The following is a 112683-nucleotide window of genomic DNA, read 5'->3' on the forward strand; positions in this document are numbered from 1 at the left end:
CTCGATTTCAACGAGCGGCGCCACTTTCCCACTGGAGCTTCCTGAGAAGGCGAACTCGCCGTATCGCGCCGCATCGTCGCTCGCGACAATCGAGCGCGGCCGCCTATTGCCCGCCGCCCAAATGGTCGCCCAGGCGCAGGCGGCGCTCCTCGACCCGCCCCTCGAAAGCCTCGCCGGTCTTGTCGTTCACGTACATCACCTGATACCAGTGCTTGTACGGCTTGTAGACCGTCACGATATCGCCGGGTACGACAAAAATGCGCCTGGTGACGCAAGCCGACGCCGGAGCCGAATGGAAGTACGCGCGTCCCGAACCCGTCACCGTCGCAGAAAGCGGCGGCCTGAAATTGTCGTCGGGGCCACTGGTCGCGCTGTTGAGCCGCCGGCTGCCCGCGGCTTGCCGAACGCGTTTTCACGGCCGGCGCCGCAACGATCCGGACATCGAACGAAAAGCGGTTCGCCCGCGTCAGCCCGCTTTCGCGGCGCGCTTTCTCTTCGCCGCGCTCGCGGCCGCTGGCGCTTGCGGCGGCGGCGCTCCCGTGCGCAACAGGAACTGCACCACATGATCGGCGAGCGCGTCGAGCCCCAGCGCCCCATCCGGCTTGTACCACTGCGCGACCCAGTTCAACGCGCCGAACATCAGCAACCGGTCGACCGGCGTCGGCGCGGGCCAGTCGCCCGCCGCCCGCAGCCGTGCGATCACGCCGTCCCATACCGCCTCGTAACGATCCTTCAGCTTCAGCACCTTCGCCTGCATCGCTTCGTCGAGCGACTTCCATTCGTACAGCAGCACCGGAATGAAATCGTGATCGGGCGATACGAGCGTCTGCAAGTGCGTGTGCACGAGCGCGCGAAACGCGTCGCGCGCGGGCAGGTTCTCGACGTCGAGCGCCTCGATCCGCGCGAGCGCGTTCGACATCCCCTGCTCCATCACGGCAACGAGAATGTCCTGCTTCGTCTTGAAGTAATAGAACCAGCTTCCCGCCTGCACGCCTGCTGCTGCGGCGATGTCGCGGACCGTCGTTCGTTCGTATCCCTGCGTGCGGAACAGCTTCGCGGACTTGAGGATCAGCTCGTCGCGCAGCGTCGCGCTCTCGCCCTTCACGGGACGCCCGCGCTTGCGCGCGGCCTGAGGTATGGCGCTCATGGAATCACAATGCGATGTTTCGAACCGGCGCTCGCCGCCGCGAAGCCGCGGCGACGCCCGTCATTCGAGCGATTATCGGCGAGTTTCAAACGCTTGCAAAGCCGATCCGCCCGCGCGCGCCGTTTGACCGAGCCAAACAAGCGACGAGCGGCCGCTCTCGTGGCAACGCATGTGCGTTCCGTATGCAAACAGCCCCTAGTACTCGAGCTGCCGCGCGGCGAGGTCCTTCATGATCTCCTCCGCGCCGCCGCCGATCATGTTGACCTTCACCTCGCGGTAAATGCGCTCGGGCCGCGTGCCGCGCATGTAGCCCATGCCGCCGAGGATCTGCACGGCGGCGTCCGCGCAGAACTGCATCGTCTGCGTGGCGAAATTCTTCAGCATGCAGATCGTCGCGACGAGCTCCGGCGCGCGCCTGTCGACGTGATCGATCTGCCACGCGCATTGCTCGAGCCAGGCGCGCGTCGCGCCGATGCGCATCGCCATGTCGACGAGCTTGTGCCGAATCACCTGATGATCGGCCACGCGCTGCCCGAACGTCCTTCGCTGCCGCGCCCAGTCGAGCGCGTCGTCGTAGCAGACTTGCGCGAAGCCGAGCGCCGACGCGGCGAGGCTGAAGCGCTCGAGATTGAAGTTCTGCATGACAAGCGCAAAGCCGCCGCCCTCCGGGCCGATCAGGTTCGCAGCCGGCACGCGGCAATCGTCGAAGCGCAGATGCGCGGTATCGGACGCCCACCAGCCCATTTTCTTCAACGGCGTCTTCGACAAGCCCGGCGTACCGTCTTCGACGAGCAGCAGCGACAGCCCCTTCGCGCCCAGCGCACCCGGATCGGTGCGCACGGCAACCGTGTAGTAATCGGCGCGGATGCCCGACGTGATGAACACCTTCTCGCCGTTCACGACGTAGCGATCGCCGTCGCGCATCGCGCTCGTGCGCAGCGCGGCGACGTCCGAGCCGCCGCCCGGCTCCGTGATCGCGAGCGCCGAGACCTTGCGGCCCGCGAGAATGCCGGGCAGCACGCGCGCCTTCAGTTCAGCGCTGCCAGCATGCGCGATCGGCGGCGCGCCGATCGTGTGCGACATCAGCGAGCTGACGACGCCGCCCGCGCCGCAGCGCGCAAGCTCGATCGAGCAGATCAGCCGATGGAACATGTCGACGCTCTCGATCCCGCCGTATGCGTCCGGAAAACCGATGCCTAGCAGCCCGACTTGCGCTGCCTTCTCGTACAGCTCGCGCGGAAACTCGCCCGCCTCGTCCCAGTCGTTCACGTAAGGCGAGATCTCCTTGGCGACGAAGCGGCGCAGCGTGTCCTGCCATTCGATGTGTTCGGGCCGGTAGTACGCCGGGTTCGGGGTCATGGGATGCATCGGTGCCTCCTGTCGGTTCGCCGGGCCGGCCTTCCGGGGGCCCGCTTTCCGGGGGGAACGGCCTTCGCGGAACGGCGCCGTTCGTGCCGATTCTAGGAACCCTCTAAAAATAAATCAACCGATTGATTTATTGGATTCGCGGCGCTACGATGCGCACATCGCACGGCGGCATCCGGCTCCCCCGGCGAACGCGCCGCAGCAGCGAAAGGCCGTGGTCGCCAGCGGCGCTCGTGCTCGCCACGCGCACCGCGCGGGCGAGCACAAGCGCCGTTTCCGGACGATCTGTTTCCCGACTGACGGAAGACTTCCCATGGGATATCGCTCACAACTTCGCGCAGGCAGCTTCGACGGCAAGGTCGCGCTCGTCACGGGCGGCGGCAGCGGCATCGGCCGCTGCTGCGCGCACGAGCTCGCATCGCTCGGCGCGCACGTCGTGCTGCTCGGCCGCAACGCGGACAAGCTCGCGAACGTGTCGGCCGAGATCCACGAGGACGGCGCTCGCGCGGACGCGATCGCATGCGACATCCGCGACGAGGACGGCGTCCGGCGGGCGGTCGCGCAGATCGTCGAGCGGCACGGTCGCGTCGATCTGCTCGTCAATAACGCGGGCGGCCAGTTTCCCGCGCCGCTCGAGCAGATCAGCGCGAAAGGCTGGCAGGCGGTGCTGAACACGAACCTGCTCGGCGGCTTTCTCGTCGCGCGCGAGTGCTATCTGCAATCGATGAAGCCGCGCAAGACGGGCGCGATCGTCAACATCATCGCCGACATGTGGCACGGGATGACCGGCATGGGCCACAGCGGCGCCGCGCGCGCCGGCATGCTGAATTTCACCGAGACGGCCGCCGCCGAATGGGCGCCCGTGCGCGTGAACGCGGTCGCGCCCGGCTGGATCGCGTCGAGCGGCATGGACACGTATCCCGATTCGATCAAGCCGATGCTGCGCGGCCTGCCGAAGATGGTGCCGCTCGGCCGCATCGGCAACGAAGCCGAAGTGTCGGCTGCGATCGCGTTCCTGCTGTCGGACGCCGCGTCGTTCATCAGCGGCGCGTGCCTGCGCGTCGACGGCGGCGCGCCGAATGCGCGCCGTCACTTCGCGATGCAGCCCGCCGACGCGAACGCGCCGTTCGACGGCTTCCATCGCGCGACCGTGCCCGAACTCTTCAAGCGCTGACATGCCGATCTTCGACTCCCGCCTCGACACCGCAAGCGCCGCGTTCCGCGACAACGCCGATCACATGCGCACGCTGATCGCGCAATGGCACGCGCTGAACGCACGCGCCGCGGACGAATCGGCGAAGGCCGGCCCGCGCTTCGACAAGCGCGGGCAACTGCTGCCGCGCGAGCGGCTCGCGCTGCTCGTCGACGCCGGCGCGCCGTTTCTCGAGCTCGCATCGCTCGCCGGCTATCTGGTCGGCGAAAGCGACCCGGACAAGTCGGTGCCAGGCGCGGGACTCATCGGCGGCATCGGCTACGTGAGCGGCACGCGCTGCATGATCGTCGTCGCCGATTCGGGCATCGACGCGGGCGCGCTGCAACCGATGGGCCTCGAAAAATTCCAGCGGCTGCAGCGAATCGCGCTCGAGCACCGGTTGCCGTTCGTGCATCTCGTCGAATCGGCGGGCGCGAACCTGATGCAATACCGCGTCGAGGAATTCATTCATGGCGGCCGCCATTTCTTCCAGCTCGCGAAGCTGTCCGCCGCCGGCATTCCGGTGCTCACGCTCGTGCACGGCTCGTCGACCGCGGGCGGCGCGTACATGCCGGGGCTGTCCGACTACGTCGTGATGGTGCGCGGCCGCGCGAAGGCGTTTCTCGCCGGCCCGCCGCTGCTGAAGGCCGCGACGGGCGAGATCGCGACCGACGAGGAGCTCGGCGGCGCGACGATGCATGCCAGCGTGTCGGGTCTCGCCGAATACGTCGCGGACGACGACGCCGACGGCATCCGGCTCCTGCGCGAGCTCGTCGACAAGCTCGGCTGGCGCGAACGCGAAGCGGCGCTGCCCACGGGCGTGGAGCCCGCGCTCGATTCCGAAGGACTGCTCGGCATCCTGCCGCGCGACGGCAAGAAGCCCGTCGACATGCGCGAGGTGATCGCGCGGATCGTCGACGCATCGGATTTTCTGGAGTTCCAGCCGTCGTACGGGCCGTCCACCGTCTGCGCGCACGCGCACCTCCACGGCATGCCCGTCGGCATCGTGACGAACAACGGCCCGCTCGATCCCGCCGGCGCGACGAAGGCGACGCACTTCATTCAGGCGTGCTGCCAGAGCGACGTGCCGCTCGTCTATCTGCAGAACACGACGGGCTTCATCGTCGGCAAGGAGTCCGAACGCGCGGGAATGATCAAGCACGGCGCGAAGATGATCCAGGCGGTATCGAACGCGACCGTCCCGCAGGTCACGATTCTCTGCGGCGCATCGTTCGGCGCCGGCAATTACGGAATGTGCGGCCGCGGCTTCGATCCGGCGTTCGTGTTCTCGTGGCCGAACGCGCGCACCGCGGTGATGGGCGCCGAGCAGGCGGCGCTCACGATGGCGATCGTGACGGAAGGCGCGGCGCGCGCGAAAGGCATCGAGCCCGACCGCGCGCGGATCGACGCGCTGCGCGAGAAGATCGTCGCGAATTTCGAGCGCCAGACGCACGCGTTCTACACGTCCGGCCGCATGCTCGACGACGGCGTCATCGATCCGCGCGACACGCGCCGCGTGATCGCACTGGCGCTCGCCGTCTGCCGCGCCGGCCGCCGCCAATCAGTCCAGCCGCTCACGTTCGGCGTCGCCCGCCCCTGATCTGGAGACATCATGCACTTCACCGAAGAACACGAAGCGATCTCGCGCACCGTCAGGCGTTTCATCGAGCAGGAGGTCAATCCGCACGTCGACGAATGGGAGGAAGCCGGCATCTTTCCCGCGCACGACGTGTTCGGCAAGCTCGGCGCGCTCGGCATGCTCGGCCTGAGCAAGCCCGCCGCGTTCGGCGGCGGCGGCCTCGACTACAGCTACGAGCTCGTGATGGCCGAGGCGCTCGGCGTCTGCGCGGCGGGCGGCGTGCCGCTCGCGATCGGCGTGCAGACGAACATGGCGACGCCCGCGCTCGCGCGCTTCGGCTCCGACGCATTGCGCGACGAGTTTCTCGCGCCCGCGATCGCGGGCGAGCAGGTGTCGTGCATCGGCGTATCGGAGCCGGGCGCGGGCTCGGACGTCGCGTCGATCCGCACGAGCGCGCGCCGCGACGGCAACGACTACGTGATCAGCGGCACGAAGCTCTGGATCACGAACGGCACGCAGGCCGACTGGATGTGCTGCCTCGCGAACACGTCGGACGGGCCGCCGCACCGAAACAAATCGCTGATCGTCGTGCCGCTGAAATCGAAGGGCGTGCACATCGAAAAGAAGATCCGCAAGATCGGCATGCACTCGTCGGACACCGCGCAGATCTTTTTCGACGACGTGCGCGTGCCGCGCCGCAACCTGATCGGCGAGGAAGGCCAGGGCTTCACGTACCAGATGCTGCAGTTCCAGGAGGAGCGGCTCTACGGCGCGGCGGCCGCGCTCGTCGTGCTCGATCGTTCGATCGACGAAACAATCGACTACACGCGCCAGCGCAAAATCTTCGGGCGGCCGGTGCTCGATCATCAGGTCGTCCATTACCGGCTCGCCGAGCTGAAGACCGAGGTCGAGGCGCTGCGCGCGCTCACGTATCGCGCAACGGAGCTGTACGTGCAAGGCGGCGACGTGACGACGCTCGCGTCGATGGCGAAGCTGAAGGCGGGACGCCTCGCGCGCGAAGTCACCGACAGTTGCCTGCAGTTCTGGGGCGGCATGGGCTTCGCATGGGAATCGAGCATCTCGCGCACGTACCGCGACACGCGCCTCTTCTCGATCGGCGGCGGCGCGGACGAAGTGATGCTCGGCATCATCTGCAAGAAGCTCGGCACGCTGCCGCGGGAGTGACGCGCGATGACCTGGACGACTTCCTCGACGCTCGCGCCGCTGCATGTCGCGCACGCGAACGGCATCGTGTTCGCGACATTGAATCGGCCCGCCAGGCGCAACGCGCTGAGCGACGATCTCGTCGCGGCGCTCGACGCGGAGTGCGAGCGCGCGGCCCGTGACGACACCGTGCGCGCGTTCGTGCTGCGCGGCGCGGGCGGCGTGTTCTGCGCGGGCGGCGATTTCGGCGGCTTCAGCGCGATGATGCGCGAGCCGGCGCCCGTCGGCGAGCCGGACCCGATCGCGGCGTCGAATCGCCGGTTCGGCGCATTGCTCGACAAGCTCGCGGCGTTGCCGATGCCGACGCTCGCCGTCGTCGAAGGCGCGGCGGCGGGCGGCGGCTGCGGGCTCGCGGCCGCATGCGATCGCGTGCTGATCGCGAGCGACGCATATCTTTCGATACCCGAAACATCGCTCGGGCTGCCGCCCGCACAGATCGCGCCGTTCATCGTCGCGCGCGCGGGCGCCGCGCGCGGCCGCTGGCTGATGCTGACGGGCCGCCGTCTGTCGGCCGCCGACGCGCTGCATGCGTGCCTCGTCGACGAAATCGCGGGCGCGGACGGCATCGACCGGCTGTTGCGCAGCGAGCTTGCGCGCGTGCTCGCATGCGAACCGGCCGCGCAGCGCGCGACGAAGCGCATCGTCGCCACCGCGTTGCGCCGCGAGCGCGGCGCCGTCCTCGATGCGGCCGCCGGCGAGTTCGCGGCCGCGCTGCGCTCGGGCGCCGTCGCCGAAGGGCTCGCCGCGTTGTCCGGCAAGCGCTTGCCCCACTGGGCGAGCGACGCGCCCGCGCCGCCGGAGACGCGATGAGCGCGCGCCGCTTCACCCGGCTCCTGATCGCGAACCGCGGCGAGATCGCGGTGCGCATCGCGCGCACCGCACGGCGGCTCGGCATCGCGACGATCGCGGTCCATTCCGAAGCGGATGCGCGCAGCCCGCACGTCGCCGCCTGCGACGACGCGGTAGCAATCAGCGGCGCGACGCCCGCCGAGCCGTATCTGTCGATCGACAAGCTGATCGACGCCGCGCTGAAAAGCGGCGCGCAGGCGATTCATCCGGGCTACGGCTTCCTGTCCGAGAATGCGGCGTTCGCGCGACGCATCGCCGACGCGGGCCTCGTGTTCGTCGGCCCGCGCGCCGACTCGATCGACGCGATGGGCGACAAGGCGCGCGCGCGCCGCCGGATGGCCGCGGCCGGCATTCCGGTCGTGCCCGGCTACGACGGCGACGATCAGGGCGAAGCGCGCATCCTTTCGGAAGCCGAACGAATCGGCTGTCCGGTAATGCTGAAGGCGGCGGCGGGCGGCGGCGGGCGCGGGATGCGCCGCGTCGATACGCGAGACGCGCTGCCCGCCGCGCTGAAGCTCGCGGTGTCCGAGGCGCGGCACGCGTTCGGCGACGGCCGGATGATCGTCGAGCGCGCGGTGATCGAGCCGCGCCACGTCGAGGTGCAGATATTCGCCGATGCGCACGGCCACGTCGTCCATCTCGGCGAGCGCGATTGCTCCGTGCAGCGCCGTCATCAGAAGATCGTCGAGGAAGCGCCGTCGCCAGTGGTCGACGCCGCGCTGCGCGCGCGGCTAGGCGCCACGGCCGTGGCCGCCGCGCGCGAGATCGGCTACGTCGGCGCGGGCACCGTCGAATTCCTGCTCGATCGCGAAGGCCGGTTCTACTTCATGGAAATGAACACGCGGCTGCAAGTCGAGCATCCGGTGACGGAGCTGATCACCGGGCAGGATCTCGTCGAATGGCAACTGCGCGTCGCGCAGGGCGACGCGTTGCCGCTCGCGCAGCAGGACATCCGGCTCGACGGCCACGCGATCGAAGTGCGTCTCTGCGCGGAAGATCCCGCCGACGATTTCCTGCCGCGCACGGGCAGCGTGCTGACGTGGCGGCCGGGCCGCCATGCGCGCTGCGATCATGCGCTCGCTGACGGCATCGCGATCAGCCCGTTCTACGACTCGATGCTCGGCAAGCTGATCGCGCACGGCGGCTCGCGCGCGCAGGCGCTCGACCGGCTCGCGCACGCGCTCGACGACACGGTACTGCTCGGCGTGCCGACCAACCGCGCGTTTCTCGCGCGCGTGCTGCGGCATCCCGCATTCGCCGACGGGCGCGCGGTATCCACCGCGTTCGTCGCCGAGCACTTCCCCGACAACGACAGCCGCCGCTGCGCGCCGACGGAAGCGGCGTGGGCGATCGCCGCGTGGCTGTCGGTCGCCGCCGTCGATCGCGCCGACGCGTTGCCGCCGGCGTGGCGCGGCTGGCGCAACGGCGCGCCGCTGCCTGTGCCGTATCGGCTGTCGTCGGCAAACGCGACCGCGAACGCAAACGCGGGCGCGGAGCACGCGCAGGCGCGACGCGGCATCGTGACGATCGATCGGCAGCGCGCCGTCGTGCACGCGCACGGCCGCTCGCCGATCGCGCTCGATGCTGCCCGGCCCGCGCGCCCCGGCGAGCCGTCGACGGTCGCGATCGACGGCCGCGCGCACGCGTGCTGCTTCGCGATCGCGCACGGCCGCCTGTGGCTGCAAGTCGACGGCGTCGATCACGCGTTCGCGATCCACAACCGCGAAGGCCGGGCGAGCGCCGGCGCGGCCGGCGGCGACGGCGTGCTGCGCGCGCCGATGAACGGCCGCGTGATCGCGGTCGACATCGACGAAGGCGCGACAGTCCGCGCCGGGCAGACCGTCATGGTGCTCGAAGCGATGAAGATGGAGCACGCGATCACCGCGCCGTTCGCGGGCCGGGTCGCGTCGCTCGGCACGCGCGCGGGCGAGCAGGTCGCGCCCGGCCAGGTGCTCGCGCAACTCGAGCCGCAAGCCGGCTGAATGCGGCCGCATTCGATACAAGGAGATTTTCCGATGAGCCATCCCGTCGTCATCACGTGCGCGCTGAACGGCATCTTCACGGACCCGAAGCAATTCAACGTGCCCGTCACGCCCGAGCAGATGGCGCGCGAAGCAAAGGGCGCGTACGACGCCGGCGCGTCGTGCGTGCATGTGCACTTCCGCCGGCAGGAGCCGGACCGCGGCCACCTGCCTTCGTGGGACCCGCGGCTCGCGGCCGAGATCGCGCAGGCGATCCGCGAGGCGTGCCCAGGCGTGATCTTCAATCAGTCGACGGGCATCGTCGGGCCGAACGTCGACGGGCCGCTCGCGTGCATCCGCGCGATCCGCCCGGAGATCGCCGCATGCAACGCAGGCTCGCTCAACTATCTGAAGGTGAAGGCGGATGGCGCATGGGCATGGCCGCCGATGCTGTTCGACAACCCGGTCGAGAAAGTCGCTTCGTTTCTCGCGACGATGGCCGAGACGGGCGCGGTGCCCGAGTTCGAATGCTTCGATACCGGCATCGTCCGCTGCATCGACATGTACGCGCGCGCCGGCCTGTTCGAGGGACGATCGAACTACAACTTCGTGATGGGCGTAGAGTCGGGCATGCCCGCCGATCCCGAGCTGCTGCCGATCCTGATCCGGCTGCTGCGTCCGGATTCGACGTGGCAAGTCACCGCGATCGGCCGCGCGAACATCTGGGCGCTGCATCGGCGCACGGCCGAGCTCGGCGGGCAATTGCGCACCGGGCTCGAAGACACGTTCTATCTGCCGGACGGCGCGCGCGCGACGTCGAACGCGCGGCTCGTCGACGCGATCGCGACGATCGCGCGCGAAGCCGGGCGCGAGATCGCATCGCCGCGGGATGCGCGGCGGATACTCGGCACGCACGCGATACACATGATCGAAAGGTGAGCATTTTCGGGAGACGATCGAATCCGCCCCGAACCGGCGAAAACCGGCGCGCGTCGGCGCGGTTCGAATGCGCCGGATAGGCCAAGGCAACGAACGACACACGAACCGGGACCGCGGCCGCGTTGCGCGCACGCGGCTCGCAAGGAGACGACATTGACCTCGATCGCCCTGGGCAACCTGCCCCTCGAACGCCTTCAGCACTGGGAACGCGCGCGCGCCGACGACGTATGGCTCGTGCAGCCGACGGGCGGCGGCGACGTGCGCCGCTTCACGTGGCGCGAGGCCATCGACGAAGCGCGCCGCATCGCCGCACATCTGCGCGCGCTCGATCTGCCGCGCGGATCGAACATCGCGATCCTGTCGAAAAACTGCGCGCACTGGATACTCGCCGATTTCGCGATCTGGCTGAGCGGCCACGTGTCGGTGCCGATCTATCCGACGCTCGGCGCCGAATCGGTCCGGCAGGTGCTCACGCACTGCGAAGCGGCGGCGCTGTTCGTCGGCAAGCTCGACGCGTGGGAGCCGATGCGCGCGGGCGTGCCGCCGCAGGTGCGCAGCATTGGCCTGCCCTGTCTGTCCGATGCGTCGTCCGTCGGCGCGACGTGGGACGACATCGTCCGCGACACGGCGCCGCTCGCGGAGCACGTGACGCGCGCGGCCGACGAGCTCGCGACGATCGTCTACACGTCGGGCACGACCGGCGACCCGAAAGGCGTGATGCTGACGTTCGGCGCGCTCGGCTGGTGCGTCGAGCCGGTCTTCGACCTGATCCAGATCGGCCCGGACGACCGGATGATCTCGTATCTGCCGCTGTCGCACGTCGCCGAGCGCGGCTACGTCGAAATGCTGTCGGTGCGCGCGGGCTTCACGATCTACTTCAGCGAATCGCTCGATACGTTCATCGCCGATCTGCAACGCGCGCGGCCGACGTTCTTCATCTCGGTGCCGCGCCTATGGGCGAAGTTCCGGCACGCGGTGGCGAACCGCCTGCCGCCAGGGCCGATTCCCGACGCGATGAAGCCGCTGATCCTGCAGCAGCTCGGCCTCGATCAGGTCCGCCTCGCCGCGAGCGCCGCCGCGGCGATCGAGCCCGCGCTGCTCAATTGGTATCGCGATCTCGGGCTCGAGCTGCTCGAAGGCTACGGGATGAGCGAAGTGTGCGGCGTGTCGCACTCGTGCCGGCAGCACGACATGCGGCCCGGCTATGTCGGCGCGCCGGTGCGGGACGTCGAGAGCCGCCTCGCCGCGACGGGCGAGATCGAGATCCGCTCGCCCGGCAACACGATCGGCTATTACAGGCGCCCCGATCTGAGCGCCGCGCTCTTCACGCCCGACGGCTTCGTGCGCAGCGGCGACAAGGGCGAGCTCGACGAAGCGGGCCGCCTGAAGATCACCGGGCGCGTAAAGGAAATCTTCAAGACGAGCAAGGGCAAGTACATCGCGCCGTCGCCGATCGAGAGCCGGCTCGCGACGCATCCGTTCGTCGACGCGTGCTGCGTGGTCGGCGCGGGGCTGCCGCAGCCGTGCGCGCTCGTGTCGCTGTCCGACGAGGGCCGCCGGTTCGACGGCGACGGCCGGCGCGCGGCGCTCGAGACATCGCTCGGCGAGCATCTCGAGCGCGTCAACGCAAGCCTCGACGATCACGAGAAGCTGCGCTTCGTCGTGGTCGTCGATTCGATCTGGAACGAGACGAGCGGCTTCGTCACGCCGACGTTCAAGGTGCGCCGCAATCGTGTGGAGGCGCGGTATGCGCCGTTTCTCGAGGCGTGGGATGCGCGCGGGGCGGCGGTCGTTTGGGAGTCCGATGGGGTTTGACGCGTGAGAACACTGCGGGCGTGAACAAGAAACGTAGCCGGCGAAACCGGCAAGAACAGGTTCAACCGCGTCAATCTTCCCGCCCACCACGGTGGACCATCGCGTGCAACGGTCCGCCGCAAAACTACGCGCGGTCCCTGCGGGCCGCGGAGCACGCCGGCCGATAACGCTCGACGCGCCGTCGCCGCCCGCCAGGAACGCTCCCAAGCACCAGCGCACAGCCGCTCATGATGATGACGGCTCCGATGATCTGGGCGTTCGAGAGGTTCTCGCCCAGCAGAAGCGCCCCGACAAGTACGGCCACGACCGTCACCGCGAATTCGACGCTGATCGCTCGCGTCGCGCCAATCGCCGACACGAGCTTGAAATAGACGACGTAAGCAAATCCGCTCATGACGCTTCCGAGCACGAGCAGATACCCATAATCGACGATATGCGGCACCGAAGCGACCGGCGCGAGCGCGACCAGCGGCAGGGTGAATAAACCGCCGAACAGAAATGAGCCTGCGGTCACTTCCAACGACCCGACATTTTTCAGTCGACTGCTGGTGTAATTGCTGCCGATTGCGGCGCAAAGCGAGCCAAGCAGCGAACTGACACAACCGGATGCAAATGATCAGTCCCACGATTGCGTCGCTGCAAAAAATCGCCGCCAGCTTCCAACTCCCCGTCACATCGTTGATTGACGCGAGCGCCGACGAGCCGACGAGGATCTTCTATAAGCACGAGGACCTGACCGTCGTCGCACTCGGCAAGCACACGATTCGACAGATCGGCCGGAACTTGAGCCGGCGCGCGTTGCAGATGATGGAAGACACCTATGAGCCAGGGGCCGACACCGGCGATGCGATGCTCAGCCATGCCGGCGAGGAAGCCGGACTGGTCATCCGGGGACATCTGGAAGTGACGGTCGGCGACCAGGTGGCCGTACTCGGCCCAGGCGAAGCCTATTTCTTCGAGAGTCGGATTCCTCATCGATTCCGAAATAGAGGCAACGAAACGTGCGTCGTCGTTGCGGCAGCCACGCCGCCGAGCCTGTAGGCGCCGCGGCTGGCCGCCGTGTGGCATCGCCCGATCGCCTGTCAGCGACGACAAACATCGGGCGCGTGCCGACATCCTCCCGCTCCCTCAATCGCCGCAGGATCGATCGTGTTCCGGTTGCGCACCGGCGACGCTTTTCGTCATCGGCAGGCTCCTCGCGCGGCCGGCCGACGCCGGCTGCGCCCCGTTCAGACGAGCGGCAGCTTCAACACGTCGTCGGTCGCCATCACGTCGCCGAACGTGTCGTCGACGGTCGCGAGCGCGGCGCGATGCAGGTCGGCGTGCGGCAGCACGCTGCCGTCCGCGCGATCGAGATCGCGCGTCGCGCACGCGTCGTCGACGACGATCACGTCGTAGCCGAGCGGCACCGCGTCGCGCGCGGCACCCGACACGCACGCATGCGTCATCAGGCCCGCGATGATCAGCGTCTCGACGCCGGCGGCCTTCAGGCGCGCATCGAGGTCGGTCGTCGGAAACGCGCTGACGGACGTCTTGCGCAGCACCTGATGATTCGCCGCCGGTTGCAGCTCCGCGTGGAAGCGCACGCCGTCGCCGTCCTCGGCGAACACCGGGCCGCCGGCGGGCGTCACGTGCTGAATGTGGAACACGCGGATGCCGGCGCGATCGGCGTGCGCGACGAGACGCCGCGTGTTGCGCAGCGCGCGGTCGCCGTCGGGAATCGGCAGCTTGCCGCTGAAATATTCGTTCTGGAAATCGATCACCAGCAGCGCGGCGCTCGCGGCTTCGATTGCCTGCGGAGCGCTCGCGCCGGCCAGGGTGCGAATGGTGGGATGGCTCATCGTGAATCTCCTCGTGAATGAAGCGCGACGCACGCCCATCGTCCGTCGCTGCGCGTCTCGCCTGCGCGGCGGCGAAACAGACGTCAGTATCCGGACCCGGCACCGGCCGCGAAAGTGGCCCGAGAGACAACATGTGATAGGATCGGGCCACTTTTCCGCACTGCCGTCTCGCTCGCCATGCATACCGTCGCGGTCATCGCATTCGAAGGCATCAGCCCGTTCCACCTGTCGGTGCCGTGCATCGTGTTCGGCGACGACCTCGCGCGGCTCGGCGCGCCGCGCTATCGCTTGCTGATCTGCGGCGAGAAAACAGGGCTCGTGCCGACGATGTCGGGCTTCAGCATCGACGTGCCGCACGATCTGTCGGTGCTCGCCGAAGCGGACACGGTGATCGTGCCGGCGTGGCGCGATCCGTGCGAGCGGCCGCCCGAGGCGCTGCTGGACGCGCTGCGCGTCGCGCACCGGCGCGGCGCGCGAATCGCGGGCCTGTGCCTCGGCACGTTCATCCTCGCGGAAGCCGGCCTGCTCGACGGCCGCACCGCAACGACGCACTGGGTATGGGGCGACGATTTCGCGCAGAAGTACCCGAAGATCCGGCTCGACCGGAAGGTGCTGTACATCGACGACGGCAACATCCTCACGTCGGCGGGCACCGCGGCGGCGATCGACTGCTGCCTGCATCTGCTGCGCCGCGATCACGGCGCGGACGTCGCGAACCACGTCGCGCGCCGGATGGTCGTCGCGCCGCACCGGCACGGCGGGCAGGCGCAATACATCGAACAGCCGCTGCCGAAGGCGACGGCTGGCGACCCCTTGAGCGCAGTGCTCGACTGGGCGATCGAGCATCTCGAACAGCCGCTGTGCGTCGACGCGCTGGCGGCGCGCGCGGGCATGAGCCGCCGCAACTTCACGCGGCGCTTCAAGACGAAGACCGGCACGACGGTGTCGCAATGGCTGCTGAATCATCGGCTGACGGCCGCGCAGCGGCTGCTCGAGACGAGCGACAAGACAGTCGAGCGCATCGCGGAGACCGTCGGGTTCGGATCGACCGTGTCGCTGCGGCAGCACTTCACCGCCGCCTATTCGATTTCGCCGGGCGCGTATCGGAAGCAGTTCGGCCGCGGTTTCGCCGCCGCGAGCTGACGCGCCGGCCGGGTGATCGCCGTCGCTCGGCGCCCCGAACGCGCCCACGTGCGCGACACAATGCCGAATGAAGTGCGAATAAATCAATTCAATCCGGCATTGAATCGAAATCGTGCTCGCTCGGCGGCAGACGAATTCATTCCATTTATTTAATCGACGCCCATTTCAATACCGCGCGGCCGGACGTTATCCGAACCCGATTCCGAAACCGCTTCCGAACCCGAATCGAAAAAAAGCAGATCGGCTCACGAATCGAGTATTTCTTCGGTTTCAGGAATCGTTTCCAGCATCCGGGCAACCGTCTTCACATCGTCATCAGCATCCAATCGGGCCCCGTCCACCGTTCAACGCAACGAAACGACGAAACGCAGACTAGAAAGACCGGCAAACGCTGGAAACGGTTTCCGGCCGCCTTTATCCATTTACGCATTCAAATCCGCACGCCGTCTTGATAATTTGTTTCGGTTCACCAAACACTTCAGCATTGACGATAGGAAAATTCATATTGAGTTTCGAATATCGCCAATGAAAGATGTACCAAACAATTTGCTGAGAGACATCCGATGAGTTCCGGCCAGCCTCCGTCCACGAACGAAGGTGCGAGCCAGCCCGAGGGTGCGATCGGAAGCGCGATTCCCGCGTCTTTTTCTTCCGGCTCGCATGGCTTCGCCCGCACGACAACGATCTCGCCCCGCTCCGCCGTCCGCCTCGATCGCCGCATCGCCGCCGCCGTCACGCTGCTCCCCGCGTTGGGCACGGTCGCCGCGATCGCGTCATGGATCGGCGGTCATGGGCCGGGCGCCGTCGAATGGATCGTGTTCGCGATCTTCTATTTCGCAACCGCGCTCGGGCTCGAAGTCGGCTTTCATCGCCACGTGACGCACAAGGCGTTCAAGGCGAAGCCGTGGGTGCGCGCCGCGCTGATCGCGCTCGGCTCGATGGGCGCGCACGGCCCAGTCAACTGGTGGGCGTCGACGCATCGCCGCCATCATTCGACGAGCGACGGCGACGGCGATCCGCATTCGCCGCACCTGTCGGGCGAAGACATCGGCGGGCGGCTCAAGGGCCTGTATCACAGCCACATGGGCTGGCTCTTCGTCGGCGAATCGACGCGGCCGGCGGGATGGGAGAAATATGTGCCCGACCTCTATCAGGACCCGCTCGTCTTCCGGCAGCACATGGCGTACTACCGCTGGGTCGCGATCGGCCTCGCGCTGCCGCCGCTCGTCTGCGGGCTCGCGTCGCGCTCGTGGATGGGCGTGCTGCTCGGCTTCCTGTGGGGCGACATGGTGCGGATCTTCGCGGTCAGCCACTGCATCTGGGCGCTGAATTCGCTGTGCCACGTGATCGGCCGGCGCGACTTCCACACGACCGCGCACGACCGCAGCCGCAACAGCCTGCTGCTCGCGATCCCGACGTTCGGGCAGGGCTGGCACAACAACCATCACGCGTTCCCCGCGTCCGCGTTCACCGGGCTGCACTGGTGGCAGATCGATCCGGGCGGGCTGTTCGTGCGCGTGCTGGAACGCCTGCGCCTCGTCTACGACGTGCATCGTCCGAACGCGGAACTCATCGAAAAGAAGCGCATCGCACCATGAACGACTCTCCACGGGAGCCACGAAAATGAAGAGCGCCACCCTGAAGGCAGTGGAAATCGAAGCAAGAAGCCACGAGGAAATCGTCGGCTGGATGAGCGGCTATCTGGCCGCCAGGCTGCACGCCGACAGCGGCTCGATCGACGTGAGCAGGCAGTTCATCGAATACGGCCTCGATTCGGCCGACGCGATGAGGATGGTCGGCGATCTCGAGGACTTTCTCGGCTTCGAGCTGTCCCCGAGCCTGCCCTATCAATATCCGACGATCGACACGCTCGCCCGCGCGCTCGCCGATCTGTCGGCCGGACGATAGGGAGACCGAACGATGACCGTCCATCTCGAGAGCCGCGAAGCCGTCGCGCCGAACCGCGGCGCGCCGTACGGCGCGTCCGCCGACGCGATCCAGTACCACTACGACATCGGCAATGCGTTCCTCGCGCTCGCGCAGGAGCGCGGCCGCAACTACTCGTGCGCGATGTACGAGGCAGGCGATACGCACGAGCAGGCGCAGATCCGCAAGCTCGACTACCACATCGCGCAGATCCGGGGGCACGGCGCGGCGCGCGTGCTCGACATCGGCTGCGGCTGGGGCGCGCTGCTCGACCGGCTCGTCACGGTCGCCGGCGTGAAGGAAGCCGTCGGGCTCACGCTGTCGAACGAGCAGATCCGCTACATCGGCGAGCAATACGCGCACCCGAACGTCGACGTGCTGCTGCGCAACTGGCAGGACTACGCGCCCGAGCAGCCGTTCGACGGCATCATCTCGCTCGGCGCGTTCGAGCACTTCGCGAAGATCGACGAAGACAAGGGGCAGGCGTACCGGCACTTCTTCAGGAAATGCCACGACTTCCTGAAGCCGGGCGGGCGCCTTTCGCTGCAGACGATGGGCTACGGCGACGTGCCGCGCGACCGGCGGCATTCGGACCTCTTCATCGCACGCGAAGTCTTTCCGGAATCGGACCTGCCGTATCTCGCGGACATCGTTCGCGCGTCCGAGATGCTGTTCGAAGTCGAGCTCGTGCGCAACGATCGCCACGACTATGTGAAGACGATGCGCGCGTGGTTCGAGAACCTGCGCGCGCATCGCCGCGAGGCGCTCGAGCTCGCGCCGCTCGACGTGGTCGAGCGCTATGAGCGGCTTTACCGGACGATGAGCTATTCGTTCGATCTCGGCGCGTTCGTGCTGTACCGGATCACGTTCCGGCGCATCGAGCCGAACCGGATCGACGCCGGCGCGCAGCATCGGGCGGCGCTCGCATGAAGGACGCGTCCGCCGGTCGCGCGTCCGGGCATCTGTCCCGCGCGTCGTCCGCGCGCCATCTCGGCGTCGCGGCGATACCCGCCGCCGGCACGGCCGCCGCGATCGCGCTCTGGGCTCGATTCGGCCTCGCGCCGCGCGCGCATGACATCGCGATACTCGTGGTCTTCTACGTGCTCAACATCCTCGGCATGGAGCTCGCGCTGCATCGCTACTTCGCGCATCGCACGTTCAAGGCAAAGCCGCCCGTGAAGATCGCGCTCGCGATCCTCGGTTCGCTCGCGTACATGGGGCCGCTGATGTGGTGGGTCGCGATTCACCGGCTGCATCACGCGAACGCCGACCAGCCAGGCGACCCGCACACGCCGCAACTCGGCGGGCGCGACTTCGTCGGCCGCGCGAAGGGCATCCTGCACGGCCACGTCGGCTGGCTGTTCGATCCGCCGTCCGCGCGCCCGAATGGCTGGAACCAGTATGCGAACGACATGTACCGCGATCCGGCGCTGCTGCGCATCCATCTCGCGTATGACTACTGGCTGCTGCTCGGCCTGCTGCTGCCGGGCGCGATCGGCTGGCTGCTCGATCCGTCGTGGCAAGGCGCGCTGCTCGGCCTGCTGTGGGGCGGGACCGTGCGGATCTTTCTCGCGACGAACGCGATCTGGGCGGTCAATTCGATCGGCCACGCGCTCGGCGGCCGCCGGCCGTTTCCCGGCCGCGACCAGAGCCGCAACATGGGGTGGCTCGCGATCCTGACGCTCGGCGCCGGCTGGCACAACAACCATCACGCGTTTCCGCAGTATGCGAGCACGCGCTTGACCCGCTGGCAGATCGACGTGACCGGCATGCTGATCGCGCTGCTCGAACGGCTCGGACTCGTGTGGGACGTGCAGCACCCCGATCGGGACGCGATTCGCGAGCGGCTCGCGAACGCGCGGCGCGACGATGCGTGACCCGCGCTCCCCTTCCTTCGAAACCGGGCGGATCTCGCGATGACGACACTCAGGATCTTCGATGCGCGCGTGCACGTGTTGCCGGATGTCGTAGCGAAGCTCGTCTGGAAGAACTACGAGCGCGACGCGTGGAAGATTCGCTACGAGCTGCTCGCCGAGCAATCGATCGCATTCCTGAAGGCGCACGGCATCGCGCGCGCAGCCGGCATCTGCTATGCGGGGCAGCCGGGCATCGCGCCGTTTCTGAACGACTTCGTCGCGCAACTGGCGGCGCGGCATCCTGCATTCGTCGTGCCGTTCGGCACCGTGCATCCGCATGACCGCGATTGCGCGCGCGAGACCGTTCGCGTGCTCGACGAGCTCGGCTTCGCCGGCCTCAAGATCCACTGTCATCTGCTGAGGATCGCGCCTGACGACGACGCGCTCGCGCCTGTTTTCGAAGCGCTCGCCGAACGCGGCAAGGTGCTGAACCTGCATTCCGGCGCATTCGCGAAAAACAACGCGCGGATGGACGAAATCCGCCGCCTCTGCAACGTCGGGCGGTTTCGGCGCGCGATGCGGCGCACGCCGGAGCTGAAGGTCGTCGTCCCGCACATCGGCTATGACGAAGTGCAGGCGTACCTCGATCTGCTCGACGAATTCCCGAACCTGCATTTCGATACCGCGATGGCATTCGGCGGCCATCGCGTCGCGACGGGCGAGGCCGTGCCCGATGTCCGGCCGCTGCGCGAGACGCGCCATACGCGCGGCGCGCATCCGCGGCTGCCCGCGCCCTGGAAGCCCGCGCTCGAGCAACTGGTGCCGCAGATGTGCGACCGTCCGGATCGCTTCCTGTACGGCAGCGATTTCCCGCTGATTCCGTATGAGTGGGATTTCGAGATCGGGCAACTGACGCGCTACTTGCCAGCGGAGGTGCTGCACAAGGTGTTGTGGGACAACGCCTGCGCATTGTTCGGCGGCGATGCGAGCAACGCAGGCGATACGGGCGACGCAGGCGTGCGCGCACATGCTTCGGCCGCCCCGCTCGCCGCGAGCCGACCAGCCGCGGAGCCGACGCGATGAAGCATCCGCCCGATACGATGGCCGCCGACGCATTCGCCGATTTCGTCGCGCTCACGCAATATCGCGCCGCGCATCAGCCCGACCTGCCGGTCTACACGTTCGTCACCGGCGGCGATCGCGACGAGCGGCATCTCACGTGCGCGGCGCTCGACGCGCGCGCCGCTGCGGTCGCGGCGACGCTCTCGGAGATCGCCCGCCCCGGAGACCGCGTGCTGCTGCTGTTCCCGCCCGGCATCGACTACATCGTCGCGCTGTTCGGCTGCATGTATGCGGGCGTCGTCGCCGTACCCGCGTATCCGGTCGAGCCGGCGCAGCCGGAGCGCACGTTGCGGCGGCTGACCGGCATCGTCGCGGATTGCGCGCCGGCCGCGATCCTGTCGACGACGTTCGTGCGCGACGACATGAGTCGCGTCGAAACCGGTTCGCCCGCGCTCGGCGGCCTGCACTGGATCGCGATCGACACGCTCGACGACGACGCCGAACGCAGCGCGCCGCGCCCCGTCGACCCTCGCGCGCCCGTCTATCTGCAATACACGTCGGGCTCGACCGGCGCGCCGAAGGGCGTGATGATCAGCCAACGGAACCTGCTGCACAACTCGGCGCTGATCGCGAGCCGCTTCGAGCACGACGCGAGCAGCCGCGGCGTGATCTGGCTGCCGCCGTATCACGACATGGGCCTGATCGGCGGCATCCTGCAGCCGCTCTACGTCGGCTTTCCGGTGACGCTGATGTCGCACGTCGATTTCCTCAAGCACCCGCTGCGCTGGCTGCGCGCGATCGGCGAGCGGCGCGCGACGACGAGCGGCGGGCCGAACTTCGCGTATCAGATGCTCGCGGCGATGCGCATCGCCGATGCCGATTTCGACAAGCTCGACCTGCGCTCATGGGACGTCGCGTTCGTCGGCGCGGAACCGATCCGGCCCGCCACGCTGCACGCGTTCGCGCAGCGCTTCGCACGCTGCGGCTTCGACGAGCGCGCGTTCTATCCGTGCTACGGCCTCGCCGAGCACACGCTGTTCATGACGGGCGGCCTGAAATCGCAGCCGCCCGTCGTCGCGGCTACGCCGCGCGGCACGGAGCCGGCGCGCGCCTCCGATGCGCGGCGCGCCGGCGCAGCGATCGGCTGCGGCGACGCGGCGCGCGACAGCCTGGCGCTGATCGTCGATCCCGACACGCGCATTCCGTGCGATGATGGCCGGGTCGGCGAAATCTGGGCGCAAGGGCCGAGCGTCGCGCTCGGCTACTGGAATAATCGGGCGCTGAGCGAGCAGACCTTCGAGGCCGAGTTGCCCGGCTACGGCGGGCGGTTCCTGCGCACCGGCGATTACGGCTATCGATCGGGGTCCGAAATTTTCGTCACGGGCCGACTGAAGGACATGATGCTGATTCGCGGCGCGAATCATTATCCGCACGACGTCGAGGCGACGATCGAGGAACTCGACGCCGAGCTGTTTCGTCCCGGCGGCTGCGCGGTGTTCGCGCTCGACACCGACGCAGCGCCGCAAGTGACCGTCGTGCGCGAGCTGCGGGCGCGCTATCTGAAGGCGTTCGGCGACGGGGGGCACGAAGCCGGCCGCACGCCCGACGCGCTGTTCGGCAGGCTGCGTCAGGCGATCAGTCTGCATCACGGCATTGCAGTACACCATATCGTCTTCACGTCGCCGTCGGCGATACCGAAGACGACGAGCGGAAAGGTCCAGCGGCACGCCTGTCGCGAACTGTTTCTCAACGACACGCTGCCGGTGATCACGCAGTGGCGCGCGCCATCCGGCGCGCCGAACGACACCCGGAACATCTGACGAGGAACACGGCATGCAAGAGAAACTGGACGCGGACTACTTCAACCGATTCGGCGCCGACTATCTGCCGGGCCTGCTCGGCGTCGTCATCAAGCAGGTCGAGAAAAACCACGTGCTCGCCGAGCTGACGATCCGCCAGGCCGTGCTCGCGCACGGCATCCTTCATGCGGGCACGATCGTGAGCCTCGCCGATACCGCGTGCGGCTACGGATGCCTCGCGAGCCTGCCGGAGGGCGCGTCCAGTTTCAGCACGCTCGAGCTGAAGAGCAATTTCATGGGCTCGGCGCGCGACGGCGCGATCGTCTGCGACGCGCGCGCGATTCATGGCGGCCGCATGACGCAGGTGTGGGACGCAACCGTCCGGCATCGCGAGACGGACAAGCTGCTCGCGACGTTCCGCTGCACGCAGATGATCCTCTGGCCGACGAAGTAAATCGCGATGAGCACGCGACGCCTGAAGGACACGCCGCATGCGGCCGCGCGCGCGCGGCGCGACGGCCTCGACATGACGTGGCTCGATCCGCTGCGGCTCGGCCCGCGCGCGGCGCGGATCGCGCGCGGCTGGGCCGCGCAGTCGAGGCCGGACGTGCGCTTTTGCGACGTGCCGGCCGCGACGATCCGCGTGCGCGTGGCCGGCCCGCGCGCGAGCGGGCGGCCGACGATCGTGCTCGTCTGCGATCCGCCGAGCGTCGTCGAGCACTTCGACCAGTTGATCTCGCTCGTCGCACCGCACACGCGCATCGTCTGCTTCGAGCCGCCGGGCTTCGGCTTCTCCGTGCCGAAACGGCATTTCACGTTTTCGTTCGACGATTACCGCGCCGCGATCGAGGCGCTGCTCGCGAACCTGAACGAAGGGCCCTACCTGCTCGCGTTCTCGTGCGTATGGGCGCATATCGCGTTGCAGATCGCGGCCGCGCAGCCGGCACTCGTCGGCAGGCTGCTGCTTTGGCAAAGCCCCGCATGGGACGAGCAGGTTGCGTGGGCGCGGCACGTGGATGCGCGCAACCTGCTCGCGACACCGTTCGTCGGGCAATGCGCGTGCGCGTTCGGCGCGCGAAAAATCGGCGCCGGCTGGTTCCGGCAGGCAATGGCGAAAGACCGTTATCGCGAATTCGCGCCGATGCTCGATACGTCGTTCGATCACGGCGCGTTCTGCTGCCTCGCGTCGCTGTGGCAGCGCTTTTACAGCGGCACGCCGCGCGCGGTGCAGGTGACGCAGCCGACGCTGCTCACGTGGGGCGCGGCGGATCGCACGCATCGGCATAGCGACAAATGGTCGATCGCGCAGCAGGTGCCGCACGCAGTCCGGCATCCGGGCTTCGCGCACGCGGGGCATTCGCCGGAGCTCGAAGACAGTCCTGCCTTCTCGCAGCTACTGCTGACCTGGTTGGACGCGAAAGACACGCGTTGATCGCGCGCGCGCGTGTACGCGCTCTCACGCGCAGGGGCTCGATCGACTGCGCAAGACGGACGACCGCGGCAACGGCGCGACGATCCAGCTCCCGCATGCTCATGGTGATCAGTCCAGGTTGGCCCACGATGCGCTCCGGCAGTTCACAAACCGCCGCCAGCATGCGCCGAAACCCGCGAACTACGACATTTCAACTTTGCCCCATACCGACGCATTGCATCTGAACGCGTATAACGCGCTGCCCGCGCGCTGGAATCGGTCAATCGATACGATTACTACAAGACCCACGTGATGGGTTTTTCCGACGACTTGATCTTCGGCAAGCTGTTTCCGGAAACGGGCAAAGTTGTATGCAAGCCGATGGATTTAGGGTCGTTTTCCCAGTCTCCCGCAACAAGTTAATTTATTTAATAAATCTCACAAAATATTCCCAACCCCACTAAAATAAAATCAAAAAAACAACATCCGGATCAAGCGCAATTAAAGGAATTCGCCCCCATTTGAAATTTGCGCAACACGTCATCCATGGTTCCGTCACGCATTTTCCATCGATGAATCATCGCCATTTTCCTTGATAATCGCCCTCCAGCGACTAACATGGAATGGTTGCGCTTTCTTAAAATCACCTCGCCAATAAAAACCGCCGCCTTCCATTTCCCCGGCCGAACCACTCATCCAATCCGAACGATAGAAACAAAGCCGATTTATCAATCGGATTGCGCGGCGTTGCGAAAAATGATCCGGTCCCGCGGATACACGTGAATGACAAGGAGAAAGAGACATGGCTCAGCGCATTCGTCTCGCAGTCGCCGGTGTGGGCAACAACATTTCGGCGCTGTTCCAGGGCGTCGAATACTATCGTGCGCTTCGCGACCGGGGCGTCGACGAGCGCGAGTTCGTCGGCGTCAAACGGCCGCGCATCGGCGGCATTGGCGTCAGCGATGTCGAATTCGTCGCCGCCTTCGACATCCATCCGAACAAGGTCAGCCGCCCGTTCGACGAAGCCGTGCTCGCGCCGCCGAACAACTATCCGATGCTCGGCGTGCCGCTGCCCGCCATCACGGTGCCGGTGGATCAGGGCCTCACCAGCGAGTCCGCCGGCGACGCCGACGCCGCGTTCGAGCACGTCGTGCGCCGGCTGCGCGAAAGCGAGGCCGAAGTGCTGCTCTATTCGCTGCCGACCGGCCTGCAATGGGCGGCCGAAGCATATGCGCGCGCGGCGCTCGCCGCGCGCGTCGCGTTCGTCAACTGCACGCCGGAGCTCGTCGCGCGCACGCCCGCGCTGCTCGACGCCTATCAGGCGGCCGGCGTGCCGCTCGTCGGCGACGATCTGGCGAGCCACTTCGGCACGTCCGTCGTCCATCGCGCGCTGCTCGGGCTGCTCAGCGACCGCGGCATCACGCTGCAAAGCTCGTATCAGTTGAACTTCGGCGGCAACGAGGATTTCCGCAACCTGCGCGAGCGCGGCGCGAGCAAGCAGCAATCGAAGCTGAATGCGCTCGCGCAGGACGGCGTCGATACGTCGCGCGTCGAGGTCATTCCGTCGGCCGGCTACATCGGCCAGTTGAAGGACAACAAGGTGGCGATCGTGAACATCGAAGGCGTCGGCTGGGGCGGCACGCCGGTGCAGCTCGACCTGAAGCTCAAGGTGCAGGATTCGAGCAACGCGGCGGGCGTCATCATCGATCTGATCCGGATCGCGGCCGCATCGCGCCGCGCGAAGCTCGCCGGCTTTCCGGCCGCGGCCGCGAAGCTGTTGAAGTCGCCCGTCGGCGGACACGACAAGATCACGCCGCAAAGCATCGACGCGAGCTTCCGCGCGCTCGACGCGGCCCCGGTTCGAGCATGACGATCGCGCAATCGGAACGCAATCGCGCACGCGCCGTTGACCGTCGCGGCGCGACGGACGTGATTGACGTCGTTCTGCTCGCGTACGACGGCGTCGATGCGCTCGATCTGTTCGGCGTGCACGCCGTGCTCGCGAAGGCGTCGACCGTGCCCGCACCGGGCGGCGGCGCGGCGCTGTGCGTCGCGATCGCGGCGGCCGCGCGCGTCGTCACGACGTCGTGCGGCGTCGAGCTGACGTGCGGCGCGACGCTCGACGCGCTCGAACGCGCGGACGCGATCGTCGTGCCGGGCGGAAGCGGCGCGGCGAACGCGGCACGGCAGCCGTCGCTCTCGACGCCGCTCGCCCGCGCGCATGCGCGCGGCGCGGCGATCTACGCGGTATGCTCGGGCGCGCTCGTCGTCGCGGCGTCCGGCGTCGCGAACGGACGGCGGCTCGCGATCCATAGCGACAAGCGGCAAGCGCTGCTCGACGTCGCGCCGTCCGTCGAGCCCGCCGCGGGGCTCGTCGCGGATGGCCGCTTATGCTCGGTCGGCGGCGATGCGTCGCCTTCGGCGAAGGCGGCCGATCTCGCGTTTCAACTGCTCGCCGATTTCGCGCCATACGCGGTCGCGCCGGTGGCCGCCCGCATGGAGCTGCGGCCGGGTCGCGGCGCCGCGGCCGCGCGCCTGCTGGAGACGGCCGCATGAGCCCGCGGCGCGGCACGGTCCTCGTGACGGGCGCGAGCCGCGGCGTCGGCCTCGCGATCGCCGAAGCGCTCGCGGGGCGCGGCTACGATCTCGCGCTGTGGGCGCGGTCCGCTCCCGACCTCGATGCAATCGCGCGCCGCCTCGGCGCAACCGGATGCCGGGTCCGCGCGGCGGCCGTCGACGTCGGCGACGCCGCCGCGGTGGACGCGGCGGGCCGCGCGCTGCGCGAGCAGGACGCGATGCTCGCGGGCGTCGTCGTCAACGCGGGATGCGGCCGGTGGGCGCGCATCGCCGACACGGCGCCCGACGAATGGCGCCGCACGCTGCGCACCAATCTCGACGGCGCGTTCCACACGCTGAAGGCGTGCGTTCCGCTTCTCACGGCCGCGCATCCGCTGATCGTCGGCATGATGTCGGACGCGAGCGTGTGGCCGTTCGCCGAGCGCAGCGCGTATTGCGCGTCGAAGGCGGGCCTCCGTCAGTTCTTCGACGTCGCGCGGCAGGAACTGCGCGAGCGCGGCATCCGGATGACCGCCGTGCTGCCGAGCCGCATCGACACGCATTTCCAGGGCGGCCACGCATCGGCCGCGCCGGGCAGCCGTCCCGGCGCGCTCGATGCGGCGGACGTCGCGACGATCGTCGCGGATCTGTTCGACGGCCCGCCGCACATCGAAATCCGCGAGCTGCACGTAACCGCGCTCGCGTCCAGCTTCGGACCTTTCCCAGGGGAGCATCCAGCGTGACGATTTTCACAGCCATTCATCCCGCCGGCCATTCGCGGCCGATCGGCAAGTATTCGCCCGCCGTCGCCGTGCCGATCGGCGCGGGGCGGCGCCTGCTATTCATCAGCGGCCAGGTCGCGACCGACGCCGGCGGGGCCGTGCTCGCGCCCGGCGACGCCCGTGCTCAGACGGAGATCATATTCGAGCGCCTCACGAGCATTCTCCACACCGCGGGCGGCGATCTGTCGGCGCTCGTGAGCGTCGTGATCTATCTGCGCGACATCGCCGATTTTCCCGCGGTGTCCGCGGTCCGCAACCGCGTGCTCGCCGCGCCGCCGCCCGCGAGCACGCTCGTTCAGGTCGCGTCGCTCGCCGAGGCGGGCTGCGTCGTCGAGATCAGCGGCGTCGCCGTAATCGGCGAGGACGGCGAACGTGGCTAGCCTCGCCCGCACCTGCGCTTCGCGCGGCGCCTGCGCCGGGAAAGCCGATCCGCGCGGCCTGCGGGCGACGCTGCCGCGCGTCGCGCAACAGGCTGGCGTGCTCGTCGTCGGCTCGCTGAACGTCGATCTGCTGCTGTACAGCGATGCGTCGCCGAGCGAAGGCGACTCGCTGCCCGTGCGCGCGATCGCGCTGCCGGGCGGCCATGCGGGCAACTGCGCGTCCGCGCTGGCGGCGCTCGGCCTGGCCGTGTCGATCGTCGCGGCGCTCGGCGACGACGCCGACGGCGATCGGCTGCTCACCGACCTCGACGCGCGCGGCATCGACACGCGCTTCGTGCGGCGCGTCGCGCACGCGCACACCGGCCGCGCGATCATCCCCGTGCTCGGCCCCGAGCGCCGCAACTACATGCTGCTCGATCGCGGCGCGAACGAGTCGCTCGCCGCCGCCGACGTGCGCGCCGCGCTGTCGGGCGTCGCGCGCTGCGATGCGCTCATGCTGTTCGATCCGAGCGCCGATGCGCTCGCGCAGACGTTCGCGCTCGCGCGCGCGCATCACCCGGCCGCCGCGCTGTGCTGGACGCCATCCGGCATGTATTCGCGCGATCCGGTCGCGCTGCCGCTGTTGCCGCAATGCGACGTCGTGTTCGCCAACGCGCGCGAGTTCGCGCATCTGCGCGAACAGGACGAGCGCGTGCTCGACGCGCTGGACGGGGTCGACGTCGTCGTCACGCTCGGCGAGCGCGGCGCGCTGTCCCGCCATCGCGGCGTCGAGACGCGCGCGCCGGCGCATCCGTGCGAAGTCGTCGATCCGACCGGCGCGGGCGATGCGTTCGCGTCGGCCTACCTGCTCGCGCGGCTCGCCGGCCTCGATGCGGCCGATCGCCTGCGGCTCGGCAACGCAGGCGGCGCATGCGCGGTCGGCACACGCGGCGCACGCGACGGCCTGCCGACGCTCGACGCGCTGCTCGACGCGGCGCTGGACAGCCCGCAAGGCCGGTCCGCGCCGCCGCGCGCCGAGGAGCCCGCCCATGCGCATGCGGCGAAGCGCTGACGGCTGGCGCGGCCTGATCGGCAGCACGTTCACGCCCGAGCGCGCGGCGAGGCTCGCCGCGGCGATCGTGACCGCCGTGCGCGCGCATGACGGCGGCGGGCCGCGCGTCGTCGTCGGCTACGACGGCCGCCGCCTCGGGCACCGCGCCGCACGGCTCGTCGCGCGCGCGGCGGGCGACGCGGGCGCGCGCGCCGTGCGCATCGTCGAGCATCTGCCGACGCCGACGGCGTCGTACCTCGTCGGCGCGGGCGACGCCGAACTCGCGCTGCTCGTCACCGCGAGCCACAACCCACCCGAATGGAACGGCGTAAAGGCGAAGGGCCGCCCCGGCTGCCCGCTCGACGCCGAGCTCGAACGGCGCGCGGATGCGCTGTACGACGACTCGGAGCGCGCCGCCGGCGGCGCGCGGTTCGGCGAACCGCCCGGCAAGCCTTTCGGCGAGCCTTCCGGCAAAGCCGACGAAGCGCGCGCGGACGATGTCCGCAGTCCCGGCGACGCGATCTTCGAAGAATGCGATGCGTCGCCGTGGATCGACCGACACGTCGCGCATGTGCTGTCGCGCCTGCCCGCGACGCCGGAGCGGCCGCTGCGCGTCGTCGTCGACGGGCTCGGCGGCATCGCGGGCGGCGCGATGCTGCGCCTTTGCGGCGCGCTGCGCTGGTCGGCGACGCCGCTCGGCTGCACGCCGTCCGCGACCTTCGGCGGCGTCGCGCCCGATCCGTCGCTGCCCGCGAGCCGCCGCCGCGCGGCCGACGCGGTGCGCACCGGGCGCGCCGATCTCGGCCTCGTCGTGGACGGCGACGGCGACCGCGTCTATGCGATCGACGGCGACGGGCGCACGGTCGAGCCGCACGAGCTGTTCGCACTGCTGCTCGCGCATCGGCATCGGCGGCGATACGGCCATCCGGAGCGCGGCATCGCGATCACGGCGGCAACGGGCGCGCTGGTGCGCCGGATGTGCGCGCAGTGGAGCCGCCCCGTCGTCGAACTGCCGGTCGGCTTCAAGCATCTGTCGCCGCTGCTCGTCGACGGCCGGATCGACGCGGGCGCAGGCGGCGTCGGCGATCTCGCGTTCGGCGAATTCGGCGTCGACCGCGATCCGTTCGGCGCCGTCGCGCTGCTCGCCGACCTGCTGGCGACGAGCGGCCAGCCGCTCGCGTCGCTCGTCGCCGGCTTGCGGCGACGCTACGGCCGCTTCGACTGGCTCGAATCACGCGTGGACGGCAATGCGACCGCCCCGCAGTTGCGCGCCGCGGGCCGGCGCGCGCTCGAACGATGCGGCTTCGACGCACGCGCGGCGCGCATCACGACCGTCGACGGCGTCAAGTTCTCGCTCGACAGCGGCGAATGGCTGCTGCTGCGGCCCTCCACGACCGAGGGCGGCATCCGCGTATGCGGCGAGCTGCTGAGCGCGCGAGCGGCCGGCGCGGCCGCCGCGCTCGCCGCGCACGTCGCCCGCGCGCTCGCCGCCGAGCGAAGCCCGTAGCCGCGCGCCGACGGAGCAGCACGCCCGTGCACGACCGCTATCGCCTGATTCTGATCCGCCACGGCCAGACGCCGGACACCGTCGCCGGGCGCTTCTGCGGCGCGCGCGACCCGGCGCTCACGGCGCTCGGGCACCGGATGGCGATCGAGGCGTCGCGGCATCCGGCGCTGCGCGGCGTCGCCGTCGTCGTGACATCGCCGTCGCTGCGCGCGCAACAGACCGCGCGCCATGTCGCCGACGCCAACCGCGTGCCGATCGTCGTCGACGAACGGCTGCGCGAGCTGTCGTTCGGCGCGTGGGAAGGACGCGTGCCAGACGACGTGCGCGACGAGCCCGCGTACCGGCGCTGGACCGACGATCCGGCGATCCACGCGCCGCCCGGCGGCGAAACCGGTCTCGCGGTGCTCGCGCGCGTGACGTCGGCCGTGCGCGACGCGATCGACGTGTTCGACGACGTCGCGTTCGTCACGCACAAATCGCCGATCCGCCTGCTCGCGTCGTTCTACGGCGCGACGCCGCTATCGCGCTTCAGGCTGATCGCCGGCATCCATGCGTGCTCGGTCTCGCTGATCGTGCGCGACGGCGGCGACGTCGCGCTCGGGCCGCTCGGCGACACGTCGCATCTGTCGCCCGCGTGGCGCGCCGATCCCGATCATGCGCGCGCGCCGCCTGACGGCGCGCGCGCTTTCGGCACCGCCGCGCCGCGCGGCGCGACGCCGCCCACCGGAAGGCGCGGCGGGTAGCGCCTTCCCTCACTCTGCAGGAGTCACGCATGTCACGCTCGAAGCGCATCGCCATCATCGCGGGCACCGGACTCGCCCGCGGCCTCGACGCATTCCTCGGCAACCGCGAGACGTTCGAGAACGTGCGGGTCACGTTCGGCCGGCGCAGCGGCACCGTGCTGCATTACACGACGGGCAGGATCGGCGGCGTCGAAGCGATCGTCCTGCCGCGGCACGGCCCGACGCTCGAGATTCCCGACCGCAGCCCGTCCGAGCTCGTCGCCGAGCTCGGACACGAAGCGCACATCTGGCATCTGCACGAGCTCGGCGTGCAGGCCGTCTACGCGTTCAACTCGGTGGGCTCGCTCGACCTCGATCTGCCGCTCGCCGCCGACAACGTGTTCCTCGCGCCCGACGACTATGCGCGCGGCCTGTCGGGCGTGTCGCACAGCTTCGGCAATCTGGCGAAGGACGTGCATCCGTCGATGCGCGCGCCGTTCGACGCGCGGCTGCGCACGAACTTCGCGCTCGCGGCCGACAAGGCGGGCGCGAAGCTGCTGATGCATGGGCTGTACATCCAGTCGGCCGGCGACGCGTTCGAAAGCGTCGCCGAGGTCGACACGTACCGCCGCATCTACGCGGGCCATCGCAATCGCGTGCTCGGCATGACGGCGGGCGCGGAACTCGTGCTGTGCCGGCAGATGGGCATCCCATATGCGCTCATCTGCGCGAACTGCAACTGGGCGGAAGGGCTCGATCCGGACCATCCGGTCACGCACCCGTTCGTGCTCGCCGGGATGCAGCCCGCGGCGGCGACGCTTGCGAAGATCGCCGAGGCGGTGCTGCGGATCGAGGCGCAATCGTGAGCGCGCGGCGGGCCGCGTTTGCGCGCGCGCCGCATTCGCGTTGCCCGCTTCGTTCGGTCGACGCGTTTCGCAGCGGCGGGCGGCTAGCCGCGCAGCGCATCGAAGCACCGCAGCAGCAGCGCCGCGCGTTCGAGATCCTTGCGCCGCCCGAACAGCCGCAGCATCCGTTCGAGCGCGAGCGGCGACGGCACCGGCACCTTCACGTTCGCAATGTCGACGTGCCGCATCGAATCGACGATGACCTCGCGCCACGCGCGGCCGTCGTTGACTTCGAGGCGGCCCATCACTTCGACGTCGAGCGGCGCGAAGCCGAATCGCGCGAAGCGCGAACGGAAGCGCGCATCGTCGGCCGGACGGAAACCGGCGCGACGCGACGCGGCCCAATGCGCGATCGCGGCGTCGGCATCGCGCACGCTCGTCAGCACGTCGACGTCCTTCGGCGCGACGTCGACGCCGTACAGCGCGAGCGCCGCGCTGCCGATCACGCACCACGGATCGCGAAACATCGCCGCCATCGCGGGCACCGCCAGCGACAAGGTCTGTTCGAGCGCCGCATCGACGGATGGTCGAACCATGACTCCTCCATGCGCCCGCGAAGCGCGACGGCCTCGCGGCGGGACGCATCGAAATCGCATCGAAATCCTTACTTTAACGATTTTTGGAGGCGAGCATGACAAGAATCGTCATCACGGGCTCTGCCGGCAAGGCCGGCGCGTTCGTCGTGCGCGAATTCGCCGCGCACGGCTACGATACGCTCGGCGTCGACATGAAGGCCACCGTCGCATCGAGCGCGCTCGGGCATCTGCCTTCGATGAAGGCCGACTTGCGCGACCTCGGGCAAGCCGTCGAATCGTTCGACGGCGCGGATGCGATCGTCCATCTCGCGAACGTGTCGCTGCCGGGCCTGTTCCCGCCCGGCAAGACCTTCAGCGACAACGTGACCGTCAATTACAACGTATTCCAGGCCGCGCGCGTGCTCGGCATCCGCTCGATCGTCTGGTTGTCCAGCGCCGCGGTCGTGCACGATCTGTTCGATCCGGCCGGCGAGATCGACGTGCCCGTGACCGAACATTCGCCGGTGCGCGCGGGCTCCGCGTACGCGCTGTCGAAGATCGTCACCGAGCAGATCGCCGGCTTCTTTTGCGACGAACGCACGTCGATCGTCGGGCTGCGCGCCCCTGTGATCGAAGACCCGGCCGATTATCCGCACTACACGAAGTATCAACGCGACCCGCAGATGCGCCGCTGGCATCTGTGGTCGTACATCGACGCGCGCGATGTCGCCCGCGCATGCCGCCTCGCGGTCGAAGCGCGGCCGCCCGGCGTGCACAACGTGTTCGTGTCCGCGCCCGACACCGTGATGGCCGAGCCGATCGATGCGCTCTTCGAACTGCGCTTTCCCGGCGCGCCGGTGCCGGGGCGATTGCACGAATGCGGCAGTTTCTTCGCGCCGGAACATGCGAAGCGATTGTTCGGCTTCGAGCCGATCCATTCGTGGCGCGGCGATCGATGAGATGCATGCGAGGTCATCATGGACGCAACGCATTCGAACGGCATCTATTCGCTCGACGGGCAGCGCGTGCTGATCATCGGCGGATCGAGCGGCGTCGGGCTCGCGCTCGCGCGCGAGGCGACGCGGCTGCGTGCGCAGGCGATCATCGTCGGGCGGGATCGCGCGCGGCTCGATCGCGCGGCGGCGATCGTCGGCGCGGACGTGATCGCCGAGGCAGCCGATGTACGCGAGCCGCGCGACGTTCGCAGGCTGGCCGGGCGCGTCGGGCGTATCGATCATCTGTGCGTGAGCGTCGCGCACGACATCGCGCCGCATTCGATCGCGGACGATGTCGAGACGCTGAAACGGCACTGGGACAGCTTGTACTGGTCGTCGATCGTCGTCGTCAAGGAGACGCTCTCGCATCTCGCCGAGACGGGGTCGATCACGTTCGTCACGGGATCGTTGAGCCGCAAGCCGGTGGCGGGGAAATCGCTGTTCACGTCGTCGCAGTGCGCGATCGAAGGGATCGCGCGAGCGCTTGCAGTCGAGCTTGCGCCGCGGCGCGTGAATACCGTGGTTCCAGGGCTGCTCGATACGCCGCTTTGGAACGCGCTCGATCCGGCGCGGCGGGCGGCGTTTTTTGCGGGGCATGCGGCGAAGCTGCCGGGGAGGCAGATCGGGCGGGCGGAGCATGTGGCCGGGGTGGTGATCGCTTGCATGGTGAATGCGTTCGTGACGGGGGCGGCGTTGATCGTCGATGGGGGGGAGCAGGTTGTTTAGGCTTGTGTGGTGTGGCTTCGTGTTGCGTGATGGATGCTCGTTGCGCAGGGCATGCGATGGAGCGGACGCGTTGGTGCGACGAAAAGCGGCCCATCGCGCGTGAGGTGTCGTGCGCCCTATTTCGTCCGGTATGAATGTTTCGAGTGTGCGCGACAGTCGTCGGAATTCGAGGATGGTCGGGCACTGTCGAAAGTGCCGCCGGGCTGGTTGAGCGCGGCGCATGCGGGCAATTTGCGATTTCACTTGCGCTCGGCGTTTCCGTCTTGAACGGTGGTCGCATCGCATCGCCAATTGCAGCATTTCAGACTGGAACGTCGTCTAACAGCGCTTGAATTGCTCGGGGCGAAGGCGGAAAACACGGTGGTGTTCGAGGATTCGGCTTCGGGGGTGCGCTCGGCGAGTTCAGCGAGGATTTTTACGTTCGGGATGTTGACGGCGTTGAGTGAGGAGAGGTTGAGGGAGGTCGACGCATTGGGGATTATTCGCGATTTTTATGATGTTAAATTGCGGAATTTTCCAAATCCATATTGTCACGCGCTGGTCTCGTCGATCCATGCAGCCGAAAATAGCCAGAACACTCGACATCATTCCCTAGGAGACAGTCCATTATGTAGATGGAGTGCTTGCGACTATCGGTTTTGATGTTGCTCGTGTCCGCTCAATCACTTGCACTGCCATCTATAAGCAGACGAACGGCCTGTCAAACGCAACCGAGGTTGCAATCGAAGCCCCGAGCAATGAAAGAGAAAAAGGTCAGACAACACGCGAAGCGCGGGACGTAAGTGCTATCAACACTTGCGGCTTACTGCCCACAACCGGTTTATGTGGAGAATTGACTATGGCTGACGCCAACCTTAAAGGGCACCCCGTCACGGAACACTTCGTGAAAATTCAGCAGTGCGGCGCTATCCGCACAACTGGATCAGGTCCGCTCATCTGCTCACCGTTCCCCGCGTTAGCTGTGAATGAAACTCGCCGGGCGGTGGATTTAGTACGCGGGTTTTGAAGCCTAACAGCGAGTCAAGGTCGATGTTAGGCAGCGAAGGCTTGTTATTATAATGAAGCAAGCATAGGCAGCAGTGACACAATAAAGAGTCGCGGCTGTCAAATGATAGATCACTGATCCCAAAGTTGCTTGGCTACACCAAATTTATTTTCAGGAATCAGCTCAACACCTTTCCAAACATTTTTATCAAATTCCAATTTAAAATAAGCAGAACAGAATAGCACCCCAAGCAAGGCGAGATCATTCACCATGAATATCTCCGCATCTATTTCATCCGACAATACCAAATGTGATATAGTTTTTATATCCCCATTTCTCCTAAATTCCACATTAGATTCACTCAAATCAATTACATCAGATAACACACGACCATCCGAAATACGCAGAAAATAATAGTCAAGCTTTGATATCGGCTCTTCTTTTTTGTTAACCACATGCAGCACGGCACGGTCCCATCCTGCAGTTCCGTATTTATCCATCAGAGACAGCAATCGATTGCTTATGATATAGCCGTTGAATGCACGCCTGAAATCAAAAGAGTACGAGCGGTCCTTTGTAATCAACCATAGTTCTTCTGGTAACGGTGCAAGCTCCCCCTTATCCACCCAGTGCCAAGCGTAATTCATCTCCACATCGGCACCGTTACTCATAAATTTATCGTGCACAAGACCATTAATAAACACAGGACATGAGGTATCCTTTACCTCGTGAAAAAAGAAGTGCATTTCCCGCCTCATTTAAGTTAGCTTGCAAGTTCTTTTGGTTTTTATTTTCCCTCTGAAAATCTTCCTGCGCAAGCTGCGCTGCAAGGACTTCACATGCATCTTCGCATCAGCTTTCGTAATGGCATTACTGTGTAGCGCAGCCTCGATTTTTGCCACTTTACTTTCTACCATTGCGTTATAGCTTGGATGGCTTCCACGGTGATAGATGCGCTCACCAGCTTTACTCCCAATGCCTGATGAGCTATCTGGCATCAGTATCCCATTATGGGCCAAATCACGGCCGCCGCCCATGCCGATAGCGTTAAAGAAGGACGAATGGCGATTCCATACCGCCTGCGGGATCAAGTGATGAGCCTGCATCTTGTCACCAACTGTTCCACCCAATGCTCTATCTAAAGCACCGCTAGCAGGATCGCCAAAGGCCAAGCCTAAGGGATCGCTCCAAATTAGTGTGTTTGGGGCGAACTGATACGGATACTCCCCCCCCTTCAATCCGATCGGGTCTTGGCTAATGAAGTAACCAGGACTTGGATCAAAGTACCGATAGCGGTTGTAATGCAGCCCACTTTCCTGATCGTGATACTGTCCCTGCAACCTGAGTGGCTGCACGATCCATCGCCCAGTGCATTCGACGTCACCCCTGGGGCGATAACGCGCCTCCCATACAGCCCTCCCACTAGCATCATGCATCCGTACGGGCGCCCCGTTCGGATCATTCTGGTAAAAATACACCGTTCCTGCGTTCGGTACTAGTTGCCTCGATAGTCGCGCCGATAGCCTCCCCTCAGCCAGATCGCCTTGCACAATAGCGAGCGGCCGGAACGATTCCGGATAGTAAATCCACTCGCACACACGGCTAGCGACGGGTAGCATTCCTGTGTCAGTTCGGTCATGCTCCAGCGAAGTGAGTGACGACGACCGTATATCTCCGTCTATGTCCAGATCCGAGGCACCACTTCCCTCCCCTCCCGCTGCGTACTCCCCAACAAGCGTATTGCCGTCCCAAAAGAACCGGCTCAGATGTGACAGTGGCTGCTGCGATGCCCCGCCTGATGCTCCCGCATACACGACTTTACGAATCCGCCGCTGGAACGGATCGTATTCATACCGCGCGCGGATGTGCGCTGGCTTCTCCCCTGAAGTGGCAAGATCCGGCCGCACCGCCACCGTCTCAACGAGCTGCCCGGCCGCATCCCAACGCAGCGTCAGGTCCTGTGCGGCGTCCTGCTTTCGAATAAGGTTGCCGACTCTGTCGTACGCGTAGTAGCAGCCTTCATATTCACCTTCACGCACCCAAGTGCCGGTCTTTGCCGCAGCGGCTGCATCCGCCGTGCGGCGCTCCCGAATGTACGTCTTCAGCAAATCGCCGGCAGGGTCGTACAAATAGCGACGCAATTGCCCAGCGGGGTCGAGGTGCGCGATCACCCGCCCCACCGGATCGTATTGAAAGCGCTCGATGCCGCCCCGAGAGTCGCGCTTTTCGACCAATTCGCCATTCGCGTCGTACGTATATTCGCTTGCGAAAAGCGCGCCGGTACCTGCCAGCAGTGTCCGCTGCGAGGCAAGCTGTCCGCCGGATTCGTACGACAGTTCACGCCGCAACTCCGTGCCCAATTGCTCGATGCAAATCTGCCCAAGTGCATCTCGCTCAAGCACGACCGGCGCCGTGTCGTCGATCCGAATCGACGTGGCAGCATCCAAAGCGTCGTATGTATAGCGGACGGCATGCTCGACAACCGCGCCCCCGGCAACAAGCCGGGTCCTGCGTTCAATCCGGTTGCCGGCTTCGTCGTAATCACTGGCGATCGTGAAATCGTCACCCTGTCGCTCCTCGATCACGCGGCCCGCTGCGTCGTAACCGAACTCGACGCGACAAGACGGATTCTCCGCGAGCACCAAGTCCCCGTGCCGATCGTATGCAAAGCTGTCGATCTGAAGAGCATCGTCCTGCTCCGGATGAGGCACGCGCTTCTGAACGATGCGCCCCAGCCAATCGTATCGGTATTCGACTGTCTGCCCCAGAGGATCAGTGCTACAAAGCAGTTCACCCGCCGCGCCATACCGATAGCGTCGAGCTTGCCCCCAGTAGTCCGTCTCCACGACGATCCGCCCCAGCGCATCGCGTTCGAGCGCATATAGCTCGCCGCGTTCGTTCACGACGCCGATCAGTTGTTCTTCCGTGTCGTAGCGGTATTCAACGGTGGTACCGTCGGGCGCGAGCCGTCTGTTGACCTCTCCGAGCGCCGAGTATTCCATCTGCGTCACGTGGCCCATAGGATCGCAATAGCGAGACAGGTTTCCTTCAGCGTCGTACACACAGCGAATCTCACGCCCGCCCGGCTCGATTGCGCGCGTCAAATTGCCGTTGCGGTCATACTCGTATTTGCTTTGTTGCCCGAGCGCATCGATTGCTTCGATGAGGTATCCGCGCGCATCGTACCGATACTGCGTGCGATGCCCCAACGCATCGATCCGCGCCGCGAGATTGCCGTCCCGGTGGTAATCGAATCGCATGCTCGCACCGCGCGGCCCTGTGTGTTCAACAAGCTGGCCGTACTCGTCATAGGTATAGCGAGATATCGCCCCCGAGGGATCGATCTGCGCGAGCAGATTGCCGAACGTATCCCACTCGTAGCGCCACTGCCGGCCGCCGATCAACGTCATGCAGACCGGGCGGTGATAGGAATCAAATTCCGTCCTGATCGTGCTCCCATCCGGCAATGTCTGCACAACCAAACTGCCATACGCGTCATATTCCCAAGCCGTCGTCCGCCCCGCGGGATCGGTCTGCGCACTCGCACGCCCCTGCGCGTCATACCGGTACCCGGTCACGCCGCCTAGCGGATCGATTTCAGCAACAGGCATCCCGCGCTCGTTCATCTGCGTGATCGTCGTATGCCCGAGCGAATTGGTGACACGCGTCTCCATCCGCGCACGATCGTAGACGAAGCGGTAATCGAATAGCCCGTTATCACCCCACGCATGATCGACGCGCCACACGCCGTCGTCGTCCTGCTGATAGCTGTAGTAGAACGACACGCCCCGCGCGCTCGTGTGGCTCACCATCCGATGCCCGACCGCATATTCGAAATGATGCGGATGCGCCATCGCGTCGATCGCCGCAGCCAGATTACGCTCGCGGTCATGCTCGTAGCTCACGAGCGGATGTGCGTTTCCGCCCGCATCGATCAACGTCAGCGACGTCAACAACCCGGCGTGCAGCCCCCTGCCCGTACCGCATTCGACCAGACGCTCCGTCTGCCCGTCGCGCTTCCATTCGACGAGACGCACGAGCCCGCCATACATGTCGCGCTCGAACACCCACGCATTGCCGTTGAGATCGGCCATGCGATCGATCGGCAGCGTGAGTCGAGAATCGTCGCCATCGAGCGCCGCGACTGAATCCCTCCAACGGGAAGGCAGCACGAATCCGTATTCGATCCCCTCGCGCGTGCGCAGCACCATCCGCCCATCGTCGCCATACAACGCGTGCCCATGCTGCCAGTCATAGGTGCGCGCCGGCCAGCCGTCATCCGCCGGCACCACGTTGAAAGCGGTCGCATGATCCGGAAAATGCGCGACTGCGCCGATCCCGTCTTCGTTGCGCATCAGCTCGAGCCGGATATCGGCCGGCGTCTGCCAGCCGAAGCCCACCGCGCCCGGATGGCGATCCTGACTCGCGTAATAGCGATCCCACACGAGCGGCAAGCGGCCTGACACGGTGAAGTCGTTCTGCTGCACGACCACTTCGCCCGTCGTCACGTCGACCGGCTCCGCTTTCAGCACCGTGCATCTCAAAAATCCCGACTTCAGATGCAGCTTGTCCGCGAGGTTCTTCGCCCACTTCGATCCCTGAAACGCCTTGAACATCCCCTTGGCGGCCGCCGCCATGTTCATCACGGGCGGCCCGCCGACGAGCACCGGACGGCCGACAGGAATCGGCAGCATCACCGAACTCGGCATCGACTCATGCGTGCGCGTCGTATGCGCGCCGTTGTGCGGCGGCGGCTCGATCCCCTCGGCCCAGCAGCTCATCGCGGGCAGCGCCAGGAACGACATCGGATCGTTGTTCGCGAGCACGGTCCGGCTGCCCATGTACGATTCGGCGTCGTCGGACGGCAGCGGGTCGGGCGGCGCGAACGTTTCGCCCAGCGGGAAGTGCAGCCCCGGCACATGAAACGAATGCGTGCCCGCCGTCGCGCGCATCAGCCCGTTCACGAAGATCGGCCTGCCTGCGGCGGCCCCCATCCCGACGCCCGCGCCCACCGCGCCCGCCACGTCGCCCTTGATCGACGACACTTCGCGATTGAGCTTCAGCGCCTTCGCGACCCACGGATCGCTCGTGGCCTGCTTCTTCTGGTCCTTGAGCGAATTGAGCGCATCGGTCAGTTTCTTGCGGTCGTCGGGATGGTCCTCCAGGTAATCCAGCACCGCGTCTTCGGCGATCGTCATCGCAATGCTGCCGATCACCCCCTTCGCGGCCGCAATGTATTCCCGCAGATCGAGCATGAAGCCGATATGCGGATGCGGCAGGAACACCGGAGGCAGCCCCGGCGTGACGATCACCGAATGCACGTCGATCCCGACGACGGGGTCCATGTGCTTGACGGCCGGCAGCGCCACGATGTCCGCTCCCCGCTCGCGCTCAGCGTCCGCCGCGCAGCGCCGCGACCTTGTCGCTCAGTTCGCTGCGGCGCCGGTCGAATGCGCCGACCTGTTTGACCATCCACTCGACGACGAGCCTCAAGTTGCTGCTGACGCGCATCGATTCGTCGATCAGCAGCCCCGCGTCGAGCGCGTTGAAGCCCGCCTCCAGCGCATGCTCGCGCTCTCCCGCCTTCTCCCAGCACACGGCGCTCATCCGCCACGCCTCGACGGTCATCAACGCGTCCCGCGCGGCGGCCATCGACGCCGCCGCGCGCTCGTAGCAGTAAGCCGCCGACGCGAACGCCTTGTGCGTCAGATGCACGCTCGCCTCGCCGAACAGCCCGTTCGCGACGAGCTTGTGCCCCGCCGGATGCCCTGCGCCAACCGCGCGCCCGCCGCTTTCAGTCGCCTGCCGATACGCATCGAGCGCGCGCTCGTGGTCGCGCCACTTCAGATACGCGGCGCCCGCGATCAGATGCACGACCACGCACTGATCGAACCACTGCTCGCGTTCGGCGATCTGCAACGCCGCCGCGCGCAATCGTTCGAGCCGCGCCGGATTGCCGTCGCCGATCGTCTCGCTCAGTTCGACGAACAAACGCCTGAACTCGCCGCTCGGCCCGCGCTCGCCGGATTCCGCGAGCAATTCGCGCGGCACGCTCGCCATCGCGTAGCATCCCTTTACGATGTGCACCGTGCTCGAATGTCGCTGTTGCAACGGCTTGAACGGCTCGGCATCGATGCGCGGCAACACGAATCGCACGCGCGCGCCGAGTCTCGGCGACGATTCGACGACGTCGAGCAGTTCGCCGAGCCAACGCGCGAGCGCCGCGTCGTCGCGAACCTGCGGGGGTTGCAATGCGAACACCATCGCCGGGAAGATGTCCGGATGGTGCTGCATCAAGCTGTCGGCCACGGTCAGGAAACGCAGGATCGGATGCCCGCCGTCGTCGCGCGGCGGCTGCCAATCCGCAAGCAGCCCTTGCGCGTTCGACGCATCGCGCCGGCTGTCGTAGAACCGGATGAGCTCGTCCGTCAGCGCCGGCGCGTAACGCGCGCCGTCGACGAAATCCGAACGCATCACGATCACCGCGCTCGATATCTCCTCCTGCGTCTGGAAATAGAGCTGCACGAGCTGCGCGTCGGCTTCGTTCGTCTGCCAGATCATCAGCCTCGCGGCGCGATCCTTCGCAAAGCCCTGCCAATCCGTGTGCGCATCCATGAACCTGCGCTCCACGGGGTTCGTGGGTTGCCAGTTCTGCATGATCCTCGCGCCCCGTCAGGGGTTCAGTTTCAGTATCGTGCCTTCCACCGTGTGCTCGCCCGTCGCTGACGACGTCACTGTCTTGCCGCGCACGCTGTGGCTTCCGCTGGCGCTCGATTCCACCGTGACGCCGTTGATCACGATCGTGCCGTCCTTCTTCAGCGTGATGCTCGCATCGCCGCAAACAAGTGCGATTTCATCGCCCGCGCCGACATGCACGTTGTTCTTCACGCTCATCGTGTGGCTCGCGCCGACGTTCACCGATTGCGAATCGCCGACGTTGAGCACGTGCGCGTTCTTGATCGTCGACGTTCGCGAGCCGATCTCCTCGGCGTGATGCTCGATGACGGCGGTCTTCATGCTTTTCGAATTCGTCTGGTAGTGCTTGGTGACGTTCAGCGTCTTGCCCTCTCCGATCGATTCGGTCTTGTCTTTCGTCACTGTCTCCACGTGATTGCCGCCGATCGTCGCTTCTCGATTCGCGCCGATGGTCACGGTTTCGTCTTTTCCGACCTGCCGCGTGCGATTGCCGACGACGCCATGCGTCTCGTTCCCGCCGATCTGCGCGACGCGATGCTTCCCGATGTTCACTGTCTCGTTCTGCCCGACACTCCTTTGCCGGTTGTTCGCGACGCTCATCGTCTCGTTGTTGCCGACCGAATGCGAATGATCGTGGCCCACCGACAGCGTGTGGTCCTGCTCGGTCTCCGCGTCGAAGTTGCGCTCCGCATGCATCCACAACTGTTCCGCGCCCTTCTTGTCCTCGAAGCGAAATGCGTTCGAATGCTCGGCCGTGCCGCCCGGCGACGAGCGCGAGAGCAGCCCGCTTTGCGTCGCGCTGCCGGGCAGCCCCCACGGCGGCATCTTTTCGCCGTTGTACACGCGCCCCGTCACGATCGGCTGATCAGGGTCGCCGTTCAGGAAATCCACCACCACCTCATCGCCGATGCGCGGTATCTGCACGCCGCCGAAGCCGCCGCCTGCCCACGGGCTCGACACGCGCACCCAGCACGACGAGTTCTGGTCGCTCTGCCCGTAGCGGTCCCAACGAAATTGCAGCTTCACGCGCCCGTACTGGTCCGTCCAGATTTCCTCGCCCTTCGGGCCGACGACGGTCGCCGTCTGCGGGCCGTTCGTGCGCGGCCGCGGCGTCGCGCGCGGCGAGCGGTACGGCAGGCTCGACGGCTGCACGAGCACCTGCGATTCGTGCGCGACCGCTTCGTTGCCGCTGTCGGTCGCGTAGGCGTTCTCCTGAAACCGATACTGGCAGCGCACGATCAGGTATTCGCGGTTCTGGTCGGCGCGCGGGCAGTGTTCGAGCGTGAACAGATAGCCGGGTGCGATCCCGCGCACGTCGGTGCGCGCGAGCGCGCGCTCGTGCTCGGCCTGCTGCTCCTCGAGCCGCACGCGGCTGTAATGCGCGCCCGGCTCGTCGTCGCGATAGCCGCCGGGCCATTCGAACGACGCGAAGCTGTCGTGATCGTGGCCGCGCGGATCGATCTTCTGCGCGGACAGATCCGCGCGCGGCTTCGTGTAGTCGTAGTCGCTCGTCTCGTGCTTGCCGATGCTCACCTCCTGCGCGGGCAGCCAGCTATCGATGTGCTCTTCGTCGGCGATCGCGGTGCGGTCGCGCGCGATGAATGGAATATGCTCGTAGCCGGGCAGCGCGACGTGCGACGCCATCGCGTCGCACAGCATCAGCGTGTGCGTTTGCGCCGCATGCCTGAAGTAGTAGTAGATCCCTTCGAACTCCATCAGCCGCGACACGAACGCCGCGTCGGTTTCGTTGTACTGCACGCAGTATTCGCGCGGCGTGTACGTCTCGGTCAGATGGTTTTCGATCGGGAAACCATACGTGCCGAGCACGTCCTGCACGATCTCCGGCACCGTCTTGTTCTGGAAGATCCGGCAATCGGAGCGGCGCGTCGCGAGCCACAACCACGGGCGCACGATCAACTGGTAGCCGTAGTGCCGCTCCGCGCGCCGCCCGACGAGCGACGCGCGCGCGACGATGCCGTTCAGATAGCGCGCCGATTCGTCCTGCTGCCGGATGCGCACCGTCACCGGCTTGCCGAGCAGCTCCTTCAGCGACAGGCTGTGATTGTCGGCGAGCGCTTCGATCCGGAAGTCGAACATTCGCCCGAGCGCTTCCTCGCCGTAGAGCTGGTGAAACTTCAGGTCGTCTCCGTGCAGGCTGTCGAGTGTGAACACGCGGGTCACGTCGCGCCCTCCTCTTCGAATCGATAAACAAACTGGCCGTCGTCGGCGCTCACGTCGATCGCCCGCAGCGCGCGCCCCTCGATCGTCGCGCGCAGGATCTCCTGACTGATGCGCGGCAGCACCGTGTGCGTGAGGATCGCGTCGACCATTCGGCCGCCGGATTCGATCGTCCGGCAGCGCTCGACGATCAGCGCAGTCGCCGAATCCGCGCAGCGCAGCGCGATGCCGTGATGCGCTTCGATGCGGCGCTCGATGCGGTCGAGCTGCAATGCGACGATCCGCGCGAGCATCTCGTCGGTGAGCGGGTAGTACGGGACGACCGTCAGGCGTCCCAACAATGCGGCGGGGAACACGTCGCGCAGCGGCGCGCGCAGCGCGTCGGTCAGCGTCTGCGCATCGGGCGGGCGCTGCGGATCGCGGCACAACTGCATCACGCGCTCGGAGCCGACGTTCGACGTGAGGATGATCACCGTGTTGCGAAAGTCGATGTAGCGCCCTTCGCCGTCTTCCATCCAGCCCTTGTCGAACACCTGAAAGAAGATCTCGTGCACGTCGCGGTGCGCCTTCTCGATCTCGTCGAGCAGCACGACGCTGTACGGCCGCCGCCGCACCGCCTCGGTCAGCACGCCGCCCTGTCCGTAGCCGACGTAGCCGGGCGGCGCGCCCTTCAGCGTCGACACCGTATGCGCCTCCTGAAACTCGCTCATGTTGATCGTGATCGCGTTGTGCTCGCCGCCGTACAGCGTCTCGGCGAGCGCGAGCGCGGTCTCGGTCTTGCCGACGCCGGACGGCCCGCACAGCAGGAACACGCCGTGCGGCTTCGCCGGATCGTCGAGCCGCGCGCGCGCGGTCTGAATGCGTTGCGCGATCAGCTCGACCGCATGCCGCTGGCCGACGACGCGCTCGGCGAGCGTATCGGCCAGCTTCAGCACCGATTGCATCTCGTCGCGCACCATCCGGCCGAGCGGAATGCCGGTCCAGTCGGACACGACGGCCGCCACCGCGTACGTGTCGACCGCGGGCAGCACGAGCGGCGTCTCGCCTTGCAAATCGGCGAGCTCGCTCAATGCAGTCGAAAGCTTTGCCTGCGCATCCGCGCGATCCGTTGCATCGAGCGCGCGCGACGGATCGTCCGTGAGCAGCGAAGTCCTCCAGTCGACAATCTTGCCGAGCGCATCGCGCTCCGCCTGCCAGCGCGCATCGAGCGCATCGAGCACCGCCTGTTCGCTCGCGATCGATGCGTCGATCGCATCGAGCCGCGGCGCATCGCCCGCGCCGAGCGCGCACTCGCGCGCGACCAGCTCGCGCTCGACGCGCAGGCTGTCGATCCGGCGCCGCGCATCCTCGATCGGCGCGGGCACCGCATGCTGGCTCACCGCGACGCGCGCGCACGCGGTGTCGAGCAGGCTGATCGCCTTGTCGGGCAACTGCCGCGCGGGAATATAGCGATGCGACAGCATGACGGCCGCCCGCAGCGCATCGTCGAGCACCAGCACGCGGTGGTGCGCTTCGAGTTTCGCGGCGAGCCCGCGCAGCATCGTCAGCGCCGCGTCCTCCTCCGGCTCGCGCACCTGCACGAGCTGGAAGCGCCGCGTGAGCGCCGGGTCCTTCTCGATGTATTGCTTGTACTCGGACCACGTCGTCGCGCCAATCGTGCGCAGCAAGCCGCGCGCGAGCGCCGGCTTCAGCAGGTTCGCCGCGTCGCCCGTGCCCGCCGCGCCGCCCGCGCCGACGAGCGTGTGCACTTCGTCGATGAACAGAATGACGGGCCGCTCGCTCGAGCTCGCCTCGTCGATCACGCCGCGCAGGCGGCTCTCGAATTCGCCTTTCACGCTCGCGCCCGCCTGCAGCAAGCCGATGTCGAGCAGATACAGCTCGACGTCGCGCAGCGGCGGCGGCACGTCGCCCGCGACGATGCGCAGCGCGAAGCCTTCGGCCACCGCGGTCTTGCCGACGCCCGCTTCGCCGACGAGCAGCGGATTGTTCTGCCGGCGCCGCAGCAGGATGTCGACGATCTGGCGAATCTCGCCGTCGCGGCCGACCACCGGATCGATCTCGCCCGCGCGCGCCCGCGCGGTCAGGTCCACCGCGTAGCGCGCGAGCGCCGAGCCTTCGCGCGCGGCGGACGATGCGCCGCCCGCCGCGCCCGCCGATGCGCGCGCCGCCGGCGGCGGCGCTTCCGGCGAGCCTTCGACGATCTGCTCGAGCTCGTCGGCGAGCACGTCCGGCACGATCCGCTCGAAGTCGCGCGCGATCGCATACAGCACGTTGCGCAGTTGCGTCGTCTTCAAGATCGCGAGCAGCAGCACCGCGCTTCGGATTTGCGTCGCGTCGTACTTGAGCGTTGCGTACACCCATGCGCGCTCGACCGCATCGTCGATGTGCGCGGACAGATCGGACACCGAGCCGGCGCCGCGCGGCAGCCGCTCGAGCGCCGACACGATCCCGCGATCCACCGCCGCCGTGTCGATGTCGAAGCGGCGCAGGATGCGGTGCACGTCGCTGTCCTGGCGCTGGAGCATCGGATTCAGCCAGTGCACGAGCTCGACGTATGGATTGCCGCGCAGCCGGCAGAAGCCCGTCGCCTGCTCCAGCGTCTCGTAGAGAAAAGCGTTCAGTTTTCCGAACAAGGTCACTCGGCCGATATCGGACATGGCGATTCCCGTTCAGGCAGGTTGTCGATCAGGCGCGTCGGCGGCGGCCGCCTGATCGGCCGCGGTCGATCGAACGCGCGCGGCGTCCGCGCTCGCCCCCCCGCCGCGCGCATGGAGCGCGCGCGCGTCGTAGCCGAGCACGAGATCGTGCGCGGGGCCGGGATCGAGCCGCTCGCCGAGCCACGCGGTGCGGCCGAGCCCGTGACGGCCGCCGAGCGCGAGCGCCGGCACTTCGTCGTGCGCGAGCTCGAGCTGCACGTCCCAGTCGAATTCGATGCCGACGTACTCGCGCACCCATTGCGCGAGCCGCCGCGCGTGCGCGCCGCCCGGCAGGAACTGCCGGTATTCGTCGAGCGTCAGCGGGCCGAGCACAATCCGCAAGCGCGATTGCGCGTCGCGCACCGCATAGCCGAGCACGGCGCTGCCGAGCGGCTGCGTCGGCCGCGTCGCGCGGATCGCGCAGCGCTGCGCGCGCTCGAGCATCACCCATTGCGGCACGTGTTCGACGATACGCACCCGCACGCCGAAGTAGCGCCGCAGGATCTGCACGAGCCCCTCCGGGTTGCGCGTGTGCCGCACCAGATGGCCCGCCTGGTGATACTTCGCATGCGGCGCGAGCGCGCCGGCGCTGTCTGACGCATCGGCATCGGGCGAGGGCGCGTCGCGCGGCCCGATCAGGCTCGCGACGTAGCGGTCGAACCGCGCGCGCGCCGGCCGGTCGAGGCTGACGGTCGGCTGCGCGTCGGCCCACGCGCGATAGAACAGCAGGATCAGCCGATGATGGAACAGGTCGGCGAACGCGGCGAACGTCGGATCGTCGTGCTGCGTCGCGCGCTCGTACGCGTACTCGGTCAGATGCGACGGCAGCGGCCCGTTCGGCCCGAACAATCCGAAGCCGTGAATCGCGACGCGCGGATGCGGGCCGTCGTCGCGCACGTCGGCGAGCATCGCCGCCGCGAACGCGAGCGACGGCGCCTGGCCGAACCGCACCGGCTCGTCGCGCGGCCGCGACGCATAGCCGGACGGCGCGTGCTCCGGCGACAGCGCATCGAGCCAGCGCAGCGCATGGAACAGATCGTAGCCGTGCGGCGCGGCGCGCAGGCGGCGCCACCAGGCGTCGCGGCGCGCGGCGTCGGCATGCGGCGCTGCGTTCAGATCCGCACGCGGAGCCGCGCCCTCGTCCGCGTTCGAGTCCGCGCGCACGTCCGTCGCGGCCGGCTCCGGTTTCGGATGCGTCGTCATATCGCGGGCCGCCTGCCGACGCGCGTCGGCCATTGCGCGAGCCTGCCGCGCTGCGCGCTGCTCAGCACGCATTCGGCGAACGAGTTGATCGACACGTGCCGCGCGAAGAACTGCTCGAGCACCGCGCCGAGCAGATACGGGCTGTCGCCGGAAAACGCGTGATCGTCGACGGTCACGTCCACCTGCACGCCGCGCCCGAACATCAGCGGCCCGGCGGCCGGCAGCCGGCGGAACACCGGCGTGAACGCGACGCGGTGCACGCCGTCGATCTGCCGGCGCATCGCCGCGTCGGCCGGGTCCGCATGCAGGCCGAGCAGCTCGCGCAGCACGCGCGCGCCTTCTTCGTCGTCGACGTCGGTCAGCGTGTGGCGCGCGAGCCCGAGGTGGCTCACGAGCCGCCATGCGGTCTGCGCATCGGCGATCGGCGGGCGCGGCCGCGACGGCCCGCGGATCGCGGCGATCCGCTCGACGGGCGCCGACACGCGCAGCGTAAACGCGTTCGCATCGCCCGCCGGCAACAGCAGCACGAGGTCGCGATTCGTGCACAGCGTGTCGACGGACAGATAGCGGATCGATTCGTCGTGCGGCGCGCAATCGCTATCGACGAGCGACACGAACGTCTCGCTGCCGACGTAGCCGGTGCGCGTGCCGTTCGCGCGCGCCTGCGCGGACACGAGGCGCGGCTCGTGGCGCACCGTGTAGTACGCGCCGTAATTGCCGTCGTCGCCCGCGAACGACGCGTGGAACGGCCGGAACACGCGTGCCTGACCGTCGTCGCGCGGCTCGCTCGCGAGCCGACGCACCGCGTAGACCTCGTAGTCGAGCGGCCGGCTGCGATCGACGACCACATGGTGCTCGCGCGCGCCCGGATGAACCGGAATGCGGTCCGCGCGACGTGCGAACAGATTGACGGCCGGCGTGCAGTTCAACGCGATGTGCCGCGCGTCGACGCTGTTTTCGAGCGCAGCATCATGCCGATCGAGCAGCAGCGTCAGCTCGAACGTGTCGCCCGTCGCGCGCGCGAGCGCGGGCCGCAACCCTTCGATGCTGAAGAACAGGAAGCGCGCGGGAAACGCGAAATACTCGCGCAGCAGGCGGTAGCCCTGGAAGCTGCGGCCGTCGTCGGGCAGCAGCGCCTGGTCCGCGTCGAAGCCCTGATGGGCGAGCGCATCCGCGCCGAGCACGTGCAGCCAGCGCGGCGGCTGCGCCGCGTCGTGGCAGACGACGCCGATCGTATGTCCGGCGATCAGTTCGAGCAGATGCAGCGCGTCGCGCTCGGGGCCGGCGAGATGGAACATCAGCCGGTCGATCGGCAGTTGCGCGAGACTCGCGCCGCCGCGCGCCTTCAGCCGGATGCGCAGCGCGCCGCGCACGTCGCGCCGCGAGGCTGTCGCCGAGCGCGGCAGATACGCGGGCGCGCCCGTGACCGTGGCGGCCGCGAGTTCCAGCGGCCACAGCGTCAGATCGTGCGCGGTGCGAAACTCGCACGCGGTCTGCTCGGACGCGGCCGGCCGCGCGCGCAGCGCGGTGCCCGCCGGCAGCCGGTAGCCTTGCGCGAGGCTGCCCTCGTTCATCATCGGCGTGAACTGAACGATCGCCATCGACGGAATCGGCGCGACGTAGCCCGGATACACCGCGTCGAGCAGCGCCTGCGTGAAGCGCGGAAACTCCGCGTCCATCTTGAGCTGCACGCGCGCGGTGAGGAAGCTGAAGCCTTCGAGCAGCCGCTCGACGTATGGATCGGGCGGCCCCGATTCGTGCATCCGCAGGCGCGCGGCCACTTTCGGAAACTGCTGCGCGAACTCGCCGCCGAGCTCGCGCAGGTATGCGAGCTCGCGGTTGTAGTAATCGAGCAGGCGCGTGTCCATCGCGTCAGCCTCCCGCCGCTGGTTGCAGCGCCATCGCGCCCGTCTCCAGATCGAGATCCGAGCGCAGCACGAATTCGACCGGATGCGGGACCGACCACAGCGTGCCCTTGATCTCGAACATCAGCACGTTGTGCCGGCGCTCGCCCGCCGCGCCGCCCGGCGTGTCGAGCACGCTGCGCACCTCGACGCTGTCCGGCGCGATGCGCGGCTCGAAGCGCACGATCGCATCGCGGATCGACGCCTCCACCGACATCCGCTCGACGCCCGACATCGGCTTGCCGACGAGCGGCCGCATCCCGTAGTTGAGCACCGACGCCTGCGCGTGCGCGAACGCCGGCCAGTCGACGAAGCCGTCCTCGCCGTTGCGCGTGTTGAGCAGCCACGTCAGGTCGCGCAGCACCGCCGCGCGCAGCCGCTCGCCGCCGATCGCCTGCGCGTCGGGCGGCTCGGTGCGCCGCTCGCGCTCAGCGTCGGTCAGCCGGTCGAGCAGCGCCGGCTGCAGCCGGTCGCGCGCGGCGCGCATGCCGCCCTCCCGGCTGCCCCCGGTTCGCACGTCGTCGTCCACGGTTCGCGCTGCCCGCCGTCACATCTCGGTGTTTTCCTTGATGTTCCAGCCTACCGACACCTCGGCGCCCTTGCCGCCGTTGTCGTTCTGCTGCCAGTACTGCTTCTTGACCTTCGCGGCCTGGAAGCCGTACTGCATCAGCAGCCGGTCGGCGGCGTCGCCCGGATCGACGCCCGCGATCTGCGCGGACGTGACGAGCACTTCCTGCAGCGTCACGCGCATGAACTCGATCTGCGAGCCGCCCGTCTTGCACGCCGAGATCTCGACGGACGACAAATGTTTGCCGTTCGCGCAGTTCTTGATGATCGCCGTGGCGCCCTTGTCCATGTACGCGGCCACGACGAGATCGTTGAAGCTCGCCTTGCCCGCGTTGCCGCCGCTGCCGCTCGCCATCGCGCCCGGCTGGCTCGCGCCCCACGAGAACGACTGGATGTCGGTCCAGCCCTTGTGCTGCGCATCGGCCGATTCGCCGGTGACGCCGTCCACTTTCATAAACATTGCGACGCCCATCGATTTCTCCGTTTGGGTTGATTGAGGGATGTCAGTCGAGTCTCATCGGCCGGTTGACGTTCATGCGCTCGCCGCCTTCGCCGACGGCAGCTTCGAGATGAGCCGCAGCGACACGGTGAGCCCTTCGAGCTGGTAATGCGGCCGCAGGAAGAACTTCGATGCGTAATAGCCGGGGTTGTCGTCGATCTCCTCGACGACGACCTGCGCGGCCGCGAGCGGCTTGCGCGCCTTCGTCTCCTGCGACGAGTTCGCCGGATCGCCGTCGACGTAGTTCATGATCCAGTCGTTGAGCCAGCGCTCCATGTCGTCGCGCTCGCGGAACGAGCCGATCTTGTCGCGCACGATGCACTTCAGGTAATGCGCGAAGCGGCAGCACGCGAACAGGTACGGCAGGCGGCCCGAGAGCCGTGCGTTCGCGGTCGCGTCGGGATCGTGATACTCGGCGGGCTGATACAGCGACTGCGCGCCGATGAACGCCGCGAAATCCGAATTCTTTCGATGAACGAACGGCATGAAGCCGTTCTTCGCGAGCTCGGCCTCGCGGCGGTCGCTGATCGCGATCTCGGTCGGGCACTTCTGGTCGACGCCGCCGTCGTCGGTCGGGAACGTGTGGCACGGCAGCCCTTCGACCGCGCCGCCCGATTCGACGCCGCGGATCGACGAGCACCAGCCGTACAGCTTGAACGAGCGGTTGATGTTCGCCGCCATCGCGTATGCGGAATTCGCCCACGTGTAGCGGTCGTGGCTCGCGGCTTCGGTGTCTTCCTCGAAGTCGAATTCGTCGACGGGATTCGTGCGCGCGCCATACGGCAGCCGCGCGAGAAAGCGCGGCATCGCGAGCCCGACGTAGCGCGAATCCTCGGACTGGCGCAGGCTGCGCCACGCCGCGTATTCGGTGTTCTGGAAGATCTTCGTCAGATCGCGCGGATTGGCCAGCTCCTGCCACGAATCCATCTGCATCAGCTCGGGCGACGCGCCCGCGATGAACGGCGCGTGCGCGGCCGCCGCGATCTTCGACAGCTCGCCGAGCATCTCGACGTCGGGCGGGCTGTGGTTGAAATAGAAATCGCCGACGAGGCAGCCGAACGGCTCGCCGCCGAACTGCCCGTACTCCTCTTCGTAGACCTTGCGAAAGAGCGGGCTCTGATCCCACGCGACGCCCTTGTAGCGCTTCAGCGTGCGCGCGAGCTCGTTGCGCGACGCGGGCAGCGCCTTGATCTTCAGCAGCTCGTCGGTCTCGGTGTTCGTGACGAGATAGTGCAGCCCGCGCCATGCGCCCTCGAGCGTCTGGAACTCCTCGTGATGCAGGATCAGGTTGATCTGCTCGGAGAGCTTGCGGTCGATCTCGGCGATGATCTGCTTGACGCTGCCGTAAGCGTCGGTCGTCATGCCGACCGTGTGCTCGAGCGCCTGCTGCGCGAGCGTGCGCACCGCGCGCTCGACCGATTCGCGCGCCTCCGCGGTCTTCGGCTTGAACTCCTTCTGCAGCAGCGCGGCGAACTCGTCGCGCGCGACGACGGGCTGCGCGGCCTCGCGCGTGTCGGCCCGGGTTGGAGCGTGTTCATTCATGGCGAATCTCCGAATCGTCCGCGGCGCCGGTGCCGGCGATGGCCGGCGCGCCGCCGTCGGCGCTCGCCGCGAGCGGCTGCCGCACGAGCGACTTCAGCAGTTCCGGATCGTTGATCGCGTTTTCGATCAGTTGCTCGGCGCCGTGCTTGCCGTCCATGTACGACAGCAGGTTCGACAGCTCGGTGCGCGCCTCCAGCAGGCGCCTGAGCGCATCGACGTTGCGCGCGATCGCGGCGGGCGAGAAGTCGTCGATGCTCTCGAACGTCATGTCGACGCTCAGCATCCCGTCGCCCGACAGCGTGTTCGGCACGTGGAACGCGACGCGCGGCGCGATCGATTTCATCCGCTCGTCGAAGTTGTCGACGTCGACTTCGAGGAACTTGCGCTCCGGCAGCTCCGGCAGCGGCTCGGCCCGCTTGCCCGCGAGATCGGCGATCACGCCCATCACGAACGGCAACTGGACGCGGCGCTCGGCGCCGTAAGTCTCCACGTCGTACTCGATCTGCACGCGCGGCGCGCGGTTGCGCGCGATGAATTTCTGTCCGCTGGCCAAAGCCTTGTACTTGCTCGTCATCGTCTGCTCCTTCGCAATCAGGTTGCGTCGATCATGTCCGCCGCCCGCAGCGGCGCCTCGCATCATTCGCTGCGCTGGCCGCTCAGCATGTCGAGCTTCGGCAGGCTCTCCGGAGCGAGATCCCGGATGATTTCGTAGAAGTCGAGCGACAGCAGCCGCTGCGCGCGGCGCAGCAGGATCGGCGCCGGGTGGCTCGGCTCGTGCAGCTCGAAGTAGCGGCACATCTTTTCGAGGCCGAGCTGCACGTCGTCGCGGCTCGTCACCTCGGCGTCGCGCCATGCGCGGCCGTTCGCGGCGAAGGCCGGCGCGGCCGCGCCATTTGCCGCGCCATTTGCCGCGCCGTTTCCCGCGCCGGTTGCCGCGCCCGCCGTCGCGTCGGCCGCGCCCGCCTGCGGCGCGCCCAAGGGCGGCGGCAGCCCGTCGCGCACGATCCGGCGCAGCGCCTTCTCGAAGTCGCTCGCGTCCGGCGCCCATTCGTCGCCGAGCTTCGATGCGACGCACGCGCGAATCGCATCGAGCGCGTCGAGCGCGGCGAACGCCGCCCGCAACGTCGGCTGCCCGCCGTCGCGCGCGCGCACCAGATCGGCGATCAGCCGCTCGCGGCCGCCCGGATAGCCTTCCGCGCCGCCGTCCCGGCCGTCGAACGCACGCTCGGCGTCGCGCACGCTCGGACCGCCGTCGAAGAGCGCCTGCCGGCGCGCGGCGCGCGCGCAGCCGTGCGCGCCCGCGACTTCGGCGAGCGCGTTCGCGCGCAGCGTCGGATCGCGGTCGCCGTCGGCGTCGAGGCGCGGATGAACGTCGTCCCACCACAGCGCGAGCATCCCCGCGACGAGCTTCAGCCCGTCCGCATAGCCGGGAATGCCGCGCAACTCGGTCCAGCTACGCGCGAGATGCGCGGCGACGCGCAGATCCTTCGTGCGCCCCGACAGCTCGAGCGCGAGACGCTCGACCGCGCTCCAGTCGGGCGCCTCGGCCGGAATCACGGTGTCGCCGTATTGCTGCTCGGGCCGCGGCGTCGCGCTTTCCTGCAGCCGCAGGAAATCCTGCTCGTATTCGAGATTCGCGCCGCACGGCAAGTCGGGCGCGACGCCGGCGAGCAACGATTCGATCGGATCTGAACTCTGCATGGGTCTTCCCGTGGATGGACCGGCGCCGGCGGCGCGCGCCGGCATGTCGGCGTCATTCGAACGCATAGTCGATGCTCACCGGCTTGCTGCCCGGATCGATCTTCACCGTGCGCCGCAGCGGCGGCAGCGTGCCGTTGCGGATCTCGATCTGATAGACGCCCGGCGCGAGCGACAGCGTCCGCAGCGGCGGACTCGCGCCGCGCTTCACGCCGCTCACGTACACGTCGCCCCACGGGCGCACGTGGAATCGCACGGGGATCGTCTCCTGCAGGTCCGGCGGCTGCTGGTCGGCCGCGGCGGCGGCCTCCGCGGCGACGGACGGCGAGACGGGCGGCGCGCCGCCGCTCGCGGACGGATTCGCGACGACCGTCTCCGTCGCGTCGAGGCTGCCCTTCGGCGCGAGGTTCGCAGCCGGCGCGGCGCGCGCGGACGCGGCGCCCGCGTCGTTGTTCGCGATCTGCGGCGCGGCGCTCGCGCCGGCGGCCGTCGTCGCAACGGTCGGCGCGGGCTCGTGCGCGATCGTGTCGGCGGGCGTGGAGGGCGGCGCGAGCGCGGGCTGCGGCTCGGCGCGTTGCGCAAGCGTGGCGGGCGCGCTGCCGGGCGCGGGCGTGAGCGCGGGCGTTGCGGCGAGCGGCGGCGACGCGCTCGCGTTCGTCGCTGTCGTCTCGGGACGGCCGGACGGCTTCACGAGATACGCGACGCCGATGCCGATCGCGAGCGACACCGCGAGCGCACCACCCGCATATGCGATTGTTCGCCGGTCGCGCCATCCCGTCCGTGCGGCGGCGGGCCGCGGCGGCAGCGGGTCCCGTTCGCCCGCGTGCTCACGCGAAGGTGACAGCGACGGCGCGTGATCGGCGCGCGGCCGTAAAGGCCCGGCCTCGCGATCGTCGGTCGACGGTGGCTGCTGCGGCGGCGCGGCCGATGCACCGCCGGCCCGTTCGGCGGCGGCCGGAGCCGAATCTCCGCGCCGATACGAGGCCGACTCTTGCGACTCTTGCGACTCTAGCGGCGGTCGAGACTGTCGCGCGCGCTCCACGTCGAGCCGCATCGCCGCCGCGTCCGCGCCTACGTCGGCATCGTCGCGTCGCCGCGCATCCGGCGAACCGGACGTCGCAGCCCTCTGCGCGCCGTCCTCCGCCGCGCCCGCCTCGCGATCGCCCGCCGGCTCGCGCGGCTGCGCTTGCGCCGGGCTCGCCGGCGGCGCGACATGAGGCGAAGGCGGCCGCTCGAACTCGCGCAGCCCGAGCTCCGCCGCGAATTGCGCAACCGACTCCGGCCGGTCGGCGATCTTCAGTTGCAGCGCGTGGTCGATCGCCGCGAGAAACGCCGGGCTGTACGGCTCGCGCGCGGTCAGCTCGCGCGTCGCGAGCGGCCGGTAGGTGTCCTGGATGCTGCGCACGACCGCCGCGGGCGGCAGCTCGCCCGTGACCATCGCGTGCATCACCGCGCCGAGCGCATACAGATCGGTCCACGGCCCCTGGCCGAACGCCGGATCGTCGGTGTACTGCTCGATCGGCGCATAGCCCGGCTTGATCATCATCGCGCTGTCGTCGACGAGATCGCCGATCCGTTTGCGCGCCGCGCCGAAGTCGAGCAGGATCGGATTGCCGTCGGGCCGGATCAGGATGTTGTCGAGCGCGATGTCGCGATGGAAGCACTGCGCGCGATGCAGCGTGTCGAGCGCGCCGAGCAGCGCCGCGACGATGTGGCGCAATTGCGTCTCGCCCATCTGCGCGCCGCCGTCGAGCAGTTGCTTGAGCGTGCGCCCTTCGTAGAACGGCATCACCATGTACGCGGTGCCGTGGCTCTCCCAGAAATGCAGCACCTTGACGAGCCCCGGATGGTCGAACTGCGCGAGCAGCCGCGCCTCGTTGAGGAACGCGCTGCGGCCCGCGTCGAACGCCTGCGCGAAGCGCACCGAGCGCAGCGACACCGTGTAGTCGCCGCCGCGCGTCGCGAGCATCGACGGCATGTATTCCTTGATCGCGACCGCGCGCCGCAGCGTGCGGTCGAACGCGCGATAGACGATCCCGAAGCCGCCGACGCCGAGCACCTCGTCCAGTTGCAATTCGCCGAGGCGATGGCCGAGCGGCAGCGGCCGCACCGCGAATTCGGCGGCGGCGCTGCGGGTCACGGTCTCCTGCTCGTTGTCTCTCGAAAATGGGTCCGTCATGTGCCACCTCGTGATTCCGCAAAGATTCCACGAATCGCGGCCGGATCGCGCCGACTTCGCGCGCCGCTGCGTTGCGTGTCGGCGCGCGAAGTCGCGCGCCGCTCCTTGCGTTGCCGTTACGCGCGCGTTGCACGCGTCCGTTGCATGCGCTCGTTACATGCGTCAGCTACACGCGTCCGTTGCGCGCCCTAAACGCCGTGCTGGACGCCGCCGAACAGCCGCAGGAACAGCCGGCTATCCGGCGCGCCGGTGTGCGCGTGCGTACGCAGCGGCGATCCGTCGGCGCGGTTGGTCCACCAGAAGCTCGTCGCGCCGTGCGGATCGAAATACTGCGAAAGCCCCGGCCATGCGGGCGTCGCGGGCGGGCTCGGCATCAGCTGCGCGAACGGGCCGCTCCGCGCTTCGCCGCCGCTTTCGCCGCTTTCGCCGCTCTCACCGCTCTCGTCGCCTTCACCCGCTCCATCGAAGTCACCGGCTTCACCGCCTTCACCGCTGCCGCGTGCCGCATCGCGCTCACCGCGCCAGCCGCTTTCGCCGAACTCGCCGCCGAACCACGCCGATCGCGCGGCCGCGCCCGGCACGAGCCGCACCCTCGCGAGCGCCTGCTCGAGCTGCACCGGCGCGCGCGCGTGCCGGATCGCATCGAGCAGCGCGCTGCCGACCTGCCAGTAGAACGCGTCGGCGACGTCCGGCAGCGCGCTCCAGTAATCGGCGGTGCGCATCGGCAGCGTCGCGATCACCGGGTAGTAGCGGCCGACGCGATCGCAGCTCGGCGCGAGGCAGCCGGGCTGCACGCACTGCGCGCCCGCGCCCGCCGGAATCAGGAAATTCCAGACCGGCGCGACCGTGTAGTAGCGCGCGAGCTCGTCGTCGCCGCGCTGGCGCATCGCGGCCATTCCCTGCTGGAGCCAGCGCTCCCACCAGCCGGCGAGCTCGTGCGACAGCCTGTGGTTGACGAAGTCGCCCGCGCCCGGAATCTTTCCGTACCAGGCGGGCGGCTCGCCGTCGCAGGCAAGCGTCGTCTGCATCGTGCTCATTGCTTCGGAGGACATGTAAAGGACTCCATCTGCGGCAACCGGAACGGGTTGCGGACGCTGCTCGCCGTCACCTGCAGCACGATCGGCTTGCCGTCCACCGCGAATCTCGCGACCATCTGCTCGGGCCCGCGCCCGCCCGACACGCCCGCGCGGTCGAACAGCCGGTGCAGCGCCCACGGCCCCTCGGTCGTGAAGCCGCCCGCCGCGCCCGACTGTTCGGTCACCTGCAGCCGCACCTGGTTGCTGCCGCGCGTGCCCGGCCACTGCACCGCGGTCGGCACCTGCGGGCCGTGCGCGTAGCGGACGATCTGGCCGTCGACGTCGAGCACCATCTCAGAGATCGACGGGTCCATTTCGAGCGGCACGATCTCGACCTTGATCTGCGCGGTCCGCGCGCCGCCTCCGAAATAGACGTCGCGGATCACCGCAGCCTTCTCGAACGCGCCGAGCATCGCGGCCGCCGCCGGATCGGCTTCGGCGTTGCGGTTGCTGAAGCGCCACGGGTGCGCGGTCGTGTCGACGAGCGTTTGCAGGTTCTTCTGGAAGAAGTCGTCCATCAGGCCGCCCGCCGCGAACAGTTGCGCGAAGTCGGACGGCGCGACGTCGCGCGCCGCGCCGCGCGCGAACGGATAGCGCCCGGCGATCGCCTGCCGGCAGAAATCGCCGACGGTCGCGCCCGCGCGCTGCGCGACGTTGCGCTGCTCGACGCTCGCGACGCTGCCGTTCGCGACGTTCGACAAATCGTCGAGCACCTCGCGAAACGGCGTCGGCAGCCGGCCCGCCTGCGCGCGCAGCCGCGCGGGCGCGTCCGACGGCGGCGGCGTCGCGCCGCTGCGCAGCGCGTCGTCGGTTGCGGTGAGGTACGTGTACAGCGCGTCGATCGCCTTGAGCACCGCGTCGAACGACGCCGCCTGATCGCCGCCGCCCGGCGCGAACGCGCGCAGCCCCGCGAAGTGGCTGTCGACGATCTGCTCGGGGCTCGCGGGCGACGCGGCCGCCGCGCCCGCGTCCGCGCCCGGCTGGCCCGCGAAGATCTGCGCGAGCGAGCTGCGCGCCTCGTCGACCTTGTCCTGCGCGCGCGACGCGAGGTTGCGCGCGCCGCCGGGCGCATCGCCGAGCGGCGTGTCGCGCGCGAGCGCGACCATCAGCCGCGTGAGCGGCGAATCCGCCGACGACAGCGTGCGCGCGACCTGGATGCTCTGCGCGAGCGTCGACGTGCGCTGCAGCCGGATGTCGGCCAGATAGTCGTCCCAGGTCTTGATGTAGTCGTTCAGATAGAGCTGCCGGACGTCGCGCGCCCACGCGGCCGCGTCGGCCGGATTCGGGATCTCGGACGCGCCGAGATTCAGCACCCACACCTCCTCGCGCCCATACGAATCGATCGCGCCGGGCAGCCGCGGCGCGAACACGTTGCGGTAGCCGTTGCGCGTATAGAGGCCCGGCACGCCGTCGGCGAGGCTCCTGCCGCTCTGCCGCCGGAACGCGAGCGACGCGTCCGGCCCGACCGCGCGCGCGACGCTGAAGTCATACGACGCGGTGCTCGGGCGCAGCGTGCGCGCGAGCTGCCGGTACAGCCGCTGCGAGAACGGCACCTGCCGCAGCCGCTCGCGCACGTCGGCGACGAGCCGCTCGTTCATCGGGAACGGCGACACCGCGACGCGATTGCCGAACAGCGCGCCGAGATGCGAGCGCAGCGCGCTGCGCTGCGCCGACGAGAAATCGGCAGGCAGCGCGCGCTCCATCTCGAGATCGACGACGGCCTGCACGAACGCGGGATCGTAGTGCGCGCTGTCGTAGAGCATCAGATACGCCTTGAGCGCCGCGTATGCATATTCGGCCTCGTCGGGCTGCGCCTCGCGCAGCGCCTGCTCCATCCGGCTCGCGGCGATCGGCAGCAGCACGTCGTCGAGCGCGCGCCGGTACACGGCGTCGCTCGCCTCCTCGATCTTCTCGCCCTGAAAGAGGCCCCAGCGGTACGCGAGCGGCGGGTGCCGCAAGTCGACGCCGCCCGCGTCCGGCAGCCCGCTCAGCTCGTCGAGCACGGGCAGCAACTGGACGATGTCGGCCGCGCCCGTGAACTTCGCGCGGCCGATCTGCGCGTCGACCGCCGGCACGCGCGCGGCGACCTGGTCGAGATAGTCGCGATTGCGCGAATAGCTGCGCAGCCACGCGAACAGCACCGCGACACACAGCAGCGCGATCGCCGCGTAGCCGACGATCTGCAGCACGCGCTGCCGCTGATGCCAGCGCAGATTGCTGCCGGCGAGCGCCGCCTCGCGGAAGATGTGATCCTGCAGCAGCGATTTCAGGAAGAAGCTGCGGCCGGCCGAGCCCGTCTGCGCGGCGGGCGGCACGCCCTCGATCTTCAGGAAGCGCTTGATCCCGCTCATCACGCGGTCGAACGCGGTGCCTTCCTGCGTGCCGCTCGTCAGGTACACGCCGCGCAGCATCGGCATCGGCTCGAAGCTCGACACCGAAAACACCTCGGCGACGAACTGGCCGAGCATGTCCTGCAGATCGGCGATCTGCTGCGGCAGCAGGTAGCTCATCTCGCGCTGGCGCGCGTCGGTCTGCGACGCGAGCAGCTCCGGCAGCCCGTCGTTCAGGCGCTTGTGCAGCAGCCGGTATTCGCGATCGAACGCCGCGCGCAGATCGAAGCCGCCCGCCTCGCTCTCGGCGAGCGGGAACGTGAAGCCCCACACCTGCGCGCATTCGGCGCGGCCGAAGCCGCCGAAGTATTCGGCGAAGCCGGCGAGCAGGTCCGCCTTCGTCACGAGCAGGTACACCGGAAAGCGAATGCCGAGCTGCGAGCGCAGCTCGAGCAGGCGCTTGCGCAGCACCATCGCGTGCTGCGTGCGCTCCGCCTCCGACGCGCCGAGCAGATCGGCGACGCTGATCGTCAGCATCGCGCCGTTCAACGGCTGGCGCGCGCGGTATTTCTTCAGCAGATCGACGAAGCCCTTCCATTCGGCCTCGTCGAGCGCGCGATTGCTCTCGTGCGTCGTATAGCGGCCCGCGGTGTCGATCAGCACCGCGTCGTTCGTGAACCACCAGTCGCAGTGCCGCGTGCCGCCCACGCCGCGAATCGCCGCGCGCCCGAACTGCTCGGCGAGCGGAAAGCTCAGCCCCGAGTTGACGAGCGCCGTCGTCTTGCCCGAGCCGGGCGCGCCGATGAACACGTACCACGGCAACTGGTACAGATACTGGCGCGACATCCGTTCGAGCCATTGCGGCAGGCCCTTGCGCGCGCCGTCGGCGGCGCCGAAGCGGACCTTCTTCAAGAGCGTCGACGCTTCGTCGAAGCGGCTGCGCAGCTCGTCGAGCTGCGCCCGCGCGGGGTCGCCCGTCGCGGCGGGCCGCGGCGCCGCTTCGCGCAACTGGTTGAGCAACTGCGCGTTCAGTTGGCCCGCGCGCCAGTTGCGCCAGGCGATCCGCGCGCCCCACGCGGCGAACAGCGCGACGATCGTCAGCGCGCGCACCCAGCCGCTCTCGAACGGGCGGAGCTCGGCGAACGCGAACAGCGGCCCGGCGAGCCAGACGAAGCACGCCAGCACGACGAGGCCGGCGAACGTCCAGATTTCCCGCGACGGCAGCGGGCGAACGATGCGTGCGACAGCGTGGCTCATGCTCAGGGCGTCTCCTTCGTCGCGCGCGCGGCGTCGCCGCCGGGCGCGAGCATCAGCGTGATCTCGACGCGCCGGTTGCGCGCGCGGTTCGCCGGCGAATCGTTCGGCGCGACCGGATCGAGCGTGCCGCGCCCTTCGGCCGCGATCCGGTCCGGGCGGTCGAGCCGCGCGGCGATCAGGCCGCGGACCGCCTCCGCGCGCTCGCGCGACAAGTCCCAGTTCGATGCGAAGCGTGCGCTGTGCACCGGCGTATCGTCGGTGTAGCCGCTCACGCGCACGCTGCCCGGCACCTGGTTCAGCGCGTCGGCGACGCGCGTGAGCACCGGCATGTAGCGATCGATCACCGACGTCGAGCCGGACCCGAACAGGCCGTCGCCGCGCAGCACGATCACGCTGCGGTCGGCTTCGTCGCGCACGCTCACGAGCCCCGCGGCGATCTCCGGCTCGAGGAACTTCGCGACGCGCGGCGCGGGCGCCGGATGCGGCGCGGGCTGCGCCGGCTGCAGCTTCGGCACGTGCAGCGCGTCGATCGACGCGAACAGCCGGTCCGAATGGCCGGCGAGCGCGATGCGCAGCCCCGCGAACACGCCGAAGCCCACGAGCAGCGCGAGCGCGACGCACACCCACAGCGGCACCGTGAAGCGCCGCGTGACGTCGCGCGTGACGACGTCGCGCCAATGCGGCGAGAGCGCCGGATCGAATTCGCCGCGCACCGAGCGGATCGTCTGCGCGAGCTGGCGGCGCACCGCGTCGAGCTGCGCGCGGCCGTTGTCGAGCACGCGATAGCGCCCTTCGAAGCCGAGCGCGAGGCAGAAATAGAGCAGCTCGAGCAGGTCGAGATGCTGGCGCGGCTGCTGCGACAGCCGCTCGAGCAGATGGAAGAACTTCTCGCCGCCCCACGTCTCGTTGTGGAACGACACGAGCAGACTGTGCGACGACCACACGCTGCCGCCCCACGGCGTCAACGCGGCGGCCTCGTCGAGCGCGGTGCACAGGCAGTAGCGCGCGCCGATGATCGCCTCGGAGGCGACGCCCGCCTGCTGCGCGCGCTCCTCGAACTGGCGGATTTCGACGACGAGATGCTCGCGCAGCCACGCGGGATTCGGATGATGGACCGTCGAGCGGATCTGCGGCACGAGGTTCAGCAGCGGGTTCGCGGCCGCGACAAGCGGATTCGTGCCGCTCGCCGCCCACCGGCCCGGCCTCGGCTGCGCCGCGGCCGCGCCCGCCGGCGCGGCGGCCGGATGCGCACCGCCCGGGTTCGGCGGCACGAATCCGCCCGCGCCGGCCGAGAACGAATCGGAAGAAGAGTTCATCGCGCGATACCGCCCTCACCCGCGAATCGCCCAGAACTCCATCGAGAGTCCCGGGAATTCGCCGGCGAAATGAAATGCGAGGCCGCCGGAGCGTTCGAGCTGCTTCCACATCTCGCCGCCCTTGTCGATCTCGAAGTACGTGTGCCCCGCGTGATACGGAATCTGCCGGGGCGCGACCGGCAGTTGCCGCATCGCGATGCCCGGCAACTGCAACTGCACGAGGTCGCGAATCCGCTCGACGGGCCCGAGCTTCGCCTGCGCGGGAAAACGCACGCGCAGGCTGTCGGCCGGCACGTCGGCGCGCACCGCGAGCACGAAGCCCGCGGTGTCGCGCAGCGCCGGATCGGCGATCGTCGCGACCTTCATTCCGTTGCCCGCGTCGCGCAGCTCGATCTGGATCGCGTTCTGCTCGAGCACCGTCGACAGCGAGCGGCGCAGCTCCGCCATCAGCTCGCCGAAACTCGTGCGCAGATCGTCGTGCCGATAGACGGCGAGCGACTGCGGCCGCCGGCCCACCGCGGTGAACGTGCTCAGGTCGCACGCGAGCTTGAGCCAGTCGCGGAACAGCGTCTCCGGATGCGCGGCGACGTCCTGCTGCGCGTGCCACGTAAGCGCCAGATAGCGGTTGACGAGTTGCAGCAGCAGGAAATCGGCGACTTCGGACACGCCGCCGCGCCCCGGCTCCGACAGCCGCCCGCCGAGCGCCTCGCTGCGCTGCGTGAGCAGCCCGTGCAGCTCGCGCGTGTGGCGCAGCAGCACCGGATCGCGCTGCGCGACGAGCCGCGGCGGAATGTAGCCGTCGTCGACGAGCAGCCGCCCGTCGGTGCGCCGCTCGACGATCCGCACGGCGCCGAGCGCCTCCCAGTCGCCCGTCAGCTCCGATTCGAGCATCAGCCGCACGTTCAGCCGCCCGGTCTGCAAGAGCGCGGGGCCGAGCGCGACCTCGTTCGCGTCGGCGACCTCGTGCTCGCGCACGACGTAGCGCGCGAATCCCGCGTCCGCATTGCCATTGCCGTCCCCGCCGAACGACACCTCCTGCGCGCCGCCGCGCCACAGCGGCAACGCGAGCACGACGAGCTGGTCCTTCGCGTCGGCGGGCACGTCGAGCGGCTCGGGCCGATCGTCCGGATGCGACAGGTCGAACGGCGTGCCGTCGCGCATCACGCCGGTTGCGGCAAGCAGCGCGACCTTGCCGAGCGCGAGCAGCTCGCGGTCGATCTGCAGTTCGTCGTAGCCCCAGTAGAAGCCCTGCAGCGGCAGGCAGCGCATGCCGACGTAGCGCTCCCAATGCCGCTCGAGCTGCTGGAAATGCTGCGGGCGCAGGAACATGCCCTCGGTCCAGATCACGCGCTGGCGCAACGCCGCAGCGGGGGTCGCGGACAATACCGGCTCGTTCATTGACGTACTCGCGAATCGCCGCCGAGGCCGACGCCGCCGTTCTTCACGGCGACCGACAGCTTCATCTCGCCCGGCGAGGTTTGCCAGAATCGGTACAGGTTCAGTTGCTTCGCGCGCGGCAGCGGCACCGTCATCCGCCAGCGGTTCTTCTCGAGCACGCGATATTCGGCGACGATGCCGATCGCGCTCGCGTCGACGTTGCCGCGGTAGTGCAGCGTGCGCGCGTCTCCCGGGCGCAGGATGATCCGGTCGACGCCGAGCAGATCCGCGCCGAGCACGCTCTCCGGCTTGTCCTGCAGCGAGAAGAAATCGGCGCTCTCGAACGCGGACGCCGTCTTCAACTGGAACACCTTCAGCACGATCGGCGACGGCTTGCGATTGATGTCCGGATTGACGTCGGGCGCGACGTCGAGCGTGATCGAATACGGCACGGCAACGGAACGCTCCGTCGCCCCGCATCCGGCAAGCAGCAACGCGCACCCCAGAACGACGGAACCACTGAACCGCAGTCGCATTTTCTGTCTCTTTCCTTGCATCGCAATAAAATGCCCGCCGGCCTGCCGCAGCGAAAAGCCGGATCGATTCGAAATAAGGTGACGATCTTATTGGGCCTGTTGATTTCTAATTTCCGTGTCCTTTCATTGCGATTTCATCCGGTAATTTTTGATCTGAAAGACGGGTCAAACCACCAATAATTTCCGGCGAATTTAAATTTCCGGGAATTCGGGCCGCTGAATGACTTACGGACAAATCCTGACACAGCTCAGAGGTCTGATTCGTTGCGGCCGCCCGATCCGATTGCGCGGACGCCAGCCAGGAGAACGCGACGCGCCCCGCTGCCCGCCTGCCGCGAGCGGCCGAGCCGCGAAGCTCAATTCGTGCCAAGCCCTTTACGCCGCCAAATAAACGGCAAGCTCTTTTACGCACTGGGATGAGCACAGCAAAACAACCGACGAAAACAAAAAGCACACCGAACTATAGGTTCAACTGATGCGCTTCACAAGGCGAAGCCGGGACGAGAGCCGGACTTTAATTCGACTTATTGTTTCAAGTTGAAACAAAAGGTAACAGCCGGTCCGTTTCCAATTATTGGAACTAGAATCCAACGGCATGCTGCATTGCCCCGACCATTCCACTTATAACCGTCAATTCAAGAATGAAAGGCCGCGCCTCGCTTTACATTTTCCTTGGCTTTTTCTTGGCGGGAATGGGCGGCTGCGGCACGGGCACGGCGCCCCCGGCCTCCCCGACTTCGACGCCATCGGTCGCGCAGGCGACGCTCGACAGCGCGAAAGCCGCATACGACGCAGGCGACTACAGGCGCACGATCGCGCTGCTCGGCGGCCACGCGCGCGAGGTCGACGGCGCCGACGTCAACACGCAGGTCGCCGCGCACAAGCTGCTCGCGTTCAGCTATTGCCTGACGAGACGCGTCACGCAATGCCGCGCCGAGTTCTCGAGAATTCTCGACCTCAATCCGCGCTTCGATCTGTCCCCTGCCGAAAAGGGGCATCCGATCTGGGGGCCGGCGTTCGAGTACGCGCGCCGCAAACATGCGTCGTCATCCTGAACGAATCGAATCGGTTTCCATGCGAACGCTTCATCCATCGACCGACGTATCGACATGCAACTGACCGTTATCGAACACGCGGGCGAGCCGGTCGGCACCGACGACCGCAACGCCGTCGTGTTTCATCCGCCGGGCGGCACGATCGGCCGGGACAGCGACAATCATCTCGTGCTGCGCGACGACACCCGGCAGATCTCGCGCCTGCAGGCGCTGCTGCAAGTGGCCGGCGACGCATGCCTGCTGAAGAACCTGAGCAGCGTATCGACGATCGAGGTGAACCGCGTGCCGATCGGCTATGCGCAGGCGCAGCGCCTGAACATGGGCGACATCATCCGGATCGGCCCGTACCTGCTGCGCGCGGAGCCCGACGACGCGACGATCGAGCGCACCGTCGAAGCGGCGGCCGCCTCGCACGCGCAGACAAAGGGCGCGAGCAACAAGCTGTGGGGCCTGCTGCACGATCGCTTCGGGCTCGGCAGGACGCAGGACGCGGACGGCAAGGCCGTCGAGCGGCCTGGCGCCGCGCCGCCGCGCGATCGCGATTCGCCGGCGTCCGCCGCGCCGCGCGACCTGCATCAGCTATCGACCGATCCGCTCGATCTGTTCGCGCAGCCGCAGGGCGATCTCGATGCGCAGGCCGGCGCCGCGCGAGACGGCGACGGGCGCGGGCCGCCAGCCTCATCCGTCACGCAATCGGATCACGCGCCCGAATGGACGCAACACGTGCGCGTGCAGCCGGCGGAGTCCGCCACGCCCGCCGCCGCGCGTCCGGGCGACGCGGGCGACGCGGGCGATACACGCGACATGCGCGACGCGGGTGACGTGCCGTCGCGCGTGCGCGCATCGACGCCGGCGACGCCCGAGACGCTGCTGCAGGCGTTCTTCGAAGGCGCGGGGCTCGACACCGCGGCCGAGCCGCACCACTGGTCCGCCGAGCAGTTGTTCGTCGCGGGGCAACTGCTTGCGCTGTTCGCGAACGGCACGGTCGAGCTGCTGTCGTCGCGCAGCATCCTGAAGCGCGAAGTGAAGGCCGACATGACGATGCTGCTCGACCGCGAGAACAACCCGCTGAAGCTGCTGCCGGACGGCGGCGCGGTGCTGCGCCAGATGTTCGGGCTGCCGCTGCCGGGTTTCATGACGCCGCAAAGCGCGGTGTCCGACGCGTTCCAGGATCTGCACGCGCATCAGCTCGGCATGGTGGCCGGCATGCGCGCCGCGCTGATGGATCTGCTCACGCGCTTCTCGCCGCAGCGCCTGCGCGAGCGCGACACCGCGCCGCAGTGGTACGAGAAGCGCGTGCCCGCGCTGTACAAGGCGCGCTTGTGGGACCGCTATGCGACCACGCATCGCGACACGCTGTTCGCGATCGAAGACGATTTTGCTTCCGTGTTCGGCAAGGCGTTCCTTTCCGCCTACGACGCGGAAGTCGAGAGCTATCGCGGGCGCTGCCGACGCTGATCCGGAGGATGCGCCGCCGCGAATTCGGAAGGGCTGCGAATCGAAAAAGCCCTATTCGCGCGTCTTCGCGCGCACGACGATCTGCGCGAGCGCATCGCGCTCGATGCGCTCGAGCGACGCGCGCGCCGCATCGAAATCTTCCGGCGAGCACACCTGATGCGCGAAGCGCGCGCGCAAGCGCCGCGTGATCTGCACGACGCGCGCCGCCGCGTCGAATACGTAGTGCGATTCGTAATCGAAGAAGCGATCGTGCACGTTCGCATCGGCCGGCAGATCGGTCACGCGCACGTTGTCGGGCAACGCGATCTGCGCGGTCTCGTCGAACTCGCCGCCGATGCACAGCCACGGCTGCGTGCGCACGGGCTCCGCGAGCCAGCCCCGCACCTGCGTCGCGATGCCGCCCGCGAGGCTCGATAACGCCGGCAGCGCGGTCGTGCCGTCGGGCCAGGCGAAGTGCTCGAGCGTTCCCGTCATCGATGTCGAAAACGGCCCGCTCGTCACGTCGCGCTCGCCCGTGCCGAGCCGCGCGGTGCCGCTCAAGCCGCTCTGCCGCAGCCGATCGGCCGCGAGCTGCAGCACGCGCTCGCGCGCCGCCTGCCGGAACATGCCGCGCTCGAGCTCCGCGGTCCAGCCGCCGTCCTCGACGTAATACTGATAGCGCGCGGCCCCGCTCGGCGCGACGTCGATCCGCAGGCGCGCGTCGCGCGTGCGCGGCTGCGCGGCGGGCGTGCGCGACAGCACGCCGTCGTCGACGAGGAGCGCCGGCCGATCCATCACGACGGGCGGCAGATAGCCGAACTCGACGCCGCCGACCGTCGTGTCGGCGAACAGGCCGAGATCCGGCAGCCACGTGATCGCGTGACTGATCGCGCTGCCGCCGTAGCCGGGCACGTCGGGCAGCGTGTAGACCGGGCCGAGATTCAGCAGCGCCGGCTCGCTGCGTATGCCGAGCGCCGCGAGCAGCGCGCCGAACAGCGCGACGTGATCCTTGCAGTCGCCGTAGCGGTTGCGCAGGATGTCCGTCACCTTGTGCGGCGCGGCCGCGGTCTCGCCGAGAAAGAGCGCGACGTAGCGCACGTTCGTGCGCACCCAGTCGTAGATCGCCCGCGCCTTCGCACGCGGCCCGGACGCGCCCGCATTCGCGACGATCGATTCCGCGAGCCGCGCGACGGCGGGGTCGGCCGCGCTCGCGTCGACGGCCGCCGCGCGATACCGGCCGGCGAACGCCGCGAAATCGCGCAGCGTCGACACCATCAGCCGGTCGCCGTACGTCGCGTAGCCGACCGAGCCGTCCTCGATGCGCGGATACGGGCCGTGCCGATAATCGAATTCGTAGCGCGTGCGGCCGTTCTCCGTCACCGGCGCTTGCGCGACGTAGCCGCGCGCGTCCGCATAGAGCGGCATGTCGGCGGGCAGATCGAAGATCAGGCGCTGCGCTTCGACGGGCGCGCGCGACGGCGCGGCGAAGTAGCTGAAGTACCCTGGGTCGCGCGGCTTCGTGCGCGACTTGCCGAACACGAGGCGCGTGCGCGCGCCCACGTCGACGCCCGGAAAGATCACCGAGCGCAGCACGCCGTCCTCGAAGAACGGCGCGCCGGCGGAGCGCGGCTCCTGCACGTCGCGAATCGCCTCCGGGCCGACCGGGTGCGCGACGCCCGCGCGGTCGATCGTCTCGGCGTGCAGCAGCTCGACGCGGTCGATGTCCTTGTTGAACCACACGTAGCGCTGCGCGACGTCGTCGATGCCGCTCGCGGTGTTCGCGCGCAGCGTCGAATCGTCGTGCTCGTCGACGGAGCCGTCGCGCTGGACGACGAACACGTGGACGTCGCTCACGACGGTCGCGGGCGCGGCGTCGGCGGCGTCGGGCTCGATCGGCGATGCGCTCGCGCAGCCGATGAACAGGCCCGCGCACGCGACGCAAGACAATCGGATCAAAACGTACATCGCAACGGACCTGTGCGAATGGAGGGCGAATCGTCGTGACGAACGGAGGCGGACGAAGGCGCGAGCCCCCGTTCGCCGGCCGAGTCAGTGTCGGCCGCGCTCACGCGCGCGTCAAGGCGCGCCGCGCCGGCTTGCGGCAATCAGCCGGGAATGCGGCGGGCCGATTGCGGCATGCTCACCACGCGCCGAGCGCCTCGCATCGCCCGCACGATCCCGCCGTCGACGCGCGTGCTGGCGTGCGGGCGGCGCATGCCTGAACTCGGCCCGCATTTCTACGCGCCGACCGTGCCCGCCGACGCCGCGCCCGGCATGCAGCTCTGCGGCGAAGAGACGTTCGGGCCGGTCGTTGCGTTATTCCGCTTCGCGACCGAAGAGGAAGCGATCGCCGCCGCGAACGACACGCCCTATGGTCTCGCCGCGTACTTTTACGCACAGGACGGACGGCGGATCGCGCGCGTGTCGTCGCGGCTCGAAGCGGGAATCGTCGGCATCAACGAAGGCCCGCCCGCGAATCAAGCCGCGCCGATGCGCTGCACCGCGATCGACGCGACGTCGACGCGGCTCGGCAGGATCGCGTCGCGCACCGCGCGATCGGCAACCCGCTGCAGCGTCGCGACATCGGCCGCGCCGACCGCCCGTTGCGCGAGCGCCGCGCGGCGCGTGATGTCGGCGGCCGCGTCGAGCGGCAAGCGCGTGAGCGACGCGTAGACCTTCGCGTAATCGTCCGGATGCGCGAGCGCCCATCGTCCCGCCCGTTCGAGGCGCGCGAGCGCGTCGACGAGCGCCGCGCGCTTCGCGCGGTCTTCGAGCGTGCCGACGGGCGACGTGAGGAGCGCGAGGCCCGAATTGATGCCGCTGCCGTCGCGCACGACGCGCGCGCCGCGCCGGACGACGTGCCCGTAATACGGATCGAACGTCGCCCAGGCGTCGATCCGCTTCGCCTCGAACGCGGCGAACGCATCGACGGGCAGCACGAACCGCACTTCGACGTCCTGCCGAGACAGCCCGCGCTCTTCGAGCGCGCCATAGAGCTGGTACTGCGAAATGCTGCCGCGCGCGGACGAGACGACAACGGTCCGCCCTTTCAGATCCGCAACGCCGCGCACCGGCGAATCGGGCTGCACGACGATGCCGAGCGACGCCGGCGAGCCCACGCGCGTCGCGACGATTCGCAGCGCCGGATCGCCGAGCGCGGCGGCGAGCACCGGCAGGTCGCCCGCGGGCGCGACGTCGATCGCGCCCGCGCGCTGCGCTTCGAAGAGCGGCGCCGCGCCCTGGAAATTCGCCCAGCGAAACCGATACGGCGTGTCGTTCAGCACGCGCGCCGCTTCGGCGAGCGCGCGCAGGCCGCCCGCCTGATCGCCGAGCACGAGCGTCACGCCGGATACGTCGGCATCCGTCGCGCCGGCCTCTGTCCGCTGCACCGCGAACGCCGGCGCGACGCGGCCGGAGAATGCCGCGCACGATGCGGCGGCAAGGCGTCGCAACGCACGGCGACGTGCGGCGAACGACGGCGGAGCAGCGTAACGGCTCATCGGCGGAGGCCTCCCGAAGAAACGCCGCCGCGCACGATCGCGCGACGGACGAGTCGCCAAGCTTAGGGAATCCGCCGATGCGGAACAAACATCGATTTGCGAAATGCTTATCGGGAATGCGCATCGCGCGCACGCTTCGACGATGCAGCGCCTCGCATGTGCACCTCGGCGTGCGCGCGCCGTCAGCGATACGTCCAGAGCCGATGCATCGCGAACGTCAGCGGCGGCACGAGCACGACGACGGCCGCGATGCTCCACGCGGGCGCGACGCCGAGCGCCTGCACGCCGTGCGAGATCGCCATCGTCAGCATCAGTCCCGCAGCCGACACGGCGACGAAGCGCGCGACGTTGCGCCAGCGCAGCGGCGCGGAAAAGCTCCACAGCGTGTTCAGCAGATACGACGCGCCCGTCGCGCAAACGAACGCGACCGCGTTCGCCTGCACCGCGCTCGCGGCGAACGCGCCCATCAGCGCGCCGGCGATCGCCGCGTGCAGCGCGGTGGACGCCGCGCCGGACACGCCGAAGCGCACGATCCGCGCGCGCATGCCGATGTCGGCGACGGCGCTCATCGCGGCTCGCTGCGCTTCGTCAGGACCGCGAACAACGACACGCCGAACGGCAGCGAGTGCTTCGGCAGCCAGCCGCGCTCGGTGCGGAAGATCCGGTACAGCGCCGCGTTGACCGCGCGCGGCCCGAGCGCGTCGCCGCTCGAGCGCGCGCGGTTCAGCAGCCGGTCGACCGTTCGCGCTACGACGGCGAGCGGGAACAGCAGCGTGTTGAAGTACGAGCTGCGCACGATCATGCAATCGGCCGCCCGCGCGCAGCGTTCGAGCGCCGCGCGGTCGTAGCGCCGGTAGTGATGGAGGAACGTGTCGTGCGCGCTCCATAGCCACTGGTACGCCGGCACCGTGACGACGATCGCGCCGCCCGGCGCGAGATAGTCGCTCACGCGGCGCAGCGCGGCCGCGTCGTCTTCGATGTGTTCGAGGCAGTCGAAGAAGCAGATCAGATCGAAGCGCTGGTCGCCGAACGGCACGTCGTCCGGGCAGCGGCCCGCGCGGATGTCGAATCGCCAGCCGGTCCTGCGGTTCGCGATCGCGCGCGCGGTGTCGTCCATCTCGAGCGCGCTCACCGCGCCGAACGCCTCGAGCATGCCGAGATTGCCGCCCGTGCCCGAGCCGATCTCGAGGATGCGCGCGCCCGCCGGCAGCCCGAGACCCACGAGCAGCGCACGCAGGATGTCGCGCCGTGCGCGGAACCACCAGTGCGTCGTTTCGGTGGCGGCCATTTGCAGATAAGCGTCGGGTGACATGGCGTCCTCCTTCGGTCAGCGGCTTGCGGCGCGCTCGCGCGGCATTGCGCGGCGCCGCGCAAACTCGATCCGCGCGCCGTGCGCGGCGCGCGCCGCGGCGGCGGGCAGCGCGCTCACCTTCGTGCGCGCCTGATAACGGCGGCGCACGAGGTAGATCGGCCGCTCCTTCGATTCGTAATAGATGCGCCCGATGTACTCGCCGACGACGCCGATGCCGATCAGCTCGATCCCGCCGATGAACAGCATCACCGAAATCAGCGACGCGTAGCCCGGCACCGGATTGCCCATCCACAGCGTGCGCGCGACGATGAACCCGCCGTACAGGAACGCGAGCGCGGCGATGCCAAGCCCGATGTAGGTCCAGCTTCGCAGCGGCACCGTGCTGAAGCTCGTGATCCCTTCGAGCGCGAAGTTCCAGAGCTTCCAGCCGGAGAATTTCGAGTGGCCCGCACAGCGCGCCTCGCGCTGGTACTCGACGATCACGGTCCGGTAGCCGACCCACGCGAACAGCCCCTTCATGAAGCGCCGGCGCTCCGGCAGGCTGCGCAGCGCGTTGACGACCTGCCGGTCCATCAGCCGGAAATCGCCGACGTTGACGGGCAGCTTCACTTCGGACAACGCATTGTGCACGCGGTAATAGAGCGCGGCGGCGGTGCGCTTCGCGAACGTGTCGCACGCGCGGTTGCTGCGCTTCGCCGCGACGACCTCCGCGCCTTCGCGCCAATGGTCGATCATCACCGGGATCAGGCTCGGCGGGTCCTGCAGATCCGCGTCGATCGGTATCACCGCGTCGCCGTTCGCTTCGTCGAGGCCCGCCGTCAGCGCGGCCTCCTTGCCGAAGTTGCGCGTCAGATCGATCACGCGCACGCGCGGGTCCTGCGCACCGACGGCGACGAGCTGCTCGAGCGTGTCGTCGCGGCTGCCGTCGTTCACGCAGACGATCTCGAAGCGGATCGATTCGATCGCCTCCATCAGCGGCACGACTTCCGCGAAGAACCGCGTGACCGCGTCGCCCTCGTTGTAGAACGGCACGACGAGCGAAATGAGCGGTATGTTCATCTGATCCCGCATGATGCTTCTCCCTGAACCCCGTAGCGGCCGCGGCCGGCAAGCGGCGCCGCCGCCCGCGTGCGCCGCGGCGCGGCGTCCGATGCGCCGCGCGCCGCGATGAAACGAACCGAATCGATCGCGTCCGCCGCGTCTTCGTCGCCGGGCAGACACGGCGCGCCGCGGCGCTCGCGCGCGATGCGGCACACGATCGCCGCGAGCGTGCCCGCCGTCACGAGCGGCAGGAACTGGAACCCCAGCGGCTCGATCGCGACAAGCCCCGCCAGCGGCATCGGCGCGAGTGCCGCGAGCCCTTCGCGCTCGAGCGGCCGCCAGCCTTCCGTGCGCGCGTGGCGCACGGCCCACGCGATCACGAGCCCGTACCACGCGAGGTCGTAGTCGTACAGATACGGGCTCACGAGCAGGCTCGCGCAGACGAGCGCGGCCGAGCGCAGCGCATGCGCGCTCGCGCCGCGCCACGCGTAGATCACCGCGGCGGCCGCGAACGCGATCGACGCCGCCTGCAACAGTTGCGCGGCGAAAGGCGGCAGGCCGGCGAACGTTGCCATCGCGAAGAACGTCGGAATCCGCGCGAGCGCCGCCTGCCCGGCGCCGATCGTCTGCAATGCGGACGCCGCGCCGTGCGCGAATGCGGCCCATGCGCCGAAGCCGAACGCGAGCGTGCTCAGCGCGGCGACGAGCGCGACCGTCGCGGCCCATGCGCCCAATGCGCGCCATTGCGACGCGCACAACAGCGCGAGCGGAAACAGCAGCGCGAGCTGCGGCTTGATGACGAGGAGCCCGAAGCAACATCCGGCGAGCGCCGGGCGGCGGCGCAGCGCGACGAGGCCGAAGCCGGCGAGCGCGGCCGTCAGCAGGCTGTTCTGGCCGATGAGCGCGACGAAGAACGTGCCGGGAAACGCGAGCGCGCAGAGCGCCGCGAGGCGGCGCGGCACGATCGCGCGCACCGTCGCGACGAACAGCGCGCCCATGCCCGCGGCCCACGCGAGCGCCGCGACCGGATACGGCAGCCAGCCGAGCGGCGCGACGAGCAGCAGCGTCTGCGGCGGATAGAGCCACAGCAGCACGCCGCGCATGCCGCGCATCGACGGCGCCGCCTGCAGCTCAGCCGCATGCAGCGCCGAAAAGCGCCAGGCGTCGGCCGCGTGGCCGTGCACCGCGAGCCGCGCGGCGCTCCAGGTCGGCACGAAGTCGAGCATCGGCGGCAGCGGCGAGCCGAGCCCGCCCGACAGCCAGCGAACCAGATAGATGCCGCCGAACGCTGCATAGCAGACGAGCGCCGCGATCGCGTAGGTCCGCACCCGCTTCGCGCCCAGCCAGTGCGGACGGCGGTGCGGGCCCGCGGCCGGCAGCTCCGGGCATTCGACGTCGCGATGCGCCGCCGCGTGGCCGTGCGGATGCGCTTTCATCGCGCGACTCCCGGCATCGCTCGCGCGCGGCGCGCGACGACGAGCAGCACGGCGAGCAGCACGACGGGCCCGAACTGCGGGAAATGCGTCGCGCGATTGAAGAACTCGAAGAACGGCAACAGCCAGCCGGCGACGAACACCGGCTGCTCGCCGGGCAGCCAGCCGGTGTCGAGCGCGCACGCAAGCACGCCGAACAGCGCGATGCCGAGCCACGCGAGCTCGTAATGCCACAGATACGGCGTCGCGAGCAGCGTCGCGACCGCGAGCCCGGCCGCGCGCAGCCGCGTGTCGCCCGTGCGCAGCCAGACGTCCAGCGCAGCGACGGCCGCGAGCACGCCGATGCCGATCTGCACCGCATACGCGGCATGCAGTGACGCGCCGGCGAGCCGCATCGCCGAGAACGGCGCCGGCGACGCAAGCCAGTACTGCGCGCCTTGCTCGAGCACGAGCTCGCGCAGCATCGTCGCGCCCGACAGGAACGCATGCACGGACGCCGTGCCGCAAACGGCGACGCTCGCCGCCGCGAAGACGAGCGTGCCCGCGGCGGCGGCGAAGCACGCGCGCCATGCGCGCGTCGCGACGAGCAAAAGCGGAAACAGCAGCGCCATCTGCGGCTTGACCGCGAGCAGGCTGATGCAAAGCCCCGCGAGCGCCGGGCGCTTCGCGAGCAGCCGGACCGCGAGCGCCGCGCACGCGGCCGTGAGCAGCGAATTCTGTCCGATGACGGCCGCAACGAGCACGCCCGGGAAAGACAGGATCACGAACGATGCGAGACGCGGATTCGACAACCGGTCGCGCAACCCGGACAGCGCGCCGACGCTCTTCGCATACGCGACGAGGCCGAGCGCGCAGAAGAGCAACAGCGACGGCACGTAAGGCAGCAGCGCGAGCGGCGTGACGAGCACGAGCAGCGTCGGCGGATACACCCAGGGCAGAAAGCTGCGGTTCACGTACGCGCCGAGCTGCGCCGCTTCGGTGCGGGAGAATGCCGGATAGTCGTAGACGGTTGCGGGCGCGCCGTGCAGCATCGTGTGCGATCCGCTCCAGAACACCGTGAAATCGATGCCCGGCCGAACGGTCGTGTTCGCGGTGAAACCGCTCGTCGCCCAACCCCACGCGCCCAGCAGCGCGATGCTGAGAATCAGCGTCGCGCCGCCGTAGGCGAGCACGCGATCGCTGGTCAGCCATCCGCCTGAGCGCAACATGCCGAAGCATGTTCCCCGATTCGCAAGATCCATGATGCCCCGATGTGTGATTAAGCGTTCTGTTCAAACGCGTCGATTTTTTTTTGTCGATTCGTTCGGACGACGTTCTTGTTCGTACGACGCCGTCGCGCTTCCATTGTTAGAAAAAAAAGCGAGCCGATGCAAATCGCGGCGGCGCGCGATATCGCAGCGGGCCGGCCGGAAACGGCGGATTCCGCATGAAAAATGACGAACGGACGCGCTCGCGTTACGGAGTTGAAACACTTTCCGCCGCCGGACGTCTGCGCCGAAGTCGCGCGGCACGGCTCCGTTCACGGATGCCCGGTTCAGGGAAAGTCCCGACAAAATTTTTTGTGCCTTGCCCGGCGGGCGTTCGCGGGCGGCGGCGGCGCGCGGCGGCGCGCTCGCGCGTATCAGAACCGAAACCTTCTGCGCCGCATCATGCCCGGCACGTTGCATCGATGAGCCGCTCGCCCTTGCCCCGCCGCGTCTTCCCGAAAGCTGGCCCACTCCTTGCGAAACGTCCTGCGCGGCAAACGACGACGCGACGATCGGCGAATTCACGGCAACCAGACCAGCAGACAAGAATCTCGCCGACGTCACCCACGGGGTCGCATCCGGCGCCACGCACGCGAGTACGGCGCCGGATGCGTACAGGGCAGTCGCCGTTCGACCAGCGGGGCACCGGCTGCGGCCGAGTGCTTGGAAAAAATTGCTTGTTGTGAATACCGGGGTGAAGGCAATGCTCACTTATACCGTTCAGCGGCTTCTCGGCCGCTCCAGCAGCGAAGCGGCGCGCGCAGTCGCCGTCGCTCGCGATCCCGCCGCCGGCCGAAACGGCCGTCGCTTCCGCGTTTTTCCAGGGTGGCGCCGCGCAGCGCGCATCGATTCATGCGCACGCGCCGGCAAGCCCCATCCCGCCGATCGTTCCGTCCGCGCCGGCGCATGCATTCGCGTGCAGGCCCCGGTGCGGCTGTTCTGATCCGCGATCCGCTTTCCAGCAGTGCCTTGCAGTGCCCGTAGTGCCTTGTTGTGCCTTGCAGTTGAAGCAGTTCCCGTTGTACGTCCCGCGCCGTCTCCGGCAAGGGTTTTATTAGTCATCCGAAAGGAGAGAGTCATGTCCAGCCTCATTCAATACGCCAAGCAGTTCGTTCGCGACGAAGGCGGCGTCAGCGCCATCGAATATGGCCTGATCGCCGCTTTGATCGCGGTTGTGATCATCGGTGCGGTCAAGGCGGTCGGTACCGACCTCAATTCCGTCTTCACGACGATCGGCAGCGATCTGTAAGGGCGTCGCCGGAAGGACGGATGGCTTTGCGCAACACGCCGTCCGTCGCTTTCCGCGCGTGCGTTTCCCTTCGATGTTCCGTTCGATACCGCTGAGGAGCGACACATGAGAACCCAGTCCTTTTGCCGGAAGTCGGCCCGTCCGCAGCCGCTCGGCGCACGTCCCGCTCACGCGTTCATGTGCTGGCTGCGCGACGAATCGGCGGTGTCCGCGATCGAATACGCGCTGATCGCATCGCTCATCGCGATCGTGATCATCGGCGCGGTGCAGGTCGTCGGCACCAATCTGCAATCGGTGTTCAGCACCGTCGCTTCGGATGTGTGATCTCAAACCCGCCTGGATGCGCCAGCCCGGCACGCCGGCTGGCGTCACCGAAGCGGCTCATCGAACCATTGAATTAGACGCGAGGCCTTCCATGCTTTCCGCCCTGCCGCCGCAACCGATCCCGCTGTGCGCGACGCTGCTCGCAGTCGTCGCGGCCAGCATCGATCTGGCGAGCCGGCGCATTCCCAACCGACTGATCGCGCTGGGCCTCGTGGGTGCGCTCATCGTGCAATGCGCGCTGCCCGGCCCGCACAACGGCTTCGTCGCGTGGCTCGCGGGCGCCGCCACCGGCGCCGGCCTGCTGCTGCCGTTCTATGTCGTGCGGGGAATGGCGGCGGGCGACGTGAAGCTGATGCTCGCGATCGGCGCGTGGGTCGGCCCGACGCTCGCGCTGCACATCGCGCTCGCGACGTTCGTCGTCGGCGGCGCATGGGCGCTCGCGGTCGTGGCCAGGCGCCGCCGCTTGCGCAAGCTGCTCGCGAACCTGCGCCACCTGTTCGCGGGCGCGGCGCTGCTGCGCGATCCGTCGGCCGCGCGCGCCGCACCCGGGATCGACTCGGTCGGGACGCTGCCATACGGCGTCGCGATCGCGATCGGCACGCTCGGCGTGCTGTTCGCGGCGGCGGCCTGACGCAACGCATGCTGACTCTCACTCAACGATTTGGAGCGACCATGAACCTGGATCAAGCAGAACCGCGACACGACGTGCAGATCGCCCATCTGCCGGAGCCGCCGTCGCTGCGCACGTACCGCGCAAGGCAGGCCGCGCGCTTGCCGGCCGCGCCGCGCACGCTCGCGGAAACCGGCCTGAACGAAGCCTTCGTCGCGGCGCTGTTGCTGAAATCGATGCTCGCGCACGGACGCTCGAGCCTGACCGAGCTCGTCGAGCGTCACTGTCTGCCGCCCGCCGCGCTCGACGAAGTGCTGACGTTCCTCGCGTGCGAGCGCCTGATCGAAGTCACGCACCGCGGCCTGTCCGACATCGACCTGACGCTGCGCCTGACCGACCTCGGCCGCGCGCTCGCGCTCGAGGAAAAGGCGCGCAACAGCTACTGCGGCCCGGCGCCCGTCACGCACGACGCGTATGTCGCGAGCGTCGCCGCGCACTCGGTGCGCCTTGTGACGATCTCGCGCACCGACGCGCACGCGGCGTTCAACGGCGTCGCGATCGAGCCGGCGATGCTCGACGCGGCGGCCGCGTCGATGAACGCGGGCCGGCCGCTCCTGATCTACGGCCCGGCGGGCAGCGGCAAGACCTATCTCGCCGAGCGCCTCGGCGCGCTGCTGCGCGGCAACGTGCCGATTCCGTACGCGATCCATGCGTCGGGCGAGATCATCAGGATTCACGATCCGCTCGTGCACGTCGACGCGCCGCGCGCGGCCGACGGCGCGAACGGCGACCGCCGCTGGCGCCTCTGCCGCCGGCCCGTCGTGCTCTCGGGCGGCGAGCTCACGCTCACCGAGCTCGACCTGCGCCGCGACGATTCGACGGGCTACTACCAGGCGCCGCCGCACGTGAAGGCGAACATGGGCCTCTATATCGTCGACGACCTCGGCCGCCAGCGCATCGCGCCGCGCGACCTGCTCAACCGCTGGCTGATGCCGCTCGATCGCAACGTCGATCAGCTCACGTTCGTGAGCGGCGTGCGGCTCGAAATGCCGTTCGACGTGTGGCCCGTGTTCTCGAGCAACCTCACGCCCGCGCAGTTCAGCGACGACGCGTTCCTGCGGCGGCTCGGCTCGAAGCTGCACGTCGGGCCGCTGCCCGTCGAGCGCTACCGCGACGTGTACGACGCGAACTGCGCGGCGCTCGCGCTCAGCTCGGACCCATCGACGTTCGACTACCTGCTGCGACACCTGCACGAACCCGCACGGATGCCGTTTCTCGCGTGCTATCCGGGCGACCTGCTGCGGCTCGTCGCGGCGTCCGTGCGCTATCGCGGCGACGCGCCCGCGGTCACGCCACAGGCGCTGCATGAGGCGTGGCGCAGTTTCTTCGGCTCGGCGCCCGACGAACCGCCGTTCACCCCGCCGGATGCGGATCGCGATTGGTAGCGTCCGGCCCATTGGCTCTTGATACGACTAGCGAGGAGTACCGCCATGAAAAACAGTCGCGCATTCACGATGCTCGCCATCGCCATCCTGGCGGGGCTGGCCGCCGTCGCCTTCGCTTCGCGATGGCTCGTGCAGACCTCGAGCAGCGCCGTCACACCCGTCGCGGTCGCCGCGACCGACGTGAACCTCGGCGAGCCGCTCGGCCCGAACCAGTTGCGCATCGTCAACTGGCCGACGGCCAGCGTGCCGCCCGGCGCGTTCACCGATCTCAAGCCGCTCGAAGGCCGCGTCGTGCGCACGAGCCTTGCGCGCGGCGAGCCCGTGCTCGGCACGAAGCTCGCGCCCATCGGCACGAAGGGCGGCCTGTCCGCCGTGATCGCCCCCGGGCACCGCGCGATCACCGTGCGCGTGAACGACGTGGTCGGCGTCGCGGGCTTCGCGCTGCCGGGCAACTACGTCGACGTGATCGTCAACACGCAGGAACAGTCGAAGGCCGATCCGCAGCAGAGCATCTCGAAGATCGTGCTCGAGAAGATCCTCGTGCTCGCCGTCGCGCAGCAGGTGAGCCGCGACGACACCGCGCCGAAGGTCGTCAACGCGGTCACGCTCGAAGTGTCGCCCGACCAGGCGGAGAAGCTCGATCTCGCGCGCAGCGTCGGCACGCTGTCGCTCGTGCTGCGCAACCAGATCGACAAGGACGCGCTGAACACCGGCGGCGCGACGAAGAACACGCTGCTCGGCCAGCCGGCGGCCGTGCCAGCGAGCGTCGCGGCGCCCGCCGCGCAACCGCGTCCCGTGCGCATGCGCGTCGTCGCGCATGCGCGCGGCGCGGCCGGCCGCGACTGCGTCGGCGTGTTGTCCGGCGTGACGGGCAGCGTCGAATGTTTCTGACACAAGTGGCAAAGCACTGACGATGCCTGGCGTTTCCGCTGCCCGTTTGCGTTCCGGCAGCTTTGATAGTCAAACCCGGCGCACTGCGCCGGGCACTGGGGACCACACGAAATGGACACCAAATCGCAACTTTCCCGGCCGACGCCGACGCGCTCGCGCGTCGTGCGCGGCGCGGCGCTCGCCGCCGCGTGCTGCGCCGGGCTCTTCACCGTCTTCGCCGCGGCCGCGCAGGACGCCGTCGAGAACGCCGCGATCGCGAAGGGCACGGCGGCGGCGCCGATGGCGATCGGTCGCGGGCCGATGCAGATGACGATCAGCATGGCGCCCGCGCCCGCCGCCGGCGCGGCGGCCGCAGCCGCCGCCGCGCCGCTGCGCGGCCCGAACTGCGTCGGCGAGATGCGCGAGTCGACGAACGTGAGCGTGCCGCTCGGCAAGTCGCTGCTCGTGCCGCTCGACGAACCGGTGCGCAACCGCACGATCGGCAACCCGGCGGTCGCGCAGGCGACGATGGTATCGCCGCGCACGCTCTATCTCGTCGGCATGTCGGTCGGCACGACGAACATGATCGTCCAGGGCAAGAGCGGCGCGTGCCAGATCATCGACGTCGCGGTCGGCGCGGACGCGGACGGCCTGCAGACGTCGCTGCGGCAACTGATGCCGCGCGAGCGCGACATCCGCGTGTCGACCGCGGCGGACACGATCGTGCTCGCGGGCAACGTGTCGAGCGCGCAGGCCGCGCAGCAGGCGGTCGCGATCGCGAAGGCATACAGCGACCGCACGAACGCCGGCGCCGCCGGCAACGGCAACGGCAACGGTGGCGGCGGCAGCTCGCGCGCCGACGTGCTGAACATGCTGACCGTCACGTCGCCGCAGCAGGTGATGCTCGAAGTGAAGGTCGCCGAGGTATCGAAGACGCTGATCAACCAGATGGGATCGGCCGTCAACATCCAGGGCGGCTTCGGCTCTTGGACGGGCGCGCTCATGACGAGCCTGCTCACGGGCGTCGGCAGCGGCATCGTGGCGAGCAAGTCGAACAAGCTGCCGCTCAGTGGGGCAATCGACGCACAGGACACCGACCAGCCGGTGAAGATCCTCGCCGAGCCGCGGCTCGTCACGATCAGCGGCCAGGAAGCGACGTTTCTCGCGGGCGGCAAGATCTTCATCCCGGTGCCGCAGAGCAGCGGCATCGGCACGAACACGATCACGCTGCAGGAAGAGGAATTCGGCGTCGGGCTGAAGTTCACGCCGACCGTGCTGTCGAACGGCCGGATCAGCCTGAAGGTCGCGCCCGAGGTGTCCGAGCTGTCGCCAACGGGCGTCACGCTGTCCGCGTCGAACGTGGGCAACGTGTCGATCCTGCCGCTCATCACGACGCGGCGCGCATCGACGACCGTGCAGATGAACGACGGCGAGACGTTCGCGATCGGCGGCCTCATCAAGGACAACGCGCAGGGCACGCTCAAGGCGCTGCCGGGCATCGGCGAGCTGCCGGTGCTCGGCGCGCTGTTCCGCAGCACGTCGTTCCAGCAGGACCGCACCGAGCTCGTGTTCATCATCACGCCGCATCTGGTGAAGCCGCTCGACACCGCCGACGTGCCGCTGCCGACCGACAGCTTCACGAAGCCGAACGAAGCCGACGTCTATGCGACGGGCAACATGGAAGGCCGTGGCGGACTGCGTCAGCACGGCGCCGCGCCCGCGAATGCTGCGCCCGCGAATGCCGCGCCGATGAGCGCCGCTCCGGCCGATGCCGCGCCTGCCGCTGTCGCCGCGCCGGCCAAGGACGCGCTGGCGAGCCCCGCGCCCGCGAAGAATGCGCCGGCTGCGGCGCAAACGTCCGCGCCCGCAGCGCAGCCGGCTAAGCCCGCGACACCCCCCGCGACCGCGCGCCCGTCGGCGACCGTGCAGGCGCCGCCGCTCGCACCGCCGGACGCCGCCGCGACCGCGCAACGGCAAGGCGCGCGCGCGACTGCGCCGGACGCGGCGCGCGCCGGTCTCGCCGCGCCCGCGGCAGCCGCCGCGCCGCCTGCTCCCGTGGCGCTCGCGACGCCGGCCGCAGCCGGCTCGAACGCGAAGCATCAGGGCGCGCAGCCGCCGCAACAACTCGCCAACGCAAGCGCGATCGCGCAAGACTTCGATCGCTGAACCACATCGCCAAGGGGACGCTCATGAACCTCGATTACTTCACGCTGACGCGCCGCCTCGTGCTCGCCGCGTCGCTCGCCGCCTCGCTCGGCGGCTGCATGTCCAGCACGCCCGTCTGGGACAGCCGCTTCGGCGATTCGGTGCGCGCCGTGATGCACGCGCAGATCATCGATCCGCACGCGGCCGAGCACGCGCAGTCCGCGCCCGGCGTCGACGGGCGCGCGGCCGCCGCCGCGCTCGACAACTACGACAGGTCGTTCCAGCAGATCGAGCCCACGCCGAACGCGTTCGTGATCGGCGTCGGCGGCGGCAAGACGGGCGGTCAATAACCACCATTCGCTCAGGGAGACCGTCATGTCTCGCGTCACTTTCTCGTCAGGCGCCGCCCTTCACGGCGGGCGGCGCCGCCAGCGCGGCGTCGTGTCGATCCTCGTCGCGCTGATGCTCGCGGTGCTGATCGGCTTCGTCGGCCTCGCGCTGGATCTCGGCAAGCTCTACGTGACGCGCAGCGAGCTGCAGAACAGCGCGGACGCATGCGCGCTCGCCGCCGCGCGCGACCTGACGGGCGCAATCAACCTGTCCGTGCCGGAGGCGGCCGGCATCACCGCCGGCCATCTCAACTACGCGCTGTTCGAGCAGTTTCCGGTTCAGATGCTGACGAACTCGAACGTCACGTTCAGCAATTCGCTCAGCAATCCGTTCCAGCCGAAGAGCTCGATCGCCTCGCCGTCGTCGATCAAGTACGTGAAGTGCACGACGTCGCGAACGGGCATCGTCAACTGGTTCATCCAGACGCTCAACATGGTGCCGGGCGTGAGCGTCGCGAACGCGTCGGTGTCCGCGACGGCCGTCGCCACCGTCGGCGCCGCGCAGACCACCTGCGCGATCCCGGTGTTCGTCTGCAAGGCCGGCACGCAGACGAGCCCGCCCGTCGCCGGCGCGACGTACAACATCGGCGACTGGCTCGCCGTGAAGACGGGCTCGCCGCCGTCGTTCGGCGCGGGCAACTTCGGCTGGTCGGCGCTCGACGGATCGAACAGCGCAGCGTCGATCAAGAGCGAGCTGACGGGCAACTACTGCGCGCTGCCCGCCACCGGCTCGCAGGTCGGCACGCCGGGCAACAAGGTCGCGGACAGCGCCGCATACAACACGCGCTTCGGCATCTATGCGAATCCGTACAAGGACCCGTCGTACGGCACGCCCGATTTCACCGGCTACGCATACGACGCGACCACGTGGCCCGCGCAGAGCAACGCGTACTCGGATTTCGTGAGCAAGCGCCTGACGTTCACGAGCTACCAGGGCGACCATCTTTCCGGCATCACCACAAGCGGCACGTACAACGCGAGCTACTACCCGGCGGGCGCCGATCGGCGGCTCGCGCTCGCGCCCGAGGTCGACTGCACGGTGCTGCTGAGCGGCCACAGCGCGCCCGTGCTGTCGTGGGACTGCGTGCTGATGCTCGATCCGATGGGTTCCGGCGGCAGTGCGGGCCCGATCCATCTCGAGTACCGCGGCTCGTCGACAGCCGCCGGCAGCCCGTGCGCGACGCAAGGCACGCCCGGCAACGGCAGCTCGGTGGGCCCGCAAGTGCCCGTGCTGCTCCAATGAACCCGCAACCACAAGAGACGATCATGAACCGACTCTCATTCCGCTCCCGTCCGTCGCGGATGCGCGGCGCCGTCGCGGTGGAATTCGCGATCGTGATGATCCCGCTCGTGCTGCTCGCGACCGGCGTCGCGGAATTCGGCCGCGCGATCTATCAGTACGAGGCGTTGACGAAAGCGACGCGCGATGCGACGCGCTACCTGTCGACGTACCTGTCGACCGACCCTGCCTATCCGGTCGCGCAGGCGCAGTGCCTTGCCGTCTACGGCAGCACGACCTGCGGCTCGACGGGCAGCGAGCTCGCGCCGGGCCTCGCGACGTCGATGGTCATCGTGTGCGACGCGTCGCACACGACGAACTGCAGCGACTCGTCCGATCCGGCGCAGTTCGCGAGCGTGCCGACCTACGACACGAACAACGGCTCGCCCGATCCGGCAAGCCTCGCGGGCAGCATGAATCTCGTCGAGGTCAAGATCAAGGGCTATCGGTACCAGCCGATCCCTGTGTTTCCGGGGCTGCCGGCCTTGACCTTCGGCAACATCGTCACCGTGATGAGGCAGGTGTCATGAACGCGCGCCCCTTCCCCCTCATTCGGCGCCGGGCGCAGCGCGGCGCGGCGGCCGTCGAGTTCGCGCTCGTCGCCGCGATCCTCTGCACGATCCTGATCGGCATCTGCGAGTTCGGCCGCGTGCTGTTCTACTGGAACACCGCGAGCGAGGCGGTGCGGCTCGGCGCGCGCACGGCGACCGTCTGCGACGCCGACGCGTCCGTCGTGAAGACCCGCATCAGCCAGTTGATGCCGCTCATCGGCAACGCGAACGTGAGCCTCGCGTACACGCCCGCCGGCTGCGATTCCGACGCAGCGACGGCGCGCAGCACCTGCACGTTCGTCACCGTGTCGGTCACGAACGTGACGGTCAGGACGCTGATTCCGTTCGTGCCGCTCACGCTCTCGATGCCGCCCTTCGTCACCACGCTGCCCCGCGAAAGTCTCTCGACGTCGACGGGCGGCTCGGTCTGTCAATGAACCCCTACACGAGATCAACGACCATGATCAACATCCTCGTCGCTTCCGAAGACGCATCGCGGCTCGCGCATCTCGCGCGGCTCGTCGCCGACGCCGGCCGCTATCGCATCACGCGCACGGTCGGCCGCGCCGCGCAGATCGTGCAGCGCACGGACGGGCTCGACGCCTTCGACATCCTGATGATCGACGGCGTCGCGCTCGACGCCGCCGAGCTCGCCGCGATCGAAAAGCTGAGCCGCCTGCATCCGGGGCTCACGTGCATGCTCGTGACGACCGACGCGTCGTCGCAGACGCTGCTCGACGCGATGCGCGCCGGCGTGCGCGACGTGCTGCACTGGCCGGTCGAGCCGCGCGCGCTCGACGACGCGTTCAAGCGCGCGGCCGCGCAGTGCACGCAGCGCAATACGCCCGACACGCGGATCGTGTCGTTCATGTCGTGCAAGGGCGGCGCGGGCACGAGCTTCATCGCGGGGAACGTCGCGTACGAAATCGCCGAATGCTCGAAGCGCCGCACGCTGCTGATCGACCTGAACCAGCAGTTCGCAGACGCCGCGTTCCTCGTCAGCGACCAGACGCCGCCGTCGAGCATCGCGCAGCTCTGCGGGCAGCTCGAAAGAATGGACGGCGCGTTTCTCGACGCGAGCGTCGTGCGCGTGACGGATTCGTTCCACGTGCTCGCGGGCGCGGGCGATCCGGTCAAGGCCGCCGACATCCGCGAGGATGCGCTCGAATGGATTCTCGGCGTTGCCTTGCCGCGCTACGACTTCGTGATCTTCGAGCTCGGCGTCAGCCTGAACGCGGTGTCGATGGTCGCGCTCGACCGCAGCGACCACATCGAAGTCGTGCTGCAGCCGAGCATGCCGCATGTGCGTGCGGCGCGCCGCCTGCAGGAGCTGCTCGTGTCGCTCGGCTGCCCGCTCGATCGCATCCAGCTCGTGCTGAACCGGCAGACGCGCACGTCCGAGCGCGCGCGCGCGGCGCTCGAAGAAGTGCTGAGCATGCGCGCGGCGCACGTGATTCCCGACGATCCCGCCGCGGTCGGCGAGGCCGTCGACCAGGGCGTCCCGCTTTCGCGGCTCGCGCGCGGCTGCGGCGTCGCACGCAGCCTGCAGGCGTTCGCCAAGCAGCTCGTCGAAGGCGAACAGCGCCCGCAGCGAGACAGCGAGCGCGACGCGCCGCTCTTCGCCCGGCTCTTCACCCGCGGCGCGGCCCCCAAACTCAAATCGATGTAACCCCCGTTCGAGGAGACCATCATGTCATTGCGAGACCAGATGTCCACGCGGCGCGCGCAACCGCTCATGTCCCGAAGCGACGCCATCGGCGCGGCAACCGCGATGGCGCGCGAAGCGTATCAGAAGCTGCGACGCCAGATGCACGGCGCGGTGCTCGAGCGCGTCGAGCTCGAACGCCTGTCGCGGCTGCCCGCCGAGCAGGTGCGCAACGAGATCTCGACGCTGATCGCGCGCATTCTCGACGAAGAGAAGCTGCTCGCGAACGACCTCGAACGCCGCCAGCTCACGGTCGACATCTACGACGAAATGTTCGGCTTCGGCCCGCTCGAATCGCTGCTGCGCGACCCGACCGTGTCGGACATCCTCGTGAACACGGCGAGCGCCGTCTATGTCGAGCGGTACGGCCGGCTCGAGCTGACCGACGTCACGTTCTACGACGACGCGCACCTGATGAAGGTGATCGAGAAGATCGTGTCGCGCGTCGGCCGGCGCATCGACGAATCGAGCCCGATGGTCGACGCGCGCCTGCCCGACGGCTCGCGCGTGAACGCGATCATCCCGCCGTCCGCGATCGACGGCCCGCTGATGTCGATCCGCCGCTTCGCGGTCAATCCGCTGAAGATGGACGACCTCGTCAACTACCAGACGCTGACGCCGCCGATGGCGCAACTGCTCGAAGCGCTCGCGCGCGCGAAGGTCAACGTGCTCGTATCGGGCGGCACCGGCAGCGGCAAGACGACGCTCCTGAACATCCTGTCCGGCTACATTCCGGACGACGAACGGATCGTGACGATCGAGGACGCGGCCGAGCTGCAGTTGCAGCAGCATCACGTGCTGCGGCTCGAGACGCGCCCGCCGAACATCGAGGGCAAGGGCGAGATCACGCAGCGCACGCTCGTGCGCAACGCGCTGCGCATGCGCCCCGACCGCATCATCCTCGGCGAAGTGCGCGGCGCCGAGGCGCTCGACATGCTGAACGCGATGAACACCGGCCACGAAGGCTCGCTCGCGACGATCCACGCGAACACGGCGCGCGACGCGCTGACCCGGCTCGAAAACATGATCGGCGTCTCGGGCCTCTCGCTGCCGCCGAAGACGATGCGCCAGCAGATCAGCTCGGCGCTCTCCGTCGTCGTGCAGACCACGCGCCTCACGGACGGCAAGCGCAGGATCGTCAGCATCCAGGAGCTGACCGGCATGGAAGGGGAGATCATCAACATGCAGGAGATCTTCACGTTCAAGCGCACCGGTCTCGACGCGAACGGCAACGTGCTCGGCTACTTCACCGCGACGGGCGTGCGGCCGAAGTTCGCCGAGCGTCTGAGCGCGTTCGGCATCCAGTTGCCCGACGCGATGTACGACCCCGCGCGCCGCTTCGAAGTGGCGTAAGCCCGCGCTGCATGAAGGAGCCCGTCATGGACCCGATTTTCTACGGTTTCGTCCTGCTGCTGTTCGTCGCCGTGGTGCTGGCGTTCGAAGGCGTCTATCAATGGTGGAACGCCCGCCACGGGCCGGCCGCGCGGCGCATCGAGGCCCGCATCCGCGCGATGTCGGCGGGCGGCCAGGTGCAGAAGGAACGGCTGTCGATCCTCAAGGAGCGGATGCTCAACGACGCGAAGCCGTTCGACCGCCTGCTGATGCGCATGCCGCGCGTGCAGACGCTCGACCTGCTGATCGAGCAGTCGGGCCTCACGTGGTCGGTCGTGAAGCTCGCGTGGATCTCGCTCGCGATTCCGTTCGCCGCGTTCGTCGCGCTCAGCTTCGCGCCGCTGCCGCTGTGGGTCGCGGCAGTGGCTTCCGTCGCGACGATATGCCTGCCGACACTGTTCGTGTTGCACTGCCGGACACGCCGCCTGCGCAAGCTCGAACGGCAGTTGCCGGACACCTGCGACACGATCGCGCGCGCACTGCGCGCCGGCCACGCGTTCTCGAGCGCGATCTCGATGGTGGGCGGCGAGTTCGCCGAGCCGATGGGCGGCGAGTTCCGGATCACGTTCGATGAGATCAACTACGGCGTGCCGCTGCAGGAGGCGCTGCTGAATCTCGCGACGCGCGTGCCGGTGCCCGATCTGCGCTACTTCGTGATCGCGGTGCTGATCCAGCGCGAAACGGGCGGCAATCTCGCCGAGCTGCTCGACGGCATCGCGCTCCTGATCCGCGAGCGCTTCAAGCTGTTCGACAAGGTCCGCGTGCTGTCGGCGGAAGGCAAGCTGTCCGCGCTGATCCTGACGCTGCTGCCGTTCGGCACGGCGGGACTGCTGTCGGTCATGAATCCCGATTTCATCGCGGTGCTCTGGCAGGACCCGGCCGGCATCCTGCTCGTCGGGATGACGATCGCGTCGATGGCGTTCGGCATCCTGTGGATGCGGCACATCATCCGCATTCGCGTGTGAAGCGGCGCGCTACGCATCCGGCCATCATTCGTTGAACGACATTCGGGGACTGTCATGGAAAACCTCAACGTCATGCATATCCTGCTGCTGCTCGGCCTGTTCGCGATCGTCGTCGCGGGCGTGATGGCCGCGTGGCTCGCATTCGCGCCGCGCGGCCTCGCGCGGCGGCTCGCGCAGATCGGCGGCGGCGGCGGCGCCGGCGCGGTTGCGGCGGGCGACAGCCCGGCGCCGCCGGCCGTCTGGGTCGAGAAGCTCGCCGAGATCTCGCAGCCGATCTCGAGGCTGTCGCTGCCGAAGTCCGGCTGGGAGAACTCGCCGCTGCGGCTGCGCCTCATCAACGCCGGCTGGCGCTCGCCTGGCGCCGCGCACCTGTACTTCGCCGCGAAGACCGTGCTCGCGCTCACGCTGCCCGCGGTCGCGATGCCGTTCATGATCGGCACCGCGCTCGGCGACAACCCATACGCGGTATCGGCGATGGTCTTGCTGATCGGCGGGTTCGGCTTCTATCTGCCGAACGCGATGCTGTCGCGCCACATCCGGTTGCGGCAGCGCAAGATCATCGAGGATTTTCCGGACGCGCTCGATCTGCTGACCGTGTGCGTCGAAGCGGGGCTCGGCCTCGACGCGGCGCTGACGAAGGTCGCCGACGAGCTGCGGCTGCGCAGCCCGATCGTCGCGGACGAGCTCGGGCTGATGCTGCTCGAGATACGCTCCGGCTTCGCGAAGGACGCCGCGCTGCGCAACCTCGCGCTGCGCACGGGCGCCGAGGACGTCGACGCGTTCTGCGCGATGCTGATCCAGGCGGACCGCTTCGGGACGAGCATCGGCGCGTCGCTGCGCGTGCTGTCCGACACGCTGCGCACGCAGCGGCGGATGCGCGCCGAGGAGCGCGCGGCTAAGATCGCGCTGAAGCTGCTGTTTCCGCTGATCTTCTGCATCTTTCCCGCGCTGCTGACGGTGCTGCTCGGGCCCGCGTTCATCCACATCTACCGGACGCTGCTGCCGACGATGGCGAGCGGCTGAGCAACGCCCGCGGCGGCGGCGGGCGGCTTTTTCCGCCGTGCCGCCGGCGCCGCCCGGCGGTCAGCCCGCCGCGCCGACAACAAGAAGTCCAAAGCAGCGCGGCGGGTGGGGCGTCGATTGCCGCTCCTCCCGCCGCGTGCGGCGACGATGCGCCCGCTCGCCGCACGCTTCGCTCGGTCATTCCGTCATCCCGACATGCCGAAATCCTGATAGAAACGCGCCGCGTACCCGTCCGGCTTGGGGCCCGTTCACGCCCAGGTGAGGCCCTGAGCCGGCTTGCTCGCGAGATCGGGCACGGAGCCGTCGCGCTTGAGCGTCGCGAGCACGATGCCCGAATTCGTCGACATCACGCCGGGGCGGCACGCATCGAGCAGGGCCGCCCCGCGCTGCGTCAGGCCGGATCGAGGCTCGTTTCGTTGACGGCCGCGCGCAGCGCGATCATCGCGGTGCGCGCGCCGTCCGCGTCGCGGCCGTCGATCGCCGCGACGAGCTTCGCCGCCGCGTCGCGGATCGCTTCGTTGCGCTCCTGCAGCATCGCCGCGTCGAGGTCGATCGCCATCACGCCCGCGCGGGCGACTTCGGCCATCTGCCGGATGAACTGATTGCGGCTCGCCTCGACGATCGACGCATGCAGCAGCTCGAGCGCGCGGCGCAACGCGTCGGGCTCGACCGCGTCGTGCAGCGCCGCATGCGCGGCGCGCACCGCGCGGCGCTGCGTCTCGTCCGAATGCACGGCCACCTGCGCGGCCGCCTCCGGCTCGATCAGGTCGCACATCGCGGCGACGTCGAGCAGGAAGTCCGTGTCCGACGCGATCCGCATCCGCCACTGCATCACGTGATCGTCGAAGAGCCGCCATTCGCTGCGCGGCGTGAGGCGCGTGCCCGCTTTCGTCCGCGCATGCAGCATCCGCCGCGCGGTCAGCATGCGCGTGACCTCGCGCATCACCGAGCGCGGCACGCCGAGCTCGCGCGCGAGCACGTCCTGCGGCGGCAGCAGGCCGGACGTGTATTCGCCGTCGACGATGCGCGTGACGAGCTCGTCGAGCACGCGCTGCACGCGCGGGGACGCCTTCAGCGAGCGGCGCTCGGCCGCGTCGCCGAACGGTCTTGCCGGCGTGCGCGCCGGGTTCAGGAGATGGTTGCTATCTAAGGAGTTCATCGTACTCATCCATGTGCGCAATGGGGTCCTTCGCTGAAAACGGAAGGCGCGACGACGTGAACGCATCCGCAACGCGACAAAGGCATGCGAAAGCGGGATCGGCTGCGGCGCTCGCTGCCTCGGGAATAAAAAGCGCGACCGGAGCGTGTTCCGATCGCAAGGCCACTGCCGCTGACAACCGGGCCACCAGGCGGCAGATGGAGCACGACGCGCGCAGTGCGCGTCGTGACAATCGAACCGATGCGGCCGGATGGGGCGCCGGCCGCGAAAGCGCGAAGCTCGGGCGAGCGGCGCGCGCGCACCGCGTCCGGACGCTCGCCGCGCCCGGACGCCTGCCTCGTGAAACGCAACGCGCCGCACCGTCGCGGCGGCACGCGCGCGACGAGGCATGGACGTTGCCGTACAATGCCGACAACCATGATGGGGGCTTCGCTGAAAGTCTTCCGTGGTCAGGCCGCAGCAGGCATTGGCGCACCTTGCGCGGCTGCTCGCCTCAATGCATCCGTCCTATATCCGCATCTCTCCCGTGATCCCGTCCGCATGCGGCGCGCGCCGCCCGCCGCAGCCGAAGAACGGCGCGCCGCAAGGGCTCGTGCGCATTCCGTCGGCAAGCGACGTCCAGCGCAGGTCGGCCGGGTCGGCGGCCATCCAGCCGCCCGCTTTCGCGATCAGCACGCAATCTGCGATCGCATCGAAATCCGCCCGAAAATGAACGGAACTCTTGTTGACCAGGATCTTCATCGTCTCGGGCGCGACGCCCGCGATCCGATAGAAGCTCCGGTCGGACATCTGCACGCGCGCCGACGTGACGACGACGCGCACGTCGGCGATCCGCAGGCACGCGGTCGGGCCGAGCTCGAACGTCGCGCCCTTGAGCATCGGGCCGTCGCAGTGGCAGCGGCCGTTCGACAGCGACTCGACGCGAAACGTCCCGGTAAACGGCAGCCCGCTGTCCGCGCCGAGCGTGACCTCGACCGACGCGCCTGGCCCCGCCGCGTGCGCCGCGCACGCAGCCGCCGGATCGAAGAAGAGCCCGAGCGCCGCGTCCGGCGCGCGGTGCCTGACGAGCGCGTGCAACAGCCCCGTCGTGTTCGAGCCGCCGCCCGCGCCCGGGTTGTCCTGCGTGTCGGCGATCACGACCGGCTTGCGCGCGCGGCGCGCGATCCGGATCGCCTCGGCCACCGCGTCGTCCGCCGACATGAAGCGCACCGTCCACTCCGACTCGGTCGACACGACGTGCTCGTACAGCGCGTCGACCGCGCGCGCGAGCTGGACAGGGTCCGCGCCGTAGCCCCAGATCGTCGGCCCGCATTCGGAGAAGTCCGCGGCCGGAAAGCCCGGCGCGAACGACAGCGACCGCACGCTGCCCGTCTCCAGCCGCGCGAGCAGCCGGAACAGGCTCTTCGACGGCTCGAGCGACGTGCACATCGCGTTGACCGGAATCAGGAACGGCACGCGCCGCGCGCTGCGAAAATGGCGATGGCGGCCGCGCCTGCCGAGCAGCGCGTCGAGCAGCGCGACCGCGCGGCGCCCGGTGTCCGCCATGTCGACATGCGGATACGTGCGGTACGTGACGAGGCCGTCCGCGCTGTCGAGCATCTGCTGCGTGACGTTCGCGTGCAGATCGAGCGACGCGACGATCGGCACGCGCGCGCCCACTGTCTCGCGCAGCCGGCGCAGCAGCTCGCCTTCGCCGTCGTCATGGCGCTCGGTCGCCATTGCGCCGTGCAGGTCGACGTAGATGCCGTCGGCATCGCGCCGCTTCGCGGCGTCGACGATCTCGCCCGCGATCCGCTCGAACGCAACCGTTTCGACGCGGCCCGACGGCGTCGCGTCGGCCCAGATGGCGGGCAGCGCGACGTGGCCGGCATCGTCGAGCGCCGCGAGCGCGCCCGCGACGGGCAGGTTCATGCGCTTGAGCCGGCCGATCTCGGCGCCGCGCGACAGCGGATAGCGGCCGCCGTCCGCCGCGAAGCTCGCGTAGGTCGCCTTGCTCGGTGCGAACGTGTTGGACTCGTGCCGGAACCCGGCAACCAGAATCTTCATGACGCGGCGGCGCTCCACTGGTTCGCGTCGACGCGGTTCGCGAGCAGCACGATCGCGCCCGCGACGAACAGCGCGGCCATCACCATCAGCCCGGCCTGCAGGCTGCCCGTTGCGGTCTTGATCCAGCCGATGACCGTCGGGCTCACGAAGCCGCCGAACAGGCCGATCGAATTGATGAGCGCGATGCCGCCCGCGGCGACGTCGCCCCTCAGGTAAGCGACGGGAATCGCCCAGAACACCGCGTACGACGCATACATCAGCGCGGTCGCCGCGACGAGCGCGACCATCGCGACGACGAACCGGTCGCCCGCGAGCACGTTGCCCGCCAGCGCGGCCGCGCTCAGCAGCAGCGCGATCGCGCTGTGCCGGCGCCGCTCGCGGCGCTTGTCGGACAGCCGGCCGATCACCAGCATCGCGACGATCGCCGCGAGATACGGCAGCGCGGTCAGCGCGCCAATGTGCAGCAGGTTCTCCACGCCCGCGCTGCGCAAGAGCGTCGGCAGCCAGAAGCTGATCGCGTAGAGACCGCAGATGATCGCGAAATAGGAAAACGCCATCGCATGGATTCGTGGATCTTTCAGGACCTCGCGAAACGCCGTGTGCCGGCTCGCCGCGCACGGCGCCGAAGCGAGTTCGCACAGCAGGATCGCCCTCTCGTTCTCGCTCAGCCACTTCGCGTCGGCCGGCCGCTCGCTCAGCGTGAAGAACAGCACGACGCCGAGCAGCACGGCGGGCAATCCTTCGAGCAGAAACAGCCACTGCCAGCCGGCCAGACCGTGCGCGCCCGCGAGCTGCGTCATGACGAGCATCGACACCGGCCCGCCGATCACCGCGCCGACGGGCCCCGCGCACAGCAGCATCGCCGTCGCGCGCGCCATGCGCGCCTGCGGGTACCAGCGGGTCAGACAGAACAGCATGCCGGGGGCGAAGCCCGCCTCGAACACGCCGAGCAGAAAACGCAAAACGTAGAACGTCGTCACGTGGGTGGCGAACATCGTCGCGATCGACGTCAAACCCCACAACACCATGATGCGGCTCAGCGTGAGCCGCGCGCCGACACGGGTCAGCCGCAGATTGCTCGGCACCTCGAACGCGATGTAGCCGAGAAAGAAGATTCCGGCGCCGAGGCCGTACACGGCCTCGCTCCATCCGAGGTCCGTCTGCATCGCGAGCTTCGCGAAACTGATGTTGACGCGATCGATATAGGCCGTGACGTAACAGACTGCGAAAAACCCGAGGATGCGGATGTCGACCTTTCGATAGATTCGCGAGCGCGCGTTTCCGGATGCGTTCTGTTCTCTCATATGGCCCGTATTGGAATCTGCCTGCGCGTACTCCTGCGCTCATTTATCGTGGCCATTATCTCCATACTGTATGATCCCAGTGACAGCAACTTTGGTGTACAGCCGTTGCTTTGCAAGGCAACAAGCGTATGGATCAATCGTTTCAGGTCAACCTCAACCGTCTTCGCTATTTCCACGCGATCCTCGAACACGGATCGATCCGCGCGGCGGCGGAACGGCTGAACACCGCGCCCTCCGTCGTCAGCCGGCAATTGCAGTTGCTCGAGAGCGAAATCGGCGCGCCGCTGTTCGAGCGCCGCCAGCACGGCATGATCGCGACCGAAGCCGCCGCTCTCCTCGTCGAATACACGCACGCGTGCCGAATCGGACTAGAGCAGTTCCACGAATCGCTGCACGGCGAATTGCGCGGGCGCGTCGAAATCGCGCTGACGGTCGGCTATGTCGAAGACCTGATGGATTCCGTCATCACCCGTTTTTTACATCGACATCCGCACGTATCGGTCGCATTGAACGTGCGCTCCGCGGACGACGTCGTAGATGACGTATTACGCAAACGTGCGCATATCGGCCTCACGTACAATCCTTCGTTGCCGCCGGAAATTCGCGAATGCTTGAGCGTCGCGCATCCGACGTTTCTCGCGGTCGCGCCCGATCATCCGCTAGTGAAGCGCGGCGAGCCGCTCGAATTGCGCGATGCGGTGCGCTATCCGCTCGCGCTGATGCCTGCGCCGTATTACGGCGTCGGGCAGATTGTGCATACCGTCGCGCACGCGGAGAACATTCCGCTTGCGCCGCGGCTCGTCACGAACTCGGTGCCCGCGATGCGGCGTTTCGTGCGTTCGGGCAACGGCGTCGCGTTTCTCACGCATCTGTTGATCGAAGACGATGTCCAACGCGGCGAGATCGTCGCGCTGCGCATGCGCAACCCGCTGTTCAACTTGCCTTGCGGCAAGGTGCTCGTTCACAACGAGCGCGCGTTGCCGCGCGCGGCGAACGAGATCCTCGCGCGCATCGTGCGGGATTTGCCGTCGTTCAAGTCTTGACGCGGCGCGGCGCCCGCGCGGCGCGTTGTTTCCGGCCGACGGCGTTGCACATCGCACATCGCGCTTTCACATGCCGGGCGACCTCGTCCGCCCGCCGGCGCGCGGCGTCGTCCAGATCCGACGCGCTGAGCAACGGACTCTTGCGCACCTCGACCGTCGGGCTGACGTCCGGGGGCAACGCCGTCTTCTTCTTTTTGGCCTCGTTCGCTTCTTCCGATTCGATCTTCTGCACCTTCGCGTGCATCCAGCGGATGCGCGGCGCGGCACTGTCCAGCTCGATGCAGTCGACCCACTCGACGGTCGAATCGCCGCAGATCAGCGCCGAATCGGGATGGGCGAGATCATCTTCGGTCTCGATGACGTGAAAGCAGCTCTGCGCCTGAAACGATGTCGAGAGTCTCTGCGTCTCGCCTTTCTCCGAATGCACGTCGCCAAGCGCGCTGATGCCGCGAAAAATGCCCGCGAGCTGCCGGGTCGCGAGCGTCAGGTTGTCGCTTCCGTAAGCGCCCTCCGAACAGTCGTCGATCGCCTCGGCGAACGCGCGCCGCTCGATCAGCACGCTCGACGGCGTCTTGTCGAGCAGGCACGCGATCGGCTGCGCGAATTGCGAGAGAAACGCCGAAGACATTTGAGCCGCCGTGCTGCACCGCGAGCGTCATCGCGCCGGCGATGGTCCGATGCAGGCCGAGACTCGACGTCGGCGCGCCGACGTCGTACGCGTCGATCGTCTTGCGCCGGATCTCGCCGCGCGATGCCGCCATCATCCGCATGCTCATGCGCTCGATGCGCGCCGCGTCGGGCTGCACGAACGGCTCGACGAACGCCTGCGGCCCGATTTCGACGCACCGCTCGCGCAAGCCGTGGTCGAGCGGATCGTCCGCCAGTTCGCGATAGACGTACAGGTAAGCGTCGACTTCGCCGCTGCCGACGGGTTGCAGATTCAATTCCAGAAGCAGCACGTGCGCGAAGCGCGCTTCCGCCACGTCCGCTTCAGGCGCGAGGAGCGGGGATCGGAGAAACGATCGCGTGAGCGACGACAGCGTCGCGCTGACCGTGACGCCGTCGATTTGCAGATCGGGGCGTTTCTGGCAGACGCAGCGCACGCGACGTAAGCGCCAGGATGGACGAAGCGGATATTTACGTCACGGATGCTTGTTTAAATCGCGCGCCGAGACGGACATTCGACTCGGCGAAATCAACAACGCACGCGATTGGCCCGATTTTCAATACGATTTGTGCAAATGCCGGCGCAAGCCATATATTGAAAAGTCGGCTCGCCGGTTCGATTCGAGGCCGCCCGTCACGAAGGAGCACGCGATGCGGATATTCGATGCGATCGCCCTGCTGTTCTCGCGCGCCGCCGGCAGGCGCACGCGCTCCGCTCATTCCGCCTTCGCGCACGCGGCGCGCGGCGCGTGTCCGTCGCGCCGCGTGCGCGAAGGCCGGGCGCACGGCGCGCCCCCCCGGCATCCGACGCCGGCTTCGCGCACGCGCGAGCCGTTCGAGATCCGGCGGCCCGAACGGTTCGGCGTCGGCGACTTCGAGCCCGGTTCGTCGAACGCGCCCGAAGCGGGCGGCATCAAGCTGTGAGCGCGCGATGGCCACCCGCAAGACACCCGCCCGCAAGCAGGCCCCGCGCGAGACCGCGCACCGCCCGCCCGCGTCCGGCCGCAAGCGCGCCCGCGCCGCGCAGGAAAAGTCCGGCCGCTACTGGTCGAGCGACGTGACGGAGCACAGCCACGCGCTCGATCTCGAACCCGACGTCTTCAAGTCCGACGACCCCGAAGCGATCGCGCAATCGCTGAAGCGCTCCGCGCTCGACAGCACGCGACGCAAGGCGAATCCGTTCCAGTCGGCAATGTCGATGCTCAATTTCTACATGAACCGCGCGGGCCGGAATCTTACGAAAACGCGCCGGACGACGCTCGAGCGCGCGAAGAAGAAGCTGCGCGAAGCATTCGGCCGCAAACCCTGACGCGCGCCGTCCGCGCGTTCGCCGCAGGTTCAAGGCGGCGCGCGGCGGCGCAATTCCGCGGGCGGGATCTTCATCGCCTGCCGGTACTTCGTGACGGTGCGGCGCGCAAGCACGATCCCGCGCCCCGCGAGACGCTGCGCGAGCGCGACGTCCGACAGCGGATCGACCGCCTGCTCGGCCGCGATCATGTCGCGGATCAGCACCTTCGCGGCGGCGGCCGAGCACGCGCCCTTGCCCGCCGCCTCGAGCTTGCGCGGAAAGAAGTGCTTGAACTCGAACGTGCCGTGCGGCGTCGCCATGTACTTGTTGCCGGTCGCGCGCGAGATCGTCGATTCGTGCAGGCCGAGCTCGTCGGCGATGTCGCGCAGCACGAGCGGCTTCAGCGCGATCTCGCCGTAGCGGAAGAAATCGCGCTGGCGCGCGACGATGCACTCGCCGACGCGGCGGATCGTGTCGAAGCGCTTCCGCGCGTTGCGGATCAGCCAGCGCGCTTCCTGCAGTTGCTGGCCGAGCGGCGACTGATTCGAGCCGCTCGATTGCGCGAACAGCTCCGCATAGCGGCGATGAATCCGCGCGCGCGGCATCACGGCCGGGTTGATCGTGACGATCCATTCGTTGCGCACCTGCCGCACGATCACGTCGGGGACGACGTAGTTGCCCGCCGCGCTGCCGTACTGGTTGCCGGGGCGCGGATCGAGCCGCCGCACGAGCGCGCATGCGATGTGCAGCGTGCGCGTGTCGCAGCCGATGCGGCGCTGCATCTCGGCCGTCTCGCGGCGCGCGAGACGCTCGAGATGATGCGCGGCCATCTCCTTCGCGCATTCGACGCCTGGCGTGCCCGCGGGCATCGCATCGAGTTGCAGCAGCAGGCATTCGGACAGCGAGCGCGCGCCGATGCCCGGCTGATCGAGCGACTGCACGAGCCGCAGCGCGACGAGCAGTTCCTGCTCGGCCGGATGCAGCAGCGGGTCGGCCGCCGCCGCGAGCTCGGGCAGCGCCTGGCGCAGATAGCCGTCGTCGTCGAGCGCGTCGATGATCATCCGCGCAAGCGTGCGGTCGCGCCGGGTCAACTGGCAGAGACGCAGCGCGTCGTGCAGGTGCTCGCGCAGCGTCGGCTCGGCCGTCATCCAGTCGCCGGGCTCGAGATCCGACGCGTCGTCGGCGCGCCGGTTCGAGCCGCGCGCCGACAGCTCGGCCGTCAGCGACACGTCCTGCCCGACGACTGGCGGCGACGCGTCGCTCGCGAGCGCGCCGTCTTCGCCGTCGGCGTAGCCGTCGTCCGCCCGCGCGTCCGCTTCGGCGGCGGGCGTCTCGCCCGGCTTGGCCGCAGCCTCGGCGGTATCGTCGTCGGGCGCTTGCACGTCTTCGAGAAACGGATTGGTATCGAGCGCCTGACGCAGCTCCTGCTGGAATTCGAGCGAAGAAAGCTGGAGCAGGCGCAGCGACTGCTGCAAGCGCGGCGTGAGCGCCAGGTGTTGACGCATTTGCAACGCGAGCGTGGCGGGCATGCGGAACTCCCTTTCAGGTGGACGTGGATGCCCGGGTCTCCGCAACTTCCATACCCATTTCGCGTGCGTTGTGCGAACGGGTTTTCGCCACGGGCATGCGGCCGCGCGGACGCGCCGGCCGGCGCTTTTTACAAACGCGTGCGCAAGTTTTGGACCGCGGCGCGCGCGGCCGCGATCCGGGCCGCGATCCGGGCCGTATTCGGGTCGCAGCCGGATTGCATGGGGACCGCATCGGGGCCGCGATCGATGCGGTCGGCTTCGCCGCATGCCGGCGATTGCCGCGTCGACGCCAACGCGTCCGCGTAGATATTGCCTTTCGCCGCAAAAATTCCATGCATTCGCGCCGCCGCGTGCGCCGCCGCATCGACGGGCATGGGCGTTGCTGTCTGCGGGCACCCCGTCGCGCGAGGGGCGGGCACGGCGACCGAGCCTGTTTTCGCCGAACCCATCGACACGTCAACTTCACCCACGGCGGCGGCGCGACGCGCCAGCAATACCCGCACCGGACGCTGCGAAACGCGCCGCGCCGTGTCGGCCGACCGATACAGAGAGGGAGTCATGAAACCGATTCGAACCGTTGCGGCGCTGATCTCGGCCGTCGCGCTCGTCGCCGCGTGCGGCGGCGACGATACGGGCACCGAGCTCGGCATCTCGAATCCGCAGGCGCGCTTCATCAACGCCGTTCCCGCCGGCCCCAACCTCGACTATTTCCTGAATGCGCAGGCCAATGCGACCAACATCGCGTACAAGGGCGTCACGCGCTACCGCTCGGTCGGCAGCGGATCGCAGACCGCAAGCTACAACGTGACCGGCACGAGCGTAACGATCGCGTCGCATACGTTCAATGCGGCGAACGGCCACCATTACACGACGATCGCGATTCCGAGCACGTCCACGCCGATCTCGGTGATCGACGATCCGTTCGCGAAGGGCCTGCTGTCCGATCAGGCGCGCGTGCGCAGCTTCAATGCATCGCCGAATGCGCCGAACGTCGACATCTACGTCGTGCCGCCGGGCACGAACATCGCCGCGCAAAGCCCGACGCTCGCGGGCGCCGCGTATCAGAACGCCGTGCCGGCGTCGGGGCAGGACTCGATCTATCTGTCGGGCGGCACGTACCAGGTGATCGTCACGCTGCCGGGCACGAAGACGCCGATCCTCACGACGCTGCCCGTCAGCATCGCGAACAACGCGGACTGGCTGCTGCTGACGATCCCGGCGGGCGGCGTCGCGGACGTCACGCCGAACGACATCCACGTGCTCGTCGCGCAGGGCAACGACGCGGATACGGCGGCGCAGGAGCTGGGTCCGCAATAGTAGAGCGGTAGAGCGCCGCGCGATGCCGCCGTGACGCCGTGACGCTCAGGTCGAACGCTCGAAGCTGAACTTGTGCTCGGTGCGCGCGCCCAGCGTGTGCTCGACGTCGACGGTGCCTCGATAGACGACACGCCAGCCTTCGCGCGGCTTAACCTCCGGCTGGCAACCGTGCGGGCGGCTCTCGATGCCGGCGAGCCCGTCGTCGGGCGTATCGACGGCCTCGTCGAGCGACGCGTTCGAGTAGATCACGTTGTCGTGCCACTCGGACGCCCCCGTGCGCGCCTCGGGGCCCTTGCCGTCGACGTCGACGGTGTTGTCGGTCGCGGCCATGTTCGCGTTGTCGAGCGTGACGATGCGGCTCGCCGCGCGCCGGACCGGATCGCCATCGCCGCTCGTGTACTTGTCGATGTCGATCGCGGGCAGGCCGGTCGGCATCTTGCCCGCGATCGCCTCGGCGGTCAGCTTGCGCTCGTTCGTGCGGGGCTCCTTCTCCTGCGTCGCCGCGTCGGGCATGTCGCGACCGGCGGCCGGCGTCTTCACGGAGCGCTTCGCCGCGATTTCGCGCTGTTTCCGCAGGGTGGGATTCGATTCCGTGTGCTGCATGCGCACCTCCTTGCGAACGAAAATGCGAACGCCGCGCGCGACGGCGCGGCCGGATTCGTTCGGCACGCAAGAAAGGCTCCCGCTGCCGATCGGCCGCGATCGGCGACGATCGGCGGGCCGGAACGCCGCGAGATTCGAGCCCCGGCTCCGGACTTGAAGCTTCAAGCTTCACGGCCCAGGCTCGACGCGTCGAACCCCAAGCGCGCCCCCGCCGCTAGAACTGGTAATTGATCGACACGTCGACGACCGCGTTCGTCGAACGCTGCGTGAGCGGGCTGCGCGCGGCGCTGCCGACGAGTTGCTCGAGCGCGCCGTCGGCCGTCACGAACCAGTGCTTCGTGACGAACCACACGAGCGTCACGCCGCCGCCGAACGACTTCACGCCCGCGCTCGGCTCGTAGCGAGGATGCCCGGAACGCGCGGCCTGCGCATCGTTCACGCCGAACCAGCTATTCATGTAGCGCGAATCGGCGAACGTGACGGTCGGCCCCGCGAACCAGTAGAACGTTTCCGAGCTGCCGGGCAGCGGCATGTACGCGGCGAGATCGGCCACCCAGCCGTTCGCGCCGCCGACGCTGCGCCGCACGTCCGCGCGCAGCACGAGCGGGAACGCGCGCGAGATCACGTAATCGGCCGACAGCTTGATCACCGCCGCAGGATTGATGTTGCCGATGCCCGTCAGATGGCCGCGGTCGTCGGCCTCGCGGCGGCCGAGGTCGTAGCCCGCCGAGAGCGTCGCGCGCCAGTTCGGCCCGCGCAGCACGTTGATGCCGATTCCCTCGCCCGTCGACACGAACCACAGGTCGCGATAGCGGACGTCGAACGTCGGCCCGGCCATCGGCCGGTACTGGTTCGAGCCGTCGTAGCGCGGCTGCAGCGTCGCGGCCGCGCCGACCGCGATCTGCCATGTCTGCGGGTTCGGATTGAAGAGCTTGTCGAGCGGCACGCCGGCCGAATACTGCCACTCGGCGAGCGGCGACGGCGTCTGCGCGTGCACGGCAACGGCCGCCGCCGCGCACGCCGCGCAGACGATGCCGCGCGCGGCGCGCCGGCGCGCCGCCACGCCGCTCGGAGTGGCGGCTCCCCGGATCGAAACGGCTCGTGCGTCGCTCATGTGCTGTCCTCTTTGTTCGCGTTGTAGTCGGTACCGCGCGCTTTCGCACGAAAGCCGCGCGTGGCAGGCGTGGCGAATGGCGAGCGGCGTCGCCGGACGGGCGGACTGCGGCGAACCGCGCCGAGAATCCGCGCCCGCCCCGCTCGGCCGGCGGCACGGCGCGCCATCGATGCGCGGCACGCCCGCGTCGCCGGCGCTCGGCGACGCGATGTCACCGTCCCGGTCCGCCGCCGCGCCATCCAGTGTGCGCGCATGCGGCCCGCCGCGCGAGCCCCTGCGCGCCGTGCACGGCGGGCGGCATCAATAATTGCTGCCCGGCGCGGGCGTCGCGCTGCTGCCGCCGCCCGGGGCCATCGGCGGCGCGCCGCTGGAGCCGGGGTTGCCGTAGCGTGCGCCGTCGGTCGGCGTGACGGCGGTCGGCGGCTGATTGACGCCGTCCATGATCGTGCCGCCGGCGTTGCCGGCGCGCGGCGATCCGCCGCCGTTCGGGCCGTTCTGCGAGCACGCCGCCACGAGCGCCACTGCGGCGGCACTCGCCAGTTTCGTCGAAATCTTGCGGATCGTCATGGAAACTCCTTCGAGCAAACGGCGCGGGCCGTCGTGCGCGACGCACGCCCGCCGCTCAGAATCGGTTGATGTGGAAATCGCCCGCATAGGCGGTCGGACTGCGCCGCGCCATCATCTCGGCGAACTCGTCGGCGAGCCGCCGCAGCGCGAGGCGTTTCTGCCCGATATCCCACTGCCCGAACGCGGCGAACGCGTCTTCGTCGAACGTCACCGTCACGGCGGCCGGATGGCCGTCCGCCTGAAAGCCGATGTGCAGCACGTCAGCCGGGTGTTCTTCAATGTGAAAAGGCATCGAGCGGGTTTCGAAATAGCGGCCCAGCGTCTCGGCGATTTCCCGCTTGTCGCCGGGCTCGACTCGGATCGTCATCGTTTCCTCCAGGTGGGCGGCCAGCCGCCGCGAACGCCGTCGTCATGCCCGCCGTTGCTGTGAGAAGGGCCGTCGCGAAGCAGCCGTCATGGAGCGGGCATCTCGGAGCGGCCCTCGCGAAGCAGCCGTCGCCGAACATTCGCCGTGGACTCGATCGCTATTCGATCGCCACCGAATCGCCACTCGATCGCCATGAAAGCGGCCGTCGCCAAGACGGCTCGCGCCCATCCGGCGACAGACGAACACGGCTGCGGCGACTCAGCGGCCACGGCGACCGCGCGACGCAAACCATGCGTGAACCGGGGGATCGGGCGGCGGATCGCCCTCCGGGTGACGGTATGGCTCAGGCGGCTCGACTGGATTGTCGCCATCTTCGCCGGGATCGGGCGGCACGTATTCCGGATCGGGAATCGGCGGATACGGCCGATGAAACAGCACGTCTGGTTGCATAACGGATCATCGAATGGTTGCATCAGGGAATCGGTGCGGCGACGACGCCGGTTTCGATTCCCGCAAGCGTCGTGCCCGTCACGCCCACCGCGCCCGTCGGCGCGCTTGCGCGTGGCGCATGCCGCATGTCATACGTTCATACGCATGCGCGGCGCGCCGCCGACCGGCCGGTATCGGTTACACCGGCCGCTTGTAAATCCTGCAAGCCGCCGCGCGCCTGCCGCGCTCACGCCTCGAACGCGGCCATCACGAGCCACATCCGACGATCGTCGTCGCGAATCGGCGCGGCGAGCGCGAAGCGGTCGCGCGGCGCGCACGAGCGGATCAGCGCGCGGCGCGCCTGGTCCGGGCTGTCGAACTCCTCGTCGCCCAGGCGGCGCACGCTGTCCTTGCCCTCGAACATGCGGCGCTCGGGCCGATAGACGAGCGGCTCGCGCTTCCAATCTCCAAAGCGGTTCAAGACCGATTCGAAACTGCCGCCGCATACGCTGGATTCGTAATGGACCGTCGACTTCAGCATTTTCATCTGGTCACCTCCCGGTCGCCCGGGCGCCGCGCATCGAGACGCGTCGTCGGCGACGCGCCGCGTCCGGAACGGGTTCGATTACGCGCATCGCGCCGGCCGCGCGGCCTGCGCGACGGCCGACGGCCGGCCGGGCCGGCATCGATGCCGCCGCGCATGGGCACGAGCGTCGGCGAACGGCGCTGCCGCGACGTGCGGCGCTGTGCGCGACGCGGCAACTCGCGTGCCCGCGCGCGACTGCCGGGAACGGTCCTTGCTGATAGGGACAGACCTTGCCGGAGAACCGAGATGACCCAGCACAGCCAGCGGCAACACGCGCGGCACGCGCCGAATTCGCCGCCGATGAAGGACAAGGACGAGATCCGCACGCACCGGTCAGAGGACCTGATCGACAAGGCGCTCGAAGACACCTTCCCGGCGAGCGACCCGCCCGCGACGGACGGCGTCACGCGCGTCGATTCCTCGAAGCCCGCGCGCGGCGGCAAGCCGCATCGGCCGGCGCGCGACGCGCACCGGCGCGGCGGCGCGAAGCATTGACGCATGCGGGCGGCTGCCGTCAGCGCGGCTGCCCGTGCAGGTTTTACAACGGCCCGCGGCCACGATGCGCGGTTGGGCAGGATACGCGCACGCGTGCCTACGCGTGTCCGGTGTCTGTCGTTTCGCAGCGATTTTCAATGGAGGAACGTCGGGCGGCGGACGCACCGCCGCCGGATCGTCAATCAAGGAGCATCAAATGAGCAGGGCCAGGCGCATGTGGAGGGAAGTCGAAGGCGCGGTCGAAGTCACCGCACTGGCGGCGATCGAATGCGCGCTGCTGATCGCCATTCTGGTCGCACTGGGGTTTCCGCACTCGGCCATCTAGCCGACCTCCGGCGGCCGTTTCCACCCATTTCCGCCCGGATCGCGTTCGGTGCCGCGCCGGTCGGCGAGCGCCGGATGGTCCCGCAGCTCGGCGGGCACCGTGTACTCGTGTCGTCCCATCCCCATCAGTACGTCCCGCGCGAGCCCGTGAACGGCACGCCGACCATGCTCGCGACCATCGCGTCGTGGCGCATCGTGAAATCGATGACCTCGGTTCGCGCGCGCCCGTCGGCGTCGGTGTGACGCGCCTCGATCCAGCAGTGATAGCGCGCGAGCTGCGACAGATGCTTGGCGGCGCGGCGCCGTTCGCGCGTCGAGCCCAGCACGAACAGCTTGCCGTCGCCGAAATCCAGCACTTCGCCGCCCGCGACGGGCCGGTATCGCCTGCCGGTCGGCATGCTCAGCACGCGCGCGCCGACGATCGCGTAATCGGCGCAGCGCATGTAGCCGTTCTTCGTCGTCGCCTCGGACACGCTTCGATGCACGACTGCGTCGATGACGGAATGCAGCGCCGCGTGGATCGGCGCGGCGAGGATCGGAGGGCTCGTTTCGGATTCGTGTTGCATCGAGGCTGGGCGCATTCGCGCCGGCGGCACGCCCCTTGCTGCATTCATCGCGCATCTCACGACAAAGGAGGTCCCATGCATCGCATCAACGAAATCATGTCGCGCGACGTCGTCCAGGTCGCCCCGTCCGATTCGATCCGGCACGCGGCGGAGCTGATGGCGCGTTTCGACATCGGTGCGCTGCCCGTCTGTCAGAACAGCCGGCTCATCGGCATGATCACCGATCGCGATCTCGCCGTGCGCGCGGTCCCGGCCGGCAAGGCGCCCGACACGAAAGTGCACGAGATCGCGTCCGGGCCGATCGAATGGTGCTTCGACGACGATCAGGTCGACGACGTCCAGAAATACATGGCGGACGCGCAGGTGCGGCGGATGCCGGTCGTCGATCACGACAAGCGCCTCGTCGGCATGCTGTCGATCGGCGACATCGCGACGCGCACCGACGGCGCATCGCGCGACAAAGTCGCGAACACGCTCGAACGCGTGTCGCAGCCGCGCCGCTCCTGAACGGAATGCGGCGCGGCCAGCGCGCACGGCCGCGGCGGCGGGCCGCACGCCCGCGGCGCGACCGTATCCGGACCGGCACGGCGGCATCGGCCGGTCGCGCGGCGCTGCCGGGCAACGCCCGGCCGCCGCTCAATCGAAGGAGGTCGACGATGAACACCCCTCAGCAACGCACCACGCGAAGCATCGGCAAGGGCCGCGACACCGCAGCGGGCCCGGGCCCCGACGTGATGGCGACGAGCACGCTCGACGGCGACAAGGTCTACACGACGGACGGCGACGACGTCGGCAAGATCAAGGAGATCATGCTCGACGTGCGCACCGGCCGGGTCGCCTATGCGGTGTTGTCGAGCGGCGGCCTGCTCGGCATCGGCGACAAGCTGCTCGCGATTCCGTGGAGCGCGCTCACGCTCGACACCGACCGCAAATGTTTCCACGTGGCGGTGTCGTCCGAGCGCGTCAGGAACGCGCCCGGATTCGACAAGAGCCATTGGCCGGCGATGGCCGATCCGAACTGGGCCGCGTCGCTGCATCAGTACTACGGCAGCGCGCCGTACTGGAGCGACGCCGACGAGGACGCGCTCGGCATCGACGCGCCGCCCCCCGAGGCGTCGCCCGACCGGCCCGAGCGCGGCGACGGCCGGCACTAGGCACCAGGCCGGCGCGCGCTCCGGCCCGCACGCGCGCCACGCTGCTCTGTGAACACGTCCGGGAACCTGGGGTTCGACCGCAGAGCAGTCCTTCGAGCGCCTCGCGGCGCTCTTTTTTGCGTTTGCGCGACGCCCGCGCGCGCCGCGCTTTTTTACAAAACGCGCTGTAACGAAAGCGTCAGCCGGCCTGCCCGCTCAACCGTCGCGCGCGCCGGCGCTCGCCGCTTCGAGAAAACGCAGCAGGCGGTGCGGCGTCAACGGCTTCGCGCAGAACGCGTCGAATCCCGCGTCGCGTGCGCGCGCGAGGTCGTGCCGCGCCGAGTACGCGCTGCACGCGACGAGCAGCATGTGCGCGGTCGTGCGCTCGCGCCGCAGCCGCCGCGCGATCTCGAGCCCGTCGAGGCCCGGCATCGCGATGTCCAGCACGATCGCGAACGGCTGCCAGTCGCGCGCCGTGCCGCAGACTTCGAACGGATCGTCGACGACGCGGCACTCGAAGCCGCGCGCATCGAGCAGCAGCCGCAGCGCCTGCGCCGCGTCGCGGTAATCGTCGACCACGAGCACGCGCCGGTGGCCGGCCAGCGCGCCGTCGAGCGGACGCCACAGCACGACGTCTTCGCCCGGCTCCATGCGTTCGTTCGTCATCGAAACCTCCTTCGTCCGGATATCGTCATCCCGCGCGGCAGCAACGGACGGACCCGATGCGGGCACGGCGCTTGCGGCGTCAGTCCATCGCTTTCGCGGAGACGGTTCATGGCCCTCAAAACGTGCGCGAGCGTGGCGTGCGTGCTCGCGCTGCTGCTGCCGGCGCTTGCCGACGCGCGCGCGGACGCCGACGCAGACGCGGGCGACGCGGCCCGCGCGATCGCGGCGCTCGTCAGCGGGGCCGCGCCGGCGCAGCGCGCGGACTTCGACGACGATGCGCTGACGGGGCTCGGCGTCGCGAGCCTGCGCGTGCTCGCCTATACCGCCGAGGACGAAGTACGGCGCACGTTCGGCGTCGATCTCGCGCAATGGCTCGACACCGCATGGGCGACGCTGCTCGGCTATGCGGGCGACGACGTCCGCGCGCGCGACGAGCATGCGCGCGTGGCCCGGCGCCGCCGGGCGCCGGCGTAAGCGGAGCGCGGCGCGTGCTCGAGAGAGCCGCGCTGCGGGAAATCGACGCGCACCGGTACTGGCTCGGGCGCGAGCTCGACGCGTTCGGGCGACGCACGGGCTGCGCTATCGCGGCGGCACGTCGAGCCGCGCCGGATCGAAGTCGGCCCATTCGCCGTCGCGCCAATCGCCGTCGACGCGCTCGACGTTCGCCGCGCCGCTCGCGCGCAGCACCGCCTCGACCGCGCCCGCCGTCTCGCCCGTCACGTGCGCGGCGAGCATCACGCCGGTATCGCTTTGCCTGAGCGTGCCGAGCCCCTCGATCTGGCGGCCCTGCATCCGGCGCAGCGCGCCGCCGAGCGCGCCGATGTAGCAGCCGACGAGCGCGGAGGCCAGCCATACGACCCAGTAGCGCCAGCCGAGCCCGTGGACGACGAAGCCCACGACGAGCCCGACGATCGCGCCGAGTGCCGCGCCATAGGCGGCGCCCGGGCCGCCCGGCCGCGCAGCGGAATCCGCGTAGACGTCGCCGCCGATCGGAAACTTCGCGTGCTGCCCGCTCGGATTCAGAAAGAACATCGATACGTCGTCCGGCCCGAAGTCGCGCGCATACAGATGCCGCGCGCCCGCCTCCGCCTGCTCGAACGTCGTGAACCGGCCCGCCACGATCATCGCCATACGAGACCCATGCCGCCCGTCGCGCCGATGATCACGGCCGCCTGCTCGCCGATCGGCGCCAGCGTGCATTGCATGACTGCCCCCCTGCCAACGGGCCGGTTATTTCGGCCGCACCGTCAGCTTGTCGCGCACGTTCTTCACGCCGTCCACCTGCTTCGTCACGTCGACGGCGAGCGTGCGCTGCCGCTCGTCGGGCACCGTGCCCGCGAGCTGGACCGCGCCGCGCCGCGTCGTCACGTGAATGTCGCCGGACGACAGATCGTTCGTCGCGAGCAGCGCGGCCTTCACCTTCGTCGCGATCGCCCGCGGCGGCGGCCTGCGGCAGCGCGAGGCATGCGGCCGCGAGCGTGATCAGACCGGCCGTGGCGAAGCGGCCGAAGCGATTCGCGGCATGATGGGGCGAATGCGGTTGCATGTATCGCGGTACGTGGAATTGCATGTCGTTCATCGTCAGCCCCTGTTGTCGAATCGGCGCGGCGGCCGGGTGCCTCACGGTGCCGCAAGCGGTGTGCCACCGCCTGCGGAACGCGCCCGACATGGGCTCGCGCGCGACGCGCGAGCCGCCGTGCTTTTCGGCAAGCCGTTACAACTTTTGCGGCCGTGTTCGCGCGTCTTTGCGCGCAACGCAAATGGGCATGCGCGTTGCGTTCGTTGCGTTCCCATCCGGCAAAGGTCACATTCGCGCCTGCGGTCACGGGAGCCATCGCCATGCAGAAAATCGCGCTGAGCAGTGAGCCCGCATCGCCGTTGCGCGTCATCGGCGGCGTCGACGCGGGTGGGCGGGACATCCCTGTCGCGAACGTCGCGAATCGGCTCGCACGAGAGCGCGCGACGCGCCGACAGGCTTGCGGCGACGGTCGCTACGTCAGCCAGTTCATCCGGCGGCAGACGGCACATCGCACGTCGGGCGATTGGACGGCGACGCGAAGCGCCGGCGCCCTATGGCCGACGCTCGGCGATCGCCAATCCGCGACGGTCGTCGCTCATTGCCCGTGGTCGACTACCGTTGATTTCTGGTTCGCCGTGGATTTCCGTGGATGGCGCTTACTGACCCGAAACTGACATTCGCGATTTCCGATAACGGCCATTCGAATCAACCGTTCAACGGCGCAGTCGGGAATTCGGTGCCGCCGCAGCGACGGCGCGCAAGTGTCAGGAGTTGCGCAACGCTCGCTTGTCATCGATCGACTGGCCGAACTTGATCAGGTTGCCGTCGGGGTCGATCACGTAGAGTTCTGCCATCCCCCAGGCCCTTTGCGCGACGTCCTGCAATGTCGGCATCTTCGGCTTCAGTTCCGCGTGAAGTGCGTAGATGTCGTCGACACGGACGTAGCACGAGGTGTTTTCCGCGATTCGCTTGTCGTCGCATAACCAGAAATGGATTTCAACGTCACCCCGTGCGGCCATTCCATACGAGAAGTCGTGGAGATGCCGCGTTCGGAACCCCAGCACCTCATTGAAAAATTTCAGCGTTCGCACAATGTCGAGCGACGCGAGAACGGGAATTGCTTTGCCAAACGCCAGTTCGTTTTCAGCCATGATGTCCTTTTTCATACTGGTCGGAAGTCAGCCGCCGCACACGTATGACCGCTGTGCAAATCGCGCATACGTGACGGCACATGCATAATTCCAGAATCAAAGTGCCCCCAGAACCAGCGAAACCATCGGCTGATTGTTACCGATTCAGCGACCTGTGTCGACCGGCCGCTCTTGGCCGCCTCCGGCAGTTGTCACCCCAGCGGTTCGCGACCGGCTCGAATCGACCCAATTCGGTCAGTCAAATTTCTACAAACCGGCCATTCGTTCGTCGTGGCATGCAACAAGGCTACTGTTTCAGCGAAAGGGAACCTAAGCGGCAAATGGCAACACCTACGCCAATCGCAAATTCCACAACACATCAAGTACGTGTTGCGTGGAACGCTCAACGTGCCCCGCACGATGTGCAATACCGAGCCGTCGCCACAACGCTGGGCGCAGCGGACGCATGACAATGCGCCTGTCGGGTAATGGCGTAGTGGCCTCATAGGGCAACAGCGCTGCGCCGTAACCTGCCGCGACCAGACTCTTGATCGCGTCGTTGTAGTTGAGCTGAATGCGCGGCGCAGGATGGTGCCCTCCGGTCGCGAACCACTCCGCAGCCAGACGCGAGAGACGCGTGGTCGCGTCATTGAGAATGAGAGGTTGGGCGGCGAGCCATTCAGGGGTAACGCGGGCCGGACACCGCCAATGCGCCGGCACAAAGGCCATCACAGGGTCGCGGCGCCAAGGCTTTATCACGAGTCCCGCCACCGGGGGCTGCGGCAGCGCGACCAGCCCGACATCCAGCGTTCCATCCACCAGCCGGGACAGGGTTTCTTGCGAAGTAAGCACTGCAATCTGAATGTCGATGGCGGGATGGTGCTCGCGCAGGACCTCGAGCGCTTGCGGCAGCAGGTGCGCGATCACGCCCGTGGACGCGCCGAGACGCGCACGCCCTTCGAGCCCCTCCACTTGACGTTGAATATCGTCTAACGCCTGCTCCGCGTCGGCCAGCAGTCGGCGCGCGCGCTCCACCAGCACCTCGCCTATAGACGTCGGCCCCACCTGTCCGCGCTTGCGTAACAGGAGTGGAGCCCCAATGCGGTCTTCGAGTTCGGCGATGTGGAGGCTGACCGTTGGCGGCGCCAGGTGCAACGCACGCGCCGCATCGGCAAATGAACCACGGTCGGTAACGGCGACCAGAGTGCGCAAGCGGTCCAGGCTGATCTCTCGCATGACGGCGTCCAGATTCAGAAAAACTGAATGTTTGCGTTATGAAATTCAACTTTCTCTATTCTAGCCGTCCGCGCAACATAGGAGGCTCTTTTTACCTGTTACCACCCACAGTCAGCGGAGTCATCCACGTATGAGCTCTCCCGTAGTTTTCATCGACGGCGACCAAGGCACCACCGGGCTGCAAATCCACGACCGGCTGCGCAACCGGACCGACATCAGACTGTTCACACTTGCCGCTGCGGAGCGCAAAGATTCGCGGCGTCGCGCGGAAGCCATCAACGCCTGCGACATCGCCATCCTCTGTTTGCCGGATGCCGCCGCGCGCGAGGCAGTGGACGCCATTGTCAATCCTGCCGTCCGAGTTATCGACGCAAGCTCCGCCCACCGCACGCAGCCGGACTGGACTTACGGTTTTCCGGAAATGGCGCCGGGGCAGGCTGAGCAAATTGCGAACGCATGTCGGGTCACCAATCCTGGTTGCTATCCGACCGGCGCGGTTGGCCTGCTGCGTCCGTTGGTGCAGGCCGGGCTCATACCGGACAATTACCCGATCAGCATTCATGCGGTATCCGGCTACTCCGGACGCGGGCGTGCCGGCGTGGAGGAGCATGAGGGGCCGGGAGCCGCCAACGCGCCTTCATACCAGGTCTATGGCCTGGAACTCGCGCACAAGCACGCGCCGGAGATTCAGCAGCACGCCTGGCTTGCGCAGCGTCCCATTTTCGTCCCCGCGTATGGAGCGTTCCGCCAGGGCATCGTGCTGACGGTGCCGCTGGCGTTGCGGCTGCTGGCGCCCGGCGTGGATGGCGCCACGTTGCACGCATGCCTCGCACGCCACTATGCCGAGGTAACTCACGTACGAGTCTTGCCGCTGCACGAATCGCGCGCCTTGAAACACCTGGACCCGCAAGTGCTGAACGGTACGAACGACATGCACTTGAGCGTATTTCATGACGTGGAGCACGGGCACGTCCTGCTGTCCGCGGTTTTCGATAATCTTGGCAAAGGCTCCTCCGGAGCTGCGGTTCAGAACCTGAACCTCATGCTCACGCGTCAACCGCTCCCCGTCGCGCGCAGGATCGCGCGCGCGAGCGTCTGCAGGTCGACCGGCTTGCACAGATAGCCGTCGAAGCCCGCCGCGAGCACGCGCCGCTCGTCCTCGCGCCCCGCATGCGCGGTGACGGCGAGCACCGGCGCGTCGTTCGCCGCGTGCGCGTGCGCATTCGCGTGGCGCAGCGCGTCGAGCAGCCAGAAGCCGTCGCCGTCCGGCATCGCGAGATCGGACAGCACGACGGTCGGCCGCAGCGCGTCCGCCTTCGCGATCGCCTCGCGCCCCGACGACGCAACGATCACCTCCGCGCCGAGCGTCTTCAGCGCGGCGGCCAGGCTCGCGCGCGACGTCGCGTCGTCGTCGACGAGCAGGACCCGCTGCGCGTCGAGCGTCATCCGCGCGCCGCGCTCCATTTGCACCGCCCACGCGAGCGCGCCGATCGGCTGCCAGCCGGCGGGCAGCGTGACCGCGAACGTCGTGCCGCGGTTCTTGCCGGCGCTCGCGGCGCCAACCTTGCCGCCGTGCAGCTCCACGATGTGCCGCACGATCGACAGCCCGAGGCCGAGCCCGCGCCGCGACGACGCGGGCGCGCCTTCCGCGCGCCGGAACGCCTCGAACACGTGCGGCAGGAACTCGGGCGAGATGCCCTGGCCCGTATCGGCAACCGTCAGCTTCGCCTGCGAGCCGGTGCGCTCGAGCGACACCGTCACGCGGCCGCCGCGCGGCGTGAACTTGAAGGCGTTCGACAGCAGGTTCGACAGCATCTGCCGCAAGCGCTCGCCGTCGCCGGACACGATGCACGTGTCGAGCGCGCATTCGACCGCCAGCTCGATCCCGTCGGCCTGCGCGGCCGTGCCGAGCGCGCCCGTCACGTCGTTGACGATCCGCACGAGATCGACCGGCATCGCGTCGAGCCGCAGCTTGCCCGTCGCGAGCGACGATGCGTCGAGGATGTCGCCGACCATCCGCGCGAGCGACCGCGCGCTGCGGTCGATCGCGTCGATCGCCTGCTGCTGCAGCGCGCCGTCGACCGGGTTGCGCAGCACCTCGATCCAGCCATAGATCACGTTCAGCGGCGTGCGCAGCTCGTGCGACACGGTCGCGAGCAGTTCGTCCTTCAGCCGGTTCGACGTATCGGCCTGCCGGCGTGCATCGCGCGCGCCGCGCAGCGAGCGATGCGCGCGCCGCTCGCGCCGGCGCTGCCCGCCCGTATCGCGCAGCGTCAGCGACAGCGCGACGCATGCGTCGCGATCGTCGAGCACGGGCGACGCCGACAGCGTCGCGCGCAGCCGCGAGCCGTCCTGCCGCATGCACAGCACGTCGACGTTCTCGATCGGCTCGCGCACGCCGGGCACCGATGCGGGCAGCGGATGACGGCGCAGCCAGCGCGGCGCGATCAGCATCGCGACGTCGCGGCCGAGCGCCGCCTGCTCGTCGTAGCCGAACATCCGGCACGCGGCCGGGTTCCAGCTCGTGATGCGGCGGTTCGCGCCGACGCCGACGATCGCATCGGGCGACGCCTCGACGAGCCGCCGCAGCATCTGGCTCGCAGCCACGCGCTCGCGATCGACGCTCACGTCGCGCACGATCAGCACCGCGCCTGTCATGCCGCCCGCCGCATCGACGAGCGGCGACGCGACTTCCGCGATCGGCACGCGCTGGCCATCGTGCGGCATGAGCCAGTGCCCGTCGACGGTCGCGCTCGCGCCGCTCCTCAGCACGCGGTCGAGCGCGGTCGCGCGCACGCGCGCTCCGTGCCCGTCGTACGCGCGGAACACGCCGCGAAACGGCAGGCCGCGCACGGCCGTCGCATCGCAGCCGATCAGCGTGGCCGCGGCCGGATTCATGTACGTGATCACCCCGCGCCGGTCGCTGACGACGACGCCCTGCGTCAGCGATTGCAGCAGCGCCTCGTAGTACCGGCGCGCGAGCGCCTCGCGGCGGCGCAGCGCCTCGTTCATGCGGCGCGAGCCCTTGAGCGCCGCGACGATCGCGCAGATCGCGCAATTGACGATCACGAACGTCGCGAGCTGCACGATGCGCGCCGACAACGGCCCCGGATACGCGAGCGTGTCGGACAGAAACATCACCCAGATCAGCACGGCGCTCGCGGCGGTCGCACCGATTCCGCCCGCGAGCGACGTCGCCCACACGGCGGCCGCGATGAACGGGAAATACAGCGCGAGCGGCATGTCGGCGCCGCCGGCGCGCACGAGCGCCGCCTGCAGCAGCGTCGCGATCGCGATGAAGCCCGCGACCGTCGCGTAATTTCTTGCGTGTCTCCGTACAAATCTCGCCATTACGTCC

General features: G+C 68.5%; 102 protein-coding genes and 7 pseudogenes (1 of these 109 cut by a window edge). 58 read left to right on the top strand and 51 right to left on the bottom strand.

The window, feature by feature from the left end:
- Positions 1–45: the 3' end of a helix-turn-helix domain-containing protein gene (locus AQ610_RS30700; RefSeq protein WP_015603307.1), read on the top strand. It extends 1017 nt beyond the left edge of the window; the window shows 45 of its 1062 coding nt (coding positions 1018–1062); its start codon lies beyond the left edge, outside the window; the stop codon is at positions 43–45.
- 58 nt (positions 46–103) lie between these two features.
- On the opposite strand, the pseudogene AQ610_RS32065 reads toward AQ610_RS30700, so the two are convergent.
- From AQ610_RS32065 to AQ610_RS30710, 3 genes and pseudogenes are all read right to left on the bottom strand, one after another.
- Positions 104–403 (bottom strand): annotated as a pseudogene (locus AQ610_RS32065) (hypothetical protein); the annotation flags it as partial.
- Positions 404–466: 63 nt separating this feature from the next.
- Positions 467–1147 carry a TetR/AcrR family transcriptional regulator gene (locus AQ610_RS30705; RefSeq protein ID WP_009915915.1) on the bottom strand — a complete coding sequence of 227 codons (681 nt, stop codon included), beginning with the start codon at positions 1145–1147 and terminating at the stop codon, positions 467–469.
- Positions 1148–1342: 195 nt separating this feature from the next.
- The gene (locus AQ610_RS30710) at positions 1343–2515 is read right to left on the bottom strand and encodes an acyl-CoA dehydrogenase family protein (RefSeq protein ID WP_080595152.1); all 1173 of its coding nucleotides are present in this window, start codon (positions 2513–2515) and stop codon (positions 1343–1345) included.
- 310 nt (positions 2516–2825) lie between these two features.
- Here AQ610_RS30710 and AQ610_RS30715 point away from each other — a divergent pair, with 310 nt between their 5' ends.
- The 7 genes from AQ610_RS30715 (at position 2826) to AQ610_RS30745 (ending at position 12071) form a co-directional block, all read left to right on the top strand.
- Complete coding sequence (locus tag AQ610_RS30715) at positions 2826–3686, top strand: SDR family oxidoreductase (RefSeq protein WP_009915917.1); 861 nt, start codon at positions 2826–2828, stop codon at positions 3684–3686.
- A gap of 1 nt (position 3687) precedes the next feature.
- Complete coding sequence (locus AQ610_RS30720; RefSeq protein ID WP_006028163.1) at positions 3688–5304, top strand: acyl-CoA carboxylase subunit beta; 1617 nt, start codon at positions 3688–3690, stop codon at positions 5302–5304.
- 12 nt (positions 5305–5316) lie between these two features.
- Complete coding sequence (locus AQ610_RS30725) at positions 5317–6468, top strand: acyl-CoA dehydrogenase family protein (RefSeq protein ID WP_006028164.1); 1152 nt, start codon at positions 5317–5319, stop codon at positions 6466–6468.
- 6 nt (positions 6469–6474) lie between these two features.
- On the top strand, positions 6475–7317 hold the full coding sequence (locus AQ610_RS30730) for an enoyl-CoA hydratase/isomerase family protein (RefSeq protein ID WP_006028165.1): 843 nt from the start codon (positions 6475–6477) through the stop codon (positions 7315–7317).
- Positions 7314–9338: an acetyl/propionyl/methylcrotonyl-CoA carboxylase subunit alpha gene (locus tag AQ610_RS30735; protein WP_006028166.1), complete on the top strand. Its 2025-nt coding sequence runs from the start codon at positions 7314–7316 to the stop codon at positions 9336–9338. The genes AQ610_RS30730 and AQ610_RS30735 overlap by 4 nt, the downstream gene beginning before the upstream one ends.
- A gap of 33 nt (positions 9339–9371) precedes the next feature.
- Positions 9372–10256, top strand: coding sequence for a beta-keto acid cleavage family enzyme (locus AQ610_RS30740; RefSeq protein WP_009915919.1), 885 nt, complete (start codon positions 9372–9374; stop codon positions 10254–10256).
- A gap of 153 nt (positions 10257–10409) precedes the next feature.
- On the top strand, positions 10410–12071 hold the full coding sequence (locus tag AQ610_RS30745; protein WP_006028168.1) for an AMP-binding protein: 1662 nt from the start codon (positions 10410–10412) through the stop codon (positions 12069–12071).
- Between the two features lie 124 nt (positions 12072–12195).
- On the opposite strand, the gene AQ610_RS30750 is transcribed toward AQ610_RS30745, so the two are convergent.
- A complete protein-coding gene (locus AQ610_RS30750) occupies positions 12196–12660 on the bottom strand; it encodes a DMT family transporter (protein ID WP_080595153.1) in 465 nt (154 codons plus the stop codon).
- A gap of 23 nt (positions 12661–12683) precedes the next feature.
- Between AQ610_RS30750 and AQ610_RS30755 the strand changes: the two genes are divergently transcribed.
- Entirely contained in the window at positions 12684–13112 is a 429-nt protein-coding gene (locus tag AQ610_RS30755) for a cupin domain-containing protein (RefSeq protein ID WP_043283020.1), read from the top strand.
- 188 nt (positions 13113–13300) lie between these two features.
- Here the strand turns inward: AQ610_RS30755 and AQ610_RS30760 are convergent, their stop codons facing one another.
- The gene (locus AQ610_RS30760) at positions 13301–13912 is read right to left on the bottom strand and encodes a cysteine hydrolase family protein (RefSeq protein WP_009915925.1); all 612 of its coding nucleotides are present in this window, start codon (positions 13910–13912) and stop codon (positions 13301–13303) included.
- A gap of 177 nt (positions 13913–14089) precedes the next feature.
- On the opposite strand from AQ610_RS30760, the gene AQ610_RS30765 reads away from it, so the two are divergent.
- The 10 genes and pseudogenes from AQ610_RS30765 to AQ610_RS37825 form a co-directional block, all read left to right on the top strand.
- Entirely contained in the window at positions 14090–15055 is a 966-nt protein-coding gene (locus AQ610_RS30765; protein ID WP_006028172.1) for a GlxA family transcriptional regulator, read from the top strand.
- 563 nt (positions 15056–15618) lie between these two features.
- Positions 15619–16653: an acyl-CoA desaturase gene (locus tag AQ610_RS30770; RefSeq protein ID WP_009915926.1), complete on the top strand. Its 1035-nt coding sequence runs from the start codon at positions 15619–15621 to the stop codon at positions 16651–16653.
- Positions 16654–16678: 25 nt separating this feature from the next.
- Positions 16679–16963, top strand: coding sequence for an acyl carrier protein (locus tag AQ610_RS30775; protein ID WP_009915927.1), 285 nt, complete (start codon positions 16679–16681; stop codon positions 16961–16963).
- A 12-nt stretch (positions 16964–16975) separates the two neighbouring features.
- A complete protein-coding gene (locus AQ610_RS30780) occupies positions 16976–17911 on the top strand; it encodes a class I SAM-dependent methyltransferase (protein ID WP_006028175.1) in 936 nt (311 codons plus the stop codon).
- Positions 17908–18858, top strand: a complete 951-nt coding sequence (locus AQ610_RS30785) for an acyl-CoA desaturase (RefSeq protein WP_006028176.1) — start codon at positions 17908–17910, stop codon at positions 18856–18858. The genes AQ610_RS30780 and AQ610_RS30785 overlap by 4 nt, the downstream gene beginning before the upstream one ends.
- Positions 18859–18897: 39 nt before the next feature.
- Positions 18898–19920 (top strand): amidohydrolase family protein, encoded by a 1023-nt coding sequence (locus AQ610_RS30790; protein ID WP_006028177.1) that lies wholly within the window; start codon positions 18898–18900, stop codon positions 19918–19920.
- On the top strand, positions 19917–21719 hold the full coding sequence (locus tag AQ610_RS30795; RefSeq protein WP_006028178.1) for a fatty acyl-AMP ligase: 1803 nt from the start codon (positions 19917–19919) through the stop codon (positions 21717–21719). Before AQ610_RS30790 ends, AQ610_RS30795 begins: the two co-directional genes overlap by 4 nt.
- Positions 21720–21732: 13 nt before the next feature.
- Positions 21733–22152 (top strand): PaaI family thioesterase, encoded by a 420-nt coding sequence (locus AQ610_RS30800; protein WP_006028179.1) that lies wholly within the window; start codon positions 21733–21735, stop codon positions 22150–22152.
- A 6-nt stretch (positions 22153–22158) separates the two neighbouring features.
- Entirely contained in the window at positions 22159–23130 is a 972-nt protein-coding gene (locus AQ610_RS30805) for an alpha/beta fold hydrolase (RefSeq protein WP_006028180.1), read from the top strand.
- 187 nt (positions 23131–23317) lie between these two features.
- Positions 23318–23463, top strand: a pseudogene (locus AQ610_RS37825) (HAD family phosphatase); the annotation flags it as partial.
- Between the two features lie 201 nt (positions 23464–23664).
- On the opposite strand, the gene AQ610_RS36685 reads toward AQ610_RS37825, so the two are convergent.
- The gene (locus AQ610_RS36685; protein ID WP_144411861.1) at positions 23665–23913 is read right to left on the bottom strand and encodes a hypothetical protein; all 249 of its coding nucleotides are present in this window, start codon (positions 23911–23913) and stop codon (positions 23665–23667) included.
- On the opposite strand from AQ610_RS36685, the gene AQ610_RS30810 reads away from it, so the two are divergent.
- Genes AQ610_RS30810 through AQ610_RS30845 form a run of 8 tightly spaced genes read left to right on the top strand, consistent with a single transcriptional unit; the run spans position 23912 to position 30952 of the window.
- Positions 23912–24979 (top strand): inositol-3-phosphate synthase, encoded by a 1068-nt coding sequence (locus tag AQ610_RS30810; RefSeq protein ID WP_009915929.1) that lies wholly within the window; start codon positions 23912–23914, stop codon positions 24977–24979. The genes AQ610_RS36685 and AQ610_RS30810 overlap by 2 nt on opposite strands.
- Before the next feature lie 59 nt (positions 24980–25038).
- On the top strand, positions 25039–25665 hold the full coding sequence (locus AQ610_RS30815; protein ID WP_231749026.1) for a DJ-1/PfpI family protein: 627 nt from the start codon (positions 25039–25041) through the stop codon (positions 25663–25665).
- Positions 25662–26408 (top strand): SDR family NAD(P)-dependent oxidoreductase, encoded by a 747-nt coding sequence (locus tag AQ610_RS30820; protein WP_006028183.1) that lies wholly within the window; start codon positions 25662–25664, stop codon positions 26406–26408. Before AQ610_RS30815 ends, AQ610_RS30820 begins: the two co-directional genes overlap by 4 nt.
- Positions 26405–26827 (top strand): RidA family protein, encoded by a 423-nt coding sequence (locus tag AQ610_RS30825; RefSeq protein ID WP_006028184.1) that lies wholly within the window; start codon positions 26405–26407, stop codon positions 26825–26827. The genes AQ610_RS30820 and AQ610_RS30825 overlap by 4 nt, the downstream gene beginning before the upstream one ends.
- The gene (locus AQ610_RS30830) at positions 26820–27878 is read left to right on the top strand and encodes a carbohydrate kinase family protein (protein ID WP_006028185.1); all 1059 of its coding nucleotides are present in this window, start codon (positions 26820–26822) and stop codon (positions 27876–27878) included. Before AQ610_RS30825 ends, AQ610_RS30830 begins: the two co-directional genes overlap by 8 nt.
- Positions 27856–29364, top strand: coding sequence for a phosphohexomutase domain-containing protein (locus AQ610_RS30835; RefSeq protein ID WP_006028186.1), 1509 nt, complete (start codon positions 27856–27858; stop codon positions 29362–29364). Before AQ610_RS30830 ends, AQ610_RS30835 begins: the two co-directional genes overlap by 23 nt.
- Before the next feature lie 26 nt (positions 29365–29390).
- Positions 29391–30107 (top strand): histidine phosphatase family protein, encoded by a 717-nt coding sequence (locus AQ610_RS30840; protein ID WP_006028187.1) that lies wholly within the window; start codon positions 29391–29393, stop codon positions 30105–30107.
- A gap of 29 nt (positions 30108–30136) precedes the next feature.
- Positions 30137–30952, top strand: a complete 816-nt coding sequence (locus AQ610_RS30845) for a phosphorylase family protein (protein WP_006028188.1) — start codon at positions 30137–30139, stop codon at positions 30950–30952.
- A gap of 83 nt (positions 30953–31035) precedes the next feature.
- Here AQ610_RS30845 and AQ610_RS30850 read toward each other — a convergent pair whose 3' ends face one another.
- On the bottom strand, positions 31036–31527 hold the full coding sequence (locus AQ610_RS30850) for a nucleotidyltransferase family protein (RefSeq protein WP_006028189.1): 492 nt from the start codon (positions 31525–31527) through the stop codon (positions 31036–31038).
- Positions 31528–31622: 95 nt separating this feature from the next.
- On the opposite strand from AQ610_RS30850, the gene AQ610_RS30855 reads away from it, so the two are divergent.
- From AQ610_RS30855 to AQ610_RS37830, 3 genes and pseudogenes are all read left to right on the top strand, one after another.
- Positions 31623–32465, top strand: coding sequence for an NAD-dependent epimerase/dehydratase family protein (locus AQ610_RS30855; protein ID WP_009915936.1), 843 nt, complete (start codon positions 31623–31625; stop codon positions 32463–32465).
- An 18-nt stretch (positions 32466–32483) separates the two neighbouring features.
- Positions 32484–33227 (top strand): SDR family oxidoreductase, encoded by a 744-nt coding sequence (locus tag AQ610_RS30860; RefSeq protein ID WP_006028191.1) that lies wholly within the window; start codon positions 32484–32486, stop codon positions 33225–33227.
- Positions 33228–33545: 318 nt separating this feature from the next.
- Positions 33546–33743 (top strand): annotated as a pseudogene (locus AQ610_RS37830) (HAD family phosphatase); the annotation flags it as partial.
- A 600-nt stretch (positions 33744–34343) separates the two neighbouring features.
- On the opposite strand, the gene AQ610_RS35555 reads toward AQ610_RS37830, so the two are convergent.
- The 18 genes from AQ610_RS35555 to tssJ all read right to left on the bottom strand — a co-directional run bounded on the left by AQ610_RS35555 (position 34344) and on the right by tssJ (position 63266).
- Positions 34344–34970: an Imm43 family immunity protein gene (locus tag AQ610_RS35555; protein ID WP_080595154.1), complete on the bottom strand. Its 627-nt coding sequence runs from the start codon at positions 34968–34970 to the stop codon at positions 34344–34346.
- Complete coding sequence (locus AQ610_RS35560) at positions 34971–39581, bottom strand: RHS repeat-associated core domain-containing protein (RefSeq protein WP_006028192.1); 4611 nt, start codon at positions 39579–39581, stop codon at positions 34971–34973. It lies immediately after the preceding gene.
- A gap of 22 nt (positions 39582–39603) precedes the next feature.
- Positions 39604–40869: a hypothetical protein gene (locus AQ610_RS30870; RefSeq protein WP_009915938.1), complete on the bottom strand. Its 1266-nt coding sequence runs from the start codon at positions 40867–40869 to the stop codon at positions 39604–39606.
- A gap of 15 nt (positions 40870–40884) precedes the next feature.
- Complete coding sequence (locus AQ610_RS30875; RefSeq protein WP_009915939.1) at positions 40885–43089, bottom strand: type VI secretion system Vgr family protein; 2205 nt, start codon at positions 43087–43089, stop codon at positions 40885–40887.
- On the bottom strand, positions 43086–45743 hold the full coding sequence (gene tssH, locus AQ610_RS30880) for a type VI secretion system ATPase TssH (RefSeq protein ID WP_009915940.1): 2658 nt from the start codon (positions 45741–45743) through the stop codon (positions 43086–43088). Before tssH ends, AQ610_RS30875 begins: the two co-directional genes overlap by 4 nt.
- Before the next feature lie 12 nt (positions 45744–45755).
- On the bottom strand, positions 45756–47018 hold the full coding sequence (tssG, locus tag AQ610_RS30885) for a type VI secretion system baseplate subunit TssG (RefSeq protein WP_006028196.1): 1263 nt from the start codon (positions 47016–47018) through the stop codon (positions 45756–45758).
- The gene (tssF, locus tag AQ610_RS30890; protein ID WP_006028197.1) at positions 46982–48853 is read right to left on the bottom strand and encodes a type VI secretion system baseplate subunit TssF; all 1872 of its coding nucleotides are present in this window, start codon (positions 48851–48853) and stop codon (positions 46982–46984) included. The genes tssG and tssF overlap by 37 nt, the downstream gene beginning before the upstream one ends.
- 4 nt (positions 48854–48857) lie before the next feature.
- Positions 48858–49418, bottom strand: coding sequence for a type VI secretion system baseplate subunit TssE (gene tssE / locus AQ610_RS30895; protein ID WP_041862008.1), 561 nt, complete (start codon positions 49416–49418; stop codon positions 48858–48860).
- A gap of 18 nt (positions 49419–49436) precedes the next feature.
- The gene (locus tag AQ610_RS30900) at positions 49437–49928 is read right to left on the bottom strand and encodes an Hcp family type VI secretion system effector (RefSeq protein ID WP_009915945.1); all 492 of its coding nucleotides are present in this window, start codon (positions 49926–49928) and stop codon (positions 49437–49439) included.
- Positions 49929–49988: 60 nt separating this feature from the next.
- Positions 49989–51497 (bottom strand): type VI secretion system contractile sheath large subunit, encoded by a 1509-nt coding sequence (tssC, locus tag AQ610_RS30905; protein ID WP_006028200.1) that lies wholly within the window; start codon positions 51495–51497, stop codon positions 49989–49991.
- On the bottom strand, positions 51490–52071 hold the full coding sequence (gene tssB, locus AQ610_RS30910) for a type VI secretion system contractile sheath small subunit (protein ID WP_015603677.1): 582 nt from the start codon (positions 52069–52071) through the stop codon (positions 51490–51492). Before tssB ends, tssC begins: the two co-directional genes overlap by 8 nt.
- Positions 52072–52133: 62 nt before the next feature.
- A complete protein-coding gene (gene tssA / locus AQ610_RS30915; protein WP_043282935.1) occupies positions 52134–53198 on the bottom strand; it encodes a type VI secretion system protein TssA in 1065 nt (354 codons plus the stop codon).
- Positions 53199–53250: 52 nt separating this feature from the next.
- Complete coding sequence (locus AQ610_RS30920) at positions 53251–55374, bottom strand: serine/threonine-protein kinase (RefSeq protein ID WP_043282937.1); 2124 nt, start codon at positions 55372–55374, stop codon at positions 53251–53253.
- Between the two features lie 188 nt (positions 55375–55562).
- Positions 55563–56426 carry a type VI secretion system-associated protein TagF gene (tagF, locus tag AQ610_RS30925; protein ID WP_080595156.1) on the bottom strand — a complete coding sequence of 288 codons (864 nt, stop codon included), beginning with the start codon at positions 56424–56426 and terminating at the stop codon, positions 55563–55565.
- A complete protein-coding gene (gene tssM / locus AQ610_RS30930) occupies positions 56408–60037 on the bottom strand; it encodes a type VI secretion system membrane subunit TssM (protein WP_006028205.1) in 3630 nt (1209 codons plus the stop codon). The genes tagF and tssM overlap by 19 nt, the downstream gene beginning before the upstream one ends.
- 2 nt (positions 60038–60039) lie before the next feature.
- On the bottom strand, positions 60040–61353 hold the full coding sequence (locus AQ610_RS30935; protein WP_006028206.1) for a DotU family type VI secretion system protein: 1314 nt from the start codon (positions 61351–61353) through the stop codon (positions 60040–60042).
- A gap of 15 nt (positions 61354–61368) precedes the next feature.
- Complete coding sequence (gene tssK, locus AQ610_RS30940) at positions 61369–62751, bottom strand: type VI secretion system baseplate subunit TssK (RefSeq protein ID WP_006028207.1); 1383 nt, start codon at positions 62749–62751, stop codon at positions 61369–61371.
- Positions 62748–63266, bottom strand: coding sequence for a type VI secretion system lipoprotein TssJ (gene tssJ / locus AQ610_RS30945; protein WP_009915961.1), 519 nt, complete (start codon positions 63264–63266; stop codon positions 62748–62750). The genes tssK and tssJ overlap by 4 nt, the downstream gene beginning before the upstream one ends.
- Before the next feature lie 641 nt (positions 63267–63907).
- Here tssJ and AQ610_RS30950 point away from each other — a divergent pair.
- Positions 63908–64321 carry a TssQ family T6SS-associated lipoprotein gene (locus AQ610_RS30950; RefSeq protein ID WP_006028209.1) on the top strand — a complete coding sequence of 138 codons (414 nt, stop codon included), beginning with the start codon at positions 63908–63910 and terminating at the stop codon, positions 64319–64321.
- A gap of 54 nt (positions 64322–64375) precedes the next feature.
- Positions 64376–65779 carry a type VI secretion system-associated FHA domain protein TagH gene (gene tagH / locus AQ610_RS30955; RefSeq protein ID WP_006028210.1) on the top strand — a complete coding sequence of 468 codons (1404 nt, stop codon included), beginning with the start codon at positions 64376–64378 and terminating at the stop codon, positions 65777–65779.
- 51 nt (positions 65780–65830) lie between these two features.
- Here the strand turns inward: tagH and AQ610_RS30960 are convergent, their stop codons facing one another.
- Positions 65831–67723 carry a DUF3857 domain-containing transglutaminase family protein gene (locus AQ610_RS30960; protein WP_006028211.1) on the bottom strand — a complete coding sequence of 631 codons (1893 nt, stop codon included), beginning with the start codon at positions 67721–67723 and terminating at the stop codon, positions 65831–65833.
- A gap of 219 nt (positions 67724–67942) precedes the next feature.
- Here AQ610_RS30960 and AQ610_RS36690 point away from each other — a divergent pair.
- Positions 67943–68248, top strand: a pseudogene (locus AQ610_RS36690) (aldehyde dehydrogenase family protein); the annotation flags it as partial.
- Here the strand turns inward: AQ610_RS36690 and AQ610_RS36695 are convergent.
- The 7 genes from AQ610_RS36695 to AQ610_RS35575 all read right to left on the bottom strand — a co-directional run bounded on the left by AQ610_RS36695 (position 68236) and on the right by AQ610_RS35575 (position 74837).
- Positions 68236–69258, bottom strand: a complete 1023-nt coding sequence (locus AQ610_RS36695) for an ABC transporter substrate-binding protein (protein ID WP_009915966.1) — start codon at positions 69256–69258, stop codon at positions 68236–68238. The pseudogene AQ610_RS36690 and the gene AQ610_RS36695 sit on opposite strands and share 13 nt — an antisense overlap.
- 182 nt (positions 69259–69440) lie before the next feature.
- Positions 69441–69827, bottom strand: coding sequence for a GtrA family protein (locus AQ610_RS30970; protein WP_006028213.1), 387 nt, complete (start codon positions 69825–69827; stop codon positions 69441–69443).
- Complete coding sequence (locus tag AQ610_RS30975; RefSeq protein WP_006028214.1) at positions 69824–70570, bottom strand: class I SAM-dependent methyltransferase; 747 nt, start codon at positions 70568–70570, stop codon at positions 69824–69826. Before AQ610_RS30975 ends, AQ610_RS30970 begins: the two co-directional genes overlap by 4 nt.
- Positions 70571–70585: 15 nt before the next feature.
- Positions 70586–71641, bottom strand: a complete 1056-nt coding sequence (locus AQ610_RS30980) for a glycosyltransferase family 2 protein (protein WP_043282938.1) — start codon at positions 71639–71641, stop codon at positions 70586–70588.
- On the bottom strand, positions 71626–73047 hold the full coding sequence (locus AQ610_RS30985) for a glycosyltransferase family 87 protein (protein WP_006028216.1): 1422 nt from the start codon (positions 73045–73047) through the stop codon (positions 71626–71628). Before AQ610_RS30985 ends, AQ610_RS30980 begins: the two co-directional genes overlap by 16 nt.
- Positions 73044–74252, bottom strand: coding sequence for a glycosyltransferase family 87 protein (locus tag AQ610_RS30990; protein WP_043283022.1), 1209 nt, complete (start codon positions 74250–74252; stop codon positions 73044–73046). Before AQ610_RS30990 ends, AQ610_RS30985 begins: the two co-directional genes overlap by 4 nt.
- A gap of 63 nt (positions 74253–74315) precedes the next feature.
- Positions 74316–74837, bottom strand: a complete 522-nt coding sequence (locus AQ610_RS35575; protein ID WP_231749028.1) for a hypothetical protein — start codon at positions 74835–74837, stop codon at positions 74316–74318.
- A gap of 532 nt (positions 74838–75369) precedes the next feature.
- Between AQ610_RS35575 and AQ610_RS31000 the strand changes: the two genes are divergently transcribed.
- The 14 genes from AQ610_RS31000 to AQ610_RS31065 all read left to right on the top strand — a co-directional run bounded on the left by AQ610_RS31000 (position 75370) and on the right by AQ610_RS31065 (position 88238).
- The gene (locus AQ610_RS31000; RefSeq protein WP_009916579.1) at positions 75370–75540 is read left to right on the top strand and encodes a Flp family type IVb pilin; all 171 of its coding nucleotides are present in this window, start codon (positions 75370–75372) and stop codon (positions 75538–75540) included.
- Positions 75541–75717: 177 nt separating this feature from the next.
- Complete coding sequence (locus AQ610_RS31005; RefSeq protein ID WP_009916580.1) at positions 75718–75864, top strand: Flp family type IVb pilin; 147 nt, start codon at positions 75718–75720, stop codon at positions 75862–75864.
- A gap of 91 nt (positions 75865–75955) precedes the next feature.
- Positions 75956–76495, top strand: coding sequence for an A24 family peptidase (locus AQ610_RS31010; RefSeq protein ID WP_006028218.1), 540 nt, complete (start codon positions 75956–75958; stop codon positions 76493–76495).
- A gap of 41 nt (positions 76496–76536) precedes the next feature.
- A complete protein-coding gene (locus AQ610_RS31015; RefSeq protein ID WP_006028219.1) occupies positions 76537–77919 on the top strand; it encodes a DUF8689 domain-containing protein in 1383 nt (460 codons plus the stop codon).
- A 45-nt stretch (positions 77920–77964) separates the two neighbouring features.
- Positions 77965–78810 (top strand): Flp pilus assembly protein CpaB, encoded by an 846-nt coding sequence (gene cpaB, locus AQ610_RS31020; protein WP_006028220.1) that lies wholly within the window; start codon positions 77965–77967, stop codon positions 78808–78810.
- A gap of 111 nt (positions 78811–78921) precedes the next feature.
- Entirely contained in the window at positions 78922–80955 is a 2034-nt protein-coding gene (locus AQ610_RS31025) for a type II and III secretion system protein family protein (protein ID WP_006028221.1), read from the top strand.
- 23 nt (positions 80956–80978) lie between these two features.
- Entirely contained in the window at positions 80979–81284 is a 306-nt protein-coding gene (locus AQ610_RS31030; protein ID WP_006028222.1) for a hypothetical protein, read from the top strand.
- A gap of 25 nt (positions 81285–81309) precedes the next feature.
- Complete coding sequence (locus tag AQ610_RS31035; RefSeq protein ID WP_006028223.1) at positions 81310–82566, top strand: pilus assembly protein TadG-related protein; 1257 nt, start codon at positions 81310–81312, stop codon at positions 82564–82566.
- Between the two features lie 59 nt (positions 82567–82625).
- Entirely contained in the window at positions 82626–83132 is a 507-nt protein-coding gene (locus AQ610_RS31040) for a TadE/TadG family type IV pilus assembly protein (protein ID WP_006028224.1), read from the top strand.
- The gene (locus tag AQ610_RS31045) at positions 83129–83590 is read left to right on the top strand and encodes a TadE family protein (RefSeq protein WP_006028225.1); all 462 of its coding nucleotides are present in this window, start codon (positions 83129–83131) and stop codon (positions 83588–83590) included. Before AQ610_RS31040 ends, AQ610_RS31045 begins: the two co-directional genes overlap by 4 nt.
- 23 nt (positions 83591–83613) lie before the next feature.
- Complete coding sequence (locus tag AQ610_RS31050) at positions 83614–84822, top strand: CpaE/TadZ family protein (RefSeq protein WP_006028226.1); 1209 nt, start codon at positions 83614–83616, stop codon at positions 84820–84822.
- Positions 84823–84843: 21 nt separating this feature from the next.
- Positions 84844–86211, top strand: coding sequence for a TadA family conjugal transfer-associated ATPase (locus AQ610_RS31055; RefSeq protein ID WP_006028227.1), 1368 nt, complete (start codon positions 84844–84846; stop codon positions 86209–86211).
- Between the two features lie 26 nt (positions 86212–86237).
- Positions 86238–87215 (top strand): type II secretion system F family protein, encoded by a 978-nt coding sequence (locus AQ610_RS31060; protein ID WP_009917575.1) that lies wholly within the window; start codon positions 86238–86240, stop codon positions 87213–87215.
- A 54-nt stretch (positions 87216–87269) separates the two neighbouring features.
- On the top strand, positions 87270–88238 hold the full coding sequence (locus tag AQ610_RS31065) for a type II secretion system F family protein (protein ID WP_043282941.1): 969 nt from the start codon (positions 87270–87272) through the stop codon (positions 88236–88238).
- A 391-nt stretch (positions 88239–88629) separates the two neighbouring features.
- On the opposite strand, the gene AQ610_RS31070 is transcribed toward AQ610_RS31065, so the two are convergent.
- From AQ610_RS31070 to AQ610_RS31080, 3 genes are all read right to left on the bottom strand, one after another.
- Entirely contained in the window at positions 88630–89397 is a 768-nt protein-coding gene (locus tag AQ610_RS31070; RefSeq protein WP_009916044.1) for a FadR/GntR family transcriptional regulator, read from the bottom strand.
- Between the two features lie 507 nt (positions 89398–89904).
- Entirely contained in the window at positions 89905–91443 is a 1539-nt protein-coding gene (locus AQ610_RS31075) for a M81 family metallopeptidase (RefSeq protein WP_043283023.1), read from the bottom strand.
- A complete protein-coding gene (locus AQ610_RS31080) occupies positions 91440–92747 on the bottom strand; it encodes an MFS transporter (RefSeq protein WP_006028232.1) in 1308 nt (435 codons plus the stop codon). The genes AQ610_RS31075 and AQ610_RS31080 overlap by 4 nt, the downstream gene beginning before the upstream one ends.
- Positions 92748–92875: 128 nt before the next feature.
- On the opposite strand from AQ610_RS31080, the gene AQ610_RS31085 reads away from it, so the two are divergent.
- Positions 92876–93790: a LysR family transcriptional regulator gene (locus tag AQ610_RS31085; protein ID WP_006028233.1), complete on the top strand. Its 915-nt coding sequence runs from the start codon at positions 92876–92878 to the stop codon at positions 93788–93790.
- Positions 93791–93935: 145 nt separating this feature from the next.
- Here AQ610_RS31085 and AQ610_RS35585 read toward each other — a convergent pair.
- Positions 93936–94896, bottom strand: a pseudogene (locus AQ610_RS35585) (hypothetical protein); the annotation flags it as partial.
- A gap of 211 nt (positions 94897–95107) precedes the next feature.
- Between AQ610_RS35585 and AQ610_RS31105 the strand changes: the two are divergent.
- Entirely contained in the window at positions 95108–95380 is a 273-nt protein-coding gene (locus AQ610_RS31105) for a hypothetical protein (RefSeq protein WP_043283024.1), read from the top strand.
- Between the two features lie 7 nt (positions 95381–95387).
- Positions 95388–95765, top strand: coding sequence for a DUF3175 domain-containing protein (locus AQ610_RS31110; protein WP_006028236.1), 378 nt, complete (start codon positions 95388–95390; stop codon positions 95763–95765).
- A 29-nt stretch (positions 95766–95794) separates the two neighbouring features.
- Here the strand turns inward: AQ610_RS31110 and AQ610_RS31115 are convergent, their stop codons facing one another.
- Entirely contained in the window at positions 95795–97273 is a 1479-nt protein-coding gene (locus AQ610_RS31115; RefSeq protein ID WP_009916053.1) for an RNA polymerase factor sigma-54, read from the bottom strand.
- A gap of 128 nt (positions 97274–97401) precedes the next feature.
- On the bottom strand, positions 97402–97647 hold the full coding sequence (locus AQ610_RS31120) for a hypothetical protein (RefSeq protein WP_006028238.1): 246 nt from the start codon (positions 97645–97647) through the stop codon (positions 97402–97404).
- 184 nt (positions 97648–97831) lie between these two features.
- Between AQ610_RS31120 and AQ610_RS31125 the strand changes: the two genes are divergently transcribed.
- Positions 97832–98590 (top strand): DUF4397 domain-containing protein, encoded by a 759-nt coding sequence (locus AQ610_RS31125; protein ID WP_006028239.1) that lies wholly within the window; start codon positions 97832–97834, stop codon positions 98588–98590.
- A gap of 45 nt (positions 98591–98635) precedes the next feature.
- Here AQ610_RS31125 and AQ610_RS31130 read toward each other — a convergent pair whose 3' ends face one another.
- The 5 genes from AQ610_RS31130 to AQ610_RS31160 all read right to left on the bottom strand — a co-directional run bounded on the left by AQ610_RS31130 (position 98636) and on the right by AQ610_RS31160 (position 102217).
- Positions 98636–99193 (bottom strand): DUF3005 domain-containing protein, encoded by a 558-nt coding sequence (locus AQ610_RS31130; protein WP_043283026.1) that lies wholly within the window; start codon positions 99191–99193, stop codon positions 98636–98638.
- Between the two features lie 214 nt (positions 99194–99407).
- Complete coding sequence (locus tag AQ610_RS31135) at positions 99408–100307, bottom strand: MipA/OmpV family protein (RefSeq protein WP_045554713.1); 900 nt, start codon at positions 100305–100307, stop codon at positions 99408–99410.
- Between the two features lie 300 nt (positions 100308–100607).
- Positions 100608–100874: a hypothetical protein gene (locus AQ610_RS31145; RefSeq protein ID WP_006028242.1), complete on the bottom strand. Its 267-nt coding sequence runs from the start codon at positions 100872–100874 to the stop codon at positions 100608–100610.
- A gap of 55 nt (positions 100875–100929) precedes the next feature.
- Positions 100930–101241: a hypothetical protein gene (locus AQ610_RS31150; RefSeq protein ID WP_006028243.1), complete on the bottom strand. Its 312-nt coding sequence runs from the start codon at positions 101239–101241 to the stop codon at positions 100930–100932.
- 676 nt (positions 101242–101917) lie between these two features.
- A complete protein-coding gene (locus AQ610_RS31160) occupies positions 101918–102217 on the bottom strand; it encodes a hypothetical protein (RefSeq protein ID WP_006028245.1) in 300 nt (99 codons plus the stop codon).
- Between the two features lie 285 nt (positions 102218–102502).
- Here AQ610_RS31160 and AQ610_RS31165 point away from each other — a divergent pair, with 285 nt between their 5' ends.
- Both AQ610_RS31165 and AQ610_RS37985 read left to right on the top strand, forming a co-directional pair.
- Positions 102503–102751, top strand: a complete 249-nt coding sequence (locus AQ610_RS31165) for a hypothetical protein (protein WP_006028246.1) — start codon at positions 102503–102505, stop codon at positions 102749–102751.
- A gap of 196 nt (positions 102752–102947) precedes the next feature.
- The gene (locus AQ610_RS37985) at positions 102948–103076 is read left to right on the top strand and encodes a hypothetical protein (protein WP_015603476.1); all 129 of its coding nucleotides are present in this window, start codon (positions 102948–102950) and stop codon (positions 103074–103076) included.
- A 62-nt stretch (positions 103077–103138) separates the two neighbouring features.
- Here AQ610_RS37985 and AQ610_RS31170 read toward each other — a convergent pair.
- Positions 103139–103641, bottom strand: a pseudogene (locus AQ610_RS31170) (hypothetical protein); the annotation flags it as partial.
- 75 nt (positions 103642–103716) lie between these two features.
- Between AQ610_RS31170 and AQ610_RS31175 the strand changes: the two are divergent.
- Together AQ610_RS31175 and AQ610_RS31180 are read left to right on the top strand one after the other, a co-directional pair.
- Positions 103717–104148 carry a CBS domain-containing protein gene (locus tag AQ610_RS31175; RefSeq protein WP_006028248.1) on the top strand — a complete coding sequence of 144 codons (432 nt, stop codon included), beginning with the start codon at positions 103717–103719 and terminating at the stop codon, positions 104146–104148.
- 149 nt (positions 104149–104297) lie between these two features.
- On the top strand, positions 104298–104795 hold the full coding sequence (locus AQ610_RS31180; RefSeq protein ID WP_006028249.1) for a PRC-barrel domain-containing protein: 498 nt from the start codon (positions 104298–104300) through the stop codon (positions 104793–104795).
- Between the two features lie 195 nt (positions 104796–104990).
- Here AQ610_RS31180 and AQ610_RS31185 read toward each other — a convergent pair whose 3' ends face one another.
- On the bottom strand, positions 104991–105440 hold the full coding sequence (locus tag AQ610_RS31185) for a response regulator (protein WP_006028250.1): 450 nt from the start codon (positions 105438–105440) through the stop codon (positions 104991–104993).
- Between the two features lie 108 nt (positions 105441–105548).
- On the opposite strand from AQ610_RS31185, the gene AQ610_RS31190 reads away from it, so the two are divergent.
- The gene (locus tag AQ610_RS31190; protein ID WP_015602809.1) at positions 105549–105914 is read left to right on the top strand and encodes a hypothetical protein; all 366 of its coding nucleotides are present in this window, start codon (positions 105549–105551) and stop codon (positions 105912–105914) included.
- A 105-nt stretch (positions 105915–106019) separates the two neighbouring features.
- On the opposite strand, the gene AQ610_RS31195 is transcribed toward AQ610_RS31190, so the two are convergent.
- A complete protein-coding gene (locus AQ610_RS31195) occupies positions 106020–106571 on the bottom strand; it encodes a hypothetical protein (protein ID WP_009916065.1) in 552 nt (183 codons plus the stop codon).
- 99 nt (positions 106572–106670) lie between these two features.
- A pseudogene (locus AQ610_RS38280) lies at positions 106671–107019 on the bottom strand (BON domain-containing protein).
- A gap of 260 nt (positions 107020–107279) precedes the next feature.
- On the opposite strand from AQ610_RS38280, the gene AQ610_RS38540 reads away from it, so the two are divergent.
- Positions 107280–107633 carry a hypothetical protein gene (locus AQ610_RS38540; protein WP_009916067.1) on the top strand — a complete coding sequence of 118 codons (354 nt, stop codon included), beginning with the start codon at positions 107280–107282 and terminating at the stop codon, positions 107631–107633.
- A gap of 90 nt (positions 107634–107723) precedes the next feature.
- Here AQ610_RS38540 and AQ610_RS31210 read toward each other — a convergent pair whose 3' ends face one another.
- Together AQ610_RS31210 and AQ610_RS31215 are read right to left on the bottom strand one after the other, a co-directional pair.
- On the bottom strand, positions 107724–108110 hold the full coding sequence (locus tag AQ610_RS31210; protein WP_043283027.1) for a bleomycin resistance protein: 387 nt from the start codon (positions 108108–108110) through the stop codon (positions 107724–107726).
- A 330-nt stretch (positions 108111–108440) separates the two neighbouring features.
- On the bottom strand, positions 108441–109325 hold the full coding sequence (locus AQ610_RS31215; RefSeq protein ID WP_009916068.1) for a LysR family transcriptional regulator: 885 nt from the start codon (positions 109323–109325) through the stop codon (positions 108441–108443).
- A 130-nt stretch (positions 109326–109455) separates the two neighbouring features.
- Here AQ610_RS31215 and argC point away from each other — a divergent pair, with 130 nt between their 5' ends.
- Entirely contained in the window at positions 109456–110448 is a 993-nt protein-coding gene (gene argC / locus AQ610_RS31220) for an N-acetyl-gamma-glutamyl-phosphate reductase (protein ID WP_009916070.1), read from the top strand.
- Here the strand turns inward: argC and AQ610_RS31225 are convergent.
- Entirely contained in the window at positions 110379–112676 is a 2298-nt protein-coding gene (locus AQ610_RS31225; protein WP_006028258.1) for a hybrid sensor histidine kinase/response regulator, read from the bottom strand. The two genes, argC and AQ610_RS31225, sit on opposite strands and share 70 nt — an antisense overlap.
- Between the last annotated feature and the right edge of the window lie 7 nt (positions 112677–112683).

It is taken from the genome of Burkholderia humptydooensis, from assembly GCF_001513745.1.
Taxonomy (GTDB): domain Bacteria; phylum Pseudomonadota; class Gammaproteobacteria; order Burkholderiales; family Burkholderiaceae; genus Burkholderia; species Burkholderia humptydooensis.

Excerpts from the sequence above, each read along its gene's own strand:
- AQ610_RS30705 (WP_009915915.1), bottom strand. The coding sequence starts at position 1,147 with ATGAGCGCCATACCTCAGGCCGCGCGCAAGCGCGGGCGTCCCGTGAAG.
- AQ610_RS30710 (WP_080595152.1), bottom strand. The coding sequence starts at position 2,515 with ATGCATCCCATGACCCCGAACCCGGCGTACTACCGGCCCGAACACATC.
- AQ610_RS30715 (WP_009915917.1), top strand. The coding sequence starts at position 2,826 with ATGGGATATCGCTCACAACTTCGCGCAGGCAGCTTCGACGGCAAGGTC.
- AQ610_RS30720 (WP_006028163.1), top strand. The coding sequence starts at position 3,688 with ATGCCGATCTTCGACTCCCGCCTCGACACCGCAAGCGCCGCGTTCCGC.
- AQ610_RS30725 (WP_006028164.1), top strand. The coding sequence starts at position 5,317 with ATGCACTTCACCGAAGAACACGAAGCGATCTCGCGCACCGTCAGGCGT.
- AQ610_RS30730 (WP_006028165.1), top strand. The coding sequence starts at position 6,475 with ATGACCTGGACGACTTCCTCGACGCTCGCGCCGCTGCATGTCGCGCAC.
- AQ610_RS30735 (WP_006028166.1), top strand. The coding sequence starts at position 7,314 with ATGAGCGCGCGCCGCTTCACCCGGCTCCTGATCGCGAACCGCGGCGAG.
- AQ610_RS30740 (WP_009915919.1), top strand. The coding sequence starts at position 9,372 with ATGAGCCATCCCGTCGTCATCACGTGCGCGCTGAACGGCATCTTCACG.
- AQ610_RS30755 (WP_043283020.1), top strand. The coding sequence starts at position 12,684 with ATGATCAGTCCCACGATTGCGTCGCTGCAAAAAATCGCCGCCAGCTTC.
- AQ610_RS30760 (WP_009915925.1), bottom strand. The coding sequence starts at position 13,912 with ATGAGCCATCCCACCATTCGCACCCTGGCCGGCGCGAGCGCTCCGCAG.
- AQ610_RS30765 (WP_006028172.1), top strand. The coding sequence starts at position 14,090 with ATGCATACCGTCGCGGTCATCGCATTCGAAGGCATCAGCCCGTTCCAC.
- AQ610_RS30770 (WP_009915926.1), top strand. The coding sequence starts at position 15,619 with ATGAGTTCCGGCCAGCCTCCGTCCACGAACGAAGGTGCGAGCCAGCCC.
- AQ610_RS30775 (WP_009915927.1), top strand. The coding sequence starts at position 16,679 with ATGAAGAGCGCCACCCTGAAGGCAGTGGAAATCGAAGCAAGAAGCCAC.
- AQ610_RS30780 (WP_006028175.1), top strand. The coding sequence starts at position 16,976 with ATGACCGTCCATCTCGAGAGCCGCGAAGCCGTCGCGCCGAACCGCGGC.
- AQ610_RS30785 (WP_006028176.1), top strand. The coding sequence starts at position 17,908 with ATGAAGGACGCGTCCGCCGGTCGCGCGTCCGGGCATCTGTCCCGCGCG.
- AQ610_RS30790 (WP_006028177.1), top strand. The coding sequence starts at position 18,898 with ATGACGACACTCAGGATCTTCGATGCGCGCGTGCACGTGTTGCCGGAT.
- AQ610_RS30795 (WP_006028178.1), top strand. The coding sequence starts at position 19,917 with ATGAAGCATCCGCCCGATACGATGGCCGCCGACGCATTCGCCGATTTC.
- AQ610_RS30800 (WP_006028179.1), top strand. The coding sequence starts at position 21,733 with ATGCAAGAGAAACTGGACGCGGACTACTTCAACCGATTCGGCGCCGAC.
- AQ610_RS30805 (WP_006028180.1), top strand. The coding sequence starts at position 22,159 with ATGAGCACGCGACGCCTGAAGGACACGCCGCATGCGGCCGCGCGCGCG.
- AQ610_RS30810 (WP_009915929.1), top strand. The coding sequence starts at position 23,912 with ATGGCTCAGCGCATTCGTCTCGCAGTCGCCGGTGTGGGCAACAACATT.
- AQ610_RS36685 (WP_144411861.1), bottom strand. The coding sequence starts at position 23,913 with ATGTCTCTTTCTCCTTGTCATTCACGTGTATCCGCGGGACCGGATCAT.
- AQ610_RS30820 (WP_006028183.1), top strand. The coding sequence starts at position 25,662 with ATGAGCCCGCGGCGCGGCACGGTCCTCGTGACGGGCGCGAGCCGCGGC.
- AQ610_RS30835 (WP_006028186.1), top strand. The coding sequence starts at position 27,856 with ATGCGCATGCGGCGAAGCGCTGACGGCTGGCGCGGCCTGATCGGCAGC.
- AQ610_RS30845 (WP_006028188.1), top strand. The coding sequence starts at position 30,137 with ATGTCACGCTCGAAGCGCATCGCCATCATCGCGGGCACCGGACTCGCC.
- AQ610_RS30850 (WP_006028189.1), bottom strand. The coding sequence starts at position 31,527 with ATGGTTCGACCATCCGTCGATGCGGCGCTCGAACAGACCTTGTCGCTG.
- AQ610_RS30855 (WP_009915936.1), top strand. The coding sequence starts at position 31,623 with ATGACAAGAATCGTCATCACGGGCTCTGCCGGCAAGGCCGGCGCGTTC.
- AQ610_RS30860 (WP_006028191.1), top strand. The coding sequence starts at position 32,484 with ATGGACGCAACGCATTCGAACGGCATCTATTCGCTCGACGGGCAGCGC.
- AQ610_RS35555 (WP_080595154.1), bottom strand. The coding sequence starts at position 34,970 with ATGAGGCGGGAAATGCACTTCTTTTTTCACGAGGTAAAGGATACCTCA.
- AQ610_RS30870 (WP_009915938.1), bottom strand. The coding sequence starts at position 40,869 with ATGCAGAACTGGCAACCCACGAACCCCGTGGAGCGCAGGTTCATGGAT.
- tssH (WP_009915940.1), bottom strand. The coding sequence starts at position 45,743 with ATGTCCGATATCGGCCGAGTGACCTTGTTCGGAAAACTGAACGCTTTT.
- tssG (WP_006028196.1), bottom strand. The coding sequence starts at position 47,018 with ATGGCCGACGCGCGTCGGCAGGCGGCCCGCGATATGACGACGCATCCG.
- tssF (WP_006028197.1), bottom strand. The coding sequence starts at position 48,853 with ATGGACACGCGCCTGCTCGATTACTACAACCGCGAGCTCGCATACCTG.
- AQ610_RS30900 (WP_009915945.1), bottom strand. The coding sequence starts at position 49,928 with ATGGGCGTCGCAATGTTTATGAAAGTGGACGGCGTCACCGGCGAATCG.
- tssC (WP_006028200.1), bottom strand. The coding sequence starts at position 51,497 with ATGAATGAACACGCTCCAACCCGGGCCGACACGCGCGAGGCCGCGCAG.
- tssB (WP_015603677.1), bottom strand. The coding sequence starts at position 52,071 with ATGACGAGCAAGTACAAGGCTTTGGCCAGCGGACAGAAATTCATCGCG.
- tssA (WP_043282935.1), bottom strand. The coding sequence starts at position 53,198 with ATGCAGAGTTCAGATCCGATCGAATCGTTGCTCGCCGGCGTCGCGCCC.
- AQ610_RS30920 (WP_043282937.1), bottom strand. The coding sequence starts at position 55,374 with ATGACGGACCCATTTTCGAGAGACAACGAGCAGGAGACCGTGACCCGC.
- tagF (WP_080595156.1), bottom strand. The coding sequence starts at position 56,426 with ATGTCCTCCGAAGCAATGAGCACGATGCAGACGACGCTTGCCTGCGAC.
- tssM (WP_006028205.1), bottom strand. The coding sequence starts at position 60,037 with ATGAGCCACGCTGTCGCACGCATCGTTCGCCCGCTGCCGTCGCGGGAA.
- AQ610_RS30935 (WP_006028206.1), bottom strand. The coding sequence starts at position 61,353 with ATGAACTCTTCTTCCGATTCGTTCTCGGCCGGCGCGGGCGGATTCGTG.
- tssK (WP_006028207.1), bottom strand. The coding sequence starts at position 62,751 with ATGAACGAGCCGGTATTGTCCGCGACCCCCGCTGCGGCGTTGCGCCAG.
- tssJ (WP_009915961.1), bottom strand. The coding sequence starts at position 63,266 with ATGCGACTGCGGTTCAGTGGTTCCGTCGTTCTGGGGTGCGCGTTGCTG.
- AQ610_RS30950 (WP_006028209.1), top strand. The coding sequence starts at position 63,908 with ATGAAAGGCCGCGCCTCGCTTTACATTTTCCTTGGCTTTTTCTTGGCG.
- tagH (WP_006028210.1), top strand. The coding sequence starts at position 64,376 with ATGCAACTGACCGTTATCGAACACGCGGGCGAGCCGGTCGGCACCGAC.
- AQ610_RS30960 (WP_006028211.1), bottom strand. The coding sequence starts at position 67,723 with ATGTACGTTTTGATCCGATTGTCTTGCGTCGCGTGCGCGGGCCTGTTC.
- AQ610_RS36695 (WP_009915966.1), bottom strand. The coding sequence starts at position 69,258 with ATGAGCCGTTACGCTGCTCCGCCGTCGTTCGCCGCACGTCGCCGTGCG.
- AQ610_RS30970 (WP_006028213.1), bottom strand. The coding sequence starts at position 69,827 with ATGAGCGCCGTCGCCGACATCGGCATGCGCGCGCGGATCGTGCGCTTC.
- AQ610_RS30975 (WP_006028214.1), bottom strand. The coding sequence starts at position 70,570 with ATGTCACCCGACGCTTATCTGCAAATGGCCGCCACCGAAACGACGCAC.
- AQ610_RS30980 (WP_043282938.1), bottom strand. The coding sequence starts at position 71,641 with ATGCGGGATCAGATGAACATACCGCTCATTTCGCTCGTCGTGCCGTTC.
- AQ610_RS30985 (WP_006028216.1), bottom strand. The coding sequence starts at position 73,047 with ATGAAAGCGCATCCGCACGGCCACGCGGCGGCGCATCGCGACGTCGAA.
- AQ610_RS30990 (WP_043283022.1), bottom strand. The coding sequence starts at position 74,252 with ATGTTGCGCTCAGGCGGATGGCTGACCAGCGATCGCGTGCTCGCCTAC.
- AQ610_RS31000 (WP_009916579.1), top strand. The coding sequence starts at position 75,370 with ATGTCCAGCCTCATTCAATACGCCAAGCAGTTCGTTCGCGACGAAGGC.
- AQ610_RS31005 (WP_009916580.1), top strand. The coding sequence starts at position 75,718 with ATGTGCTGGCTGCGCGACGAATCGGCGGTGTCCGCGATCGAATACGCG.
- AQ610_RS31010 (WP_006028218.1), top strand. The coding sequence starts at position 75,956 with ATGCTTTCCGCCCTGCCGCCGCAACCGATCCCGCTGTGCGCGACGCTG.
- AQ610_RS31015 (WP_006028219.1), top strand. The coding sequence starts at position 76,537 with ATGAACCTGGATCAAGCAGAACCGCGACACGACGTGCAGATCGCCCAT.
- cpaB (WP_006028220.1), top strand. The coding sequence starts at position 77,965 with ATGAAAAACAGTCGCGCATTCACGATGCTCGCCATCGCCATCCTGGCG.
- AQ610_RS31025 (WP_006028221.1), top strand. The coding sequence starts at position 78,922 with ATGGACACCAAATCGCAACTTTCCCGGCCGACGCCGACGCGCTCGCGC.
- AQ610_RS31030 (WP_006028222.1), top strand. The coding sequence starts at position 80,979 with ATGAACCTCGATTACTTCACGCTGACGCGCCGCCTCGTGCTCGCCGCG.
- AQ610_RS31035 (WP_006028223.1), top strand. The coding sequence starts at position 81,310 with ATGTCTCGCGTCACTTTCTCGTCAGGCGCCGCCCTTCACGGCGGGCGG.
- AQ610_RS31040 (WP_006028224.1), top strand. The coding sequence starts at position 82,626 with ATGCGCGGCGCCGTCGCGGTGGAATTCGCGATCGTGATGATCCCGCTC.
- AQ610_RS31045 (WP_006028225.1), top strand. The coding sequence starts at position 83,129 with ATGAACGCGCGCCCCTTCCCCCTCATTCGGCGCCGGGCGCAGCGCGGC.
- AQ610_RS31050 (WP_006028226.1), top strand. The coding sequence starts at position 83,614 with ATGATCAACATCCTCGTCGCTTCCGAAGACGCATCGCGGCTCGCGCAT.
- AQ610_RS31055 (WP_006028227.1), top strand. The coding sequence starts at position 84,844 with ATGTCATTGCGAGACCAGATGTCCACGCGGCGCGCGCAACCGCTCATG.
- AQ610_RS31060 (WP_009917575.1), top strand. The coding sequence starts at position 86,238 with ATGGACCCGATTTTCTACGGTTTCGTCCTGCTGCTGTTCGTCGCCGTG.
- AQ610_RS31065 (WP_043282941.1), top strand. The coding sequence starts at position 87,270 with ATGGAAAACCTCAACGTCATGCATATCCTGCTGCTGCTCGGCCTGTTC.
- AQ610_RS31070 (WP_009916044.1), bottom strand. The coding sequence starts at position 89,397 with ATGAACTCCTTAGATAGCAACCATCTCCTGAACCCGGCGCGCACGCCG.
- AQ610_RS31075 (WP_043283023.1), bottom strand. The coding sequence starts at position 91,443 with ATGAAGATTCTGGTTGCCGGGTTCCGGCACGAGTCCAACACGTTCGCA.
- AQ610_RS31080 (WP_006028232.1), bottom strand. The coding sequence starts at position 92,747 with ATGAGAGAACAGAACGCATCCGGAAACGCGCGCTCGCGAATCTATCGA.
- AQ610_RS31085 (WP_006028233.1), top strand. The coding sequence starts at position 92,876 with ATGGATCAATCGTTTCAGGTCAACCTCAACCGTCTTCGCTATTTCCAC.
- AQ610_RS31105 (WP_043283024.1), top strand. The coding sequence starts at position 95,108 with ATGCGGATATTCGATGCGATCGCCCTGCTGTTCTCGCGCGCCGCCGGC.
- AQ610_RS31110 (WP_006028236.1), top strand. The coding sequence starts at position 95,388 with ATGGCCACCCGCAAGACACCCGCCCGCAAGCAGGCCCCGCGCGAGACC.
- AQ610_RS31115 (WP_009916053.1), bottom strand. The coding sequence starts at position 97,273 with ATGCCCGCCACGCTCGCGTTGCAAATGCGTCAACACCTGGCGCTCACG.
- AQ610_RS31120 (WP_006028238.1), bottom strand. The coding sequence starts at position 97,647 with ATGCCCGTCGATGCGGCGGCGCACGCGGCGGCGCGAATGCATGGAATT.
- AQ610_RS31125 (WP_006028239.1), top strand. The coding sequence starts at position 97,832 with ATGAAACCGATTCGAACCGTTGCGGCGCTGATCTCGGCCGTCGCGCTC.
- AQ610_RS31130 (WP_043283026.1), bottom strand. The coding sequence starts at position 99,193 with ATGCAGCACACGGAATCGAATCCCACCCTGCGGAAACAGCGCGAAATC.
- AQ610_RS31135 (WP_045554713.1), bottom strand. The coding sequence starts at position 100,307 with ATGAGCGACGCACGAGCCGTTTCGATCCGGGGAGCCGCCACTCCGAGC.
- AQ610_RS31145 (WP_006028242.1), bottom strand. The coding sequence starts at position 100,874 with ATGACGATCCGCAAGATTTCGACGAAACTGGCGAGTGCCGCCGCAGTG.
- AQ610_RS31150 (WP_006028243.1), bottom strand. The coding sequence starts at position 101,241 with ATGACGATCCGAGTCGAGCCCGGCGACAAGCGGGAAATCGCCGAGACG.
- AQ610_RS31160 (WP_006028245.1), bottom strand. The coding sequence starts at position 102,217 with ATGAAAATGCTGAAGTCGACGGTCCATTACGAATCCAGCGTATGCGGC.
- AQ610_RS31165 (WP_006028246.1), top strand. The coding sequence starts at position 102,503 with ATGACCCAGCACAGCCAGCGGCAACACGCGCGGCACGCGCCGAATTCG.
- AQ610_RS37985 (WP_015603476.1), top strand. The coding sequence starts at position 102,948 with ATGAGCAGGGCCAGGCGCATGTGGAGGGAAGTCGAAGGCGCGGTCGAA.
- AQ610_RS31175 (WP_006028248.1), top strand. The coding sequence starts at position 103,717 with ATGCATCGCATCAACGAAATCATGTCGCGCGACGTCGTCCAGGTCGCC.
- AQ610_RS31180 (WP_006028249.1), top strand. The coding sequence starts at position 104,298 with ATGAACACCCCTCAGCAACGCACCACGCGAAGCATCGGCAAGGGCCGC.
- AQ610_RS31185 (WP_006028250.1), bottom strand. The coding sequence starts at position 105,440 with ATGACGAACGAACGCATGGAGCCGGGCGAAGACGTCGTGCTGTGGCGT.
- AQ610_RS31190 (WP_015602809.1), top strand. The coding sequence starts at position 105,549 with ATGGCCCTCAAAACGTGCGCGAGCGTGGCGTGCGTGCTCGCGCTGCTG.
- AQ610_RS31195 (WP_009916065.1), bottom strand. The coding sequence starts at position 106,571 with ATGGCGATGATCGTGGCGGGCCGGTTCACGACGTTCGAGCAGGCGGAG.
- AQ610_RS38540 (WP_009916067.1), top strand. The coding sequence starts at position 107,280 with ATGCAGAAAATCGCGCTGAGCAGTGAGCCCGCATCGCCGTTGCGCGTC.
- AQ610_RS31210 (WP_043283027.1), bottom strand. The coding sequence starts at position 108,110 with ATGGCTGAAAACGAACTGGCGTTTGGCAAAGCAATTCCCGTTCTCGCG.
- AQ610_RS31215 (WP_009916068.1), bottom strand. The coding sequence starts at position 109,325 with ATGCGAGAGATCAGCCTGGACCGCTTGCGCACTCTGGTCGCCGTTACC.
- argC (WP_009916070.1), top strand. The coding sequence starts at position 109,456 with ATGAGCTCTCCCGTAGTTTTCATCGACGGCGACCAAGGCACCACCGGG.
- AQ610_RS31225 (WP_006028258.1), bottom strand. The coding sequence starts at position 112,676 with ATGGCGAGATTTGTACGGAGACACGCAAGAAATTACGCGACGGTCGCG.